The following is a 115343-nucleotide window of genomic DNA, read 5'->3' on the forward strand; positions in this document are numbered from 1 at the left end:
CCGCACGGCGGCGGGGCGGGACGGATCGCGCAGGGCGTCCGCCGCCGCGAGCACCGCCTCCCGGCCGCCGCCCTTCTTCGGGACGCCCTTCGCGGCCCGCTCGTACAGCTCGGCCCCCTCGGCGAGGACCAGTTCGGAGTCGATCCCGGCCGGGATCTTGATCTTCGCCGCGTGCCGCCAGGTGGCGACCGGGTCGCTCCAGGCCTCCACGGCGTACGTCCAGGAGCCCTCGGCGTCCGGGGTGACCTCGGCCCCCCACCGGTCGGTGCCCGGGGCCAGTTCGCGCATCGGGATCCAGGGGCCGGGGCGGCCCGAGGGGCCGCGCAGCACGACATTGGCGGCGACCGCGTCGTGCCCCTCGCGGAAGACGGTCGCCGTCACCTCGAAGGTCTCTCCGGCCACCGCCTTCGCGGGGCGCCGGCCGCAGTCGACCAGTGGGCGGACGTCCAGTACGGGAATGCGTCCCATGAGCGGATTCACAGCATCACCTGACGGGGGTACGGGGGTGCGGGTGGTGGTGCGCTCTTTCTAGCTCCGCCGACGGCCGGCGGGTCGGGGGCGTGCCCTCTCCCGTCCGCGTTCACCCGGACGGTCGATCCGAGGGGGTGAAAGGGGGTCAGGAAGGGGCGCGTGCCGGGCGTTACCGGAGGAGCCTTCCCATGGTGCACCCTCGGGCAATCCGGCGCTTTGTTAACTACCGGGTCGTAGCAAAACGGGCAAGGGCGGAAGTCGGACACGAAGCCGTCACCGTCCCGGTGGCATCGGGACGTTGCTCCCGCACGGCCCGTCACAGGGGTGTCCGTACCCGTCGTTTCCCGTTGCTCCGATCCGGTCGGGGCTACCATCGGAGCGGCACGCCGGACACACAGCGTGGTGCGTCCGCTCCGGTCCGTACTCGCCTGCGAAGGTGGAACACGTGAAGGCAATCCGTCGATTCACCGTGCGTCCCGTCCTCCCCGACACCCTTCGACCCCTCGCCGACCTGGCGCGCAACCTGCGCTGGTCCTGGCACGAGCCCACCCGGGCCCTCTTCGCGTCCCTCGCCGCCGCCGGGCCGGGCACCCCGCCCGGCACCGACCCCGTCCGGATCCTCGGCTCCCTCGAAGCCCCCCGGCTCGCCGCGCTCGCCGCCGACCAGGACTTCCTGGCCCGGCTCCGCGCCGCCGCCGAGGACCTCGACGCCTATCTGAACGCCCCCCGCTGGTACCAGGAGCGGTCCGGCGACCTGCCCGCCGCGATCGCCTACTTCTCGCCCGAGTTCGGCGTCGCCGCCGCCCTGCCCCAGTACTCCGGCGGCCTCGGGATCCTCGCCGGCGACCACCTCAAGGCCGCCAGCGACCTCGGCGTCCCCCTGATCGGCGTCGGACTCCTCTACCGGCACGGCTACTTCCGCCAGTCCCTCGGCAGGGACGGCTGGCAGCAGGAGCAGTACCCCGTCCTCGACCCCGGCGAGCTGCCCGTCACCCTGCTCCGCGAGCCCGACGGCACCCCCGCCCGCGTCACCCTCGCCCTGCCCGGCGGCCGCAGCCTGCACGCCCACCTCTGGACCGCCCAGGTCGGCCGCGTCCCGCTGCTCATGCTCGACTCCGACGTCGAGGAGAACGCCCCCGGCGAACGCGGCGTCACCGACCGCCTCTACGGCGGCGGCAGCGAGCACCGGCTCCTCCAGGAGATGCTCCTCGGCATCGGCGGCGTCCGCGCCGTCCGCGCCTACACCCGGCTCACCGGCCACCCCGTCCCCGAGGTCTTCCACACCAACGAGGGCCACGCCGGCTTCCTCGGCCTCGAACGCATCCGTGAACTCCAGGGCGAGGGCCACGACTTCGACAGCGCCCTGGAGACCGTCCGGGCCGGGACCGTCTTCACCACCCACACCCCCGTCCCGGCCGGCATCGACCGCTTCGACCGCGCCCTGGTCGCCCGCCACCTCGGCCAGGACGGCGCCCTGCCCGGCGTCGACACCGGCCGGGTCCTCGCCCTCGGCGACGAACTCCCCCTCGGCGGCGAACCCGGCGTCTTCAACATGGCCGCCATGGGCCTGCGCCTCGCCCAGCGCGCCAACGGCGTCTCCACCCTCCACGGCGCCGTCAGCCGCGCCATGTTCGCCGGACTATGGCCGGGATTCGACCCCGACGAAGTGCCGATCACCTCCATCACCAACGGCGTCCACGCCCCCACCTGGGTCGCCCCCGAGGTCGGCCCGCTCGGCCCCGACGCGAGCGACCGGGAGCTGTGGGACCTGCGCCGCACCCTGCGCGAACGGCTCGTGACCGACGTACGGGACCGGCTGCGGGCCTCCTGGCGGCAGCGCGGCGCGGCCGCCGCCGAACTCGGCTGGACCGACTCCGTCCTCGACCCCGACGTCCTCACCATCGGCTTCGCCCGCCGCGTCCCCTCGTACAAGCGGCTCACCCTGATGCTGCGCGACAAGGACCGGCTGCGGTCGCTGCTGCTCCACCCCGAGCGGCCCGTGCAGCTCGTCGTCGCCGGCAAGGCCCACCCCGCCGACGACGGCGGCAAGCGGCTCGTCCAGGAACTCGTCCGCTTCGCCGACGACCCCCGGGTCCGGCACCGGATCGTCTTCCTGCCCGACTACGGGATGGAGATGGCCCGCGGCCTCTACCCCGGCTGCGACGTCTGGCTCAACAACCCCCTCCGCCCCCTGGAGGCCTGCGGCACCAGCGGCATGAAGGCCGCCCTCAACGGCTGCCTCAACCTCTCCGTCCTCGACGGCTGGTGGGACGAGTGGTTCGAGCCCGACTTCGGCTGGGCCATCCCCACCGCCGACGGCGCGGCCGCCGCCGACGAGGAGCGCCGCGACGACCTGGAGGCCGCCGCCCTCTACGAGCTGATCGAGCGCCGGGTCGCCCCCCGCTTCTACGACCGGGGCGCCGACGGCGTCCCGTCCGGCTGGACGGCGATGGTCCGGCGCACCCTCACCGACCTCGGCCCCAAGGTCCTCGCCGACCGCATGGTCCGCGAGTACGTCGAGCGGCTCTACGCCCCCGCCGCCACCGCCCGCCGGGCGCTCACCCCGGACCGGGCCCGCGAGCTCGCCGCCTGGAAGGCCCGGGTCCGGGAGGCCTGGCCCAAGGTGACCGTCGACCACGTCGAGGTCGGCGACGGCCTCGCGGACGACGTGGCCGACGCGGAGCTGGGCGCGACCCCGGTCGTCCGGGTCCGGGTCGCCCTCGGCACCCTCGCCCCCGACGACGTCGAGGTCCAGGCCGTCACCGGCCGGGTCGACGCCGACGACACCCTCACGGCCCCCCGCACGGTCACCCTCAAGCCGGCGGGCGGCCCGGACCTGGAGGGCCGCCTTCCGTACGCGGGCACCCTGGAACTCGACCGCACCGGCTCCTTCGGCTGCACCGTCCGCGTCCTCCCCACCCACCCCCTCCTCGCCCACCCCTCCGAACTGGGCCTCGCGACCCTGCCGGAGGAGACGACGGGGGCGGGGGCGGGGGTGTTGTTGCGGTAGCGGTCCGTCGGATTCCCGAACCGTGGTGCCTCACTCCCGAGGCGCCACGGTTTTCAGGACCCGCCTCCGGACGGCTCCGTCACGGTGAGTCTGTCGGGGCCCCGGTCTCCGAGAAGGCGCCCCCGCCCGCTACGGGACGCGGGATGTGGACCGAGCCCCTCAGGACCGGGGCGTTTCCTCAGTCGTGCGAGGAGGCGCCATGCCTGCGACGGCAGGGTCGATGACGCGCTGGGGGCAAGAGCGAAGAAGTCTGCCCAGCAGGGTACTGACCCGCCCCCCGGTTTTTCGTACAACCATGCGACCCGCTCACGGGTCTGAGTCGGACACGACGATGTCGTGTCCGACTCAGACCCGTGGGGGCTTCACCTTGCAACTCCGTACCACCCGCAGCCGTCTCGCCACCGCTGTCACGGCCGTCCTCGCGGTCATCGCCCTCGGCGCCGGCACGCCGGCAACCGCCCCGGCCGCGTTCGCGACGACATCGGCCCCGTCCGAGCAGGCCGACGCCGCTCTGCCCGTCTACCCCGAGGGCTTCTATCTGGCGGGCGCGGGCACCAGCGGGTTCTTCACGTATGACTACGACAAAGTCAACCGCATCACGGACCTGGTCTGGACGCCGTACGACGGAGGAGCCTCCAAGCGGCTCCGGCATCCCAAGAAGGGCGGTTACGCCCTGGCGGGCAATGACGTGGCCGTCGTCGGCGATGACAGCTGGTCCGTGTCCATGCAGTCGATCACCTTGTGGAACATGGCCGACCCGGCGGCCCCGGGCGTGCACATCGACCTCGACGCACTGGACGGCGGCTACTTGGCCACACTGAGCCCTACGAGCGTGCTCGCGCAGATCTGGAAGGCGGACGACACGGCGGAGCTGGTCGTCGTGACCAAGAGCGGCGCCACGACGACCACCCGCAAGATGACGGGCCTGCCGACGGACGCCACCGACTTCAGCGCCTCGACGGTCCTCGGCGGCTCCGTTCTCGTCAGGTACGCGGCGGGGCCGCCGGAAGCGCGCACCGGCCACCGGGCCCTGATCGACGTGGCGGCCGGGACGGCGACCGAGACCTACTCCTCGGCCAAGTCCGGGTACAACGAAGACTCCGGCCACCTGACGTTCTCCGCCGCGCACGTGGCCTGGCTCGACCAGACGGACAGCAACTCGATCTATGTCACGTCCGTCGACCGAAAGACGGGCGAGGAGAAGAAGACCTTCCTGGGGCACGAGACCAACGAGTGGTACTACGAGCTGGTCGGCGACTGGCTGGTGTACGGCGCCTACTGGGCACCTGCCAAGGCCCTCTCCCTGACCAGCGGCGAGACCCGTGACCTCGGCGTAATGGCGTCGGAGTCGGCGCCCTCGGCCGACGGCAGCGCGGTGCTGAGGGGCAGCCGGGACGCCGACGGCGACGGGCTGTTCCGCGTCGCGGCCGGTCCGGACGGCATCCCGGCAGTCACCAAGGTCGCCGAGACGGGCCGGGTGATGCCCCCGCTGGAGATCCGGCAGGTGCACGCCTCCGGCACGGCGGACCTCGACAAGACCGCCGGCAAGGTGGCCCTGGGCTGGACGCTGTCGCGGGCCGACGCCTACCTGGACGTCACGCTCACGCACACCGCCACCGGCAAGGAGTTCACGAAGCGCTTGACCGCGCCGGCGTCCGGCACCCGGTTCTCCTTCACCTGGGACGGTGTCATCGGCGGCGTGGACGCCCCGAACGGCACGTACGCGGTGGAGGCCGAGGCGACGCTGCTCGACGGCGTCGGCGAGCCCGCCCGCCAGGGTTGGTCGATGGACGTCGTCCGCACGGCCGACCCGCACGACTACACCAACAACGGCTCCACCGACATCCTCGCCCGGGACGCCTCCGGCGTCCTGTGGCGCGACGACTTGCGGGACCGTCCGGTCAACGGCCAGGTCACGTCCGCCCAGCGCGCCAAGATCGGCGGGGGCTGGGGGATCTACAAGCAGATCGAGGCCGTCGGCAACGTCGGAGGTGCCGCCCCCGGCGATGTGATCGCGGTCGACGGCTCCGGCGTGCAGTGGCTCTACCTGGCCAAGGGCGACGGCACGTTCGCGCCGCGCGTGCAGGTCGGTACCGGCTGGCAGGTCTACAACAAGCTCACCGGCGGCTCCGACCTCGACGGCGACGGCCGTGCCGACCTGGTGGCCACGGACGGCGCCGGTGTCCTGTGGTTCTACAAGGGCACCGGCAACTACGCGAAGCCGTACGCGCCCCGGGTAAAGGTCGGCGGCGGCTGGCAGACCTACAACCACATCACCGCCGTCGGCAACATCGCCGGCACGGCCGCCGGAGACATGGTCGCCCGCGACACCTACGGCGTCCTCTGGCTCTACCAGGGCAACGGCCGCGGCGGCTTCTCCACCCGTGTGAAGGTCGGCGGCGGTTGGGGTGTCTTCTCCCAGTTCGTCGGCGCCGGTGACCTTGACAACGACGGGCGTCCGGACCTGATCGCGTACGGGGCGGGCGGCACGTACGTCTACCGGTCGACGGGCTCTTCCACCGCCCCCTTCAGCCGTCGGACGACATCGCTGTACACGGGCGAGGGCGCCAAGTTCAACAACGTGATCTGAGGCCCGCCGCCCGAATGCACAACAGGCCCTCGCCGGATCGACTCCGGCGGGGGCCTTCGCCGGCCCGTGCAGTCGCTTTTGAGCCGCGGAGATCGTCGCCCGGCGGGTGGCGGGACGCGGGTCAGTGTGTCCGGATCGGGATCCTGACGAAGGCGTTCACCGCTGAGCCGGTCGACGCGGCGATAGCCAAGCGCGAACGAGTCGAGCAGCGCCGTCGCCTGCTGTCGGCGCGGCTGGTCGTGTACTTCGCCCCGGTCCTTCGTCTCTTCGCCCGGGAGCCGTACGAGGAGGTACTGCGAGTGCCGACCAGCGGCGCACCCGGCGGCGGGCCCGGGCCCGCTCCCGCGCCGAGGTGGGCGCCCCGTGCGCCGTTCCGCGGTGACGTGGGATTCCGCTGTTTCGCTGGATTCGTACAACCATCCGCACGCTCAGGAGTCCTCTAGGGCGAATGCGCCGCAGGCGCGCTCGTTCCGTTTTCAGGGGGACTCTCATGACTCGCCGCATATCCCTGCGTGCCCGCGTGCTTCCGGCCGTGGTCGCCGCCGGGATTCTCGTGCCCGCCGTCGCGGGTGCCGCGCCCGCCTCCGCCGCCACGGCGCCGCAGGTCAGCTGTACGTCGGGCAAGGCCGGGCTCGCCGCCAAGCTGCAGAAGGACATCACCGCGGCCCTCGCCACGCGCACCGGCACCGTCGCCATCGGCCTGCGCGACCGCACCACGAACACCACCTGCACCCTGCGGGCCACGACCTCGTACGACTCGGCCAGCGTCGTGAAGGTGACCGTCCTCGCCGCGCTCCTCTGGGACGCCAAGAAGACCAACCGGTACCTGACCTCCCGCGAGTCCACCCTCGCCACCGCCATGATCACCAAGTCCGACAACGCGGCCACCACCTCGCTGTGGAACCAGCTCGGCGTCGCCAAGGTGAAGGGCTTCCTGACCGCCGCCGGAATGACGCGGACGGTGCCGGGATCCGGCGGCTACTGGGGACTCACCCAGATCAACGTCACCGACGAGCAGCGGCTGCTCTCGCTGATCGGCGCCAAGAACTCCGTCCTCAGCGACAACGCCCGCGCCTACATCCTCAGGCTCATGAAGAACGTCGTCAGCTCGCAGAAGTGGGGCACCCCGGCCGGCGCGCCCTCCACCGTCTCCGCGCACGTCAAGAACGGCTGGCTCCAGCGCGCCACGCGCGGCTGGCGCGTGCACAGCATCGGCACGTTCCAGGGCGGCGGCCACGACTACACCGTCACCGTGCTCACCGACGGCAACAGCACGATGAACTACGGCGTGACCACGATCCAGGCCGTGGCCAAGGCGATCCACCGGGACCTGACCCCGACCGCGCCCGCCGCGTCCCGCTACACGCCGACCGCCACGCCCCAGGAGGCGTACGTCGCGGTGCCCCGGGGCTGACCCTTCCGGCCGTGGCAAACGCGCGGACGCCCCGGGGGTTTCCCCCCGGGGCGTCCATTGCTTCGTTTACTTCGTTCCGGCCTTCCCCGTGACGGTTACGGGAAGGTCAGCTTGAAGGCGTTGATGTAGCCGACATCGGCCGCAGCCTTGTCCTGGACGCGGAGCTTCCAGGCACCGTTGGCGACCTCCGAGGAGGCGTTGACGGTGTAGGTCTGGACGATGTTGTCGGCGCTGCCGCCGCTGCGGTTGTGCAGGTTGTAGACCGAGCCGTCCGGAGCGACGAGGTCGACGATCAGGTCGCCCTTGTAGGTGTGGACGATGTCCACGCCGACGGCCAGGTTGCTGGGGGCGTTGCCGGTGACGCCGGTGACGTTGACCGTCGAGGTGACCGCGGCGCCGTTGTCCGGGATGGACACGTCGGCGGTGTTCTCGAAGACCTTGCCACCGGGGTTGCCGCCGCCGGGACGGGCGCCGACGTTGATGGCGGCCCAGGCGTTCTCGACGGCCGTCACCTCGGGGCTGGTGGCCCCGTAGAGCGCCTTCGCCACGTCGACCGTGCCCGTGCGGGCCGCGGCGTAGTTGGTGTTCGAGCCGAACTTGGTGGTGAGCGCCTTGAACCAGATCAGCGCGGCCTTGTCCCGGCCGATGCCCGTGACGGGCAGGCCGTCCGAGGTCGGCGAGTCGTAGCTCACGCCGTTGATCGTCTTGGCGCCGCTGCCCTCGGAGAGCAGGTAGAACCAGTGGTTCGCCGGGCCCGAGGAGTAGTGGACGTCGATCGAGCCGATGCCCGAGTACCAGGCGTCCTTGGACGAGCCGTCCTTGCTCGGCTTGTCCATGTAGCGCAGCGGGGTGCCGTTGCCGCGGATGTCGATCTTCTCGCCGACCAGGTAGTCGCCCTGGTCCTGGGCGTTGTTGGCGTAGAACTCGACCGCCGCCGCGAAGATGTCCGAGGTGGCCTCGTTGAGGCCGCCGGACTCACCGCTGTAGACGAGCTTGGCCGTGACCGAGGTCAGACCGTGCGTCATCTCGTGCGCGGCCACGTCGATCGAGGTCAGCGGCTTGGCGTTGCCCGCGCCGTCGCCGTACGTCATGCAGAAGCAGGAGTCCTGCCAGAAGGCGTTGACGTACGCGTTGCCGTAGTGGACCCGGGAGTACGCGCCGACGCCGTCACCGCGGATGCCGGTGCGGCCGTGCACGTTCTTGTAGTAGTCCCAGGTGAGCGCGGCGCCGTAGTGCGCGTCGGCGCCCGCGGTCTCCTTGTTGGACGGGTTGCCGTTGCCCCACACGTCGGTGGAGTTGGTGAACAGCGTTCCCGTGCCGGAGCTGCCGCCGTTGAGGTTGTACGTCTTGTGGTTGCCGCGGCCCGTGTCCGTCAGCGTGTACGAGGGCGCGGTGCCGAGCGTCACCTGGCCGCTGTACTGCGTGTTGCCGGTGCCCGTCTCGACGGCCTGCCACTCGTAGAGCTTCGCGCCCGTCTTGGCGTCCGTGACGACGTGCAGCTCGTTCGGGGTGCCGTCGTGCTGGAGGCCGCCGACCACGGTCTCGTACGCGAGGACCGGGGAGCCCTCGGCGAGCCAGACGACCTTGCGCGGGGCGCGGCTGGCGGCGGTCTTCTCGGAGCCGTCCGCCTGGGCGAGGCCGACGGCCTGCTTCTCGGCGGCCGCCGGGGCGACCTTGGCGGTCGTGTCGACGTTCTTCAGCTCCGCGCGGACCGCCTTGGTGACGCTCTGCCGGGCGCCGGCCTTCGTCTCCTCGACGATCAGGTCGCCGCCGAGGACGGGCAGCCCCGCGTAGGTCCGCTCGTAGCGGGTGTGGGTCGTGCCGTCGCGGTCCTGGACGACGTCGCGGACGACCAGCTTCTCCTCGGCGCCGAGGCCGAGGGACTTGGCCGTGGCGGCCTTGTCGGCGTCGGCCGCCTTGATGAGCGCGGTGCGCTCGGCGGGGGTGAGGTCGGCCGGGAGCTTGCCGGGGTTCGCCGAGGTGCCCTGCTGGGCCTTGGGGGCGGCGCTGAACGGGGTGTCCGCCGCGGTGGCGGCGCCCGTCTGGACGCTGACGGCGATCATGGCGGCGGCGGCTATCAGGGCGCCGGTCGCGGTGGCACGACGGCTGGGCGTGGATCTCACGCGGACTCCTTTTGCGAGGGGGGTACCGGCGGGCTTGGGTGAGTCCGTCGGGCAGAGCAAGGAGAGCGGTTGAGCACGTTCGGGTGACGCCGGGAACTTTCGTTCGGGGAGCCGGGGAGAGAGTGGCAGGGATGACGGGGACCTGTCAGGAGTGCGGCCGGAAGTTGGCCAGAAATCGTCCGCTGCTGGTACGGGCGCGTTCGTTAAGCGGACGTTTCGTGAGGTGTGGGGTGGGCGATGGGTCGTGTTCGGCTGGAGGCGCGTTTTTGCCCGTGGGGTTGGGCGGTGGGGCTTGCTCCGGTTTTTCGGGGGCGTGGGGGCCGTTCCGGGGGCCGCGTTCGGGACTGCATGATTTACGGCGCCTGCGGGTCCCGGCGGAGTGACCGGTTCTCATGCGCCACAAATCACGCTCTACGTCCCGAACACGACCCCCTCCACGGCCCCCACTCACGTATGCGGTCCTTCTCAGCCCACCAAGCTGTCCCGCCACGCCTGGTGCAGGCCCGCGTAGTGGCCGTCGCCCGTCACCAGGGTCGACGGGGGGCCGTCCTCGACGATCCGGCCCGACTCCATCACCAGGACCCGGTCCGCCACCTCGACCGTCGACAGGCGGTGGGCGATGACCACCGCCGTACGGCCCTTCAGGACCGTGTCCATGGCCTGCTGGACCGCCCTCTCGCCCGGTACGTCCAGGGAGCTCGTCGCCTCGTCCAGGATCAGGACCGCCGGGTCCGCCAGGAGCGCCCGCGCGAAGGCCACCAGTTGGCGCTGGCCCGCCGAGATCCGGCCGCCGCGCTTGCGCACGTCCGTGTCGTAGCCCTCGGGCAGGCCTTCGATGAAGTCGTGGGCGCCGATGGCCTTCGCCGCCTCCTCGATCTCCGCGCGGGTCGCGTCCGGGCGGCCGATCGCGATGTTCTCCGCCACCGTGCCCGAGAAGAGGAACGCCTCCTGGGTGACCATGACGATTCCCCGGCGGAGATCGGGAGTGGTGAGGTGGCGGAGGTCGATGCCGTCGAGGAGGACTCGGCCCTCCGTCGGGTCGTAGAAGCGGGCCAGGAGTTTGGCCAGGGTCGATTTGCCCGCGCCTGTCGCTCCCACTACGGCCACCGTTTGGCCGGCCGGGATCCTCAGGGCGAAGGTCGGGAGGACCTCGCCTCCCGTGCGGTACGCGAACCTCACGTCGTCGAAGACCACCTCCCGGCCCGGAGCGCCCTCGCGGTGGGGGAGTTCCCGGGGCGTCGTCGTCTCCGGGACGCCCGGCTCCTGGGCCAGCAGGCCCGCGATCTTGGCCAGGGACGCCGCCGCCGACTCGTACGAGTTGAGGAACATGCCCAGCCGGTCGATCGGGTCGTACAGGCGCCGCATGTAGAGGACCGCCGCCGCCAGGACGCCCAGTTCCAGGGAGCCCTCCGCCACGCGGTACGCGCCCCAGAGGCACATTCCGGCCACCGCCGTGTTCGCGACGAGGCGCGAACCGGTCACGTAGCGGGCCATTTCGAGGAGCGCGTCGCCGTTGCTCCGTTCGTGGCGGTGGTTGAGGGCCGCGAACTCCGTGTCGTTGGTCTGTTCGCGGCGGAAGGCGCGGACCGGGCGGATGCCGTTCATCGTCTCCGCGAACTTCACGATCACGCCCGCGATCGCGGTGGACCGCTCGCCGTACACCCGGCCCGCGCGGCGGCGGTAGAGCTGCACCAGGAGGTAGAGGGGGACGAACGAGGCCGTCGCCACCGCGCCGATGCCCAGGTCCAGCCAGAGGAGGACCAGGGTGATCGAGAGGAAGGAGAGGACCACGCCGATGAGTTCCTGGAGGCCCTCCGAGAGGAGTTCGCGCAGGGACTCCACGTCCGTGGTGGAGCGGGAGATCAGCCGGCCCGAGGTGTAGCGCTCGTGGAAGTCGACGCTGAGGATCTGCGCGTGGCGGAAGATCCGGCCGCGCAGGTCCAGGAGGACGTCCTGGTTGACGCGGGCCGCTCCCCGGACGAAGGCGTACTGGAGGAGGCCCGAGAGGACCGCGCAGAGGAGGTAGCCGAGGGCCACGGCGATCACCGGGCCGTGGTCGCCCGCGCGGAAGGCCGGGACGCCGCGGTCGATGGCGTACGCGACGAGCAGCGGGCCCGCCTGGACCGCGGCCTCCTTGACCAGGAGGACGAGCGCGGCGACCGCGACCCGTGCGCGGTGCGCGGACAGGAGGGAGCGGAGCAGGGCGCCCGTCGCGCCCGGGGACGCGGGCAGGTCGTCGCGGTCGAAGGGGTCCGGCTCGTCCGGCGCGGGGGCGGGCGGTTTCGTGAGCGTGGTGTCCGTCATCGCCGTTCCTCCCCGCCCGACATCAGCCAGGCGTACTCCTCGTTGCTCCGCAGCAGTTCCTGGTGGGTGCCCACGGCCGTGATCCGGCCCCCGGACAGCAGCGCGACCCGGTCGGCCAGCATCACCGTCGACGGGCGGTGCGCCACCACCAGGGCCGTCGTCTCCCGCAGCACCTCCCGCAGGGCCGCCTCCACCCGGGCCTCCGTGTGCACGTCCAGGGCGGAGAGGGGGTCGTCGAGGACGAGGAAGCGGGGGCGGCCGACCACCGCGCGGGCCAGGGCGAGCCGCTGCCGCTGGCCGCCCGACAGGCTCAGGCCCTGCTCGCCGACCCGGGTCGCGGCGGCCTCGGGCAGCCGGTCCACGAAGCCGTCCGCCTGGGCCACGGCGAGGGCGCGCCGCAGTTCCGGTTCGCCGGCCGTGCCGTCGGCTCCCATCAGGACGTTCTCGCCGACGGACGCGGAGAACAGGGTGGGCTCCTCGAAGGCCATCGACACCAGGGAGCGGAGGCGGTCGCGCTCCATCAGGGCGATGTCCTCGCCGTCGAGCAGGATCCGGCCGCCCGTCGTCTCGTGCAGGCGCGGTACGAGGGCGGTCAGGGTCGTTTTGCCGGAGCCCGTGCCGCCGACCAGGGCCAGGGTCTCGCCGGGGCGGATGTGCAGGTCGACGCCGTCCAGGACCGGCGGGGCGTCGTCGGGGGCGTCCGGGTAGCGGAAGGTGACGTTCTCGAAGCGGACCCCGTCCGGGCCGTCGGTGCGCGGGGCCCCGGGGACGGCGGTGTCCGGTTCCTCCTCGGCGTCCATCACCTCGAAGTACCGCTCCGTCGCCGTCGCCGCCTCCTGGCTCATCGCGAGCAGGAAGCCGATCGACTCCACCGGCCAGCGCAGCGCGAGCGCCGTCGACAGGAACGCGACGAGCGTGCCCGCCGACAGGTCGCCGTCCGCGACCTGCACCGTGCCGAGGACGAGCGCCGCGCCGATGGCCAGTTCCGGTACGACCGTGATGACCGCCCAGATCATGGCGAGCAGCCGGGCCTTGACGAGCTCCGTGCCCCGCAGGCGCTCGGAGAGCTCGCGGAAGGCGCGCGCCTGGCTGCGGTGCCGGCCGAAGCCCTTGACGATCCGGATGCCGAGGACGCTCTCCTCCACGACCGTCGTCAGATCGCCCACCTGGTCCTGGGCCCGGCGCGCCACCAGGCCGTAGCGGCCCTCGAAGAGCGAGCAGACGACCACCAGCGGCAGCACCGGGGTCAGCAGCACCAGGCCGAGGGACCAGTCCTGGGAGAGCAGCAGCACGTACCCGGCGAGGATCGTCACGCCGTTGACCAGCAGGAAGGTCAGCGGGAAGGCGAGGAACATCCGGACCAGCATCAGGTCCGTCGTCCCGCGCGACAGGAGCTGGCCCGACGCCCACCGGTCGTGGAAGGCGATCGGCAGCCGCTGGAGCCTGCCGTACAGGTCCGACCGCATCCGGGCCTCCACCCCGGCGAGCGGCCGCGCCACCAGCCACCGCCGGAAGCCGAAGAGCACCGCCTCCGCGATGCCGAGCAGCAGCAGGTACAGCGCCCCGAGCCACACGCCCCCGGGGTCCCGGTCCGCCACGGGCCCGTCCACCAGCCACTTCAGGACCAGGGGGATGACGAGCGACAGACAGGAGGCGACGATCGCCACGAAGGCGGCCGTGAACAGCCGCCCCCGCACGGGTCGTACGTACGGCCACAGGCGGAGCAGTACGCGCACCGCCGACCGGTCGGCGGTCTCCGCCGGGTTCGCTGGGGGCAAGGGGTTCTCGGGCATCAGGTCCGACCTTACGGTTCGCCACTGACACGGCTCATCCGGTTTTCCGGCGGGGCCTTCGGGGGCGGAGCCGCACGCCCCCGCCGGGTACGGGCGGGGCCCCCGGGCGCCCGGCGGCCCGGACCGGGTCCCGCGCCCGGGGCCCGCCGGTTCCGGAATGCCCTTGACCGGACGAAGCCGCAGGCCGGAGACTTGCGCGGCCCCGCACCGGGGTGCACACGGAGGGGACCGCATGACCACGCTCGACACCTATGAGACCCGCTGCGAGCAGCTCTTCCTCGCGGGCGGCAACGCGGCCGTGCGCCGGGCCGCGCAGGAGGGCCTCGACGCGCTCGGCCCGCAGCCCGACCTCTACTGCTGGCTCGCCCTGGGCCACGCCGCCGAGGACGAGGACGACCACGACGACCTGGCCGAGGAGGCCTTCCGGGCCGGGCTCGCCCTCGACCCCGACCACCTCGGGCTCCTCGCCGGCTACGCCGAGCTGTGCCTGCGCGCCGACGGGTTCGACCACCCGGGCCGGGCCGGCCGCGCCGGCGCCCTCTCCCGGCGCCTGAACGAACTGGCCCCCGAATCCGCCGAGGCCGACCGGCTCGCCGCCGCCGAGCGCTGGGCCCGCCGGGGCTACTGGGAGGACCTGCGAACGGCCGCCGTCCAGGGCGTGATCGCCTCCGGACACACGCAGGAGCAGGCCCGGGCCCTCGACGCCGACCTCGCCGCCGGGGCAGACGCCGTCCGCGCCGCCGACCCCACCGACCGCGAGGCGGCCGTCCGGGCCGCGACCGTCGAGGCGCTCGCGGGCCCCCGGAACGCGCCGGTGCGCTTCCTCGGACGCCACCGCACGGTGGTCTGGGCGCTCTCCTGCTGCCTCGCCCTGGTCACCAACCAGCTGCTCCGGCAGACGGGGGCCGTCGACAGCTTCAGCCTGTGGGGCTACCTCTGGCTGCTGCCGGTCCTCGTCGTCGACCGCCGCTTCGCCGCCGTGCGCAAGGAGGCCGAGGCCCGGTACGTGACCCGACTCGAAGCGGAACTCGCCACCGGCCACGACCGGGAGACCCCGGTCCGCCCCTGAGCGGCCGGGGCCGGCGGAACCCGGCGTCCTGCCCGCGTCCGAGCGGTGCGGGAGGGCCTACCGGACGGCGCCCGCCGCCCGGACCTCCCGCGCCCGCCGCCCGGACCTCCCGCCCCCGGCCTCATCTCGACACCCGCAGCAGCACCACCGACCGGGCCCCCACCGGGAGGACCTCGCCGCCCCGGTGGACCGTGCCCGGCGGTCCGGACTGGTCGTCGCGGGCGGTGTCCACGACCAGCTCGTAGGTCTCCGCCCACGGCGGGCCCGGCAGCCGGAAGTCCAGGGGGCGGTGGCCGGAGTGCAGGACGGCGAGGAAGCTGTCGTCGGTGATCCGCTCGCCCCGCGCGTCCCGGCCCGGGATGTCCCGGCCCGACAGGTACAGGCCGAGCGTCCCCGTCCGCGCGTACCAGTCGCCCTCCGTCATCTCGGCCCCCTCGGCCGTGAACCAGGCCAGGTCCCGCAGCCCGTCCGCGCGCTGCGGACGGCCGGAGAAGAAGGCCCGGCGGCGCAGCACCGGATGCCGGTGCCGCAGGGCGAGCAGCCGCCGGGACAGGGCGAGGAGCTGGGCCCGGCCCGGGTCCTCCGGCAGCGACCAGTCGAGCCAGCCGATCTCGTTGTCCTGGCAGTACGCGTTGTTGTTGCCGCCCTGGGTGCGGCCCATCTCGTCGCCGGAGACCAGCATCGGCACCCCGGTCGACAGGAGCAGGGTGGTGAGCAGGTTGCGCTGCTGGCGCAGCCGCAGCGCCCCGATCTCCGGGTCGTCGGTCTCGCCCTCCGCGCCGCAGTTCCAGGACCGGTTGTCGTGGGTGCCGTCCCGGTTCCCCTCGCCGTTGGCCTCGTTGTGCTTCCGCTCGTACGTGACGAGGTCCCGCAGGGTGAAGCCGTCGTGGGCGGTGACGAAGTTGACGGAGGCGTACGGCCGGCGCCCGCCCCAGGCGTACAGGTCGCTGGAGCCGGAGAGCCGGTAGCCGAGGTCCCGCACGTCGGGCAGCGCCCCCCGCCAGAAGTCCCGTACGGCGTCCCGGTAGCGGTCGTTCCACTCGGTCCACAGCGGCGGGAACGCCCCCACCTGGTAGCCGCCGTTGCCCACGTCCCACGGCTCCGCGATCAGCTTGACGCGGCGCAGGACCGGGTCCTGGGCGATGACCGCCAGGAAGGGGGAGAGCATGTCGACGTCGTGGAAGGAGCGGGCGAGGGCCGCCGCCAGGTCGAAGCGGAAGCCGTCCACCCCCATCTCGGTCACCCAGTAGCGCAGGCTGTCGGTGATGAGCCGCAGCACCTGCGGCTGCACCACGTGCAGCGTGTTGCCGCAGCCCGTGTAGTCGGCGTACCGGCGGGCGTCGGACTGGAGCCGGTAGTAGCCCCGGTTGTCGATGCCCTTCAGGGAGAGGGTCGGGCCCAGCTCGCCCGCCTCCGCCGTGTGGTTGTAGACCACGTCGAGGATGACCTCGATCCCGGCCGCGTGCAGCGCCCGCACCATCTTCTTGAACTCGCCGACCTGCTGCCCGGCCGTCCCCGAGGAGGAGTAGCCGGCGTGCGGCGCGAAGTAGCCGACGGAGTTGTACCCCCAGTAGTTGCGCAGGCCCCGCCGCAGCAGGTGGTCCTCGTGCGCGAACTGGTGCACCGGCAGCAGCTCCACCGCCGTCACCCCGAGCCGTACGAGGTGGTCGATCGCGGCCGGGTGCGCGAGGCCCGCGTACGTGCCGCGCAGGTGCTCGGGGATGCCCGGGTGCAGCTTCGTGAAGCCCTTGACGTGGACCTCGTAGATGACCGAGTCCTGCCAGGGCGTCTTGGGCCTGCGGTCGTCGGACCAGTCGTCGTCGTCGTGGACGACGACCCCCTTCGGGACGTGCGGGGCGGAGTCCCGCTCGTCGCGGACGGTGTCGGCCACGTGCTGCTGCGGCCAGTCCCGGACGTGCCCGTACACCTCGGGGGGCAGCGCGAACTCGCCGTCGACGGCCCGCGCGTACGGGTCGAGGAGCAGCTTCGCCGGGTTCCACCGGGCGCCCGTCCACGGGTCCCAGCGGCCGTGCACCCGGTAGCCGTACCGCTGCCCCGGGCCGATCCCGGGCACGAAGCCGTGCCAGATCTCGTGGGTCAGCTCGGTCAGCGCCAGCCGCGTCTCCGTCCCGTCCCCGTCGAACAGGCACAGCTCGACGGCCTCCGCCCCGCCCGCCCACAGCGCGAAGTTGGTGCCCGCGACCCCGCCGGGCCCGACCCGGCAGCGGGCGCCGAGGGGCGTCGGCGCCCCCGGCCACACGGGCGGCCCCGCCCGCTCCAGGGCACGCTGCTGTACCGCCTCCTGCTCGGCTGCGCTCGCCACCGTCCGGCCTCCCGCGGCTCCGTCGGGTCCGCGCGCGGGGAGCGGTGGCGTCCCGGCCACCGCTCCCCGCGCGAGGTTCTCCCCCTGTTCTGCCCGCACGGCCGTGCTCCCAACATGACCCGTACGCACGTTTCCCCTGGAGGGTGGCCGTCGTTGGGCCGGGCGTGAGATCTGTATGGAAGCGGGCGGGGCGCGCCCTCGCGGTGGCGGGACTGTTGGCGGGCCTCGCGGGCTGTACCGGGACGGACGGCGGCGGGGGCCTCGGCCTCTCCCTGCCGGGCAAGGGGCGGGCCCCCGGCGACGTCATCCGGGTCACCCCGGAGGACGGCAGCCGCGCGGTCCCGGCCGGGGGACCGGTCGAGGTGCGGGTGGACGCCGGACGGCTCGAACGGGTGACCGTCGCCCGGGTCGAGGACGGCCGGCGGACCGAGGTCGCCGGGGAGCTGTCCGCCGACGGGCTGCGCTGGCGGCCGCCGGCCGGCAGCCGGCTCGCGCTCGCCGCCAAGTACAGCGTGGACGCCGTCGCCCTCGACGCGCACGGGCGCCGCTCGGCCCGCCACACCACCTTCACCACCGTGGTACCCGAGTCCCGCTTCATCGGCTACTTCAAGCCGGAGAACCGCTCCACGGTCGGCACCGGCATGATCGTCTCCTTCTCCTTCAGCCGGCCCGTCGAGAACCGGGCCGCGGTCGAGCGCGCCGTCCGGATCACCTCGGACCCGCCGGTCGAGGTCGCCGGCCACTGGTTCGGCAAGGAGCGGCTCGACTTCCGCCCGGAGCGGTACTGGGCCGCCGGCACGAAGGTCACCGTCGACATCGGCCTGCGGGACGTCGAGGGGGCGCCCGGCGTGTACGGCATCCAGCGCAGGAAGGTCGGCTTCACCGTCGGCCGCTCCCAGGTCTCCGTCGTGGACGCCGCCGCGCACACCATGGAGGTCCGCAGGGACGGCGGGGTCCTGGCCACCCTGCCGATCACCGCCGGGGCGCCGAAGACCACCACGTACAACGGGAAGATGGTCGTCACCGAGCTGTACGACGTGACCCGGATGAACGGCGCCACGGTCGGCTTCGGGGGCGAGTACGACATCGAGGACGTGCCGCACGCGATGCGGCTGACCGACTCCGGGACCTTCCTGCACGGCAACTACTGGGCGCCGCCCGAGACCTTCGGCACCGCCAACGTCAGCCACGGCTGCGTCGGGCTCCGGGACGAGAAGGGCGGCAGCGAGCGCTCGCCCGCGGGCTGGTTCTTCGACCGGACCCTCGTCGGCGACGTGGTCGAGGTGGTCAACTCCCGGGACCGGAAGGTCGCTCCCGACAACGGGCTCGGCGGCTGGAACACCGACTGGAAGAGCTGGAAGGCGGGCTCCGCGCTCCGCTGACCCCCGTCGCTCCCGTCGTCCCCCGCCACCCCCGCCGCTTCCGTCGTCCTCGCACGTCAATCGGGACGGAACGGTGACATGCGCGAGGATCTTTCGTGTCCTGCGGTGTGATTATCTAGCGCCGTGTGCGCGAGTGAATGCGCACGGGGGTGGGGCCGCGGCAGCGCCGGGCCGTGCGAGGGGAGACGACCACAGTGAACGGGCAGCCGATATCGGGGGCATCGGTACGGACCACCGGGCGGGGGCGGCGACGCGGGGGCGTCCGGCTCCAGGCCCTGGCCGCGGGGGCACTGCTCCTGGTGCTCACCGCCTGCGGCGGCGGGGACGCCACCGAAGGCGCGAAGGGCCCGGAGGGCCAGGGCGCCGGCAAGCAGGAGAACGCGGCCTCCCGGGCCGTCGTGACGATCCTTCCGAAGGACGGCGCCGACTCGGTCGCCACCAGCGGCGCCCTCAAGGTGACCGCCCAGCAGGGCAAGCTCACCACGGTCACGGTCGCCGACTCCAAGGGCACCGAGGTCGAGGGCGAGATCGCGGCGGACGGCGCCAGCTGGCAGCCGACCGCCCACCTGTCCGGGGGCACCCAGTACAAGGTCCACGCCGTCGCGAAGGACGCCGAGGGCCGCGAGTCGGCGAAGGACACCACCTTCACCACCCTGGTCCCGAAGAACACCTTCATCGGCCACTACACGCCGGAGGACGGCTCGACCGTCGGCGTCGGGATGCCGGTCTCCATCAACTTCACCCGGGGCATCACCGACCCCGAGGCCGTCGAGAAGGCCATCAAGGTGACGGCCGTGCCGTCCGTCCCGATCGAGGGCCACTGGTTCGGCAACGACCGCCTGGACTTCCGCCCCGAGCAGTACTGGGCCGCCGGCACCAAGGTGACGGTCCACCTCAACCTGGACGGCGTCGAGGGCCGCCCCGGCGTCTACGGCAAGCAGAAGAAGACGGTCACCTTCACCATCGGCCGCCGCCAGGTCTCCACCGTCGACGCCAGTGCCAAGACGATGAAGGTCGAGCGCGACGGGAAGATCGTCAAGACGCTGCCGATCACCGCGGGCGCGCCGTCCACGACCACGTACAACGGTCAGATGGTCATCAGCGAGAAGTACAAGGTGACCCGGATGAACGGCGCCACGGTCGGCTTCGGCGGCGAGTACGACATCAAGGACGTGCCGCACGCGATGCGCCTGTCCCAGTCGGGCACCTTCGTGCACGGCAACTACTGGGCCCCGAAGAGCACCTTCGGCTCGCAGAACGTCAGCCACGGCTGCGTCGGCCTCTCGGACACCCGGGGCGCGGGGGACAGCTCGACCCCGGCCGCCTGGTTCTACGACAGCTCGATCATCGGTGACGTGGTCGTCGTGAAGAACTCCAAGGACAAGCAGATCAAGCCGGAGAACGGCCTCAACGGCTGGAACATGCCGTGGTCGGAGTGGACCGCCTAGGCGCTCCCGGATTTTCGGCGGGGCCCGGTGCTGTGAGCAACAGCACCGGGCCCCCTCGCGTTAACGACCTCTAACCTTCTCCCATGACTGTGAACCTCGAAGTCGCCGACGGCGTCGGAACGATCCGCCTCGACCGCCCCCCGATGAACGCCCTGGACGTCGCCACCCAGGACCGGCTGCGCGAGCTCGCCCAGGAGGCGACCGACCGCGACGACGTGCGGGCCGTGGTCCTGTACGGCGGCGAGAAGGTGTTCGCGGCCGGCGCGGACATCAAGGAGATGCAGGTCATGGACCACGTGGCCATGGTCAAGCGCTCGCGCGCCCTCCAGGACGCCTTCACCGCCGTCGCCCGCGTTCCCAAGCCGGTCGTCGCCGCGATCACCGGCTACGCGCTCGGCGGCGGCTGCGAGCTGGCGCTCTGCGCCGACTACCGGATCGCCGCCGACAACGCCAAGCTCGGCCAGCCCGAGATCCTGCTCGGCCTGATCCCGGGCGCGGGCGGCACCCAGCGCCTCTCCCGCCTCGTCGGCCCCTCCAGGGCGAAGGACCTCATCTTCACCGGCCGGATGGTGAAGGCGGACGAGGCCCTCTCGCTCGGCCTGGTCGACCGGGTCGTCCCGGCCGCCGAGGTGTACGAGCAGGCGCACGCGTGGGCCGCGAAGCTGGCGCAGGGGCCGGCCGTCGCCCTGCGGGCCGCGAAGGAGGCGATCGACCAGGGCCTGGAGACCGACATCGACACCGGTCTGGCCATCGAGCGCACCTGGTTCGCCGGTCTGTTCGCCACCGAGGACCGCGAGCGCGGGATGCGCAGCTTCGTCGAGGAGGGCCCCGGGAAGGCGAAATTCGGCTGAGCTGACCGAAAGGGAGCCGTCGGGCGTCGGCCAGGTGTCCGTAAGGCACCTCTCCGGGGGCCCGTCGGGGGTCCGTGGGGGGCCGATTCCGGTGGAACGGCCCCCGCGGGCGGTTCCGTGCGGCCATGATGGGGGGCATGGCGGGCCTGGAGGGTAGGGAACAACCACGGCAGCGCGCGAGCGCCGCCGCGGGGCGGTGGCCATTGGCCGCGGATGACGAACAGGCCGCCGAAGCAGTCGAGTTGTACGGGAATCCGGCCGAGGGCGATGTCCGGCTGCCGTCCCGGCCCGAGTCCGCGTGGGTGGCCCGCAGGCTCACGCAGCACGTCGTGATGCGCCAGTGGGCGCTGGGGCCGCAGATCGCCGAGCACGCGGTGCTCCTGGTCTCGGAGCTGGTGGGGAACGCGGTCCGGCACACCGGCGCCCGGTCCTTCGCGCTGCGGTTGCAGCGGCGCCGGGGCTCGATCCGGGTCGAGGTGCGGGACCCCTCGCGCGGGCTGCCCTGTCTGATGCCGGTGCACGAGCTGGACACGAGCGGCCGGGGGCTCTTCCTGGTCGACAAGCTGGCGGACCGCTGGGGCGTGGACCTGGCGCCGCGCGGCAAGACGACCTGGTTCGAGATGCGGGTCGCGGACCGCCCCTGAACGCACGGAAGCCCCCGTGCGCCGTGGTGGGGGCGTGCGGGGGGCTTCCGTGTGATGCGCCGTGGACGGGGGGGTGTATCCACGGCCGCTGTGTCGACCTGGCCCGGGTCAACGGAGGTCGTGTCATCGACTATGGCAGACAAGTGCGCCATCGCCAAAAGTCCCTAGTGGGGCAAAAACGGTCAAACGCTGACACTTTAACTGTGAATCGTTGGTGACATGTGGCACCTGCCTTGTAAACAGTGAATGACTATGCGGTTCGTTGTGTGTTTCCCGGGGTCGTCCGCATGATGGACACCCGGCATGTGCCGCCGAACGCCCCGAATCGGACCAATGGCCACCAACGGGAAGCACCGCCCCGTGGGCAGCCGGGCGGGCGCGGCCGCCGGAGCCGGGGCGGCTAATCTGGCCCCCGTCAGACAAGCACCATGAAGGGGCGGAAACAGTGGCGGACATCGAGTCGGCACGCACGGCATTCAACCGGTACGACGTGGACGGGGACGGCTTCATCACCGCCGCTGAGTACAAGAGCGTGATGGCGCAGCTGGGCGACTTCAACGTCACCGAGACGGTCGCCGAGGCGATCATCAAGCAGCGCGACGACAACGGCGACGGCCGGCTGTCGTGGGACGAGTTCTGGTCGCACCTCAGCAAGGCCTGACCCACCCACCCGGACGGGCCGCGCGCCCCAGCGGCCGCCACCCGTCCGGGCCGGACCCCGACCGACGCCCGGGAGGACACCGGCCGTGACCGGCGTGGAATTCCTCGCCTCTTTCCTCGCCACCGGAGAGCTGCACGGCCTCCGCGTCGGCTCGACGCTCGCCGAGGTGGACCGGGCGCTCCGCCACCCCTTCGTCGACGTCGTCGGCGAGGAGGGGGCATGGCTGCGGCGGGACTACGGGCTCGTCGAGTTCGCCTTCAACCCGAAACCAGATCCGGGGCCGGGGCCGGGGCCGGAGTGGGTCGTGGCCACCGCGACGATCCAGCTGCACCGCCTCGCGCCGGACGACGGCCCGGCCCGGTCCTGGGCCCGGAGTACCGGCGTCGGGTTTCCCCGGTACACCTCCTGGGAGGAACTGCGCGACGCGCTCTCCCGTACGCACGGCGTCCCGGAGCTGAAGGTCACCGACCAGGGCGGGTTCCTCCAGTACCGGGCCGCGTCCTCGCACGTCTCCGTCCTCGTCGTGGACGACGGGGACGAGGAGCGCGGTGACCGCGTCGGCCACGGCGACGTGTGGAGCCTCGATCTGTGGGCGCCGCTCCGGACGGGCCGGTGACGGCCCGCCGCCTCAGCACTCGATGATGTTCACCGCGAGCCCGCCCCGGGCCGTCTCCTTGTACTTGACGCTCATGTCCGCGCCCGTCTCCTTCATGGTCTTGATGACCTTGTCGAGGGAGACCAGGTGGCTGCCGTCGCCGCGCATCGACATCTTCGCGGCCGTGACGGCCTTGACCGCGGCCATGCCGTTGCGTTCGATGCAGGGGATCTGGACCAGGCCGCCGACGGGGTCGCAGGTCAGGCCCAGGTTGTGCTCCATGCCGATCTCGGCGGCGTTCTCCACCTGCTCGGGGGAGCCGCCCAGGACCTCGGCCAGGGCGCCGGCCGCCATCGAGCAGGCGGAGCCGACCTCGCCCTGGCAGCCGACCTCGGCGCCGGAGATCGAGGCGTTCTCCTTGAAGAGCATCCCGACCGCGCCGGCCGCGAGGAGGAAGCGGACCACGCCGTCCTCGTCCGCGCCGGGCACGAAGTTCATGTAGTAGTGCAGGACGGCGGGGATGATGCCGGCCGCGCCGTTCGTCGGGGCGGTGACCACCCGGCCGCCCGCCGCGTTCTCCTCGTTCACCGCCATCGCGTACAGGGTGATCCACTCCATCGAGTGGGCCGCCGGGTTCCCCTCGGAGCGCAGCTTGCGGGCCGAGTTCGCCGCGCGGCGGCGCACCTTCAGGCCGCCGGGCAGGATGCCCTCGCGGGACATGCCGCGCGAGACGCAGGACTGCATGACCCGCCAGATCTCCAGGAGGCCCGCGCGGATCTCGTCCTCGGTGCGCCAGGCCTTCTCGTTCTCCAGCATCATCGCGGAGATCGACAGACCGGTCTCCTTCGCGAGGCGGAGCAGCTCGTCGCCGGTGCGGAAGGGGTACTTCAGGACCGTGTCGTCCGGCACGATCGGGTTCTCGCCCGCGACCGCGTCCTCGTCGACGACGAAGCCGCCGCCCACCGAGTAGTACGTCTTCTCCAGGACGAGCCCGCCCTCCGCGTCGTACGCGAAGACCGTCATGCCGTTGGCGTGGTACGGGAGCGCCTTGCGCCGGTGCAGGATCAGGTCGGCGTCGAAGTCGAAGGGGATCTCGTGGGCGCCGAGCAGGTTGATCCGGCCGCTCGCCTTGATCCGCTCGAACTCCTCGTCCGCGTGCTCGACGTCGACCGTGCGCGGGGAGTTCCCCTCCAGGCCGAGCAGCACCGCCTTGGGGGTGCCGTGGCCGTGGCCGGTCGCGCCCAGCGAGCCGTACAGCTCCGCCCGCACCTTCGCCGTGTGGGCCAGCAGGCCCTCGTTCTTCAGCCGGCGGGCGAACATCCGGGCCGCGCGCATCGGGCCCACCGTGTGGGAGCTCGACGGGCCGATGCCGATCGAGAACAGGTCGAAGACCGAGATGGCCACGGGAGGACTCCTTGTGGGGGCTGGACGTCGTTGTCTGCCGGGGTGGTGCAGAGAGCGCGTGGGGCGGGGGGACATGGGTCGGGGCACCGCGCCCGTCGTTCCAGTGTGCGCGGTGCCCCGGATGTCCGTACGAACAAAAGCGTACGAAATTACTACGAGATCACTTCAGGCCGGGGTACAGCGGGTGCTTGTCCGCGAGGGCGGTCACCCGGGCCTTGAGGGCCTCGGCCTTCTCCGCGTCGAAGCCCGGCTTCAGGGTCTCGGCGATGACGTCTGCGACCTCGCGGAAGTCCTCGGCCCCGAAACCGCGGGTCGCGAGCGCCGGCGTGCCGATGCGCAGGCCCGAGGTGACCATCGGGGGACGCGGGTCGTTCGGGACCGCGTTCCGGTTGACCGTGATGCCGACCTCGTGCAGCCGGTCCTCGGCCTGCTGGCCGTCCAGCTCCGAGTCGCGCAGGTCGACCAGGAGCAGGTGCACGTCCGTGCCGCCGGACAGGACCGAGACGCCGTGGGCGGTCACGTCGTCCTGGACCAGGCGCTCGGCGATGATGCGGGCGCCGTCCAGGGTGCGCTGCTGGCGCTCCTTGAACTCCTCCGAGGCCGCGACCTTGAAGGAGACGGCCTTGGCCGCGATCACGTGCTCCAGGGGGCCGCCCTGGAAGCCCGGGAAGACGGAGGAGTTCAGCTTCTTCGCGAACTCCTTCTTCGCCAGGATGACGCCGCCGCGCGGGCCGCCGAGCGTCTTGTGCGTGGTGGAGGTCACCACGTCCGCGTACTCGACCGGGTTCGGGTGCAGACCGGCGGCGACCAGGCCCGCGAAGTGGGCCATGTCGACCCACAGGTAGGCGCCGACCTCGTCCGCGATCCGGCGGAACTCCGCGAAGTCCAGCCGGCGCGGGTACGCCGACCAGCCCGCGATGATCACCTTCGGGCGGTGCTCCTTGGCGAGGCTCTCGACCTCGGCCATGTCGACCAGACCGGCCCCGTCCACGTGGTACGCGACCACGTTGAACTGCTTGCCGGAGAAGTTCAGGCGCATCCCGTGGGTGAGGTGGCCGCCGTGCGCCAGGTCCAGGCCCAGGATCGTGTCGCCCGGCTGGGCGATCGCGAAGAGGGCGGCCTGGTTCGCGGAGGCGCCGGAGTGCGGCTGGACGTTGGCGTACTCGGCGCCGAACAGGTCCTTGATCCGGTCGATGGCGATCTGCTCGGCCACGTCGACGTGCTCGCAGCCGCCGTAGTAGCGGCGGCCCGGGTAGCCCTCGGCGTACTTGTTGGTGAGGACGGAGCCCTGCGCCTCCATGACCGCGACCGGAGCGAAGTTCTCCGAGGCGATCATCTCGAGGGTGGACTGCTGACGGCGGAGCTCGGCGTCGACGGCGGCGGCGACGTCGGGGTCCAGCTCGTGGAGGGGAGTGTTCAGAAGCGACATGAATCGATCCCTAAGGGGTCTCGGGCCCGGTCTCAGTTCCCGGCGGAGAACGCGGCGTACTCGTCGGCGGTGAGCAGGTCGTCCGGCTCACCCGCGACGCGCACCTTGAACAGCCAGCCACCCTCGAACGGAGCCGTGTTCACCAGGGACGGGTCGTCCACCACGTCCTGGTTGGCGGCGACGACCTCACCCGAGACGGGGGAGTACAGGTCGCTCACGGACTTCGTCGACTCCAGCTCGCCGCAGGTCTCGCCCGCGGTGACGGTGTCGCCGACCTCGGGGAGCTGGGCGTAGACGACGTCACCGAGCGCGTTGGCCGCGAACTCCGTGATGCCGACGGTCGCGACGCCGTCCTCGGCGTCCGACAGCCACTCGTGCTCCTTGGTGTACCGCAGCTGCTGGGGGTTGCTCATGACCTGATTCTCCTGGATCGGGGGAGTGCTGATGAACGTGGGTCTTGCGGGGTGAGACGCGGAGGAGGACGACTTCGTCACTTCTGGCGCTTGTAGAACGGCAGCGCCACGACCTCGTACGGCTCGTGGGTGCCCCGGACGTCCACACCTACACCCTGGGTGCCGGGCTCCGCGTGCGCCGCGTCCACGTACGCCATCGCGATCGGCTTTCCGAGGGTCGGGGACGGGGCCCCGGAGGTGACCTCGCCGATCACCGCGCCGTCCTTGACGACGGAGAAGCCGGCGCGCGGGACCCGGCGGCCCTCGGCGATCAGGCCGACCAGCTTGCGCGGCGGGGCGGTCTCGGCGCGCTCGGCGGCCTTCTCCAGGGCCTCGCGGCCGACGAAACGGCCCTCGTTGGTCGTCTTCTCGAACTTCACGACCCGGCCGAGACCGGCGTCGAAGGGGGTGAGGGAGGTGGTCAGCTCGTGGCCGTACAGCGGCATCCCCGCCTCCAGGCGGAGCGTGTCGCGGCAGGACAGGCCGCAGGGGATCAGGCCGACGCCCTCGCCGGCCGCGGTCAGCGCCTGCCACACGCCCTCGGCGTGCTCCGGCTTCAGGAAGAGCTCGAAGCCGTCCTCGCCGGTGTAGCCGGTGCGGGCGATCAGCGCGGGCACGCCCGCGACCGTGCCCGGCAGACCGGCGTAGTACTTCAGGCCGTCCAGGTCGGCGTCGGTGACCGACTTCAGGATGCCGGGGGACTCCGGGCCCTGGATCGCGATCAGGGCGTACGCGTCGCGGTCGTCGCGGACCTCGGCGTCGAAGCCGGCCGCGCGCTCGGTGAGGGCGTCCAGGACGGTCTGGGCGTTGGAGGCGTTGGCGACGACCATGTACTCGGTCTCGCCCAGGCGGTAGACGATCAGGTCGTCCAGGATGCCGCCGTCCTCGCGACAGATCATCGTGTACCGGGCGCGGCCGGTGCCCACCGTGGAGATGTTGCCGACCAGGGCGAAGTCGAGGAGGTCGACGGCCTGCGGGCCGGTGACGGTGATCTCGCCCATGTGGGAGAGGTCGAAGAGGCCGGCCCGGGTGCGGACGGCGTTGTGCTCGTCGCGCTCGCTGCCGTACCGCAGCGGCATGTCCCAGCCCGCGAAGTCGGTCATGGTCGCGCCCAGGGAACGATGCAGCGCGTCGAGGGCGGTCAGGCGGGGGGCAGAGGTCATGGGGTGGCTCCCGGGTCCCAAGGGCGTTCGGTGACGAAGACATGACGGGCGAGGACGTCCTCCCCATCTGTCATGGAACCTGAGAGGTTCACCGGGGGCATCTCGTCACCGAGATCCCGGCTTGCACCTTGGGTGGGGACACCACGGTGTCCCGCTTTTCAGATCTGCCTCATCCACGCGGTACGGGGCCTGAGAGATTCAAGGGAGGGTCTTGCTCCTTCGGCGCCCGGACGCACTCTGTGGACGACCCACAGTGCTCCGGAACTCTCCCGCGCGGATTCGAACGGCCGGTATGCGGTTGTACAGGCGACTGTGCGCGCCTGGCGGGCACATCATTGCACGCGGTGTCGGCGCGGCAAATCGCTTGTGCCCCATTACCGTTTCTTTACACTTCTTGGGAAGGGTCTCCTGAGGCCCGGCAGGGGGAGAAGCGATGACGTTCCAGCACACCGGCGCGTATGCGACGAGTACCGGCATACCGTCCCCACGGGCCCGCGCCCGGACCCGGGGACGGGGCCGGCTCCTGCGGGACCTGCGCGAGCGCGGGGACCGGGGCCCCCGCGCCCTCGTCTTCGCGGCCGGAGACCTCGTGGTCGTCTCCGGGCTGCCCGGCAGCGGCAAGTCCACCCTCATGCGACGGACCGCCGGGGGCCGGGGCGTCGACTCCCAGGACGCCCGGGAGCGCTGGGAGGCCCGGATGCCCGGCCTCCTGCCGTACGCGGTCTACCGCCCCCTGGTCCGGATCGCGCACTACGCCGGGCTGCGCCGCGCCCTGCGCTCCGGCGCGAGCGTGATCGTGCACGACTGCGGCACCCAGTCCTGGGTGCGCGGCTGGCTCGCCCGCGAGGCCCGCCGCCGGGGGAGCGACCTGCACCTGGTCCTCCTCGACGTCACCCCGGACACCGCCAGGGCCGGGCAGGACGCCCGGGGCCGGGGCGTCTCCGCGTACGCCTTCGCCCGCCACCGGCGCGCCGTCGGCCGGCTGCTGCGGGCCGTCGAGGCCGGCCGGCTCCCGCCCGGCTGCGCCTCGGCGACCCTGCTCGACCGGGGCGCAGCCGACGCCCTCCGGACGATCTCCTTCGGGGAGGCCGCCTGACCGACGGGCCTCCGGTACGGCCCCTCCGGGGCGCTCGTACCCTTCTCTTCTGGCCACGGCGGTGCCGGGGCGGCGTTAGGGTGCTGCCGGGCGGCCGGGTACGGCAGGCCGTGCGGAGAAGGGGAACGGGACCGTGGACGTGACGTGGCCGGGCAACGAGCTCGAAGAGGTGCTCGCCGCCTCGCTCGGCGACCCCGGGGCGGGAGCCCGCCTCCTGGAGGTGCTGGGCCGCAGCCCCGTCTGGGTCCCCCTGCCCAACGGCGGCGGCCCCGACAGCGCCGACCTGGACCTCGCCACCCTGGAGATCGACGGCGCGGCCTACGTCCCCGTCTTCAGCTCCGAGCAGCAGCTCCGCGCCTGCGCCGGCGACCACATGTCCTTCGCCGTCGCCCCCGCCCGCGACTTCGCCCGCGGCCTGCCCCCGCAGCTCGGCATCGCCGTGAACCCCGGCGGCACCGTCGGCGTCCCGCTGCCCCCGCCCGCCGTCGCCGAGCTCTGCCGGGCCGGCCGGACCCCGCTCGACGGGCCCGCGTCCGGCGGCCGCGTCCGGCTCTTCGAGCCCGACTGGCAGGACGACCCCGTCGACTTCCTCGCCGCCGCCTCCGCCGAGTTCGAGGCCACCGGCGTCGTCGCCAGCGCCCGCCGCGCCCTCGCCAGCGTCGAGGGCACCGAACCGGCCCTCTTCATCGGCGTCCAGCTCTCCCACTGGGAGGGCGCCGACCGCACCGCCCCCCTGGACGCCCTCGGCCGGGCCCTCGGCCGCGTCGAGGTCGCCTGGCCGGTCAACCTCATCCTGCTCGACATGGCGCAGGACCCGGTGGGCGACTGGATGGTGGAGCGGGTCCGCCCCTTCTACCAGCGCGCCGCCGTGTGAGCGGCACCGTGTTTAAGCTGAACTGATTCGACGGGACCGGTTCGACGGAACGGTTCGACGGCCGCACCTGACCCGGTGGCCGTACAGACGTGGTGGACGGAAGAGGGGCGGGACCCAGGGTGAGCGCGTCAGGCACCGCTGCGACCGGTCAGGTCGAGCACATGCTGCGCCAGGTGGCACCCGGACGCTACGACGCGTACGAGCGGCTGCTGCACGCCCTCGCCGACGGCGAGCTCCGGATGCTGCTCTGGCAGGGCTCGCCCGGCTCGCCCGACGCCCAGTACGGGAACATGGAGGTCGACGGCTTCGGCTACGCGCCCTGCGTCACCTCCGACCAGGAGCTCGCCGCCTCCGGCTGGAACCGCGCCCACGAGCGCGTCACCGGCCGCGAGATCGCCCGTGCCCTCTACCCCGACCGCTGGGGCGTCTGGCTGAATCCGCACGCCCCCGGCGGCGGCGTCGGCATTCCCTGGGCCGACCTGCGCCGGATCGCCACCGGCCTCGACCGGATGCCCGCCGGTCCGCTGCGCGTCACCGAGCCCGCCCTGGAGATCCCGCAGTTCTACGCCCTGATCACGCAGAACGCGCACCGCACCCCGGCCGTCCGGGCGCTGCGCCGCGGCTGGGTGCAGCCCGCGCTCGGCTCCCCGTACCTCGTCATCGGGCTCGACCTGTACGACACCTCCCCGGCGGCCGTCGACACGGTCCGGTCGATGATGCGCCAGTCCATCGGCTCCGTCCCCGACGGGCTGCCCGTCTCGACGGTCGCCCTCTCCGACGCGTACGACCCGGTGGCGCTCTGGCTGCTGGCGAACGCGCGGCCCTTCTACGACCGCGAGGCGCACGCGGGACGCGGCTCCGCCCCCGCCCCGGGGTACGGGTACCCGCCGGCGGCTCCGTCCGGATACTGAGACGGCCCCTTCTTCCCCAGGGCCCCCACCGGCCTCGCCGGAGGCCATCGTTCGCCCCAATTGAAGAGCTCAAACGCCCAGTTGGGTGACATGTCCGATTGAGGGGAAGAGGGGCCGAGATGGTCCGCTCACACCCGTGCGGCGTCCGGATAACGGAAGTCGCAGCACCGCATCACGTTTGAGCAAACATTCCCCGTCAGGGCTGGCGGGTGATCACGAGCGCATTGAAGACTCCCCGGAACACCGGGTGTTCCGCTCCTTTTCGCGCAGGTACCCGGCAGGTTGTTCCACCGAGCCGCTACCCGCGGCGGGCAAGGGCCGGCTACCGGCGGCCGAGAGGGGTCCTCACCACGATGACGGCACCACTGCACGAGACCAGTGCGGGCGCGTCGACCGCCACCGTCGACGGCGTGCCCGCCGATCCCGGCACCCCCGGCCCCTCCGACAAGGGAATCCAGGGCCGTTCGCCCTGGAAGATCGCCTGGACCCGCCTCAAGCGCGACAAGCTCGCCCTCGCCGGCGCCTGCGTCGTCGTCTTCCTCATCCTGGTCGCGGTCTTCGCGCCGCTGATCGTCGGTCTCCTCGGCCACCCGCCGGACGAGTTCCACGAGGACCAGATCGACCCGCTCTTCGGCACCCCGATCGGCTCCTGGGGTGGCATCAGCTCCGACTTCCTCCTCGGGGTCGAGCCGGTCAACGGCCGCGACGTCTTCAGCCGCATCGTCTACGGCGCCCGGATCTCCCTGCTCGTCGCCTTCCTCGCGGCGGTCTTCGCGGTCCTCCTCGGCACCGTCCTCGGCATCGTCGCGGGCTACTTCGGCGGCTGGATCGACGCGGCCCTCAGCCGGGTCATGGACGTCATGCTCGCCTTCCCGCAGCTGCTCTTCACCATCGCGCTGGTCTCGGTGCTGCCCAACGAGCTCTTCGGCATCGAGGGCTCGGGCGTGCGCATCGGCGCCCTCGTCGTGGTGATCGGCTTCTTCGGCTGGCCGTACGTCGGCCGCATCGTCCGCGGCCAGACCCTCTCGCTGCGCGAGCGCGAGTACGTGGAGGCCGCCCGCAGTCTGGGCGCCGGCCGCCTCTACATCCTCCGCAAGGAGCTGCTGCCCAACCTGGTCGCCCCGATCACGGTCTACGCGACCCTCATGATCCCGACCAACATCCTCACCGAAGCGGCACTCAGCTTCCTCGGCGCGGGCGTGAAGCCTCCCACCGCCTCCTGGGGACAGATGCTGTCCAAGGCCGTCAACACCTACGAGTCGGACCCCCTGTTCATGGTGATCCCCGGCCTCGCGATCTTCATCACCGTTCTGGCGTTCAACCTCTTCGGCGACGGCGTGCGCGACGCGCTCGACCCGAAGGGCTCCCGCTGACCGTTCGCCGACGACCCGCATGACCAGCCCCTGCCGCTGTCGACAGGAGGCACATCCCCCTCGGCGGACCGCCGTAACGGCCGCCACTATCCCGGAGGTTGCGAGACCCATGACCCTGATGAGCTCTCAGAAGCGCAGAATCGCCGCGGGCGCGCTGCTCGCAGCGGCCACGATGGTCGTCACCACCGCCTGCGGCGGCGGCAACGGCGGCAACGGCAGCGGTGACAAGGGCAAGGACGGCCTCGCCTTCAACGGCGGCGTCAACAAGGTCCTCAACGCCTCCGACAAGAAGGGCGGCGAGCTGAAGTTCATCGGCTCGCAGGAGGCCGACTCGTGGGACCCGCAGCGCGGCTACTACGGCTTCGTGTGGGACTTCGCCCGCTACTACACCCGCCAGCTGGTCACCTTCAAGGCCGAGCCCGGCGCCGCCTCCACCGAGCTGGTCTCCGACCTCGCCACCGACACCGGCAAGGTCTCGGCCGACGGCCTGACCTACACCTTCACCCTGAAGGACGGGATCACCTGGGAGGACGGCAAGCCGATCACCTCCAAGGACATCAAGTACGGCATCGAGCGCATCTGGGCGCAGGACGTCATCTCCGGCGGCCCGATCTACCTCCAGCAGGTCCTCGACCCCAAGGGCGAGTACAAGGGCCCGTACAAGGACACCACCCCGGACAAGCTCGGCCTGAAGGCCATCGAGACCCCGGACGACAAGACCATCGTCTTCAAGCTGCCGGTCGCCAACGGCGACTTCCTGCAGATGCTGGCGATGCCCGCGGCCTCCCCGGTCCGCCAGGACAAGGACACCAAGTCCAAGTACGGCCTGAAGCCCTTCTCCTCCGGTCCGTACAAGTGGGAGTCCTACACCCCCAACAAGTCGATCAAGCTCGTCCGCAACGACAAGTGGGACGCCAAGACGGACACGATCCGCAAGGCGCTGCCGGACAAGATCAGCGTCACGTTCACCACGAACGCCGACGACATGGACAACCGTCTGATCGAGGGCGAGTACGACCTCGACATCAACGCGACCGGCGTCGGCGCCGCCGCCCGCCAGAAGGTGCTCCAGCAGCACAAGGGCAACATCGACAACCCGCAGACGGGCTTCATCCGCTACGCGGTCTTCCCGCAGACGGTCATCGACAACGTCGAGTGCCGCAAGGCGATCATCTACGCGGCCGACTCCAAGTCCCTGCAGACCGCCCGCGGCGGCCCGCAGGCCGGTGGCGACATCGCCTCCAACATGCTGCCGCCGGCGATCAAGGGCGCCGACCCGAAGGCCGACCCGTACGGCAAGCTCGCGGGCAAGGCGGACGTCGCGAAGGCCAAGGAGGCCCTCGCGAAGTGCGGCAAGCCGAACGGCTTCAAGACGACCATCGCGGTCCGCAACAACAAGCCGATCGAGATCGCCACCGCCGAGTCCCTCCAGCAGTCGCTGAAGGCCGTCGGCATCGAGGCCCAGATCGACCAGTTCGACGGCGCCCAGACCTCGGGCATCATCGGTTCGCCGAAGGTGGTCAAGGAGAAGGGCTACGGCATCATCATCATGGGCTGGGGCGCCGACTTCCCGTCGGGCCAGGGCTTCCTCCAGCCGCTGGTCGACGGCCGCTTCATCCTCCAGAGCGGCAACAACAACTTCTCCGAGCTGAACGACAAGGCCGTCAACGGCCTGTTCGACCAGGCGCTGAAGGAGACCGACCCGGTCAAGGCCGGCGAGCTCTACAAGCAGATCAACACGAAGGTCTCCGAGGCGGCGGTCTACCTGCCCTTCACCCACGAGAAGAACATCATCTGGCGCAGCTCCCGGCTGACCAACGTCTACACGGCGGACGCCTACAACGGCCGCTACGACTACGCGTCGCTCGGCGTCGTCAAGTAATCCGACCCGCTCCACCGGCGCACCACCCGCCGCAAGGTCCGAAGGGCAGGTGATGGCCGAGGGCGGCGGCCGGGGGACCCGATCGGGTCCCCCGGCCGCCGACCGGCCGACCGAATGCTTGCATACATAGTCCGGCGACTCTTCGCGGTCGTCGTGATGCTGCTCGTCGTCACGCTCGTGACGCTCAGCATCTTCTTCCTCATTCCCAAGCTGACCGGCAGCGATCCTGCCGCGATGTTCGTCGGCAAGCAGGCGGACCCGGCCTCCATCGAGGGCATCCGGCAGAAGCTGGGCCTGGACGAGCCGATCCTGGTGCAGTTCTGGCACTTCGTCTCCGGCATCTTCGTCGGCCGGGACTACACGGGCGGCGGCGACAGCATCCACTGCGCGGCCCCGTGCTTCGGCTACTCCTTCAAGACCGAGCAGGACGTCTGGACCATGCTGGTCGACCGGATCCCGGTCACCCTCTCCATGGTCATCGGCGCGGCCGTGCTCTGGCTGCTCATGGGTGTCACCGCCGGCGTCGTCTCCGCGCTGAAGCGCGGCACCGCGGTCGACCGCATCGCGATGGTCACCGCGCTCGCCGGTGTCTCGCTCCCCATCTACTTCACCGCCATGCTGGCGATGTTCCTCTTCCGCACCCAGCTCGGCTGGCTGGACGCCAAATACGTCCCGATCTCCGAGTCCCCGGGCGCGTGGTTCGCGGGCCTCCTCCTGCCCTGGGTCACCCTCGCCTTCCTCTACGCGGCGATGTACGCGCGCCTCACCCGCGCCACCATGCTGGAGGTCCTGGGCGAGGACTACATCCGCACCGCCCGCGCCAAGGGCCTGCCGGAGCCGGTCGTGCTCGGCAAGCACGCGATGCGCTCCACCATGACCCCCATCCTGACCATCTTCGGCATGGACCTCGGCGCCCTCGTCGGCGGTGCGGTCCTGACCGAGACCGCGTTCAACCTGTCGGGGCTCGGAAACGCCGCCTTCAAGGCGGTCGGCGACCGCGACCTGCCGGTGATCCTCGCGGTCACCCTCATCACGGCCGCCTCCGTGGTCATCGCCAACCTCGTGGTGGACCTTCTGTACGCGGTGATCGACCCCCGAGTGAGGCTCGCATGACGGACCAGCTGTCGAAGACCGGAGCGGCGGTGGAAGAGGCCGCCGCCCCCGGCGGTTCCGCCCCCTCCGGCGCCTTCCTCGACGTACGCGACCTGAAGATCCACTTCCCGACCGACGACGGTCTGGTCAAGTCGGTCGACGGCCTCTCCTTCCAGCTGGAGAAGGGCAAGACCCTCGGCATCGTCGGCGAGTCCGGCTCCGGCAAGTCGGTGACCTCGCTCGGCATCATGGGCCTGCACACGGTCGGCCAGTACGGCCGGCAGAAGGCCCGCATCTCCGGCGAGATCTGGCTGAACGGGCGCGAGCTGCTCTCGGCCGACCCGGACGAGGTCCGCCGGATGCGCGGCCGCGAGATGGCCATGATCTTCCAGGACCCGCTGTCCGCGATGCACCCGTACTACACGGTGGGCGCCCAGATCGTGGAGGCGTACCGCGTCCACCACGACGTCGACAAGAAGACGGCGCGCAAGCGGGCGACCGAACTCCTGGACCGGGTCGGCATCCCCGAGCCCGCCAAGCGGTTCGACAACTACCCGCACGAGTTCTCCGGCGGTATGCGCCAGCGCGCGATGATCGCCATGGCGCTCGTCAACAACCCCGAGCTGCTCATCGCGGACGAGCCGACCACCGCGCTCGACGTGACCGTGCAGGCGCAGATCCTCGACCTGATGCGGGACCTCCAGAAGGAGTTCGGCTCGGCGGTCGTCATCATCACCCACGACCTCGGCGTCGTCGCGGAGCTGGCCGACGACATCCTCGTCATGTACGGCGGGCGCTGCGTCGAGCGCGGCCCGGCCGAGCAGGTCTTCTACGAGCCGCAGCACCCCTACACCTGGGGCCTGCTCGGCTCGATGCCGCGGATCGACCGGGAGCAGACCGAGCGGCTCATCCCGGTCAAGGGCAACCCGCCCAGCCTCATCAACATCCCGAGCGGCTGCGCCTTCAACCCGCGCTGCCCGTACGCGGACGTCCCCAAGGGCGGCATCACGCGCACCCAGCGGCCCGAGCTGGAGCTCGTCGGAGAGCGCCACTACTCCGCCTGCCACATGCCGCAGGAGGAGCGCACCCGCATCTGGACCGAAGAGATTGCGCCGAAGCTGTGAGCGAGACCATGGAACCCCTGCTCAAGGTCACCGGCCTGCAGAAGCACTTCCCCATCCGGAAGGGCCTGCTGCAGCGCCAGAGCGGCGCGGTCAAGGCGGTCGACGGCCTCGACTTCGAGGTCTACCCCGGTGAGACCCTCGGCATCGTCGGCGAGTCCGGCTGCGGCAAGTCCACGATGGGCCGGCTCATCACCCGCCTGCTCGAACCGACCGGCGGCACGGTCGAGTTCCAGGGCAAGGACATCTCCCACCTCGGGGTGTCCGGGATGCGGCCGTTCCGCCGGGACATCCAGATGATCTTCCAGGACCCGTACGGGTCGCTGAACCCGCGCCACACGGTCGGCACGATCGTCTCGGCGCCCTTCCGGCTCCAGGGCGTCGAGCCCGAGGGCGGCGTGAAGAAGGAGGTGCAGCGCCTCCTCGGCCTGGTGGGCCTCAACCCGGAGCACTACAACCGCTACCCGCACGAGTTCTCCGGCGGCCAGCGCCAGCGCATCGGCATCGCCCGCGCGCTCGCGCTCAAGCCGAAGCTGGTCGTGGCGGACGAGCCGGTCTCGGCCCTGGACGTCTCCATCCAGGCGCAGGTGGTCAACCTCCTGGACGACCTCCAGGACGAGCTGGGCCTCACGTACGTGTTCATCGCGCACGACCTCTCGGTCGTCCGGCACGTCTCGGACCGCATCGCCGTGATGTACCTCGGCAAGATCGTCGAGCTCGCGGACCGCAAGTCCCTGTACGAGGCCCCGATGCACCCGTACACCCGGGCCCTGATGTCGGCGGTCCCGGTCCCGGACCCGCGCCGCCGGGGCGTCAAGAGCGAGCGCATCCTGCTCAACGGGGACGTCCCCTCGCCGATCGCCCCGCCGCCGGGCTGCCGCTTCCACACGCGCTGCTGGAAGGCCACGGAGGTCTGCAGGACGCAGGAGCCCCCGCTCCTGGAGCTCCGCCCGGGCCAGCGCGTGGCCTGCCACCACCCGGAGAACGCGGAGGGCGTGACGGTGCCGGGGGCGCGGGAGTCGGTGGAGATCACCGCGCCGGAGCCCGCGGCCGGTCCTGCCGCCGGTGCCGATGCCGATGCCGAGACCGCTTCCGGGGTCGGTGCCGAGACCGGTTCCGAGGCCGGTCCCGAGGCCGGGGACGCCGCGTCGAAGGAGTGAGTCCCGGGAGGTCCCGTCGTCCTCGTGGCGGCGGGGCCTCCCGCGCGTCGTGGCCGGGCGGGGCACGGGCCCGCTAGCCGGGCCTCCGTACGGAGAACTCGTTGCCGTCGGGGTCGAGCATCAGGACGTGCCCGTCGACGCCCTCGCTCTCGCCGACGTGCCGCGCGCCGAGCGCGACCAGGCGGTCGACCTCGGCCTCCGCGTCGGCCCCGGCGGGCAGCGCCAGCTCGAAGGACAGCCGGTTCTCGCCCGTCTGCGGCGCCACCGGGGGACCGCCCCAGGTGATCTTCGTACCGCCGTCCGGCGACTGGATCGCGGTCTCCTCGTCCTGGTCCCAGACCAGCGGCCACCCCAGGGCCCCGCTCCAGAAGTAACCGACCTCCTGCGTGCCGTCGCAGGCCAGCGCCCCGATGACACCGGTGTCGGCGAGGAACGCGTTGCCCGCCTCGATGACGCAGAACTCGTTGCCGTCCGGGTCGGCGAGCACCACGTGCCCCTCCTCGGGGAGTTGCCCCACGTCGAGGTGGCTCCCGCCGAGCTCCAGCGCCCTGGCCACGGTCCGCCGCTGCTCCTCCGGGGAGGCGCTCGTCAGGTCGAAGTGCGCCCGGTTCCGCACGGTCTTCGGCTCCGCTCCCGGCAGGAAGCGGAGGCGGAACCCGGCGTCCCCGGGAGGCAGCAGCGCGACGCCGTCGCCCGGCTCCCCGGCCGGGTCCCAGCCCAGGACCCCGGACCAGAACCGCGCCAGCTCCGTCGGCCGGGTCGCGCGGAAGCGGATCGCGAACAGCTGACCGGTCATGTTCCCTGGGTCTCCTCGTCGTCGACGGCCTGTGCGGGGCGCCCCGCCCTCCGGGCGAGCGCAGCCTAGGGGCGGCCGTACGGCGCCCGCATCCGGTTTTCGCCACGGGGCCACGGGGCCGCGGGTCTGCGAGGGCGCGGGGCCGGACGGGTGCGTCCGCCGGCGAGCGGCCGGGGCGGGCGGGCACGGTCGGCGGCGAGCGGTCGGGGCCGGGAACTACCGGCACAATTGGCCGGTGCTCCACGAACTGTTCACCCCCTCCGTCCAACACGCGCTCGATCTCGTCGGCATCTTCGTGTTCGCCATCTCCGGCGCCTTGCTCGCCGTCCGCAAGAACTTCGACGTCTTCGGCATCGCCGTCCTCGCCGAGGTCACCGCCCTCGGCGGCGGCCTCTTCCGCGACCTGATCATCGGCGCCGTGCCCCCCGCCGCCTTCACCGACCTCGGCTACTTCCTCACGCCCCTGGTCGCGACGGTCCTCGTCTTCTTCCTGCACCCCCAGGTGGAGCGCACCCAGACCGCCGTCAACGTGTTCGACGCCGCCGGGCTCGGCCTCTTCTGCGTGACGGGGACGACGAAGGCGTACGACTACGGCCTCGGCCTCACCGCCTCGGCCGCCCTCGGCCTCGCCACCGCCGTCGGCGGCGGCGTCCTGCGCGACGTGCTCGCCAACGAGGTGCCCTCGCTGCTGCGCTGGGACCGGGACCTGTACGCCGTCCCGGCGATCGTGGGCGCGACGACGGTCGTGCTCTGCATCCGCTTCGACGCCCTCAACGCCTTCACCAGCGGCGCCGCCGTCCTCACCGCCTTCGTGCTCCGCCTCCTCGCGATGCGCTACCACTGGCGCGCGCCCCGGGCCTGGAACCGCCGCTCCTCCACCCGTGAGGACCCGGAGAAAGCTACCGCTCAGTAGTAACCTGCGGTACCGTCGGATCCATGAGCACGAGCACCGAGACGAACGCCGCCGCGCCGTCCACCGCGCCGTCCGTCGCGACGAACGAGTTCGACCGCGACACCGCCGTCACCCTCCGGGAGCCCGGCGTCTACGACGCCGACCTCTCCGCCGGCTGGACGATCATCCACGCCGTCAACGGCGGCTACCTCCTCGCCCTGCTCGGCCGCGCCCTCGGCCACCACCTCCCGCACCCCGACCCGTTCACGATCTCGGCGCACTACCTCACGCCGTCCGTGCCCGGCCCCGCGGTGATCCGGACCGAGACCGTCCGCACCGGCCGGACCCTCTCCACCGGCCAGGCCTCGCTCTTCCAGTACGCCGAGGACGGCACCGAGGTCGAGCGCATCCGCGTCCTCGCCTCGTACGGCGACCTCGACGCCCTCCCCGACGACGTCCGCACCAGCGCGACGCCCCCGGCGATGGCCCCGATCGAGAACTGCTTCGGCGCCTCCGACGGCCCCACCCCGCAGATCCCCGGCTCCTCCGCCATCACCGAGCGGCTCGACATCCGCCTCGACCCGGCCTGCGTCGGCTGGGCGATCGGCGCCCCCTCGGGCAAGGGCGAGATGCGCGCCTGGTTCGGCCTCGCCGACGGGCGCGCGCCCGACGCCCTCTCCCTGCTCCTCACCGTCGACGCCCTGCCGCCGACCTCCTTCGAGCTGGGCCTCAAGGGCTGGACCCCGACCGTCGAGCTCACCACCCACGTCCGCTGCCGCCCGGCCCCCGGCCCGCTGCGGGTCTCCATCACCACCCGCAACCTGGCCGGCGGCTTCCTGGAGGAGGACGCCGAGGTCTGGGACAGCGCCGACCGCCTGGTCGCCCAGTCCCGCCAGCTGGCCCGCGCCCCGCGCGGCTGAGACCACCGCCGCCCCCGCCCTTGCCGCGCAGGGGCGGGGGCGGCGGCACAAACAGGCCAGGCGCGGGGAGCACTGCGGCGGGCTCGTAGAATCGACCCACCATGGCTTACCTCGACCACGCCGCGACCACGCCCATGCTGCCCGAGGCGATCGAGGCGATGACCGCCCACCTCGCCGTCACGGGCAACGCATCCTCCCTCCACGCCGCCGGACGGCGGGCCCGGCGGACCGTCGAGGAGGGGCGCGAGACCCTCGCCGCCGCCCTCGGCGCCCGGCCGAGCGAGGTCGTCCTCACCTCCGGCGGCACCGAGGCCGACAACCTCGCCGTCAAGGGCCTCTACTGGTCACGGCGCGACGCCGACCCCCGCCGCGTCCGCGTCCTGGCCAGCCCGGTCGAGCACCACGCCGTCCTCGACGCCGTCGACTGGCTCGCCGTCCACGAGGGCGCGCGGGTCGAGTACCTGCCCGTCGACCACCACGGCCGGGTGCACCCCGAGACCCTGCGCGAGGCGATCGCCCGCGACCCCGGGACCGTCGCCCTGGCCACCGTCATGTGGGCCAACAACGAGATCGGCACCCTCATGCCGATCCGCGAACTCGCCGACGTGGCCGCCGAGTTCGGCGTCCCCCTGCACGCCGACGCCGTCCAGGCCGTGGGTCAGGTTCCGGTCGACTTCGCCGCCTCCGGACTCGCCGCCATGACCGTCTCCGGGCACAAGATCGGCGGCCCCTACGGCATCGGCGCCCTGCTCCTGGGCCGCGAGCACACCCCCGTGCCCGTCCTGCACGGCGGCGGCCAGGAGCGGCACGTCCGCTCCGGCACCCTCGACGTCCCGGCCGTCGCCGCCTTCGCCGTCGCCGCCCGGCTCGCCGCCGAGCGGCGCGAGGAGTTCGCCCGCGAGGTCGGCGCCCTGCGCGACGACCTCGTCACCGCCGTCCGTACGGCCGTCCCCGACGCGGTCCTCGGCGGCGACCCCGTCGACCGGCTCCCCGCCAACGCCCACTTCAGCTTCCCCGGCTGCGAGGGCGACTCGCTGCTCCTGCTGCTCGACGCCGCCGGCATCGCCTGCTCCACCGGCTCCGCCTGCACCGCCGGCATCGCCCAGCCCAGCCACGTGCTGCTCGCCACCGGCACCGACCCCGACCTGGCCCGGGGCACCCTGCGCTTCTCCCTCGGCCACACCTCCACCAAGGAGGACGTGACGGCGGTGGCCGGGGCGATCGGCCCGGCCGTCGAGAGGGCCCGCACGGCCGGCCTCACCTGAGCCCCCGGGCCTTCCCCCGGGACCGGGCCCCTTCGAGCGGGGCCCGGGCCGCGCGGCCCCTCACGCGGGCTTCTTCGACGCCTCCCGCACGAGCCGCATGTACCGGTCCCAGTCCCAGTGCGGACCGGGATCGGTGTGGTCGGTGCCCTCGACCTCGACGTGCCCGATGATGTGCTCCCGGTCCACGGGTATCCCGTGCCGGGCGCAGATGTCCGCCGTGAGCCGCGCCGACCCCGCGTACATCGCCGCCGTGAAGTCCTGCGGCCGGTCCACGAAGCCCTCGTGCTCGATGCCGACGCTCCGCTCGTTCATGTCCCGGTTCCCGGCGTGGAAGGCCACGTCGAGCTCCCGGATCATCTGCGCCACGTGCCCGTCCTTGCGGACCACGTAGTGCGTGGCGGCCCCGTGCCCCGGGTTCTTGAAGACCCTCAGGGCGGTCGCGTAGCTGCCCTGCACGACGTGGATCACGACCCGGTCGATCCGGTAGTCGTCCGGCCGGTCCGCCCGCCGCCAGTTCGCCCGCGCCGCCGACGTCCACTCGGCGCGCGCGTGGTCCAGCTCCCCCTCGACCCGCTTCTTCTCCATCCCCGGCAGCCGCCACCAGGCGCGCGCCAGCTCTTCCCGGGCGAGCACGGCCGTGCCCACCACGGCGGCCCCGCCGCCGAGCAGGACGGCACGCCGCCCCACCGCCCTGTTCCCCTTGCTCCCCATGTCATCGAGAACGCTCACCACCGCGACCGTGGTTCCCGGCGCCCCGTACCCTGGTAGGGCTATGACTCAGACCCCGCCCCCGCGCCCCCTTCGCGTCCTTGCCGCCATGTCGGGCGGAGTGGACTCCGCCGTCGCCGCCGCCCGCGCCGCCGAGGCGGGCCACGACGTCACCGGCGTCCACCTCGCCCTCTCCGCGAACCCGCAGTCGTTCCGCACCGGAGCGCGCGGCTGTTGCACGATCGAGGACTCCCGCGACGCGCGCCGGGCCGCCGACGTCATCGGCATCCCCTTCTACGTGTGGGACCTGGCCGAGCGGTTCCGCGAGGACGTCGTGGACGACTTCGTCGCGGAGTACGAGGCCGGCCGCACCCCCAATCCCTGCCTGCGCTGCAACGAGAAGATCAAGTTCGCGGCGCTCCTCGACAAGGCGCTCGCCCTCGGCTTCGACGCGGTCTGCACCGGCCACTACGCCACCGTCGTCCTGGGCGAGGACGGCACCCGCGAGCTGCACCGCGCCTCCGACATGGCCAAGGACCAGTCGTACGTCCTCGGCGTGCTCGACGAGAAGCAGCTCGCGCACGCGATGTTCCCGCTGGGCGACACCCTCACCACCAAGGACGAGATCCGGGCGGAGGCCGAGCGGCGCGGGCTCGCGGTCGCGAAGAAGCCCGACAGCCACGACATCTGCTTCATCGCCGACGGCGACACCCAGGGCTTCCTCGCCTCCCGGCTCGGCAGGGCGGAGGGCGACATCGTCGACGAGGCGGGCACGAAGGTCGGCACCCACGAGGGCGCGTACGGCTTCACCATCGGCCAGCGCAAGGGCCTGCGGATCGGCCACCCGGCGGCGGACGGCAAGCCCCGCTACGTCCTCGACATCTCGCCCGTGAACAACACGGTCACCGTCGGCCCCGTCGAGGCCCTCGACGTCACCGCCCTCACCGCGATCAAGCCCCGCTGGTGCGGCACCGCCCCCGAGGGCCCCGGCCGCTACACCGCCCAGCTGCGCGCCCACGGCGGCGAGACACCGGTGACCGCGTCCCTGGAGGACGGCGAGCTGCGCGTCTCCTTCGACGAGCCCGTCCGGGGCGTCGCCCCCGGCCAGGCGATCGTGCTGTACGACGACACGCGCGTGGTGGGCTCGGCGACGATCGCGACGACGGTACGACGGACGACGGAGCCGGCCGGCGCCTGAGCCCGCCCGGGGGACCGGGACCGGGGTCGGGCAGCCGGGCAGGACGCGGCGGGCGCCGGAGCCGTACAGGACCGCGGCGAGGCGCCGTGGCGGGCGTCGCGGACCCGGCCGCGACCCCGCCGGGCGCGCCTCAGACCGTCCCGGCGGCACCCCGGCCCTCCCGGGAGAACCCCTCCGGGAGGAACCCCTCCAGGCGGAGCTCCTCCGTGAGGAAGTCCGCCAGGACCGGTGCCAGGACGTGCGGGGCGACCTCGTGGGTCTGGCCCGTCAGGGTGCGGTGGCGGGCCCGGGGGAGGGCCGCCGCCAGGGCGCGGGCCGCGCGCCGGGTCTCCGCCGGGCTGGAGCCCCCGTCGACCACGAGCACGCGCGCGGAGACCCGGCCGAGGGGCACGTCCGCGTGCGGCGGCTCGTACACCGAGATCGGGCCCACCGGCAGCCCGGCCGCCGCGACGGCGAGGGCGAGCGTGCCGCCCGTGCCCGTGCCGTGCACGGCCGCCCCCGGGCCCGCCGCCGCCAGGACCGCCGCCAGGTCCTCGACCTCCCGCCCGGGGTCCCCGTGCCCCCGGCGGCCGTACGCCACGACCGGGAGGTGCCGGGCGAGCAGCCCGGCGAGCGCCCGCCCGTCCGCCGCCCCCGGGGCCCCGCCCACCAGGACGAGCGGCGGCCCGTCCCCGTCCCCGTACCGCTCGTACGCCACCGTCGTCCCGTCCCGTGACGTGACGCGTCCCCCGAACCCGCTCACCTCGTCCATGGCAGGGCAGACCGGGGCCGCCGCCGGAACTCATCGCCCCGGCCCGGACTTTTCCGGGAGCCGTACGGTGGGGTCCATGAACATCTGCGTCTTCCTCTCCGCCGCCCACCTCGACGAGCGGTACACGGGTCCGGCCCGCGAGTTCGCCACCCTGCTCGGGAAGGCCGGTCACACCCTCGTCTGGGGCGGCTCCGACACCGGTCTGATGAAGGTCGTCGCGGACGGCGTCCAGGAGGCGGGCGGGCGGCTCGTCGGCGTCTCCGTCGACTTCCTCGCCCACAAGGCCCGCCCGGACGCCGACGAGATGGTCGTCACCGAGGACCTCGCGCGGCGCAAGGCGCTCCTCCTCGCCAAGTCCGACGCGATCGTCGTCATGGTCGGCGGCACCGGCACCCTGGACGAGGCCACCGAGATCCTGGAGCTGAAGAAGCACGGCAAGCACCGCAAGCCGGTCGTCCTGCTCAACACGGCGGGCTTCTACGACGGCCTGAAGGAGCAGTTCCGGCGCATGGAGGAGGAAGGTTTCCTCCCGATCCCCCTCGCCGACCTCGTCTTCTTCGCGGACGACGGCGCGGCCGCCCTCGCGCACCTGGAGGCGGAGATCGCCGCCTCCTCCGTCCCCCGCTGATGCGAGCATGGGGGCCATGGCTACTCATGTGATCACCGGAGCCGGCTCCGGCATCGGCGCGGCCGTCGCGCGCCGCCTCCACGCGCGCGGGGACGACCTCGTGCTCCACGCGCGCGACGCGGGCCGGGCCAAGGAGCTCGCCGCCGAGTTCCCCGGCGCCCGCACCCTCGTCGGGGACCTCGCCGACCCGGACCGGCTGTCCTGGGCGTTCTCGCACCAGAACCTCCCCGAGCGGGTCGACGGCCTGCTGCACGTCGCGGGCGTGGTCGACCTCGGGCCGGTCGGCGAGCTCACCCCCAAGACCTGGCACCACCAGCTGAACGTGAACCTGGTCGCCCCGGCCGAACTCACCCGCCACTTCCTGCCCCAACTGCGCGTCTCCCAGGGCCACGTCGTCTTCGTGAACTCGGGCGCCGGACTCAACGCCCACGCCGAGTGGAGCGCGTACGCCGCCTCCAAGCACGGTCTGAAGGCCCTCGCGGACTCCCTGCGCCACGAGGAGCACGCGCACGGCGTCCGGGTCACCTCGGTCTACCCGGGCCGCACCGCCAGCCCCATGCAGGTCAAGGTGCACCAGCAGGAGGGCAAGGAGTACGACCCGGCGCGGTGGATCGACCCCGAGTCGGTCGCGACGGCGATCCTCACCGCGCTCGACCTGCCGCGCGACGCCGAGATCAACGACCTCACCGTCCGCCCGGGACGCTGACGGAGAGGGCCGGGCCCCCGGGACGTACGCTTCCCCGGTGAGCGACACGACCGAGAAGCACGACTTCCCCTGGGGCCCCGCCACCGGCGTCGGGTCCCTGCCCGGCGGCGACGCCCGCGAGGCCGCCAAGACCGTCACCGGCTCCTTCGAGGACTTCCCGTTCCTCGCGGAGCTGCCCGCGCGCGGGCCCGGCGCCGACATGATCGGCCGGACGATCGGGATGCTCGTCGACCTGTACGCGCACGTGGAGCCGAGCGGCTGGCGGATCAGCGACCGGCCCGGCCGCGACACCCGGCGGGCCCGCTCCTGGCTCGGCGAGGACCTCGACGCCCTGGAGGAGTTCACCCAGGGGTACGAGGGCGCGCTCAAGGTGCAGGCGGTGGGCCCCTGGACGCTCGCCGCGGCCCTGGAGCTGCGCGGCGGCGAGGCCGCCCTCGGCGACGCGGGCGCCTGCCGGGACCTGGTGGGCTCGCTCGCCGAAGGACTCCACCAGCACCTGGCGGAGGTGCGCAAGCGCGTGCCCGGGGCCCGGGTGGTCCTCCAGCTCGACGAGCCCTCGCTCACCGCCGTGCTGCGCGGACAGGTCCGCACCGCCAGCGGCTACCGCACGTACCGGGCCGTGGACCGGCAGGTCGTGGAGGGCGCCCTGCGGGACGTGGCCGCGGTCCACGACGGTCCGCTGGTCGTCCACTCCTGCGCCCCCGGCGTCCCCTTCGCGCTGCTGCGGCGGGCCGGCGCGGCCGGGATCTCGTTCGACTTCGGGCTGCTCACCGAGCGTGAGGAGGAGGCGATCGGGGAGGCCGTGGAGGGCGGTACGAAGCTCTTCGCCGGTGTGGTGCCGTCCACCGACGGCCCGTTGTCGGACCCGGGCGGTAGCGTCATGGGTGTCAGGACGCTGTGGCGCAGGCTGGGGCTGAATCCGGGGACCCTCGCGGAGTCCGTGGTGATCACCCCCACGTGCGGGCTCGCGGGCGCGTCGCCCGCCCACGCCCGCGCGGCCCTCGCCCACTGCGTCCGGGCTGCGAAGTCGCTCGCGGACAACCCGGAGTGACCGGGGACCGAGGTACGGGAGGACGGACGAAGGTGGCAGTCGACGAGGGGGCCCCGCCGGCCGAGGCGCGGGAGAAGCACGCGGACCTGGCCGAGCGGATCGAGGAGCACCGCTTCCGGTACTACGTGAAGGACCAGCCGGTCATCAGCGACGGCGAGTTCGACAGGCTGCTCCGCTCCCTGGAGGCGCTGGAGGAGGAGTACCCGGAGCTGCGGACCCCCGACTCGCCGACCCAGAAGGTCGCGGGCCAGTACGAGACCGAGTTCACCGCGGTCGAGCACCGGGAGCGGATGCTCTCCCTGGACAACGCCTTCGACGACGAGGAACTGGCCGCCTGGGCCGAGCGGGTCGCCCGGGACGTCGGCACGCCCGACCACCACTTCCTGTGCGAGCTGAAGGTCGACGGCCTGGCCGTGAACCTGACGTACGAGCACGGACGCCTCACCCGGGCCGCGACCCGGGGCGACGGGCGCACCGGCGAGGACATCACGCCCAACGTGCGCACGATCGCGGACGTCCCCGAGCGGCTGAGCGGCGACCGGATCCCGGACTTCGTGGAGATCCGCGGCGAGGTCTACTTCCCGATGGAGGCCTTCCTCGGGCTCAACGCCCGCCTGGTCGAGGCCGGCGAGAAGCCCTTCGCCAACCCGCGCAACGCGGCCGCCGGTTCGCTCCGCCAGAAGGACCCGAAGGTCACCGCCTCCCGCCCGCTCCACATGGTGGTGCACGGCATCGGCGCCCGCGAGGGCTTCGCCATCGCCCGGCTCTCGGAGGCGTACGGACTGCTCCACGAGTGGGGCCTGCCCACCGCCCGGCACAACGAGGTGGTGAAGACCCTCGACCAGGTGCGGGAGTTCATCGCGCGCTTCGGGGAGAACCGGCACTCCGTCGAGCACGAGATCGACGGTGTCGTCGTCAAGCTGGACGAGATCCCGCTCCAGGGCCGGCTGGGCTCCACGGCCCGCGCGCCCCGCTGGGCCATCGCCTGGAAGTACGCGCCGGAGGAGGTCAACACCAAGCTGGTCGACATCAAGGTCGGCGTCGGCCGCACCGGGCGCGTCACCCCGTACGCGCAGGTGGAGCCGGTGACCGTGGCCGGTTCCGAGGTGGAGTTCGCCACCCTCCACAACCAGGAGGTGGTCAAGGCCAAGGGCGTCCTGATCGGCGACACGGTCGTGCTGCGCAAGGCCGGCGACGTCATCCCGGAGATCCTCGGGCCGGTCGCGGACCTGCGGGACGGCAGCGAGCGGGAGTTCGTGATGCCGTCCGAGTGCCCCGAGTGCGGGACGCCGCTGAAGCCGATGAAGGAGGGCGACATCGACCTCCGCTGTCCGAACGCCCGGACCTGCCCGGCCCAGCTGCGCGAGCGCGTCGAGTTCCTCGCCGGCCGCGAGTGCCTGGACATCGAGAAGTTCGGCGCCGTGGCCGCCGCCGCCCTGACCCAGCCCCTGGAGCCGGCCGAGCCGCCGCTCCGGGACGAGGGCGACCTCTTCGACCTCACCATCGAGCAGCTCCTGCCGATCAGGGCGTACGTCCTCGACCCGGACAGCGGACTGCCCAAGCGGGACCCGAAGACCGGCGAGGAGAAGATCGCGACCGTCTTCGCCAACCAGAAGGGCGAGCCGAAGAAGAACGCGCTCGCCATGCTGGAGAACATCGCGGCGGCGAAGGCCCGGCCGCTGGCCCGCTTCATCAACGGGCTCTCGATCCGGCACGTCGGTCCGGTCGCGGCCGCGGCCCTGGCCCGCGAGTTCCGCTCCCTGGAGCGGATCGAGCAGGCGAGCGAGGAGGAGCTGGCGGCCGTCGACGGGGTCGGCGGGATCATCGCGGCGGCGGTGAAGCAGTGGTTCGCCGAGGAGTGGCACCGCGAGATCGTGCGCAAGTGGCGGGCCGCCGGAGTCGCCCTGGAGGACGAGGGCGCCGGCGAGGACGAGGGGCCGCGCCCGCTGGAGGGCCTCACGGTCGTGGTGACCGGCACCCTGGAGGAGTTCACCAGGGATGGCGCAAAAGAGTCGCTCCAGCGGCTCGGAGCGAAGGTGACCGGTTCCGTTTCGAAGAAGACCTCCTTTGTCGTCGTGGGTGAAAACCCTGGTTCGAAGTACGACAAGGCGATGCAGCTGAAAGTTCCGGTTCTGGACGAGGGGGGCTTCTCGATCCTGCTCGAACAGGGCCCCGACGCCGCCCGGGAGGCCGCGGTCCCCATCCCCGAAGACCCCCAGTAGCCCCTTTCCGCCCCGGAAGACATCACCCGTTCGGCGCATACCAGACGGTGAGGGGTGACCAGGCCTCATTCGGGCAAGACAGGGAGAGCGCTGCCCCTCGGAGCCCTCGGCGGCCTAGTGTGGTGACCGTGCGTCCCGTCCTGCACGACCGCGCGAGGGCTCTGCCGGTCGTGGCGTCAGGACAACGGCCCCGTGGCCCGAGGAACGGCCGCCCGCCGGCGGCCCCGCACCGGGCGACGGCGGCCGGACGACGGACGGCCGCCTGCCCGCGGCCCATCGCACACCGACGGCACCGCCGCCTGTGAGAGGGACGGAAATGGAACCGACCGAGAGCGCCGCCCCGGTCCCCCGGCCGCACGGCCGCGCGGCCCCCGGGGGCTCCACCTCCCGGCTGCCCGCAGCCGTGGTGGGCATCGCCGCCGTCGTGCTCGCCACCGGGCTCCAGCAAGCCCTGACCACCGGGCACGGACTCTTCCCCGGCGGGGTCACCGGCTGGTCCCTCGCCCTCCTCGCCGGCCTCATCGTCGGCCACCTGGTCGCCCTCGGCCGCGACCGCTGGTGGGGCGGCACCGGCTCCGGCGCCGCCCTCACCCTCGCCGTCCTCCTGCTCTACGGCTGGGTGCCCGCCGGACTCGTCTCGCTGACCGTCGTCACCCTCGTCGGCGCCGCCCGCCACCACCGCTGGCGACAGGGCCTGCTGCACGGCGCCGCCGACGTCCTCGGCGTCGGCGCCGCCGCCCTCGTCCTCGCCCTCTTCGGCGACGTGCCGACCGTCGAACAGCCCTGGCAGCCCCTCGACTGGACGATCGGGGACCTCCCGGAGATCGTGCTCGCCGCGACCACCTACCTCGTGGTCACCCGGCTCCTCCTGTGGTACACGCTCGCCCCCCAGGGCCGCGGCCTGCCCACCGCCGCCCGCACCGCCCTCCTCCGGCAGGGCCTCGTCGCCGTCGCCCTCCTCGGCATCGCCCCCCTCATCTGCGCCGTCGCCGCCAGCCGCCCCGTCCTCCTGCCGCTCTTCGCCGTCCCCCTCATCGCCCTCGACTCCACCCTCTGGATCGCCCGCGCCCGCGCCGAGGAACAGCTGCGCGACCCGCTCACCGGGCTCCCCAACCGCCAGTGGCTCCTGGAGCGGGCCTGGACCGCCCTGGAGGACGCCGAGGGCCAGGGGGCCCGCGCCGCCCTCGTCCTCATCGACCTCGACCGCTTCCGCTCGGTCAACGACACCCTCGGCCACCTCGCCGGAGACCGGCTGCTCCTCCAGATCGCCGACCGGCTCCGCCTCGCCCTGCCCCGCGGCGCCGAGGCCGCCCGGCTCGGCGGCGACGAGTTCGCCGTCCTGCTGCCCACCGCCGACTCCACCACCAGCGCCCAGCGCGTCGCCCGCCACCTCGTCGCCGAGCTGTCCTCCCCGCTCGACCTCGACGGCCTCACCCTCGTCCTGGAGGCCAGCGCCGGCGTCGCCGTCTTCCCCGACCACGCCCTCGACGCCGAGGGCCTGCTGCGCCGCGCCGACGTCGCCATGTACCAGGCCAAGCGGGACCGCACCGGCGTCGAGGTCTACGAGTCCAAGCGCGACTCCAACACCCCCGACCGGCTCGGCCTCCTCGGCGACCTGCGCCGCGCCCTCGACGCCCACGAGGTCGAACTCCACTACCAGCCCAAGGTCCGCTTCGACGGCCAGGTCGCCGGTCTGGAGGCGCTCGTCCGCTGGGTCCACCCCGAGCGCGGAAAGGTTCCCCCGGACGAGTTCATCGCCATCGCCGAGTCCTCCGGCCTGATGCCCCACCTCACCGAGTACGTCCTGGAGACCGCCCTCGCCCAGGTCGCCCGCTGGCGCGCCCAGGGCCTCGACGTCCCGGTCGCCGTCAACGTCTCGCCGCGCGACGTCCACACCCCCGGCTTCGCGGGCGCCGTCGCCGCCCGGCTCGCCCGCCACGGCGTCCCGGCCGGCTCCCTCCAGCTGGAGATAACGGAACACGTGCTCCTGGAGGACCCCCAGCGGGCCGCCGACACGCTCAACGGACTCACCGGCCACGGGGTCAAGATGTCCCTCGACGACTTCGGCACCGGCTACTCCTCCCTCGTCCACCTGCGCCGGCTGCCGGTCAGCGAACTGAAGATCGACCGCTCCTTCGTCGCCCGGCTCGCCGTCGACACCGAGGACGCCGAGATCGTCCGCTGCACCGTCGACCTCGCCCACTCCCTCGGCCTCCTCGTCGTCGCCGAGGGCGTCGAGGACGACGAGACCTGGGAGCGGCTGCGCGACCTGGGCTGCGACGCCGTCCAGGGCTGGCTGGTCGCCGCCGCCATGCCGCCCGACGAGGCGACCGCCTGGCTCCTGGCCCGCGGCGAGCACGGCTGGCGCCGCCCCGCCGACCTCGCGCCCCCGGCCGACCTGGACCACCCCTCGGGCCAGGTCGCCCCCCGGGCCTGACCCGGCCGGGGAAGCACGGTGTCCGCATGGGGGTGGTCCGGGCGAGGAACCCGATCACTTCGCCGGGCGACCGTGCTCCCCGCGCACGCGGGGGTAAATCCGGTCGCGTGAGTGATGGCGGGCCGCACACCATAGGATTGCGGCACATCACAAGACTCACCCAGAGGATCGCTGTATGCCTGGCATTACGCGCGAGGAGGTCGCTCACCTCGCCCGGCTGGCGCGTCTGGAGCTGTCCGGCGAAGAGCTCAGCCACTTCGCCGACCAGCTCGACGACGTCATCGGCGCGGTCGCCCGCGTCTCCGAGGTCGCCGACCAAGACGTACCGCCGACCTCCCACCCGCTGCCGCTGACCAACGTCATGCGCGCGGACGAGGTCCGTCCGTCGCTCACCCCCGAGCAGGCGCTCTCCGGCGCCCCGGCCCAGGAGCAGCAGCGTTTCAAGGTGCCGCAGATCCTGGGGGAGGACTAACACGCCATGACGGACAACACCATCATCAAGCTCACCGCGGCCGAGATCGCCGGAAAGATCGCCTCCGGCGAGCTGACCGCCGTCGAGGTCACCGAAGCCCACCTCGCCCGCATCGAGGCCGTCGACGAGAAGGTCCACGCCTTCCTGCACGTCGACCGCGACGGCGCCCTCGCCCAGGCCCGCGCCGTGGACGAGAAGCGCGCCCGGGGCGAGAAGCTCGGCCCGCTCGCCGGTGTGCCGCTCGCGCTCAAGGACATCTTCACCACCGTCGGCATCCCGACCACCGTGGGCTCGAAGATGCTGGAGGGCTGGATCCCGCCGTACGACGCGACCCTGGTCAAGAACCTGAAGGCCGCCGACGTCGTCATCCTCGGCAAGACCAACATGGACGAGTTCGCGATGGGCTCCTCCACCGAGAACAGCGCCTACGGCCCGACCGGCAACCCCTGGGACCTCACCCGGATCCCCGGCGGCTCCGGCGGCGGCTCGTCGGCCGCCCTCGCCGCGTACGAGGCCCCCCTCGCCATCGGCACGGACACCGGCGGCTCCATCCGCCAGCCCGCCGCCGTCACCGGCACCGTCGGCGTCAAGCCGACCTACGGCGCGGTCTCCCGCTACGGCATGGTGGCCTTCTCCTCCTCCCTCGACCAGGGCGGCCCCTGCGCCCGCACGGTCCTGGACGCGGCCCTGCTGCACGAGGCGATCGCCGGGCACGACCCGCTCGACTCCACCTCCATCGACGCCCCGGTCCCGCCGGTCGTCGAGGCCGCCCGCAGCGGCTCGGTCGCCGGGATGCGCGTCGGCGTCGTCAAGCAGTTCCGCGGCGAGGGCTACCAGGCCGGCGTCGTGCAGCGCTTCGACGAGTCCGTCGAGCTGCTGAAGTCGCTGGGCGCCGAGATCGTCGAGCTGGACTGTCCCAGCTTCGACCTGGCCCTCTCGGCGTACTACCTGATCGCGCCGTCCGAGTGCTCCTCGAACCTGGCCCGCTTCGACGCCATGCGCTACGGCCTGCGCGTCGGCGACGACGGCACCCGCTCCGCCGAGGACGTCACCGCCCTCACCCGCGAGGCCGGCTTCGGCGACGAGGTCAAGCGCCGGATCATCCTCGGCACGTACGCGCTCAGCTCCGGCTACTACGACGCGTACTACGGCTCGGCCCAGAAGGTCCGCACCCTCATCACCCGCGAGTTCGAGAAGGCCTTCGAGGAGGTGGACGTGATCGTCTCCCCGACGACCCCCACCACCGCCTTCCCGATCGGCGAGCGCGCCGACGACCCGATGGCCATGTACCTCGCGGACCTGTGCACCATCCCGACCAACCTGGCCGGCAACGCCGCCATGTCGCTGCCCTGCGGCCTCGCGCCCGAGGACGGCCTGCCGGTCGGTCTGCAGATCATCGCCCCCGCCCTGAAGGACGACCGGCTCTACAGGGTCGGAGCCGCCGTCGAGGCCGCCTTCGTGGAAAAGTGGGGACACCCGCTGCTCGAGGAGGCTCCGTCGCTGTGAGTGCCATGGCAAAGAAGGCCAAGAACTTCAAGAAGTCGAAGACCGGTCTGTACGTCTCGCTGGCCACCACCGCCTTCGGCGCGGTCAGCGTCGCCAAGCAGGCGAAGCTGGCCCGCAACGACAACGACGTCCTGCGGCTGCTCGACGCCGCGGTGTCCGCCGCCGCGATCGCGACCGGCCTGGCGATCCTCTACCGGGAGCTGAAGCGCCTGGGCGACGACGACGTCCTGCTGGGCTGAGAGGGAAAGTCTCACCGTGACTGTCACTGAACTGCTGTCGTACGAAGCGGCGCTCGCCGAGTACGACCCCGTCATGGGCCTGGAGGTCCATGTCGAGCTCGGCACCCGCACCAAGATGTTCTGCGGGTGCTCCACCGAGCTGGGCGCGGACGCCAACTCGCAGACCTGTCCGACCTGCCTCGGCCTGCCCGGCTCGCTCCCGGTCGTCAACGCGATCGGCGTCGAGTCCGCGATCAAGATCGGCCTCGCGCTGCACTGCGAGATCGCCGAGTGGTGCCGCTTCGCCCGGAAGAACTACTTCTATCCGGACATGCCGAAGAACTTCCAGACCTCCCAGTACGACGAGCCGATCGCCTTCAACGGCTACCTGGACGTCCAGCTGGAGGACGGCGAGGTCTTCCGCGTGGAGATCGAGCGCGCCCACATGGAGGAGGACACCGGCAAGTCCACCCACATCGGCGGCGCGACCGGCCGCATCCACGGCGCCTCGCACTCGCTGCTCGACTACAACCGGGCCGGCATCCCGCTCATCGAGATCGTCACCAAGCCGATCGAGGGCGCGGGCGACCGGGCCCCCGAGGTCGCCAAGGCGTACGTCGCCGAGCTGCGCGAGCTGATCCGTGCCCTGGGCGTCTCCGAGGCGCGCATGGACAAGGGCCAGATGCGCTGCGACGTGAACCTGTCGCTGCGCCCGCACGGCACCGAGAAGTTCGGCACCCGCTCGGAGACGAAGAACGTCAACTCGCTCCGTTCGGTGGAGCGCGCGGCGCGCTTCGAGATCCAGCGGCACGCGGCCGTCCTGTCCTCCGGCGGGACGATCGTGCAGGAGACCCGTCACTTCCACGAGGACGACGGCTCCACCACCTCCGGCCGCATCAAGGACAACGCCGAGGACTACCGCTACTTCCCCGAGCCGGACCTGGTGCCGGTGGCCCCCTCCCGCGAGTGGGTCGAGGAGCTGCGGAAGGGCCTGCCCGAGCTGCCGCGCGTGCGCCGCAACCGGCTGCGCGAGGAGTGGGGCGTCTCCGAGCTGGAGATGCAGTCCATCCTCAACGCGGGCGCGGTCGACCCGATCGTCGCCACGATCGAGGCGGGCGCGGACGCGGCCTCGGCCCGCAAGTGGTGGCTGGGCGAGCTCGCCCGCAACGCCAACGAGCAGGGCGTCTCCCTGGAGGAGCTGCCGATCTCCCCGGCGGACGTGGCCCGGGTCTCGGCCCTGGTCGCGGCCGGCGACCTCAACGACAAGCTGGCCCGTCAGGTCATCGAGGGCGTCCTCGCCGGCGAGGGCACCCCGGACGAGGTCGTCGAGAAGCGCGGTCTGAAGGTCGTCTCCGACGACGGCGCGCTCGGCACGGCGGTCGACGAGGCCATCGCGGGCAACGCGGCGATCGCGGACAAGATCCGCGGCGGCAAGGTCGCGGCGGTCGGCGCCCTGGTGGGCGCGGTCATGAAGGCCACGCGCGGCCAGGCGGACGCGGCGAAGGTCAAGGACCTGATCCTGGAGAAGCTGGGCGTCTCCGAGGGCTGAGTCCCGTCCCGTACGGGAAAGAGGGCGGCCCCGCACCGGAACTCCGGTGCGGGGCCGCTTCCGTGTGGTTCCGCTACCGCTTGAGGAGCGGGGCGGCGATGACCACGTACGCCTTCTGCGAGAAGGTGCAGGTGTCCTCCACGCGGATCCGCAGCCGCAGCGCGCCCTTGACGGAGAGGCTCTTCACGACGGGCTTGCCGAGCTTCACGGCCTCGGAGAAGAGGGCGGGCTGGTCGTCCACGGAGATGGTGATGCGGGCCTGCTCGGTCGGGGAGTCGTCGGCGATGCCGGCGGTGAACTCCAGGGTCTCCCACTTCCGGCTGAGGTTGAACTCCATGGACGACTCGGAGGAGCAGCCGGTCACGAAGGCCGAGCCGTAGTCCCGGGCGTTGAGCGTCGCGGACTCCACGGTGAACTCGTCGAGGCCGTCGATGGGGGAGAAGCCGGTCAGGTCGACCTCGTCGCTGCCGTCCACGGCGCCCGGGTCGCCGTTCGTCGGGCTTCCCGAGGGGTCCGGTTCGGTGGAGGCCGTGTCGGTCGGATCGGCCGACGCGGGCTCCGCGGTGGGCTCCTCGGACGTGACGTCGGGGGTGGGCTCCGTCGTCTCCGGGGCCGGGGTCGTGGCCGTGGTGGTCACCACGGCCGGACCGGCCTTGTCGCCCTCGCCGCCCCCCTTCTTGTCGCCGAGGAGCTGGATCCCGGCCACCGCGAGGACGGCCACCAGGACGACACCGGCGACGGCGCCGATCAGCGGGCCCTTGCGGCGGCGGCGCGGCGCGGGGGCGGGGGCGGTCGCGGGGGCCGCCTGGGCCGGGGGAGGCGTCGGCGGACCGAAGCCGGGGGCGCCGAAGCCGGGTCCGTTGACACCGGGTCCGTCGACTACCGGGCCGGCGACGGTGGGTGGCTCGGCGGACGGCTGGGGTACGGCGTGCTGCGGGGCGACGGCGGGCGCCGGGGCGACGACGGGCGCGGCGACCACCGGCCGGGGGGTCACGACGGGCTGCGGGGGCGCTGCGGGCGGCCGGTCCTCCGGCGCGGCCGCGGCCGTCGGCGGCGGGGTCGCGGGCTGCGGCGGCGCGGTGGGCGGGGCGACCGGGACCGGCGGCGCGGCCGGGGCCGGCGGGACCGCGTCCGCGACCGTCGCCGGGCGCGAGGTCGTCGTGGTGGACACCACCCCGTGCCGTACGTCCTTCACCCAGGACGACAGGGAGATCGGGCGCCGCGCGGGGTCGGCCGCCGCGATGTCGAGGACCCGGTCCCGCTGCTCCTCCGGCAGCCCGGCGATCTGCGGCAGCGCGCGGAACGCGCCGACCAGCTGCTCGGGCGCGGTCGGCGGGGACTGGCCGCTGAGCAGGAAGTAGGCGATGGCGCCGAAGGCGTAGCGGTCGGTGGCCGGGGTGCGCTTGCCCTCGAAGACCTCGGGGGCCGCGTAGCCGGGGGTGAACCACACCTCGGCGGTCTGGTGGTCGGCGGTCAGCTTGCTGAGGCCGAAGTCGACGAGGGTCGCCTGCCCGTACTCGTCCACCATGACGTTGCCCGGCGAGAGGTCGCCGTGGACGACCGTGCGTCCGGACGGGGTGGCCTTCCCGGAGTGCAGCCAGTCGAGGACGTCCGCGAGCTGCTCCAGGGTCCGCATCACCTCGCGCCGCTCGGCGGGGGAGGCGAGGGTGCGCTCGGCCCGCCAGTCGCGCAGGTCGAGGCCGTCGACGTGGTTCATGACGAGCACCAGGGCCCGGCCGGTGATCGTCCCGGACTCGCCGGGGCGGTGGATCGGCGGGCCCTGGAAGTGCTCCCGCACGCCGACGACGCCGGGGCGGTGCACGAAGCGCAGCAGCTCGGCCTGCTCGTTCCACTTCTGGCTGATCCGCTCGAAGATCTCGGGCGTGATCGTCGTCTTCGAGTCGAGGACCTTGACGACGACCGGCTCCGTGCCGCCGGCGAGTTCGATCTCCGCGAGATAGAGCACGGCCTCGCCGCCGCGCCCGATGGACCGGAGGAGCCGGTACCGGTCGGGAGCGGAGTCGGGACCGATGTGGTGTGCCGTCTTGCTCAAGTTTCCCCCAGGGCACAGTGATTGGCAGGCGCTCAGCTTGCCGCTCCGGCGGCCCCGTGGTCAACGCGGCTGCGTACGCCCGGAATCCCCCTGCCCGCATCCACCCCGAACGCCCCCTGCCGACCCGAAACCGGGCCCCGGAACCCGACCGGCCGACCCCGATCCCGTGCCGCTCTGCTCCGAGGCCTGCCCGCCCCGGCCCCGGACACCCCGAACCGGACCCACGGGCCCTGCCCGCGTATCGCCCGGATGCCGTCCGGATCCCGCACCCCGCCCGCCACGCACAGCGCAGCGTCATGGCCGGAAATCGATTGGATTCCCTGCGCGGCCCCTTGGACGTTCACCACCGCGCCCCCGCCGGGTCTTCTCGTCGTCATCCCGTCTCACTACCGTCCCCGACGAACCACCCAATGGCTCGAAGGAGAACCATTGGCCGTCGACTGGAGGTCGGTCTTGTCGTCCGAGATGTCCCGCAGAAGGCTCCTCGCACTGGGCGGAGGCACCCTCGGTGCCGCCGCGGCCGGATCGCTGCTGCCGCCGTCGTTGCAGGCCGCGATGGCCGCGGAGCCCCACTCCGGAGGACTTTCGGCGGTCCGGCACGTGGTGGTCCTGATGCAGGAGAACCGTTCCTTCGACCACTACTTCGGCACCCTCCGCGGCGTCCGCGGATTCGGCGACCGCAATGCCATTGAGATCCCCTCCGGGACGTCGGTCTTCGAGCAGCCCGCCGAACCCGGCCGGACCGTCCTCCCCTTCCCCATCCGCGACGCCGCCGCGACGCAGAAGAAGGACCTCCAGTACATCGGCGACCTCGACCATTCCTGGGGCGGCGGCGCCAAGGCCTGGCACGGTGGCTGGATGGACGGCTGGGTTTCGGCCAAGACCGCCGCCACCATGGCGTACTACGACCGGCGCGACATCCCCCTGCACTACGAGCTGGCCGACACCTTCACCGTCTGCGACGCCTACCACTCGTCGATCCACACCTCGACGAGCCCCAACCGCAACCACCTCTGGTCCGGCTGGACCGGCCATGAGGCCGACGGCAGCCGGGCCGTCACCAACGCCGCCTACGCCGAGGCCACCCACCCCGGCTACGGCTGGTCCACCTACGCCGAGCGCCTCGAAGCCGCCGGGCGGAGCTGGAAGACGTACACCGAGTGGGAGAACTTCACCGACAACAACATCGAGTTCTTCACCACCTTCAAGAAGATCGCCCGCAAGGCGCTCGCCCGCACCGGCGGCCACACCTTCATGGAGTCCTTCTACGCCGCCGTGCGCGGCACGAAGGACCCCGCCGAGCGGACCCGGCTCCTCGGCCTCCTGGAAGAGGGCGTCGCGGACCTCACGCGGACCGAGCGCTCCCTCTTCGAGCGCGGCCTCCGCCGCGTCGAGAGCGGCACCCTCGCCGACGCCTTCCGCGCCGACGTCGCCGCCGGGACCCTCCCCGAGGTCTCGTACCTCGTGCCCTCCGCGATCGACTCCGAGCACCCCGGCTCCTCCTCCCCGATCGCCTCCGCCACCCTCGTCTACAAGGTGCTCGACGCCCTCGGCTCCCACCCGGACGTCTGGCGCCACACCGTCGTCCTGATCAACTACGACGAGAACGACGGCTTCTTCGACCACGTCCCGCCGCCCGTCCCGCCCGCCGAGAACACGGACGAGCGCTGGCAGGGGCGGCCCACCGGCCTCGGCATCCGCGTCCCGCTGCTCGTCGTCTCCCCCTGGTCCGTCGGCGGCTACGTCTGCTCCGAGACCTTCGACCACACCTCCGTGATCCGCTTCCTGGAGAAGCTCACCGGCGTCCGCGAGCCCAACATCACCCCCTGGCGCCGGACCGTCACCGGAGACCTCACCTCCGCCTTCGACTTCCACCGGGGCCGCAGGCAGCCCGAGGTCGAGCAGCCGGGACCGGTCCCGCCGTTCACCGGCCGCTGGCGGCCCCAGCCCCCGGCCGTGCAGCGGATGCCCGTCCAGGAGCCCGGCATCCGCCGCGCCCGCCCCCTGCCGTACCAGCCGGACGCCGCCGCCACCGTCCGCGCCGGTGCCGTCACGGTCGCGCTCAGCAACAAGGGGAAGGCCAGCGCGCACTTCGCCCTCTACCCGTACGCGGGCGAGTTCGACGTCCCGCAGCACCGGGACGTCAGGGGCACGGGGGAGTGGACCGTCCCCGTCCCGGGCGACCGCTACCGCTTCACGATCACCGGCCCCAACGGCTTCCGGCGCGAGTTCGAGGGCCCCGCGACGGGCGGCGCCGAGCTGGCCACCCGGATCGACCACCACGACCGCGACCTCCACCTCACCGTGCGGAACACCGGCCGCGCCCCCGTCTCCTTCACCGTCCGGCCGCTGGGGTACGGGGACGAGGACGACCTCGCGGACTGGACCCGCACCGTCACCGTGAAGCCCGGGAAGACCCGTACCGTCGTCCACTCGGCCGCCGACGCGCACGGCTGGTACGACGTCGAGGTGACCGCCCCCGGGGGCTTCCGCCGCCGGCTCATGGGCCACATCGAGAACGGCCGCGCCAGCGTCTCCGGCTGAGCGCGCGACGAGCCGGGGCGCGGGGGCCGGCCCTCCCGCGCCCCGGTGAACGACACCGCTGTGACCATCGACACGAAAGGGGCAAACGATCACGTTTGGCTGCGAGAGTGGGCGCACGTAGGTCATGCGTTCTTTATCGGGCCGTTCCCCGGGAAAGATCCACGAACCACCCAGGGAGCACGTCCTTTGGCAGCCATCGCCCGGTGGTGCATCCGGCACCGCCTCGTCGCCGTCCTCCTCTGGCTCCTCGCCCTCGGCGGGGCCGGCGCCGGGGCGATCCTCGCGGGGAACGCGTACTCCAACGACTACGAGGTCCCCGGCACCGAGTCCGGCCGCGCCACCGCCCTCCTCGACCGGGGCTTCCACGGCCTCGGCGGCGACGCCGACACCATCGTCTGGCACACCGAACGCGGCAGCGTCCGCGCCGACGCCGTCCAGGAGCGGATGACCGGCGTGCTCCGCGAGGTCGCCGAGCTGCCCGGCGTCGCCGCCGTGACCTCCCCGTACGGGGACGCGGCGGGACGGATCAGCGAGGACGGCCGCACCGCCTACGCCACCGTCACCTTCGCCGAGCAGGCCGACGACGTCCCCGAGAGCCAGGCGAAGGCCCTCGTCGACACCGCCGAGGCCGCCGAGACCGACGGGCTCCAGGTGGAGCTCGGCGGCACCGTCGTCGCCCTCACCGAGGCCCCCGGCGGACACGTCGCGGAGGTCGTCGGCGTCGCCGTCGCGGCCGTCGTCCTCTTCCTCGCCTTCGGCTCGCTCGCCGCCTCCGCGCTCCCCATCGCCACCGCGCTCGTCAGCGTCGGCATCGCGTACTCCGGGATCGTGCTGCTCGGCCATCTGATGACCGTCGCCGACTTCGCCCCCATGCTCGGGATGCTCGTCGGCCTCGGCGTCGGCATCGACTACGCGCTCTTCATCGTGACCCGGCACCGCAAGGGCCTCAAACGCGGCCTGTCCGTCGCCGAGGCCGCCGAGACCGCCGTCGCCACCACCGGCCGCGCCGTCGTCTTCGCCGGGGCCACCGTCTGCATCGCCCTGCTCGGCATGTTGATCCTGCGGCTGAGCTTCCTCAACGGCGTCGCCATCGCCGCCTCCCTCACCGTCGTCCTCACGGTCGCCGCCTCCGTCACGCTCCTGCCCGCGCTGCTCTCCCTGATCGGAACGCGCGCCCTGTCCCGGCGCGAGCGCCGCACCCTGGCCGAGCACGGGCCGCAGCCGGAGCTGCCCACCGGCTTCGCCGCCCGCTGGTCGGCCTTCGTCGAGCGCCACCCCAAGCTCCTCGGGGCCGTCGCCGCCGTCGTCATGGCGGTCCTGGCGCTGCCCACCCTCTCGCTCCACCTCGGCACCTCCGACCAGGGCAACGGCCCGGCCACCGCGACCACCCGGAAGGCCTACGACCTGCTTGCCGAGGGCTTCGGGCCCGGCGTCAACGGCCCCCTCACCCTCGTCGCCGGACTCGACGGCGCCGACGACCGGGTCGCCCTCGACCAGCTGCCGGCCGCGCTCTCCGCGACCAAGGGCGTCGCGGCCGTCTCCCCGGTCACGTACAACAGCTCCGGCGACACCGCCGTCCTCACCGTCGTGCCCGACTCCTCGCCGCAGTCGAAGGCGACCAGCGAGCTGGTCGACCGGCTGCGCCAGGACGTCCTGCCGAGGGCCGAGGCGGGCACCTCCCTGGACGTGAACGTGGGCGGGGTCACCGCCTCGTACGACGACTTCGCCGAGATCATCGTCGGCAAGCTGCCGCTCTTCGTCGGCGTCGTCATCGCCCTCGGCTGTCTGCTGCTCCTGCTCGCCTTCCGCTCGATCGGCATCCCGCTCAAGGCCGCCGCCATGAACGTCATGGCCGTCGCCGGCGCCTTCGGCGTCGTCGTGACGGTCTTCCAGTGGGGCTGGGGGAGCGAACTCCTCGGCCTCGGCAGCGCCGGACCGATCGAACCCTTCCTCCCCGTGATCATGGTCTCCGTCCTCTTCGGACTCTCCATGGACTACCAGGTCTTCCTGGTCAGCCGGATGTACGAGGAGTGGCTGGAGACCGGCGACAACCGGCGGGCGGTCCGGGTCGGCCTCGCCGAGACCAGCCGGGTGATCAACTCCGCCGCCGTCATCATGATCTCCGTCTTCCTGGCGTTCGTGCTCTCCGGCGACCGGGTGATCGCGATGTTCGGCATCGCGCTCGCGGCCGCCGTCGCCCTCGACGCCTTCGTCCTGCGCACCCTCCTGGTCCCCGCCCTCATGCACCTGCTCGGCGGCGCGAACTGGTGGCTGCCGAAGGGCCTCGACCGCCTGCTGCCCCGGATCAGCATCGAACCGCCGGAGAGCCGGGCCACCGCCGACGCGCGTGCGAAGATCCCCGCACAGCGCGTGACGGTCCCGACCACGGAGGAGAACGAGGATGTTCGCGATATCGCTGGGTGACGACGGCGCCGAGCTGCGGCCCCTGGAGCCCTGGCGGGCGGAGGAGTTCCTGGCCCACATGGACCGGGGACGGGAGTACATCGGGCGGCACATCGGCCTCCCGGACATCGTCACGGACCTGGACTCCGCCCGCTCCTTCCTCCGCTCGTACGCCGAGAAGGCCGCGAACGACGCGGGCCGGATCCTCGGCATCTGGACCGGCGGCACCCTCGTCGGCGGCGTCATGCTCCGGACCATGGACGTGACGTACGGCACCGCCGAGGCGGGCTGCTGGCTGGAGCCGTCCGCCGCCGGGAAGGGCCTGGTCACCCGGGCCTGCCGGGTGATCATCGACTGGGCGGTCGAGGAGCGCGGCATCCACCGCGTCGAGTGGTACGCCTCCACGAGGAACGAGGCGAGCGTCGCCGTCGCCCGCCGCCTCGGGATGACGAAGGAGGGCGTCCTGCGCGAGAACTACCCGCACCGGGGCACGCGCACGGACACCGAGATCTGGTCGGTCCTGGCCCCGGAGTGGCGGGCGGCGAAGAAGGAGGGGGAGGAGCGGGCTGAGGGGGAGGAGCGGGGGGAGCGGGCGGGGGCGTAGCCGATCCGCCCGGTACTTCCCAGCAGCTCCGGTACTCCTCGGCAGCCCCGGCACTCCTCAGCAGCCTTGGTACTTCTCGGCAGCCCCGGTAGTCCTCAGCAGCCCCCGGCCGCCGGGGGCCCGACAGCCCCGGACCCTGTCTCTCCGGAACCCGTCTCCCCGGGCCCCGTCCCCCCGGATCCCGCCCCCTCGGCCCCCGTCCCCTCCGACTCCGCGCGGAGGCGGGCGGCGAGGGTCCCGGAGATCTCGGTGAGCGCGTCGAGCTGCGCGGGGGTCAGCGGCCCGGTCAGCCAGCGGCGGACGTGCTCCGCGCGCCGGGGGAAGGCCCCGGTGACGGCCTCCCGGCCCCGCGGGGTGAGCGCGACGACCGCGCCCCGGGAGGAGCCGGGACATCGCTCGCGGGTGATCAGGCCGCGCCCGGCCATCCGGGTCAGCTGGTGGTGCAGCCGGCTCTTCTCGAACTGGGTCACCCCGCTCAGCTCGTAGGGCCGCAGCCGCCCCTCCGGGGCCCGGACGAGCGCGCCGAGGATGGCGAAGTCCGGTTCGGAGAGGCCGGTGTCCTGCTGGAGCCGGCGGGCCATCTGCGGCCAGAAGAGCATCTGCATCTCGAAGAACGCGTTCCAGGCCTTCTCCTCGTGCCCGTCGAGCCACTCCGAGGTACCGCTCATCTCCGCGCTCCTTGCCGTGCTGGGGGACCGACCCGTCAACCCCCCAGCACAACACCCCCCGTTCCCGCCGGTCAATCCGGCCCGGTCCGGTCGCGCGGGGTCAGCCGCGCAGCGGCGCGAGCGCGCCCGCCCAGGCCTCGACCTGGTCGAGCACCCGGGAGAGCTCCTCCGCGCGGCCCTCGCCGGGGGCGAAGGCGGGGTACGCGGGGAAGTCCAGCGCGATCGGCAGCGCCAGCTGGGCCTGGACGGTCGCGATCCGCAGCTCGGCCGCGATCTGCCGCAGGTGCTCCACCGCGCGGACGCCCCCGGTGCCGCCGAAGCTGACGAACCCGGCCGCCTTGTCGTTCCACTCGCCGTAGACGAAGTCGAGCGCGTTCTTGAGCACCGCCGGAACGCTGTGGTTGTACTCGGGGGTGACGAAGACGTACCCGTCGAACTCGGCGACCTTCTCGGCCCAGCGCCGGGTGTGGGCGTGCTCGTAGCGGCCGTACTGCGGGGGCAGGGCCTCGTCGTAGGCGGGCAGGTCGTACTCCGCGAGGTCGACCAGTTCGTAGTCGGCGGCGGTGCGGGCGGCGGCGGACTTGTGCACCCACTCGGCCACCTCTCGCGTCACGCGACCCGGTCGCACGCTTCCCACGACGACGGCGATCTTGGGCATGGCTTCCCCTCGTTCCTCATTGAGTTGACGTATCACCTCAAGGGTGCGCGCGAGTGAGGTGATACGTCAACCCGCGAGGATTGCGGGCGCGTTAAGGCCGCTCTCATACGGGACCCCTAGCGTGCGCCGCATGGACATCAAGACGACCGAGAAGACCGAGCCCGCGGAGAAGACCGACGAGGCGGTGGAGCCGGAGAACGGCACGGAGCCGCTCGTCGAGGACGTGGACGTGGACGAGGACCTGGACGGGGACCTCGACGGGGACCTCGACGGGCGGGAGGCCTCCGCCGCCACGGACTCGGGAGTCGGCGCGGGCGCCGCCGCCGTGGTCTCCGCCGCCCTCGGCGCCGTCGCGCTCACCGGCACCTGGACCGGCAAGGTGGTCTCCGAGCGCGAGACGCTCGTCGGACAGATCAAGACCTCCGGCTCCGGCACCCCCACCCAGCAGATCAGCGAGATCTACGGCGACGCCTGGCACAGCACCGCCCTGGTGAACGGCGTCTTCGCGCTGCTCGCCCTGATCGTCGCCGTCACCGTGCTGCTCCTGCCCCGGCGCCCCGCCTGGGTCCGCGCGGTCGCCGTCGCCGGCGCCGTCCTGGGCGGCCTGGGCGTGCTCCTGTCGATCGGCACCTACTTCGACCTGTTCCTGAGCCTCCCGACCGCCGGCTCCTAAGGCCTCCCCGGGGAGCGGCCTAAGGACCCCCGCGCCCCGAAGATGCGGCACTCGCCCGATGCGACCGGGCCCCCTGGGAGACGACCGTAGAGGCGTCGCGAGAAGCGACGCCCCTACCGACCCGCCCGGGAGCACCGATGTTCGAGTACGAGATCGACCGCATGAACCACGCCCAGCTCGTCCGCGAGGCCGACGCCCGCCGTCTGTCCCACGAGGCCGCCGCGTCCGCGAGCCGGAAGCCCCGCCCCGCCCGCCGGACCACGGAGGAACCGACGGACGACGACAGCGGCCCCACCCGCTTCACCCGGGCCGCGTGACCCTCCCCGTGCCGCCCGCCCCCGGCACGGCACCCGAGCCGGGCGCGGCCCCCGGCCCCCGTACGCGCGTCCCCGAGGGCGCCTGTGCGATGCTCGGCCGTGTGGAGACCAGGTCCGTCAGTCCCGTCTTCGTCGGCCGGGCCGGCGAGCTCGGCGCCCTCGCCGAGGCGCTCTCCCGCGCGACCGCGGGAGAGCCCCAGGCCCTGCTCGTCGGGGGCGAGGCGGGCGTCGGGAAGACCCGGCTCATCGAGGAGTTCACCGGCACGGCCCGCGACCGGGGCGCCGTCGTCGCCCTCGGCGGCTGCGTCGAGCTCGGCGCCGACGGACTGCCCTTCGCCCCCTTCTCCGCCGCCCTGCGGGCCCTGCGCCGCCTGCTCCCCGACGAGCTGACCGCCGCAGCCGACGGCCAGCACGGCGAACTCGCCCGGCTGCTGCCCGAACTGGGCGACCCCGGCGGCCACGACCCCGCCGACGAGGACTCCACCGCCCGCCTCTTCGAGCTGACCGTACGGCTCCTGGAACGGCTCGCCGCCGACCGCACGCTCGTCCTCGTCCTGGAGGACCTGCACTGGGCCGACACCTCCACCCGCCACCTCCTCACCTACCTGCTGCGCACCCTCCGGCGCGGCCGGATCGTGGTCGTCGCCAGCTACCGCGCCGACGACATCCACCGCCGCCACCCCCTGCGCCCCCTCCTCGCCGAACTCGACCGGCTCCGCACCATCCGCCGCATCGAGCTCCCCCGCTTCACCCGCACCGAGGTGCACCACCAGCTCACCGGCATCCTCGCCGCCGAACCCGACCCCGGCCTCCTCGAAGAGGTCTTCGAACGCTCCGACGGCAACGCCTTCTTCGTCGAGGAGCTCGTCGTCTCCCACGAGGCCGGCTGCGCCCCCGGGCGGCTCGGCGACTCCCTGCGCGACCTCCTCCTCGTCCGGGTCGAGGCCCTCCCCGAGGACGCCCAGCGGGTCGTCAGGATCGTCGCCGAGGGCGGCTCCACCGTCGAGTACGGCCTCCTCGCCGCCGTCGCCCGGCTTGCCGAGGACGACCTCATCGAGGCGCTGCGGGCCGCCGTCGGCGCCAACATCCTGCTCGCCGTCCCCGACGGCGACGGCTACCGCTTCCGGCACTCCCTCGTCCGCGAGGCCGTCAGCGACGACCTGCTGCCCGGCGAGCGCTCCCGCCTCAACCGCCGCTACGCCGAGGCCCTGGAGGCCGACCCGACGCTCGTCCGGGCCGACGAGCGCGCCACCCGGCTCGCCACGTACTGGTACCACGCCCACGACCCGGCCAAGGCGCTGCCCGCCGTCCTGCGCGCCTCCGTCGCCACCCGGAAGCGCCACGCCTACGCCGAGCAGCTCCGGCTCCTCGAACGGGCCATGGAACTCTGGGACGAGGCCCCCGCCGAGGTCCGGGCCTCGCTGCGCCCCATCGACTACGCCGAGTCCTACCCGCCCTGCGGCTGCGACCCCGACACCGCACCCCTGCGCCACCTCGACCTGCTCGCCGAGGCCGCCGTCGCCGCCCGGCTCAGCGGCGAACGCGAACGCGCCCTCAAGATCGGGAAGACGGCGCTGCGGATCCTCGGCGGCGAGGAGGAGCGCGACCCCCTGCGCGCCGCCTGGTTCTGGACCGAGAAGGCCCGCCTCCAGTCCAACCTCGGCCGGGGCGACGGACGCGAGGAGATCGCCCGCGCCCAGGAACTCGTCAAGGGCCTCCCGCCCTCCGCCGTCCACGCCGTCGTCCTCGTCGGCGCCGCCGGCTGGGGCATGTTGCGCGACCCGGGCCCCGACGCCCTCACCGCCGCCGAACGCGCCGTCGAGTACGCCCGCCTCGTCAAGGCCGAGTCGATCGAGCTCAACGCCCGCCTCACCCTCGGCACCATCATGGTCGCGGCCGGCGACGTGGAGACCGGCCTCGCCGAGATGCACGCGGTACGCGAACGGACCGGCGCCCTCGGCCAGTTCACCGAGACCGCGCGCGCCCACATCAACATCGCCTCCGCCCTGGAGTTCCTCGGCCGCTCCCCGGAGGCCGTCGAGATCGCCGAGGCCGGCATCCGCCTCGCCCGCAGGTACGGGCTCGTCGACAGCGTCGGCTGGGCCGAGGCCAACCGGGCCGAGTCCCTCTTCTCCCTGGGCCGCTGGGAGGAGGTCGAGGAGGCCGCCGAGCGGCTGCTGCGCTCCGCCACCAGCACCAAGCCCCGGGGCTCCGCCTCCCTCCGGCTCGCCCAGCTCGCCGCCGCCCGGGGCGAACCGGACGCCGCCGCCCGCCACCTCGCCGACGCGCGGGCCGTCTACGGCACCCGCGACCCGATCCCGCAGTACACCCTGCCCATGGCCCAGGTCGCGGTCGCCGTGGCCGCCGCCGAGGGCCGCGTCGCCGACGTCCGGGCCGAGCTCGCCGCCGCCGAGCGGGGCGGCTTCCCGCCCGGCACCCACCGCTACGGCTGGCCGCTCGTCCTCACCGCCGTCACCGCCGAGGCCGACAGCCGGGGCCTGCCCGCCGCCGACGAGGGCCGCGAGGGGGCGCTCGCCCTGATCCGCCGCTGCTTCCGCTCCCTGGCCGCCCCGGTCCCCGTCTGGGCCGCGCACTCCCGGCAGGCCTCCGAGGAACTGGCCCGCGCCGAGGGCCGCGAGACCGCCGCCCGCTGGGCCGAGGTCGTCGCCGCCTACGAGCCGCTGGACCGCCCCGCCCAGCTGGCCCGCGCCCGCTACCGCCTCGCCGACGCCCTGCTCGCCGAGGGCGGCCGGCGCGAGGAGGCCGCCGCCCTGCTGCGCGGGGCCCGCGCCACCGCCGACCGGCTGGACGCCCGCCCGCTCCGCGAGGACGTGGACCTCCTCGCCGCCCGCGCCCGGCTCTCCCTCGCCCCCGAGGAGCGGCCCCCGGCACCGGCGGAGCCCGCGGACGACGCCTTCGGCCTGACGCCCCGCGAGCAGGACGTGCTGCGCCTGGTCGCGGCCGGCCGCACCAACCGCCAGATCGCCGGGGAGCTGTTCATCTCACCGAAGACGGCCAGCGTCCACGTCTCCCACATCCTGGCCAAGCTCGGGGTCGCCGGCCGCGGCGAGGCCGCCGCCCTCGCCCACCGCCTGCACCTCCTCGACGTCCCCCGCTGACCCGCCGCCGGAGTCCTCCTCCGCGCGGGGGACCCGTATCGTCACCCGCCCCGACCGCAGGTCTATCGGACCCCGTCCCGGATCCGCGTCCCCCTGGTCCTCCCGGGTCAGGGCGAGGCGCTGCCGCTCGTCCTCCGCGTGCCTGCGCCCCGGTGCGAACAGCTCCGTCATCGGACCGAACACGGTCACCGCCTCCCTCACCCCACCCGGAGGCGGAGGATCCTGTCGTCGCCGGGCCCGGGCGTCCCCCGGGTGTCGGTCTCGCTGGTCACCAGCCAGAGCCGGTCGCCGCCCGTCGCGAGCACGGTCCGCAGCCGTCCGTGCCCACCCTCCAGGAACGCCTCGGGCTCCCCGGAACGTTCCGCGCCGGAGAGCGGGACCCGCCACAGCCGCTCGCCCCGGAGCCCGGCCATCCAGATCGCGCCCCGCGCGTACGCGATGCCGCTCGGGGAGGCCTCCGAGGTCCTCCACTGGGCCACCGGGTCCTCGAAGCCCCGCTTCCCGGCCTTCCCCTCGGCCTCCGGCCAGCCGTAGTTCTTCCCGGCCCCGACCAGGTTCAGCTCGTCCCAGGTGTTCTGCCCGAACTCGGCCGCCCACAGCCGCCCGTCCGCGTCCCAGGCGAGCCCCTGCACGTTCCGGTGGCCGTACGAGTACACCACCGAGCCCGGGAAGGGGTTGCCCGGCGCCGGACGGCCCTCCGGCGTCATCCGCAGGACCTTCCCGCCCAGCGACTCCCGGTCCTGCGCCAGGCCCGTCTCGCCGGTCTCGCCCGTCCCCGCGTACAGCATCCCGTCGGGGCCGAACGCGATCCGCCCGCCGTTGTGCGTGAACCCCTTGGGGATGCCGGTCAGGACCGGCTCCGGCGGGCCGAGCCGGTCGCCGGCCCCGCCCCCGTACCGCATCCGCACGATCCGGTTGTCCGAGGCCGCCGTCAGGTACGCGTACACCCGGTCGTCCCGGACCGCGAGGCCCAGCAGCCCGCCCTCGCCGCCCGGCACGACCCCCGGGACCTCGCCGAGCGGCGTCTTCGCGCCGGTCCGGCCGTCGATCCGGGTGATCGTGCGCTCGTCCCGCGAGGAGACGAGCAGGTCGCCGCCGGGCAGCTCCGCGAGCCCCCACGGCGACTTCAGGCCCTCGGTCAGCGTCCCCGCCACCGTCACCCGCCCGGCGGCCGGGGGAGCGGCGGCGGTCCCCGAGGACGAAGCCGAGGCCGAAGCCGAGGCCGATGCCGACGGGGGCGTACGCGGGCGTTCCTCCGTGCTTCCCGAGGACGCGCCCCCCGAGGAGCAGCCGGCCGCCAGGACCAGCGCGACGGCGCCCCCCAGGGCCTTCACGACGACAGGACGTTTCATGGCACGCTCCCCTTCGGAGGGTCCGGCGGGCTCGACGGGTCGAACGGCATCCCTACCCCTGAGAACACCTCCCGGCCCGGAGGGGTTCCCACCGGGCCGGGCCGGGGGCCGGGACCCCAGGGACACCCGGCCCGGGGAGGCCCGGGATTCCCGGCTCCCGGAACCCCTCCGGAACCGGCTCCCGGAACCCCTCCGGAACCGGCCCCCGGAACCCCTCCGGAAAACGGTGCCCCGCCCGCTCAGTCCCAGGACCCCCGGGGCGCCGGGAGCGACTCGATCTCCGTCAGGTCCGCCGGGGTCAGCCGCAGCGAGGCCGCCGCCGCGTTCTCCACCGCCCAGCGCTCCCGCTTCGCCCCCGGCACCGGCACCACGTGCCGTCCCCGGCCGAGCACCCACGCCAGGGCCACCTGCGCCGGGGTGACCTCCGCCCCGTGCCGCGCGGCCACCCGCCGCAGGCCCGCCACGAGCGGCTGGTTCGCCGCCATCATCTCCGCCGTGAAGCGGGGGTGCCGGGCCCGCGGGTCGTCCGGCTCGAAACCGCCGCCCGGGGTCAGCGTCCCGGTCAGGAAGCCGCTGCCCAGCGGCATCGCCGCCAGGAAGCCGACGCCCCGGGCCGCGCACCAGGGCAGCAGCCGCACCAGCGCCTCCTGCGACCACACCGACAGCTCCGCCTCCACCGCCGCCACCGGGAAGACCTGCTGGATCCGCTCCAGCTGCCGGATCGTTCCCTCGTAGCCGTCGCGGCCCGCGGCCCGCCGTCCCGACCGGGCGCCGACGGCGCAGAGCCCGAGCGCCCGCACCTTGCCCGCCGACACCAGCTCGGCCATCGCGCCCCAGGTCTCCTCGACCGGCACCTCGGGATCAGCCCGGTGCAACTGGTACAGGTCGATGACGTCGGTCTGGAGCCGCCGCAGCGAGGCGTCGCAGGCCCGACGCACGTACCCCGGGCGCCCGTTGGCGACCACGTGCTGGTCGCCGACGAGCAGCCCGCACTTCGTCGAGACGAACGCGTCGGCCCGCCGCTCCTTCAACACCCGCCCCACGAGCAGCTCGTTGGTGAACGGGCCGTACATGTCGGCGGTGTCGAGCAGGCTCACCCCGGCGTCGAGGGCCGCGTGCACGGTCCGCAGCGAGCGGTCCCCGCGCTGCTGCGAACGGCTGTACGCCCAGTTCATCGGCATACACCCCAGGCCGATCGCACCCACGTCGAGCGCCGTCGCCCCGATAGTCCTGCGCTCCACCTGCCGGTACCCCTCCCTGTGCCGCCCCCCAAAGTAACCAATGGGGCACGGGATTCTTCGCATAGCCTCCCGGACATGAGATGCGAAGACACCGCCGCCGACGTGTGGCTTCCGATTCCCGCGGACGAGATCGAGGATCTTCCCGAGCCGGGCGAGTCGGGCCTGAACTACCGCTTCTGGGACGGCGGGCCGGAGTTCCCCGCCGACCCCGCCCACTGCGCCTTCTACGTCGTCCCGTACATGAAGGGCTCGGAGATCGCCGTCCGGCCGATGGACGGCATGACCTCGGTCCGGGTCGTGCAGACCCTCTCCGCCGGCATCGACCACGTCACCCCCGGCATCGGATCGCTGCGGCCGGGCGTCGCCCTGTGCAACGCGAAGGGCGTCCACGAGGCCAGCACCGCCGAGCTCACCCTCGCCCTGATCCTGGCCTCGCTGCGCGGCATCCCCGGATTCGTGCGCGGCCAGGACGCCGAGGAGTGGCGGGCCGGCTTCTACCCGGCGCTCGCCGACAAGTCCGTCCTGATCGTCGGGTACGGCTCCATCGGCGCCGCGATCGAAGACCGGCTCGCACCCTTCGAGTGCGCGCGGGTGGCGCGCGTCGCACGCTCCGCGCGCACCACAGGGCGCGGCCCGGTCCACGCCCTGGCCGACCTGCCGGCGCTCCTCCCGGAGGCGGACGTCGTCGTCCTCTCCACCCCGCTCACGCCCGCCACCAGGCATCTCGCCGACGCCGGGTTCCTCGCCCGGATGAGGGACGGGGCGCTCCTGGTGAACGTCGCCCGGGGCCCGGTCGTCGACACGAACGCCCTGCTCAAGGAGGTCGAGAGCGGCAGGATCACGGCGGCGCTCGACGTCACGGACCCGGAACCGCTGCCGGCCGGGCACCCTTTGTGGCACGCTCCCGGTGTCCTGATCAGCCCCCACGTGGGAGGTTCCACCTCCGCCTTCATGCCGAGGGCGAAGCGGCTGATCGCGGCACAGCTGCGGCGGTTCGCGGCGGGCGAGGACCTGTCCAACGTCCTCCTCACCACCGGCTGAGCCGCGCCGTCCGACGGGGTCGCGGACCGCGTCCGGACGGCGCACGCCGGCGCACACCGGACACAACACCCCTGGTCGTCACGGAGAGTACTGCGACCCTGTCCCTGAGTGACCAACCTGGTGTATCGTCCCGGAGCGGGGGACTGCGTCGAGTACGGGCTGACGCCGGGGAGCGAAGTGACGGGACATCAGATTCCGAGGGGGGCGACGGGTGGAGCACGGCCTGAGGACCGACGGTCCGACCCGACGGCGCCGCCGTCCGCCGGCCTTCCGCGCCTCGTCGCCGGCCTCGTGTGCTCGGTGCCGGACCAGACCGCGCGGCACCGGCCCCCGGGCCCCGCGGGGCCGCCGGGCACCGGCGGGCGCCCGGTGGCCGGGGGCGTCGCGCCCCCGGGCCGCGACGCCCACGGCCCCCACGACTGCGACGGGCACGCCCCCGGGCGTGCCGACGAGCCGCCCGCCCGGCCGCACGACGCGGCCGCGTGCGGGAGCCCGGCGCCGGAGGGCCCGGTGAGCGCGCCCGGGGCCGTCCTCGCGCGCCGCCCCGTCGGCGACGGCGATCCGGGGCCCCCGGCACCCGGCCGCCCCGGCACCGGGGCGGTCCTCGCCCAGATCGCCCTGGGGCTCCTCTGCGCGGGCTACACGACCGGCGCCTCCCTCGGCTGGGGCTCCCCGGAGATGGCGCTCTTCATGGGCGACTTCGGACTGAGCGCCGCCGCCCTCACCGCCGCGGTCTCCTGCTACCTCTACGCCCGGGCCCACCGCGGCAGCGCCCGCCCCGCCTGGCTGCTCTTCGCCTTCTCCTCGTTCATGGCCGCCGCGGGGAACGCGGTGTGGGGCTGGTACGAGGTCGTCCTGCGCACCGAGGTGCCGGACTTCTCCGTCGCCAACCTCTTCTTCCTGCTCTTCGCGCCGCCCGCCATCGTCGGCCTCCTCGTCCTGGCCAAGAAACCCGCCAACCGGGCCGGCTGGGTCTGCCTGGGGCTCGACACCTGGCTCATCGGCGGCTCCCTGCTCACCCTCTCCTGGAGCCTGGCCCTCGCCCGCAACGCCCACTTCGAGGGCGAGTCCGTCGCCCGGGCCGCGCTCTCCCTCGCGTACCCCCTGCTCGACATCGTCCTCGTCAGCATGGTGCTCGTCCTGCACTTCCGGCGCTCGCAGGCCAACCGCTCCGCGACCAACACCGCGATCGCCGCCCTCGCCCTCACCGTCCTGTGCGACGCCCTCTTCACCTCGCCGCTGCTCCGCGAGAACTACGCCTCCGGCCAGCTCCTGGACGCCGGCTGGTTCGCCGGTTCCCTGCTGCTCGCCTACGCGCCCTGGGGGGTGCGCCGGCTCCCGGACGGCGCGGTCGCCGCGCGCGGCCCCGGGCTGCACAGCCGTCCGGTCGCCGGTTCGCTCGCCGCCCTCACCCCGTACCTCGCCGCCGCCGTCTGCACCCTCGGCATCCTCTACAACGTGGTGGAGGGGCGCCGGGTCGACCGCGTCGTCGTCCTCACCGGCTGCGCGGTGGTGCTCGCCCTCGTCGTGCGGCAGGGCATCATGCTCCTCGACAACATCGCCCTCACCCACGAACTGGCCCACAAGGAGAACCACTTCAGGTCGCTCGTGCAGGGCTCCAGCGACGTCATCATGATCGCCGCGCCCAACGGCAGGCTGCACTACGTCAGTCCGGCCGCCTCCGGGGTGTACGGGCGGGACGCCGACGAGCTGATCGGCACCGAACTCGCCGCCCTCATCCACCCCGAGGACCTCGGCGCCGTCGTCCACGAGGTGCGGCGCTTCCTGGCCGCCTCGCCCGCCGAGGAGCCCACCACCCGGATCGAGTGCCGCTTCCGCTCCGGGCGGGGGGACTGGCTCAACGTCGAGTCGACCGTCAACCGGCACCAGGGCGGCCTGATCTTCAACAGCCGGGACGTCACCGAACGCGTCCGCCTCCAGGCCCAGCTCCAGCACAACGCCGAGCACGACCCGCTCACCGACCTGCCCAACCGCGCCCTCTTCACCCGGCGGGTCCGGCAGGCCCTCGGCGGCCGCCGCTCCTCCGACCCCGGCACCGCCGTGCTCTTCATCGACCTCGACGGCTTCAAGGGGGTCAACGACCGGCTCGGCCACCAGGCGGGCGACGAGCTCCTCGTCCAGGCCGCCCGCCGCCTCCAGGACTCCGTACGGGCCGGGGACACGGCCGCCCGGCTCGGCGGCGACGAGTTCGCCGCCCTCATCCTCGGCGACGGCGGCCGCGACCGGACGGCCCGCCGGAACCAGGTCCAGGAGATCGCCGACCGGCTCCGGCTCACGCTCTCCCGGCCGTACCGCCTGGACGGCGGCCAGGAGGTGCGGGTCGCCGCCTCCATCGGCGTCGCCTTCGCCGAGCCCGGCGTCGACGCCGGGGACCTCCTGCGCAACGCCGACCTCGCCATGTACCGGGCCAAGGCCGCCGGCAAGGACCGCGTCGAGCTCTACGCCCCCCAGATGCAGGCCGAGGTCGTCCGGCGGACCGAGCTGGCCGCCCGGCTGCGCACCGCCCTCCACGACGGCGAGTTCGCCCTGCTCCACCAGCCGGTCGTCGACCTGGCCACCGGCCGGATCGCCGCCGTCAGCGCCCAGGCCCGCTGGCGCTCCGCCCAGGGCATCCTCTTCACCCCCGCCGAGTACCTCCGCGTCACCGACGACGGCGAGCGCACCGCCGAGCTCGGCCGCTGGCTCCTCGAAGAGGCCGTGGAGCAGGCCGCCGAACGGGCGGGAATCGGCCATCGCACCCCCGTCTCCATCCGGCTCTCCGCCCGGCGCCTCCTGGACCGCTCGCTGCCGCTCGGCTCCGTCGAGTCCCTGCTCACCCGGCACGGCCTGCCGTCCGGCTCGCTGATCGTCGAGCTCGCCGACAGCGACCCCCGGATCCCGCTCGACGAGCTGGAGCAGCGCTTGGCCGCCCTGCGCAGGCTCGGGGTGCGGATCGCGCTCGACGGCTTCGGCAGCGGACACGTGGCGGTCAACGCGCTGCGGCGGCTCCCCGTGGACATGCTGAAGCTGGACCGGGGGCTCGTCGAGGGCGTGGTCGAGTCCGCCCGGCTCCGCAAGATCACCCGGGGCGTGCTCCGCATCGCCGGGGACCTGGGCGTGCGGACCGTCGCCGACGGCGTGGACGTGCCGGAGCAGGTCGTCGCCCTGCGCGCCATGGGCTGCACCCACGCCCAGGGCATGGCCTTCTCGGGCCCGCTCGACGAGTACCGGCTGCGCAGGGCCCTGGTCCGGGACGAATACCCGCTGCCCGGAGCGGTCCCCGTACGTGTCGGAAACCGTCCCCCGATCGGCTCACATAATGAGACGCCCGTCCCACCCACTTGACAGTGAACCGGGCTGAGGGGGAGGGTCAGTGCCATGCGCACCCGAATTCTCGTACTTGGAAAGCGCGTCGGCTGAAGCGGGGTCACCACAGGCCCGCTTAGAACGCACCCGACGCGCTCCCCTCGCTTGCCTCACGGCACGAGGGGTTTTTTGTTGCACCGGCTCCCTTTGAAATCGCCGCAAACCCTCGTAGAACACCTCGCAAAAACCCTCTGCTTCGAGAAGAGATGCTGATGACCGAGCAGGCCACCGGGCACCATCCGCAGCCGCGGCCCCGTAACGGCGCGCTGCCCACCCCCGTCGAGCACGTCACGGGCGCGCAGTCCCTCATCCGCTCTCTCGAGGAAGTGGGCGCGGACACCATCTTCGGCCTGCCCGGCGGCTGCATCCTCCCGGCCTACGACCCGCTGATGGACTCGCAGCGGGTGCGCCACATCCTGGTCCGCCACGAGCAGGGCGCGGGCCACGCGGCCACCGGCTATGCCCAGGCGACCGGCAAGGTCGGCGTCTGCATGGTGACCAGCGGCCCCGGCGCGACCAACCTGGTCACCCCGATCGCCGACGCGCACATGGACTCCGTCCCGCTCGTCGCGATCACCGGCCAGGTCGCCTCCAAGGCCATCGGCACGGACGCCTTCCAGGAGGCGGACATCTGCGGCATCACGATGCCGATCACCAAGCACAACTTCCTGGTGACGAGGGCCGAGGACATTCCGCGGACGATCGCCGAGGCCTTCCACATCGCCTCCACCGGCCGCCCCGGCCCGGTCCTGGTGGACATCGCCAAGGACGCCCTCCAGGCGAAGACCACCTTCTCCTGGCCGCCGCAGACCGACCTGCCCGGCTACCGCCCGGTCACCAAGCCGCACGCCAAGCAGATCCGCGAGGCGGCCAAGCTGATCAGCGCCGCCAAGCGGCCCGTCCTGTACGTCGGCGGCGGCGTCATCAAGTCCGGCGCCACCGCCGAGCTGAAGATCCTGGCCGAGCTGACCGGCGCCCCGGTCACCACCACCCTGATGGCCCTGGGCTCCTTCCCCGACAGTCACCCGCTGCACGTCGGGATGCCGGGTATGCACGGCTCCGTCACCGCCGTCACCGCGCTCCAGAAGGCCGATCTGATCGTCGCCCTCGGTGCCCGCTTCGACGACCGGGTCACCGGCAAGCTCGACAGCTTCGCCCCGTACGCGAAGATCGTCCACGCGGACATCGACCCGGCCGAGATCGGCAAGAACCGCGCCGCCGACGTCCCGATCGTCGGTGACGCCCGCGAGGTCATCGCCGATCTGGTCCAGGCCGTCCAGGCCGAGCACAGCGAGGGCAACAAGGGCGACTACACCGCCTGGTGGAGCGACCTGAACCGCTGGCGCGAGACCTATCCGCTCGGCTACGACCTGCCGGAGGACGGCAGTCTCTCGCCGCAGCAGGTCATCCAGCGCATCGGGCAGCTCGCCCCCGAGGGCACGATCTTCACCGCGGGGGTGGGCCAGCACCAGATGTGGGCCGCCCACTTCATCGACTACGAGCAGCCCGCCACCTGGCTGAACTCCGGTGGCGCCGGGACGATGGGCTACGCGGTCCCCGCCGCGATGGGCGCCAAGGCCGGCCTGCCCGACCGTCCCGTCTGGGCGATCGACGGCGACGGCTGCTTCCAGATGACCAACCAGGAACTCACCACCTGTGCCCTGAACAACATCCCGATCAAGGTCGCCATCATCAACAACGGCGCTCTCGGGATGGTCCGCCAGTGGCAGACCCTCTTCTACAACCAGCGCTACTCCAACACCGTCCTGCACTCCGGACCGGACGAGCAGAAGGCGAACAAGGGCACCCGCGTCCCGGACTTCGTCAAGCTCTCCGAGGCCATGGGCTGTGTCGCGCTGCGCTGTGAGGACCCGGCCGACCTGGACAAGGTCATCGCCGAGGCCAACGCGATCAACGACCGTCCGGTCGTCGTCGACTTCATCGTCCACGAGGACGCGCAGGTCTGGCCGATGGTCGCCGCCGGCACCTCCAACGACGAGGTCATGGCCGCCCGGGGCGTCCGCCCCGACTTCGGCGACGGCGAAGACGACTGAGCACGCAGAGCGACAGCGAAAAGGAAGAGACCCAGACATGTCCACCAAGCACACGCTCTCCGTCCTCGTCGAGAACACGCCCGGCATCCTCGCCCGGATCGCCGCCCTCTTCTCCCGCCGCGGCTTCAACATCGACTCGCTCGCCGTCGGCGTCACCGAGCACCCCGACATCTCCCGCATCACCATCGTGGTCAACGTCGAGGGACTGCCCTTGGAGCAGGTGACCAAGCAGCTCAACAAGCTGGTCAACGTCCTGAAGATCGTCGAACTCGAGCCCAGCGCCGCGATCCAGCGCGAGCTCGTCCTGGTGAAGGTCCGCGCCGACAACGAGACCCGCTCCCAGATCGTCGAGATCGTCCAGCTCTTCCGCGCCAAGACCGTGGACGTCTCGCCCGAGGCCGTCACCATCGAGGCCACCGGTTCGAGTGACAAGCTGGACGCCATGCTCAAGATGCTGGAGCAGTTCGGCGTCAAGGAGCTCGTCCAGTCCGGCACGATCGCCATAGGGCGCGGCTCCCGGTCCATCACGGACCGGTCCCTGCGGGCCCTCGACCGTTCCGCCTGAGCCCCGACCGGTCCGTCTGACGAGACCGCACGACCTTCCTTCCCCCGCCCGCCGTACGGTGGGACGCAACACCAGCACACCAAGGAGAATCCCAGTGGCCGAGCTGTTCTACGACGCCGACGCCGACCTGTCCATCATCCAGGGCCGCAAGGTCGCGGTGATCGGTTACGGCAGCCAGGGGCACGCCCACGCGCTGTCGCTCCGCGACTCGGGCGTCGACGTCCGCGTCGGCCTGCACGAGGGCTCCAAGTCCAAGGCCAAGGCCGAGGAGCAGGGCCTGCGCGTGGTCACGCCCGCCGAGGCCGCCGCCGAGGCCGACGTCATCATGATCCTCATCCCGGACCCGATCCAGGCCCAGGTCTACGAGGAGTCGATCGCCCCGAACCTGAACGACGGCGACGCCCTGTTCTTCGCGCACGGCTTCAACGTCCGCTTCGGCTTCATCAAGCCCCCGGCCGGCGTCGACGTCGCCCTGGTCGCCCCCAAGGGCCCGGGCCACCTGGTGCGCCGCCAGTACGAGGAGGGCCGCGGCGTCCCCGCGATCGCCGCCGTCGAGCAGGACGCGACCGGCAACGCCTTCGCCCTGGCGCTCTCGTACGCCAAGGCCATCGGCGGCACCCGCGCCGGCGTCATCAAGACCACCTTCACCGAGGAGACCGAGACCGACCTCTTCGGCGAGCAGGCCGTCCTCTGCGGCGGTGCCTCGGCGCTGGTCAAGGCCGGTTTCGAGACCCTGGTCGAGGCCGGCTACCAGCCGGAGATCGCCTACTTCGAGTGCCTGCACGAGCTGAAGCTCATCGTCGACCTCATGTACGAGGGCGGCCTGGAGAAGATGCGCTGGTCCGTCTCCGAGACCGCCGAGTGGGGCGACTACGTCACCGGCCCGCGGATCATCACCGACGCCACCAAGGCCGAGATGAAGAAGGTCCTCACCGACATCCAGGACGGCACCTTCGCCAAGAACTGGATGGACGAGTACCACGGCGGTCTGAAGAAGTACAACGAGTACAAGACCCAGGACGAGCAGCACCTCCTGGAGACCACCGGCAAGGAGCTGCGCAAGCTCATGAGCTGGGTGAACGACGAGGAGGCGTAAGCCTTCCGGGGCGGGGCCGGACGCGCTGTCCGGCCCTGTTCCCCGTCGTTGGACACGCCGTCCAACACGGACGGGTGATCCTGCCGACGAGGCGCACGAGCGGCGTCCGCGCACCACTACACTTCTGAACAACATACGCGTCAGGCCCACAGCGTCGTGCGCTTTCACGCGGCAAGCCCCCTCCACCGCCTGCGGCCGTCGGGACGGCCGTCCGCACTGGATCTGTGAGGACTCACGTGAGCTCGAAACCTGTCGTACTCATCGCTGAAGAGCTGTCGCCCGCCACCGTCGACGCGCTGGGCCCGGACTTCGAGATCCGGCACTGCAACGGCGCCGACCGCGCCGAACTGATCCCCGCCATCGCGGACGTGGACGCGATCCTGGTCCGGTCCGCCACCAAGGTCGACGCCGAGGCCATCGCCGCCGCCCGGAAGCTGCGCGTGGTCGCCCGCGCCGGCGTCGGCCTGGACAACGTCGACGTCTCCGCCGCCACCAAGGCCGGCGTGATGGTCGTCAACGCCCCGACGTCCAACATCGTCACCGCCGCCGAGCTCGCGTGCGGCCTGCTCGTCGCCACCGCGCGCAACATCCCGCAGGCCAACACGGCGCTGAAGAACGGCGAGTGGAAGCGCTCCAAGTACACCGGCGTCGAGCTGAGCGAGAAGGTCCTCGGCGTCGTCGGCCTCGGCCGCATCGGCGTCCTGGTCGCCCAGCGCATGTCCGCCTTCGGCATGAAGATCGTCGCGTACGACCCCTACGTGCAGCCGGCCCGCGCCGCCCAGATGGGGGTGAAGCTGCTGACCCTGGACGAGCTCCTGGAGGTCGCGGACTTCATCACCGTCCACCTGCCGAAGACCCCGGAGACCCTCGGCCTCATCGGCGACGAGGCGCTGCACAAGGTCAAGCCCTCCGTCCGCGTCGTCAACGCCGCGCGCGGCGGGATCGTGGACGAGGAGGCGCTGTACTCGGCGCTCAAGGAGGGCCGGGTCGCCGGCGCCGGCCTCGACGTGTACGCCAAGGAGCCCTGCACGGACTCCCCGCTCTTCGAGCTCGACCAGGTCGTCTGCACCCCGCACCTCGGCGCCTCCACGGACGAGGCCCAGGAGAAGGCCGGCATCGCCGTCGCCCGCTCGGTGCGCCTGGCGCTCGCCGGCGAGCTGGTCCCGGACGCGGTCAACGTCCAGGGCGGCGTCATCGCCGAGGACGTCAAGCCCGGTCTGCCGCTCGCCGAGAAGCTCGGCCGGATCTTCACCGCCCTCGCGGGCGAGGTCGCGGCCCGGCTCGACGTCGAGGTCTACGGCGAGATCACCCAGCACGACGTCAAGGTGCTCGAACTCTCCGCGCTCAAGGGCGTGTTCGAGGACGTGGTCGACGAGACCGTGTCGTACGTCAACGCCCCGCTGTTCGCGCAGGAGCGCGGCGTCGAGGTGCGCCTGACCACGTCGAGCGAGTCGCCCGACCACCGCAACGTGGTCACCGTGCGCGGCACCCTCGGCAGCGGCGAGGAGGTCTCGGTCTCCGGCACCCTGGCCGGCCCCAAGCACCTCCAGAAGATCGTCGCCGTCGGCGAGTACGACGTGGACCTGGCGCTCGCCGACCACATGGTCGTGCTGCGCTACGAGGACCGCCCGGGTGTCGTCGGCACGGTCGGCCGGATCCTCGGCGAGGCCGGTCTGAACATCGCCGGGATGCAGGTCTCCCGCGCGGAGGAGGGCGGCGAGGCGCTCGTCGTGCTCACCGTGGACGACACCGTCCCGGCGGCGGTGCTCACGGAGATCTCGGCCGAGATCGGCGCCACCTCGGCCCGCTCGGTCAACCTGATCTGACGCGTTCCCGCATCCGCACCCGGTCACCGGCCGCTCGTTCCGTACGAGCGGCGGGCGGCCGGGTGCGGTGCTTCCGGGACCTTTCGCGCGAGGATCCCAAGGGGCCAGCGGGGGAGTGTGACTGACGATCCATCAGGTCGTTTCGGCATCCGGTCCGGGGCGTCCCATGATGCGGGCCGTCGATTGACCGTCTTGCGGCACTCCGGCTATGTTGCGCGCCATGCACCGTTCCGCGCTTCTGACGACACGAGGTCACGTGGACCTGAAGCGCGTGTGCTCCGCCGCGTGTCGGTAGGCCCGTGAGCGCACGGCGGAGACCGCGCGGATCCCGACCCGTACCCGGGGACGTCCGGGAGCGGAGGGGCCGCGCCGCGCCGGCGCTCGGGTGAGAGCCAGCGCTCCCCTCCGGGAGCTCCGAGCGTACGCCCGCCTCCGGAACCGGCCCCCACCCCCGGCCTTCCGGTGCGCCGTTCCCCCTCCGCCGCACCCGCACGGCCGGGACGGGGAGGGTGCCGCGGTACGCGTACCACCGCAACGGACCCGAAGAAGGCCCTCGTGGACAGAACGCGCATGTCCTCCTCCCGCACCGCCCCCCTGCGCCGCTCGGACATACCGTCCGCGGCCGTCCCGCCGCGGCGCACCTCCAGCACCGGCGCCGTCCTGGGGGCGATCCTCGACCACGGCCCGGTCGCCCGCAGCACGATCGCCCGGCTCACCGGCCTCTCGCCCGCCTCGGTCACCGGCCACTGCGGCGTCCTGATCGGCCGGGGACTCGTCCGGGAGGGACCGGAGACGGCCGGGCCCCGGGGGCTCGGCCGCCCCCACATCCCCGTCGAGATCGACACCGCGCGCTACCTCATCGCCGGCGCGCACGTCGCCGTCACCCACACCACGCTCGCCCTCATGGACCTGCGGGGGCACCCGGTCGCCGAGGAGCGCCTCCCGCACACCAGCACCGAACCCGCCGACGTCCTGGGCCGGGTGGCCGAGGGGCTGCGCCGGATGCTCGCCGCCCACGGCGCGGGCCGCACCGCGCTCGCCCTCGGCTTCGCCACCGGCCACTGGGTCGACCCGGCCGCCGGGGTCGTGGTCCACCACCCCCAGCTGGGCTGGCGGGACGTCCCCGTCCGGGAGGTGCTCGCCGGGGCCACCGGGCTCCCCGTCCACGTCGACAGCCACGCGCGCGCCCTCGCCCGCGCCGAGCAGCTCATCGGCGTCGCGTCGACCCGGGCCAGCGCGGTGGTGCTGTTCGTCGGCAACGTGGTGGACGCGGCCTTCGTCTCCTCGGGCTCGGTGCACCAGGGGCCGCGGTTCGGCGCGGGCAACGTCGCCCACCTCCCGGTGGGCACGGGCGACGGCGGCGCGACGTGCGTCTGCGGCGTCCCCGGCTGCCTCCAGTCCGAGGTGTCGGAGCCCGCGATGCTGCTCCGGGCCGCCCGGCAGGGCCTCCGCGTCGACACCTTCCCCGAGCTGTTGGAGCGGGCGGTGGAGGGGGAGGAGACCGCGGTCTCGGTGTTCCGCCGGCGGGCCCGGACCGTCGGCAGGGCGGCGGCCGTCCTCCTCGACATGTTCGACCCCGAGGTCCTCGTCGTCGTCGAACCGAGCTCCGGCCGCCTCGACCCCTGCCTGGCCGAGCTGCGGGCCGCCGCGGCCGAACGGTCCCTGGTCTGCGACGACCCCGAGCGGGCCGTCGTGCCCAGCAGCTTCACCGGCCACGTCCTGGCCACCGCCGGACCGGCCGTCGCCCTCGGAGCCCTGCACGACGACCCGCTCGCACCCTGGCCCGCGCTGCCCGCCGTGTCCTGAGTGTGGGCGTCCCGACGGCGAGTGTCGTGACGGCGGGTGTCGTGGCGCCGGGGGAGCCCCGGTCGTACGCCCGGCGAATACCGACTTAATTCAGAGAGTTGCATTGTTGACCGGCTCCGAGCGGGGCCGGGAAGATGGATTCATGAGCAGCCCGCAGAGGACCCGACGCCACGTGCCGCATTCGGCGCGCACCCGGCGTTCCTGTTGTCCCTGCCGAGCCTGCTGATCCGAGCGTTCTTCCCGGATCCCGCTCCCGTTCTTCCTTCGCCCTTTTCCCCGCGCGCCCTTTTCCGCGCGCGGGGCGTTCCGGCCCTTCCGGCGCCGTCGCCGTGCCCCCGCACCGCCCCGCCCGGCTCCGCCGTGCCGTCGTCCGTCCTGCCCGTCCCTCTCCGTCGCCCGGGGGAAACATGACCGTCTCCTTGTCCTCGCAACCCGCCGCCGGCCTCGAACCCGGCCTCTTCAAGCGGGCGTTCCGCGCCTACCCGGCCGGTGTCGTGGTCGTCACCGCGGACGCCGGCGCCGGACCCGTCGGCTTCACCGCCACCTCGCTCACCTCCCTCTCCCTCGAACCGCCGCTGCTCTCCTTCGGCATCGCGACCCGCTCCTCCTCCTGGCCGCACCTGCGGCGCGCCACGTCGGCGGTCGTCAACTTCCTCGGCGCCGAACAGGAGGACCTGGCCAGGCGCTTCGCCACCAGCGGCATCGACCGGTTCGCCCGCCCCACCGGCTGGCGGCGCCTCGCGCAGGGCGACCCGGTCCTCGACGGCGTCACCGGCTGGCTGCGCGTCGACATCGAGCAGCTGGTCCCCGCGGGCGACCACCGGATCGTCATCGGCCGCGTCGTGGACGCCTGGCAGGACGCGGACCGGCGCCCGCTGCTCTTCCACGACGGCGCGTACCACTCGCTCTGACCTCCCCTCCCCGCCTCCGCTCCTCCGCCTCCGCCTCCGCCCCGAGCCCCGCACACCCCGACAGGACTCCCTCATGCCCTCCTTCCCGCACCCGCCACCGTCCCCGGTCCTCGCCCGCAGGGGGTTCCTCGCCCTCGCGTCCGGCGCCGTCCTCGCCGCCGCCGGATGCGCGACTCCGACCAGCAACGCGGCCCATTCCACACCGCTGAAGGAACTGCCCACCGGGCCGCCGCCCGCCGGGACCTCGCTGACCGTCGCCGTCCGCAGTTCGCGCATTCAATTCGCCGAATCCGGCATCGGAAAGAAACTCCCCTTCACCGTCTCCGAGTGGCCCAATCTCAGCGCGGGACCCGACATCATCCAGGGATTCCGGGCGCGCTCCATCGACCTGGCGAGCAATGCCGGAATTCCGCCGATCCAGGCCGAGGCCATCGGGGTGGAGTCCCGCATCGTCGCCGTACAGGTCCGCAGACAGCCCTCGTACGTGTTCGCCACCGCGCCCGGCGCCCCGATCGGGAGCGTCGCGGACTTCCGGGGCAGGAAGATCGCCTTCTCCCAGGGCCAGGCGCAGGGCGTGGTCGTCCTGCGCGCCCTGAAGCAGGCCGGGATCGCCCACGACGACGTCGACCTCGTCGAGCTGCCGAGCACCCAGTTCCTCACCGCGCTCCAGTCCAAGCAGGTCGACGTCGCGCCCCTCGGCGAGCCGACGCTCACCAAGTACCTCTCCCAGTACGCCGAGGACGGCGCCCGCCGGGTGCCCACCGACGTCATCGACCTGCTGACCGTCCTCTGGGCCCCCGTCGAGGTGCTGAACGACCCGGCGAAGGCCGCGGCCGTCCGCAGCTTCGTCCCCCTGTGGGCGCAGGGCGTGGTGTGGGCGTGGGAGAACACCGACCGCTGGATCGACGCCTACTACGTCAAGGACCAGGGCGTGAAGGAGGCCGACGGGCGCCGCATCGTCGCCTCCCTCGCCCAACCGCGGTTCCCCGTCTCCTGGGACAAGGCCATCGCCTGGGAGCAGGAGACCGCCGACCTGCTCGCCGAGGGCGGATTCGTGCCGAAGGTGGACGCCGCCTCGCTGTTCGACCGGCGCTTCGAGGGCCTCGCGTCCGGCGCCGTGGCCGCCCAGTACCGGGAGGGATCATGACCGACGCGCTGACCGGCGTCCGTACTCCCGCGGCGACGGGAACCCTGGTCCGGCCGGAGGAGGCGGCGCCCGCCCCCCGGAAGGCGGCCGCCCCGCCCCCGGACGCCTCCGCCCCGCCCCGCTCCGGCGCCCGACGGCGGCGGCGGCTCGGCCCCGGCAGGGCCGTCCCCTTCGGCCGGCTCCTCGGCCCCGTGCTCCTCGTCGCCGTCTGGTGGGCCGCCTCCGCGGCCGGCTACCTCGACCCCCGCATCCTCTCCGGCCCCGGCGCGGTCGTCTCCACGGCCGTCGAGCTGATCTCCGACGGACGCCTCCAGGGCAACGTGCTCGTCTCGCTCCGGCGGGCCGGCTCCGGACTGCTCCTCGGGGTCGGCGCGGGCGTGCTGCTCGCCGTGACCGCCGGACTCAGCCGCACCGGCGAGTACCTGGTCGACGGGCCCCTCCAGATCAAGCGCGCCATCCCGTCCCTCGCGATGCTGCCGCTGCTCATCCTCTGGCTCGGCATCGGCGAGCAGATGAAGGTCACCGTCATCGCCCTCGGCGTCGCCGTGATCGTCTACATCAACACGTACGCCTCGCTGACCAGCATCGACAGCCGTCACGTGGAGCTCGCGGAGGTCCTGGAGCTGAGCCGCTGGACGTTCCTGCGCAAGGTCGTCCTGCCCGGCTCGCTGCCCGGCTTCTTCGTGGGGCTGCGGCTCGGCGTCACCTCGTCCTGGCTGGGCCTGATCGTCGTCGAGCAGGTCAACGCCACCAGCGGCATCGGATACATGATGTTCCAGGCCCAGCAGTACGCCCAGTCCGACGTGATCATCGTCGGCCTGGTGGCCTACGGAACCTTCGGGTTCGCCTCCGACGCCCTCGTCCGCGCCGTCGAGAGGAGGGCCCTGTCGTGGCGACGCACGCTGGCGGGCTGACGAAGGACCCGCGCCCCGCCGCCCCGGGGACGCACGACCCGCACCCCGCCGCCCCCGCCGTACGGGCCGGCCGTCTGGTCCGCCGTTTCGGCGACCGGATCGTCCTCAAGGAGATCGACCTCGCCCTGGGCGCGGGGGAGTTCACCGCCCTCCTCGGCCGCAGCGGCTCCGGCAAGTCCACCCTGCTGCGCGCCGTCGCCGGACTCGACCACGACGTCGAGGGCTCGGGGGAGCTGCTGGTCCCCGAGCGGGTCTCGCTCTCCTTCCAGGACTCCCGGCTGCTGCCCTGGCTGCGGGTCCTGGACAACGTGACCCTCGGCCTGCGCGGGCCCGGCGCCCGCGACCGGGGCCTGACCGCCCTCGCGGAGGTCGGCCTCGCCGGACGCGAGCGGTCCTGGCCGCACGAGCTGTCCGGCGGCGAGCAGCAGCGGGCCGCGCTCGCCCGCGCGCTCGTACGGGATCCCGAACTGCTCCTGGCCGACGAGCCGTTCGGCGCGCTCGACGCGCTGACCCGGATCAAGATGCACGGCCTGCTCCGCGAGCTGTACGAGCGGCACCGGCCCGCCGTCCTCCTCGTCACCCACGACGTCGACGAGGCCGTCGAGCTCGCGGACCGCGTCCTGGTCCTCGACGAGGGGGCCATCTCGGTCGACCTCGCCGTCGACCTCCCCACCCCGCGCGACCGGCGCGACCCGCGCTTCCAGGAGTACCGCGACGCCCTGCTCGCCGCGCTCGGCGTGCACTCCGCGCCCGGCGCTCCCGCCCCGCCCCAGACCGCACCCCGCCAGGAGGACCGCCCCCATGCCGCCCACGTCTGACCGCCCCGCCCGCAAGCCGCTCCACCTCAACGCCTTCCTGATGTCGGTCGGCCACCACGAGGCGGCCTGGCGCCTCCCCGAGAGCCCCGCCGACGGCGGCACCGGCATCGCGCACTACCAGAACCTCGCCCGCATCGCGGAGCGCGGCAAACTCGACTCGGTCTTCCTCGCGGACAGCCCGGTCCAGCACGGCGACCCCGGCCGCCGGCCCGTCAGCAAGCTGGAGCCGACCGTGCTCCTCACCGCCCTGGCCGCCGTCACCTCGCACATCGGGCTCATCGCCACCGCCTCCACCAGCTACAACGAGCCCTTCAACCTGGCCCGCCGCTTCAACTCCCTGGACCACGTGTCCAACGGGCGGGCCGGCTGGAACATCGTCACCACCGCCGGGGCCGACGCCGCCCGCAACTTCGGCCTGGACGACACCCCGCTGCACCGCGAGCGCTACCGGCGCGCGGCCGAGTTCGTCGACGTGGCCACCAAGCTCTGGGACAGCTGGGCCGACGACGCGGTGGTGGCCGACAAGGAGGCCGGGGTCCACGCCCGCGCCGACCGGGTCCGGCCCATCGGCCACCGGGGCGAGTTCTTCCGCGTGGACGGCCCGCTGAACGTCGAGCGCTCCCCGCAGGGCTACCCCCTGCTCGTCCAGGCCGGATCGAGCGAGGACGGCAAGGACTTCGCCGCCCGCTACGCCGAGGCCGTCTTCACCGCCCAGCAGACCCTGGAGGAGGGCACCGCCTTCTACAAGGACGTCAAGCGGCGGGCGCTCGCCTTCGGCCGGGACCCCGACGGCATCAAGATCCTCCCCGGCATCGTCCCCGTCATCGGCGACACCGAGGCGGAGGCCCGCGAGCTGGACGCCGAACTCGACCGGCTCATCGTGCCCGAGTACGCCAAGCGCCAGCTCGCCCAGCGGCTGCGGATCGCGCCCGACGACCTCGACCTGGACGCCGAGCTGCCCGAGGACATCCCCACCGAGGACGAGATCGAGGGCGCCAAGAGCCGCTACACGCTGATCGTGGAGCTGGCCCGGCGCGAGCGGCTCACCGTGCGGCAGCTCATCGGGCGCCTGGGCGGCGGCCGGGGACACCGTACGTTCGCCGGCACTCCCGAGCAGATCGCCGACACCATCGAGCACTGGTACGTCAGCGGCGCGGCCGACGGCTTCAACATCATGCCGGCCGTCCTGCCCTCGGGCCTGGAGGCCTTCGTCGACCGCGTGGTGCCGCTCCTCCAGGAGCGCGGCCTGTTCCGCACCGAGTACACCGGCACCACCCTGCGCGACCACTACGGCCTGCCCCGGCCCGCCAACCGCCTCTTCGACGCGGCGGGACACGACGCGGCGGGACACGACGCGGCCGGGCTGGTCGAGGCCCGGTGAGCGACTGTCCCACCCGCGAGGACGTCGAGGCGGCGCGGCCCGGCTGGGCCCGCCGCCTCGGCGGGTACGCGCTCCGCCGCCGCACCGACCTCCTGCTCGCCTTCGGCGCCGCCGCCGTGGCCGCCGTCGCCACCGCCTCGCTGCCCCTCCTGCTCCGGCACGTCGTGGACGGCGTCGCCGGCTCCGCGACCGCCTCCCTCACCCCCTGGATCCTGCTGCTCACCGGCATCGGCGCCGTCCGCTTCGCCGGGAGCTTCGTCCGCCGCTACTGCTCCGGACGGCTCTCCCTCGGCGTCCAGTACGACCTGCGCAACGACGCCTTCGCGGCCCTGCTGCGCCTGGACGGCGCCCAGCAGGACGACCTGCGCACCGGCCAGGTGGTGAGCCGGTCCATCTCCGACATCACCCTCATCCAGACGCTGCTGCAGTTCCTGCCCAACATGACCGGCAACGCCCTGATGTTCTGCGTCTCGCTGGTCTTCATGGCGTGGCTCTCGCCGCTGCTGACCGTCGTCGCCCTGGTCGTCGGCCCGCTCCTGTGGCTGATCGCCCTGCGCGGCCGGCGCACCCTCTTCCCCGCGAACTGGCACGCCCAGCAGGAGGCGGCCGAGGTCGCCTCCGCCGTCGAGGCCACGGTCACCGGGGTCCGGATCGTCAAGGGCTTCGGCCAGGAGGAGCGCGAACTGGCGGGCCTGGAGCGGCGCGTGCGCGGCCTGTTCTCCTCCCGGCTGCGGGTCGTCGCCTTCACCAGCCGCTACAATCCGGCCCTCCAGGCCGTCCCCGCCCTCGGCCAGGTCGCGGTCCTCGCGCTCGGCGGCTGGCTGGCGCTCGACGGCCGGGTCTCGCTCGGCACCTTCCTCGCCTTCACCGCCTACCTCGGCTCCTTCGTCACCCCGGTCCGCCAGGTGGCGACCCTGCTCACCGTCTGGCAGCAGGCCAGGGCGGGCGCGGAGCGCGTCTTCGAGGTGATCGACGAGAAGCCGGGGATCACGGACCCACCGGGGACCACGGACGCGCTGGGGGTCACGGACCGGCCGGGAGTCACCGGCCCGCCGGGAGTCACGGTCGCGCCGGAAGCCACCGACCCGTCGGGGACCACGGTCGCGCCCAGGGTCACGGACGCGCCCGGGGCCACGGACCCGCCGGACCCTCGCGAGCTGCCGGACGCCCCCGTCGAGCAGCCCACCGGCCCCGTCGAGCCGCCCACCGACCCCGCCGAACAGCCCGCCGACCCCGTCGAGCCGCCCCCCGGCCCCCCGGCCCTCGTCTGGGACGACGTGACCTTCGCCCACGGCGACGGCGCGCCCCTCCTCGACGGCTTCAGCCTGGACGTGCGTCCGGGCGAGACGCTCGCGCTCATCGGCCCGGCGGGCTGCGGCAAGTCCACCGCCGTCGCGCTCCTGCCCCGCTTCTACGACACGGCGGCGGGCGCGGTCCGGGTCGGCGGGCACGACGTCCGCGACCTCCCCCTGTCCGCCCTGCGCTCCCGCATCGGCTTCGTCTTCGAGGAGAGCCTGCTGCTCTCCGACACCGTACGGGCCAACATCGCCTACGGGCGCCCGGACGCGGGCGACGAGGAGGTGCGGGCCGCCGCCCGCCTCGCCCGCGCCGACGCGTTCGTCGACCGGCTCCCCGACGGCTACGACACGGTCGTCGGCGAGCAGGGCCTGACGCTCTCCGGCGGCCAGCGCCAGCGGATCGCGCTCGCCCGCGCCCTGCTCGCCGACCCCGAGGTCCTGGTCCTGGACGACGCCACCTCCGCGATCGACGCCCGGACCGAGGCCGAGATCCACGCCTCCCTGACCGGGTCCGGACGCCGCTCCACCACCGTCCTCGTCGCCCACCGGGAGTCCACCCTGGAGCTGGCGGACCGGATCGCGGTCATGGACGGCGGCCGGGTCGTGGACACCGGCACCCTGGACGAACTGCGCTCCCGCTCGGCCCTGTTCCGCGCGCTCCTGGCCGCCGACGAGGACACCGACGTACGGGCGGAGGCACAAGGGACCCCCGCGTCCGGCGTCACCGAGGAGCTGTGGCGCCGCCCGGCGGACTCCGGGCCCGCCCACGACGAGCACACGGCCGTACGGGCCGCCAACGCGCTCGCCGAGGCCGCCGCCACCTCGGGGCCCGGCCGCGCCGGACCCGGCGGCGGGGTCCTCGGCTCCGCCCCGCCCACCCCCGAGCTCCTCGCCGCCCTGGAACGGCTCCCGCTGCCCGCCGACGACCCGAAGGTCCCGCTCGACCAGGCCGTCTCGGCCGACCCCTCGTTCCACCTCGGCACCCTCCTGCGGCCCTTCCGGCTCCCGCTGCTCGCCGGACTGCTCCTCGTCGCCGTGGACGCCCTCGCCCAGATCGCCGTCCCCGTCCTCGTCCGCCACGGCGTGGACGGCGGCGTCGCGCACCAGGCCCGGGGCGTCCTCCTCGCCGCGTCCCTGGCCGCCGCCGCGGTCGTCGGCCTGAACTGGCTGGTCGGCGTCGCCCAGGTCCGCACCACCGGACGCACCGGCGAACGGCTCCTCTACACCCTGCGGATCAAGACCTACGCCCAGTTGCAGCGGCTCGGCCTCGACTACTACGAGGGGGAGCTCGGCGGCCGGATCATGACCCGGATGACCACCGACGTGGACGCCCTGTCGAACTTCCTCCAGACCGGTCTGATCACCGCCGTCGTCAGCCTCCTCACCGTCTTCGGCGTCCTGGCCGCCCTCCTGGTGATCGACGCCGGCCTCGCCCTGGTGCTGCTGGCCGCGCTGCCGCTGCTGATCGGCGCGACCGCCGTGTTCCGCCACTACTCGGTCCCCGCCTACCTGGAGGCCCGGGAGCGGATCAGTACGGTCAACGCCTGCCTCCAGGAGAACGTCGGGATGCTGCGCGTCACCCAGGCGTTCCGGCGCGAGCGGCACAACGCCGACCACTTCGCCGCGCTCGCCTGGTCGTTCCGCGACTCGCGGCTGCGCGCCCAGCGCTACATGGGCACCTTCTTCCCGTTCGTGGAGTTCCTCGGCACCCTGTCCACCGCCGCCGTCCTGGCCGTCGGCGTCGGGCAGGTGCGCTCCGGGGAACTCACCGCCGGGACGCTGATCGCCTTCCTGCTCTACGTCGAGCTGTTCTTCTCGCCCATCCAGCAGCTCTCCCAGGTCTTCGACGGCTACCAGCAGGCGGTCGTCGGGATGAGCAGGCTGCGGTCCCTGATGCGCACGCCCGTCGCCACGCCCCGGGCGGCGGAGCCCCGCCCGGTGACCTCGCTGCGCGGCGAGGTCGAGTTCGACGACGTGTCGTTCCACTACGCGGGCGGCCGGGAGCGGGACGTCCTCCACGGGATCCGGCTGCGCGTCGCCCCCGGCGAGACGGTCGCTCTCGTCGGCACCACCGGCGCGGGCAAGTCCACGATCGTCAAGCTCCTGGCCCGCTTCTACGACCCGGTGGCCGGGACGGTCCGGGTCGACGGGCACGACCTGCGCGACCTCGACCCGACCGGCTACCGGCGCAGGCTCGGCATCGTCCCGCAGGAGCCCCACCTGTTCGGCGCCACCGTCCGCGACGCCATCGCCTACGGGCGCCCGGACGCCACCGACGCCGAGGTGGAGGCCGCCGCCCGTGCGGTCGGCGCCCACGAGACGGTGGCCGCCCTGCCCGCCGGCTACCTGACCCCGGTGGGGGAGCGGGGGCACGGCCTGTCGGCCGGACAGCGCCAGCTCCTGGCCCTCGCCCGCGCCGAACTCATCGACCCGGACGTGCTGCTCCTGGACGAGGCGACCGCCTCGCTCGACCTGGCCACCGAGCGGCGCGTGGCCGCCGCCGTCGACGCGCTCAGCCGCCGCCGTACGACCCTCGTCGTCGCGCACCGGCTCACCACCGCCGCCCGCGCCGACCGGGTGGTCGTCCTGGAGGCGGGCACCGTCGTCGAGAGCGGCACCCACGCCCAGCTCCTCGCGGGCCGGGGGCCGTACCGCCGCCTCTGGGACGCCTACCGGCAGGGCACCACGACCACGACCCGTACCACCCCGTCCGCCCCTCCGGCGGCGGAGCACCACGACCGACTCGTTCAAGGGAGTGCGCGATGACCACCGAACACCGCCTGCTGGGCCGCACCGGCGTCCGGGTGAGCCCGCTGTGCCTGGGCACCATGATGTTCGGCGCCCGCGGCAACACCGACCACGCCGACGCCGTCCGCATCATCCACAAGGCCCTGGACTCCGGCATCAACTTCGTCGACACCGCCGACGTCTACTCGGCCGGGGAGTCGGAGACGATCGTCGGCAAGGCGCTCGCCGGGGGCCGCAGGGAGAACGTCGTCCTGGCCACCAAGTTCCACGGCGGCCTCGGCGACGACCCCAACGAGCGCGGCAACAGCCGCCGCTGGATCGTCCGCGAGGTCGAGAACAGCCTGCGCCGCCTCGGCACCGACTGGATCGACCTCTACCAGGTGCACCGGCCCGAGCCGGAGACCGACTTCGACGAGACCCTCGGCGCCCTCACCGACCTCGTGCGCCAGGGCAAGATCCGCTACATCGGCACCTCCACCTTCGAGCCCTCCGCGATCGTGGAGGGCCAGTGGACCGCCGAGCGCCGGGGCCGCGAGCGGGTCGTCGCCGAGCAGCCCCCGTACTCCCTGCTCGCCCGGGGGATCGAGCGCGAGGTGCTGCCCGTCGCCCAGCGGTACGGCCTCGGGGTCCTCACCTGGAGCCCGCTGGCCGGCGGCTGGCTCTCCGGCCGCTACCGCAAGGGCGCGGAGCAGCCGCAGTCCAGCCGGAGCGACCGCCAGGCCGTCCGCTTCGACATCGGATCGCCCGAGAACGCGGCCAAGCTCGACGCCGCCGAGGCCCTGGCCCAGCTCGCCGAGGAGGCCGGACTCACCCTCGTCCAGCTCGCCCTCGCCTTCGTCCTGGAGCACCCCGCCGTCACCTCGGCGATCATCGGGCCCCGGACCTTCGAGCAGCTGGAGGCCCAGCTCGGCGCGGACCGGATCCGGCTGAGCCGGGACGTCCTCGACCGGATCGACAAGATCGTGCCGCCGGGCACGAACCTCTCCGCCCGCGACGCCGGCTACGTGCCGCCGGCCCTCGCCGACGCGGAACTGCGCCGCCGCCCCCGCCCCTGATCCTTCCGGGGAAGGCCTAGAGCCGGGCCGACTTCAGGGACATGTGGAGCAGCAGCCGGTCCTCGCCGTCGTCCAGGTCCAGGCCGGTGAGCTGCTCCACCCGGGACAGCCGGTAGTAGAGGGTCTGCCGGTGGATGCCCAGGGCCGCCGCCGTGCGCCCCGCCTGGCCCGCGTGGTCGAGGTACGCCTCGGCCGTGCGGGCCAGCTCGGCGTGGGCGGGGGCCAGCAGCGGGGCGACGACCGGGTCGACCTCGGGGTGGTAGAGCGCCGCCAGGAGCCGGTACGGGCCGATGCCCGCCCACTCCGCGACCGGGCCCAGCTTCGGCTGCGCCGTCGCGGCGCGGGCCGCCGTGCTCGCCTCCCGCCAGGCCGCCGGAAGCTCCGCGAGGCCCCGCCGGGGGACGGCGATCCCGGCCGGGGCGTCCCCGCGCAGCCGCCCGGCGGCCGAGCGGGCGGGGGAGAGGTCCTCGGCCGTGCGCAGCCGTACGAGGAGGGCGAGGGAGGCGGCGTCCGGGAGCGCGGCGACCGCCGCCGCGCCGGGGACGGCCCGTACGGAGGGGGCGTCCCCCTGCCACGGGGTCACGCAGACGACGGCGTGCAGCCCGTCCGCGCTGGGCCCCAGGGCGGCCCGCAGCGCCGCGACGGCCATGTCGTTCTGCCAGCCGCGCCCGGCGGTCAGGGCCGCGGCGAACTCGCGCGAGAGGTCCGCGCCCGCCCGCTCCTCGTCGGCGAGGAGCCCGCCGATCCGGGCGGCCACCTCCATGGCCGCCGCCAGCCGCTCGGGCGTGGGCCCCGGCTCGGCGTCGAGCAGCCACACGTACCCGAGGACGACACCCCGATGGCGTACGGGGAGGCAGATCCGGTCCCGGAAGACGCCCGCGTCCGGCGAGGCGGGGATGCGGACCGGGCCCTCCGCCCGGGTGATGCCGAAGCCCTCGAACCAGGCGCGGACCGCCGGGGTCGACCCCCGGGTCAGGATCGACCGCGTCCGGACCGGGTCCATCGCGGTGTCGTCGTCGCTGTCGTGGGCACCGAAGGCGATCAGCCCGAAGTCGCGGTTCTCCAGCGTCGCCGGGGCCCCGAGGAGTGCGGAGATCTCGTCCACCAGGTCTTGGTAATCGCCCTTCACCGCCCCATTCTCGCACCCTCTCAGACAGATGTATGAGAGGCGGGCCACGGATGCGTGACAGCTGTAGGTGGCGGACGATCGGAGCGATTCGTAGGTTTCACAGTGGTTATCCGTGCTGTTCCGGTTCGTTCGCTTCGGCGTCTTCGTCCGGGTACGGCCCCGTTCTACCCTTGCCCTCTGGAGGTGCCCCGTGCTGGGTCCCGTGATCCTCGCCGCGTCGCGCAGCGACAAGATGCGCCGTTTCGTGTCGGCCGCGCCCGGGACCAAGCAGGTCGTGGCACGCTTCATCGCCGGCGAGACGGTGGACGACGTCGTCCCGATCGTGCGGGAGCTGAGCGAGCGCGGCCTGGAGGTCACCCTCGACGTCGTCGGTGAGGACATCACCACCGTCGAGCAGTCGCACGCCGCCCGGGACGCCTACCTGGAGCTGATCGGCCGCCTCAAGGAGCTGGGCCTCGGCGAGCGCGCCGAGATGTCCGTCAAGCTCTCCATGTTCGGCCAGTCGCTCGACGACGGCCACGAGCTGGCCCTGGCCAACGTCCGGCCGGTCGTCGAGGCCGCCGCCGAGATCGGCACCACCGTCACCCTGGACGCCGAGGACCACACCACCCTCGACTCGATGTTCGCCATCCACGAGGAGCTGCGGAAGGACTTCCCGCAGACCGGCTGCGTCATCCAGGCGTACCTCTTCCGCACCGAGGACGACGCCCGCCGCCTCGCCGCGAACGGCTCCCGCGTCCGGATCGTCAAGGGCGCCTACAAGGAGCCCGCCTCCGTCGCGATCCAGGAGAAGCCCGAGATCGACAAGGCGTACGTCCGGATCATGAAGATCCTGATGGAGGGCAAGGGCTACCCGATGATCGGGTCCCACGACCCGCGCCTGATCTCCGTCGGCCAGGAGCTGGCCCGCCGCGCCGGGCGCAAGCTGGACGAGTACGAGTTCCAGATGCTGTACGGCATCCGGGGCGAGGAGCAGAACCGCCTCGCCGCCGAGGGGCACCGTATGCGCGTGTACACCGCGTACGGCACCGACTGGTACGGCTACTTCATGCGCCGCCTGGCGGAGAAGCCGGCCAACCTCCTCTTCTTCGTCCGCTCCATCCTCACCAAGGGCTGAGCCCCACCACCCCTCCGAAGGAGTATCGAGACTCATGGACGCTGTGACCCAGGTCCCCACTCCCGTCAACGAGCCGGTGCACGGCTACGCCCCCGGCTCCCCCGAGCGCGCCCGTCTGGAGCTCAAGCTCAAGGAGCTGGCCGAGAACCCGCGCGAGCTGCCGATGACCATCGGCGGCGAGAAGCGCCTCGGCGGCGGCGAGGAGTTCAAGGTCGTCCAGCCGCACAACCACCGGGCCGTCATCGGCACCTTCCGGGGCGCCACCACGCAGGACGCCCAGGACGCGATCGACGCCGCCCTGGCCGCCGCCCCGGCCTGGCGCGCGATGTCCTTCGACGACCGCGCCGCGATCATCCTGCGCGCCGCCGAGCTGCTCGCCGGCCCGTGGCGCGAGACGCTGGCCGCGTCCACCATGCTCGGCCAGTCGAAGACCGCCCAGCAGGCCGAGATCGACACCCCGTGCGAGCTCGTCGACTTCTGGCGCTTCAACGTGGCGTACGCCCGCCAGATCCTGGCCGAGCAGCCCCCGGCCAACTCGCCGGGCGTCTGGAACCGCCTCGACCACCGCCCGCTCGAAGGCTTCGTCTACGCGATCACGCCGTTCAACTTCACGGCCATCGCGGGCAACCTGCCCACCGCCCCCGCCCTCATGGGCAACGTGGTGGTCTGGAAGCCGTCCCCGACGCAGACCCACGCCGCCGTGCTCCTCATGGAGCTCCTGGAGGAGGCCGGCCTGCCCAAGGGCGTCATCAACCTGGTGACCGGCGACGGCATCGCCGTCTCCGAGGTGGCCCTGAACCACCGCGACCTGGCCGGCATCCACTTCACCGGCTCGACCAAGACCTTCCAGCACCTGTGGAAGACGGTCGGCAACAACATCGAGAACTACCGCTCGTACCCGCGGATCGTCGGCGAGACCGGCGGCAAGGACTTCGTCGTCGCCCACCCCAGCGCCGACCGCGCCGTCCTGAAGACCGCCCTGACCCGCGGCTCCTTCGAGTACCAGGGCCAGAAGTGTTCCGCGTCCTCGCGCGCCTACGTCCCGGCCTCGATCTGGAACGACGGCTTCAAGGAGGAGTTCGCGGCCGAGGTCGACGGCATCACCATGGGTGACGTCACCGACCTGTCGAACTTCATCGGCGCCGTCATCGACGACCGCTCGTTCGCCAAGAACAAGGCGGCGATCGACCGCGCCAAGTCCGACCCGGCGTGCACCATTGTCGCGGGCGGCACCTACGACGACTCGGTGGGCTGGTTCGTCCGCCCGACCGTCATCGAGTGCACCGACCCGGAGAACGAGGTCTTCACGACCGAGTACTTCGGCCCGATCCTCGCGATCCACGTCTACGACGACGAGAAGTACGACGAGATGCTGACCCAGATGGAGTCGGTCTCGGACTACGCGCTCACCGGCTCGGTCATCGCCAACGACCGCGCCGCCGCCGCGTACACGATGGAGAAGCTCCGCTACGCCGCGGGCAACTTCTACATCAACGACAAGTCCACCGGCGCCGTCGTCGGCCAGCAGCCCTTCGGCGGCGGCCGCGCCTCCGGCACCGACGACAAGGCCGGCGCCCCCCAGAACCTGATGCGCTGGACGCTGACCCGCGCCATCAAGGAGACCCTGGTCCCGCCGACCGAGTACGGCTACCCCCACATGGGCTAACCCCCCTCCGCCGCGCGAGCGGCCCCCTGCCCCCCGCGGGCAGGCCCCTGACACCGCCCCCTTCCTCGGTCCCCCAACCGAGGTCGGGGGCGGTTCCCATTCCGGGGCGTGTTTCCCCGGTCGGCCCTGGACGGGTCAGGCCTTCACGGGTGCACCGGCACGCCCCGCCCCCACAGCTCTTCGGCGTGCTCCGCGAACCGGTCGTACATGCCACCGTCGTCATGTCGTCGCAGGTGCAGGAGCGGCGAGTCGTGGCCGACGAGCCGGGCCAGGTGAGGAGTCACGAGCGCCTGTTCGTCGAACCGGAAAACCGACAGGCTGACGTGGTTCACCGCGTCTTCGGCAGCGCTGAACCGGGCCTCGACGCCCTCGACCGGGCCGAGCTTCGCCAGTTCGTCGAGCGTGATCCGAATGCGCGTGGACACCGACAGGGGGACGTCCTCGATCGTCTCGCGCTGCCGGGTCACTTCGCCCGTGGGGTCGCCGAGCAGGAACCGCACGCGGCAGCCGGACTCCGCCTTGCGCCGGAGCAGGCCGCCGAACGCGGGGATCTGTGTCCAGAGGAAGTAGTTCGTGTACCCCGCGAACAGCAGCTCGCGCTCGGCGCCGGCCGCGAGGTCGGCCCACACCGTGGACGGGCACGCCGAACGGTAGGGGTAGGTGCGGAGGATCTCCCGGTCGCCGCCGAGCTTCACGCGGTCCTGCACGGTCTTCGGCCAGATCATGTCCTCATCCACCCCCAGTGCCCGCGCGGCATCCTCGCGATTCCGCGCGTGTGGCGTGAGCGTCTCGTCTGCAAGCCATCGTTGCACTTGCTTCGGGGATACCCCCACCCGGTACGCCAGTTGACTGATGGACACTCCGGCGATGTTCATCGCCGAACGTAATCCCGCATTCACTGTCAACCCCCTCTGCCCGGACTTCTGGACCTTATTCGACCCTAGTGGGGGACGCCTCAACCGTCCCCGGTTCGGGGGCGGATACGTCTTTCAGGGGATGCCAAGGTGAGGGGGCATCCCGGAGGAACCCGTCAGAAAGAGGCCGTCGATGTTCGCCCTGTCACCTGTACCGATGCACCCGCCCGTCCCCGAATGCGGGGACCGGGCCGACTCGCTCGCCGATGACCGCGCCACCGTCGAGACCCCGGCGGAACCGACGGTCCGGCGGCCGGCATGAGGTACCGGGAGGGCGACGTCGTCGTCGACGGGACACGGGCCCTGGTGGGGCGAGTGCGCGTGGTCGGCCGGTCTTTCCTCACCCTCACCCGCCCGGGAGGAGCCGAGTGGACCGCCACTCCGGAGAACTGCTGGACGGCGAGCCCGGAGGAGCGCGCGAGCATCACCCTTCGTGGTGCCGTGCAGGTCATCAGCACCGCATCGGAGTCCTCGGCACCCGTATCGCCGTCTTCCTGACCACGGTCGCCGTGGGCGCGTACGACGCCGCCCTGTGGCTACGCACCCCATAGTCAGCCGCCCCGCCGATGACGACCCCCGCGCTCGGCGGGGCGGCCCCCCGCAGGCCTCGGTCCGAGTCCGGGCGAGGGGGCCGGCCCCCGTTTCATGGGCGGCCGTTCCGAGCACGACCCGACAACGAAGGAGTGACATGCCGAAGCACGGTGGCGGTACGGGCAGTGGATCCGGCGGCGGCCAGCAGGACGACAGCAGCAGCGGTCGGCAGCACGGAGGCGGCGGCTCGGAGACGAGCGGCGGGAACTCCTCCGACGGTTCCGGCCCCGCGAAGAAGTAGAGGCACAGGTGAACACACGCGTGGAGGAGGCGGGCCCCCAGGGCCTCGCCTCCGCGCTCGTCGCGTCGGGCGCCCTGCGATCCGACTGGCTGACCACGTACCGCGCCGTCCCCCGGGCGATGTTCGTCCCGGACCGGATCTGGCCCGGCATCCCCGAAGGCACCCGTCAGGAAGCCCTCGTCGACCGCCGGACCGACCCGCACGCGTGGCTCGCGGCGGTCTACTCCGACCGGCCGCTCACCACGCAGTGGGACGACGGCGAGCACCGGGGCGACGACCTCGGTACGACCCCGACGAGCAGCAACAGCCTGCCCAGCATGGTGTTCGCGATGCTCGACGACCTCGACGTCGAGGCCGGACACAGGGTGCTGGAGATCGGGACGGGCACCGGGTGGAACGCGGCCCTCCTCGCCCACCGCGTGGGGGCGGCGAACGTCGTCTCGGTCGAGTACGACCCGGACGTCGCCAAGGGCGCCCGGCGGAACCTCGCCGAGTTCGGGATCAAGCCGCTCGTGCACGTCGGCGACGGCCGACAGGGATTCGCGGACCGCGCGCCGTACGACCGGATCATCGCCACCTGTTCGGTCGGCGACCTGCCCCCGGCCTGGGCCGAACAGGCCGCGCCCGGCGGGGTGATCGTCGCCCCGTGGGGACCGCTCTACGGCGGCGAGGCCATCGCGCGCCTGGTGGTCGACGAGGACGGGACGGCGCGGGGGCGCTTCACCCGCTCGTCCGCGTTCATGCGGCTCCGGCAGCAGCGCGCCACGTTCCCGGCCCATGAGCGGTACATGGGCGGGCGGGCATGGCCGGCCGACGGGGTCAGGAGCACGACGACGACCCCGCCGTCCGCCGTGGGCGGATGGATCGAGCAGTTCGCCGTCGGCCTCCAGGTGCATGACGCCTGGTGGTCGGTCGAGCGGTACGACGACGGGGCGTACACCCTGTGGACGTACGGCCTCGACGGCACCTCGTGGGCGTCGGTCGACCACGAGCCAGGTGAGACCGAGTTCGTCGTCCACCAGAGCGGGCCCCGGCGCCTGTGGGACGAGACCGAGGCCGCGTACCGCTGGTGGAGCGATCGTGGCCGACCCGGATTCGAGCGGTTCGGCCTGACGGCCGGGCCCCGCTCCACGGTGGCGTGGCTCGACGACGAGTCGTGCCCCGTGCCCGGGGCGGAGTGGCTCCGGTGACCGACCGGACGTGGAGGAGGAACGCCCCGCGGTCCGTCCCGGTGGCGGCTAGGGTTCCTTTCCGTCGGCTTTCCTGGGGAGAGGGGCGAGGGCTGTGAACGCTCGCGTACGGACTCGTGTTTCGGCGTACGCGATCGTGGTGGAGGACGAGCGGCTGCTGCTGGTGCGGCTGTCGGACGCCTCGCCGGTCTTCGCGCCGGGGCTGTGGCACATGCCGGGCGGTGGAATCGACCCGGGCGAGCAGCCCGTGGAGGCCCTGTCCCGTGAACTCCGCGAAGAGACCGGGCGTGACCTCGCCGATGCCCGACTGATCGACGCGCGGACCTACGCGGCCCGGCGGAATGGAGTGAGCTGGAGCCTCACGGCGTTGTTCTACCTCGTGGCCCTCGAGGGCGGGGCGTCGGCGGTGACCGAGGTCGACGGCTCCACCGACGCGGTGGCGTGGATCCCCCTGGCGGACCTGCGGGACGACACCGCGCTGTCACCGGCGGCGGCCGACGCGCTCCGCATCCTTGAGCAGGACGAAGGCGCCGGCCGAAGCCGTTCGGATTCGGGTTCGGCGCACCCGCCGGGTCAGGAAGTCGTCGATCAATGAGGCGATTCGCGGTGCGTGGGTCTCCAGGGCGAAGTGGCCGGTCGGCAGGAGGTGGATCTCGGCGTCCGGGAGGTCGTGGCGGAAGGCCTCGGCGCCCGCCGGGACGAAGACTTGGTCGCCCTCGCCCCAGACGGCGAGGAGGGGGACCCGGGAGGTGCGGAAGTACTCCTGGAAGGCGGGGTACAGGGCGAAGTTGGAGCCGTAGTCCGCGATGAGGTCGAGCTGGATGCCGTCCTGGCCCTCGCGGGCCATCAGGGCGGCGTCGTGGTGCCAGGCGTCGGGGCTGAGGAGGTCGCGGTACTCGGCGGGGACGCCCGTTTCGTACTGCCACCGGATGCCGGTGAGGGAGCGGATGGCGCGGACCGGCTCCTCGGTCGCGGGGGTGCGCTCCGCGATCAGGGCGAGGACCGGGGCCCAGGCCTCGGCGCCGAGGCCCTCCTCGTAGGCGTTGCCGTTCTGGGTGACGATCGCGGTGACGCGTTCGGGGTGGGCGAGGGCGAGCCGGAGGCCGATGGGGGCGCCGTAGTCCTGGACGTAGAGCGCGAACCGGTCCAGGCCGACGGCCTCGGTGAACTCGGCGGTGAGCGCGGCCAGTTCGGCGAAGGTGTAGGCGAACTCGTCGGCGGAGGGCGCGGCGCTGCGGCCGAAGCCGAGGTGGTCGGGCGCGACCAGGCGGTACCGGTCGGCGAGGAGCGGGATCAGGTCGCGGAACATGTGCGAGCTGGTGGGGAAGCCGTGCAGCAGGAGCAGGGCGGGGGCGTCGGCCGGGCCCGCCTCCCGGTAGGCGATCTCGTGGCCCCGGACGGTGACGGCGCGGTGGTGGGTCGGCAGCACGGACATCATCTAACCCCTTAGTTATCTATTGATGGTTAGGTGTCGATGTGGGGATTCCAGCACGGTGGGATTAACCTGTCAATTCATTTTTGATAGTTAGGTGAGTGTGGGAGGGTGACGCCATGACCGTGAGGACCGCGCCCACCCATGACGTCGGAGCCGCCCGGCTCCGCTCCGTACGCGAGATGCTCGACCTCGCCTTCGAGGGGAACTTCGACGACGAGGACTGGGACCACACGCTCGGCGGCCTCCACGCCTGGATCGAGGACGAGCGGGGGATCGCCGCCCACGGCGCCGTCGTCATGCGCCGCCTGCTCCACGGCGGCCGCTCGCACCGCGTCGGGTACGTGGAGGGCGTCGGCGTCCGGGCCGACCTGCGCCGCCGGGGACTCGGCGGCGAGGTCATGGCCGAGCTGGAGCGGGTGATCAACGGGGCGTACGCCTTCGGGGCGCTCGCCGCCTCCGACGCGGGCGCCGCGCTCTACCGGGGGCGCGGCTGGCGGGTCTGGGAGGGCCGCGTCGAGGCCTTCACGCCCGGCGGGATCGTCCACCTCCCCGAGGAGGAGGGCGGCGTCTTCCTGCGCCCGGCCGGCGGACGCCCCCTGCCGGACCCCGCCGCCCCGCTGGTCTTCGACTGGCGGGACGGCGACGTGACGTGACGCGGCGGGACGTGCGGTCCGGGTGGGGCGCTCAGCTCCTGCGGGCCGCCGCTGCCGCCACGCGGGCCCGGTCCGTCTCCAGCTTCGCCGTGAGCGCCCCCGCAGCCGCGCAGCCGAGGCCCATGAGGAGCGCCGAGTACCCCGGCAGGTCGAGGGCGAAGTAGGCGCCCGACACCGCCGCGGCCACCAGGACCGTCCAGGCGGCGAGCAGCGCCTTGCCCCGCCGGCTCAGGAAGAGCCACTTCCCGGGCGTCGCCGGGACGGAGGTCAGGGCCCCCGCCGGACCCGCGGTCGCCGCCTTCGGGCGCTTGAAGTAGCCGTACGCCAGCCACTCGCCGCAGAGCTCCCAGCCCTCCGGTTCCAGCTCCTCCAGGACCCGGGCGCGGCGGCGGTCCGTGATCACCTCGCGGCGGTACTCCCAGGCGAGCGCGGCCCCCGGCGTCCGGCGGCAGACGAAGCGGCCGAGCGCGTCCAGGGACTCCACCTCCCAGCCCTGGTCCCCGTGGACGGCCAGCATCCGGCGGTCGTTGAAGAGGTCCGCGGTCCACGTCCAGCGCTCCGCCGCCCCGTCCGGTTCCCCGGGAGCCGGGGCGAGCCCGCCGAGCCGGGCCGCGAACCGCGCGGCGGGCCCGAACTCCTCCTCCGGCGAGGTCCCCGTCTCCGCGAGGTGCCCGCGCAGCTCGGCGACGGTCCGGCCGGTCTGCTCCTCGGTCACGCCCGCCGCGCGCAGCGCGCCCGTCAGCTCCTCGAAGTAGGCGTCGGTGGTCATGGTGCCGTTCCCCCTGCGTGCAGTTGCGTCCGTACGGCCCGGTGGAACTCCGTCCAGGCCGCGCCCTCGGCCGCCAGGTGCGTCCGGCCCGGGTCGGTGAGCCGGTAGTAGCGGCGGCCCGGTCCGCGCTCGGCGGCGCGGAACTCGGCCTCGACCAGACCGGCCTCCTCCAGGCGGTTCAGTACGGGATAGAGCGTCCCGCCCTTGATCTCGCCCAGGCCCGCCCCGGCGAGCGCCTTCGCGATCTCGTACCCGTAGCTCTCGCCGTCGGTCAGGCAGGAGAGGACGAGCAGGTCGAGGACGCCCTTGAGCCAGCTGGATCTGCGGTCTGCGGCCATGCGCACATCACATCACTACCTAGGTAGGAAAGCAATCTAGGTGGGTGCGCCGAGTCAGACGCCGAGTCAGACCGCGACGAGCGCCTTCCCCAGGTTCTCGCCCCGCAGCATCCCCAGGAACGCGTCCACGACGTGCCCGAAGCCCTCCGTCACCGTCACGTCCAGCGGCAGCGAGCCGTCGCGCAGCCGGGGGACCGCGAGGTCGTACAGCTCCTCCAGGGCGTCCGCGTGGTTCCGCACCAGGAACCCTTCGAGCCGGATGCTCTTCCCGACCAGGTCGAAGAGGTTGCGCGGGGCCGGCGGGGGAGCCGAGAGGGAGTGGTACTGGCCCACGGCGCCCACCCAGGCGATCCGGCCGTACTCGCGCAGCGCGCCGATCGCGGCCTCCAAGTGCTCGCCGCCCACCCCGTCGAGGACCGCGTCGAGGCCGTCGGGCGCGGCCTTCGCGAGCAGCTCGGCCACCGGCCCGTCGTGGTAGTCGAAGGCCGCGTCGAAACCGACCTCCTCCGTCAGGTACGCCACCTTGCGCGCCGAACCCGCGCTGCCCACCAGGCGCCCCGCGCCGAGCAGCCGGGCGAGCCGTCCCGCCGCCGTGCCCACCCCGCCGGCCGCCGCCGAGACGAACAGGTCCTCGCCCGGCTGGAGCCGCGCGATCCGGGTCAGGCCCACGTAGGCCGACAGGCCCGTACCGCCGAGCAGGCTCAGGTGCGCGGCGAGCGGGACGCCGGGGCCGAGGTCCGGGACCCGGCGCGCCTCGTCCGGCGCGACCAGGGCGTGGGTGCGCCAGCCCTTGCGGTGCAGGACGAGGTCGCCCGGGCGCAGTGCCGGGTCGCGCGAGTCGAGCACCCGGCCCAGGGCCCGGCCCTCCATCGGCGAGCCCAGCGTCCACAGCTCGTCCGTGTCCATCGCCTCGCGGTGGTACGGGTCGACCGACAGCTGGAGGTTCTCGATGAGCGCGGTGCCCGGCCCGGGCGCCGGCAGCGGTTCCTCCGTGAAGGAGAACAGGTCGGGGGTGGGGAAACCGGCGGGCCGGGCGGTCTGCCGGACGGTGATCAGGGAGTCGTTCGTCATGCCGCCGACCGTAGGAGGCGGCCGGCGGCCCGGGCAGGGGGTAGCGTCGATGGCTCCGGGGGCATCCATGAAAGTTGCTCATGGGGAGGGTGGCGGGGCTGGTGGGAGCGGATGTGCCGCCCGGCGGCTCCGGCCCGCCGCCCCGGAAGTCCCGGAAGTCCCGGGCGTCCGGGGAGTCCGGGGAGTCCCGGGCGTCCGGGGAGTCCCGTGAGTCCGGGGCGTCCGGTGGTTCCGCGCGAGCGAGGGGTGGGTGGTCCGCGTGACCGGGTACGCATACGGGAACGGTGGTGGCCGCGACGCGACCGGCCCGGGGCCCGAGGTCCGCGATCTCGCCCCGCGCGAGCTCCGCGTCCTCGTCGCCGTCGGGCGCGAGCGCGGCTTCTCGGCCGCCGCCGTCGCCCTCGGCATGACCCAGTCCGCCGTCTCGCACTCGGTGCGCGGCAGCGAACGCAAGCTGGGCGCCGTCCTCTTCGAGCGCGGCCGGACCGGCGCCACCCCGACCCCCGCCGGGGAGCGGGCCCTCGGGTACGCCCGGCGGGTGCTGCGGCTCCTGGAGGTGATGGCCGCCGAGGTCCGCGCCACGAACGCCGACGCGCCCGCCGGACCGCTGCGGATCGCCGCCTTCCGCAGCGCCGCCCTGCACCTGCTGCCCCGCGCCCTGGGACGGCTCGCGGAGCGGCACCCCGGCATCGTGCCCGAGGTGCGGATCGTGCGGGAGGTGGGGCGCGGCACGGCCGGCGAGGTCCTCGACGGGCGGGCCGACCTCGGCATCGCCACGCTCGGCACCACCTCGCCGGTCCCGCCGGAGCTGGTCGGCGGCGTCCTCCTGGAGGAGGGGTACGCCCTGGTGCACCCGGCCGGGCACCCGGCGCCGCGCACGCTCCCGCTGATCGACTGGACGGAGAACTGCACCTCGTACACCCGGGAGTGGTGGGCCGGGCAGGAGTGGCTGCCGCCCGCGACCGTGGAGGCCGAGGACGACGGAGCGGTGCTCTCGATGGTGAGCACCGGTTTCGGGATGGCCGTGATGCCGGAGCTCTCCCTCGTCGGAGCACCGCCCTCGGTGCGGATCACCGATCTCGGACCGGAGCGCCCGACGCGTTCGGTGGGCTACGTCACCACCCCCGAGCTGGCCTCTTCCCCCGCCGTACGGGCCCTGATCCGCGAGCTGCGGGCCGTCGCGGGGTGACCCTCGGTGCCCCGCCGTCTCAGATAGTAGGAAGTCCGAGTAATTGTGGAGACAGACGCGGTGTCCTGCCCTAGCTTTGTAGGAGCCGAACGTCTCGCTTCATCAGCGAATGGCGGCCGAGAGCGCGACGCCCCGTGCAGGCAACCCCTGCGGCGGCGCTCCCCGCCCCTTCCGGCGCCTTCGATCACCACTGGTCCCCGCACGTCGCCGACCGTTCCCGGTCCCCGCGCGTCGCTCCCCTCCGCACGCCGGATCACCACTGATCTCAAGGAGTCGATCCCCATGGCCGCTCAGACCGCCCGCCGCGTCCGCCACTCCGCCGCCCGTCCCGCCGACGAGGCCCGCCAGAACGCCGCCGCCGCCCTCCAGCGCGCCCTCGACCGCCGTGACAACGGCGGCTCCACCGGCCACTGATCCGCCCCGTCCCGAAGGCCGCGCCCCCCAGGACGCCCCTCGGACGTTCGTCCACATGATGGACGTCGCGTGTCAGACGATGGGACGACCAGTAGGGTGCCGACATGTCTCACAGCATCGATCTCGCAGTCATCCCCGGCGACGGCATCGGCCAGGAGGTCGTGGCCCAGGGCCTCAAGGTCCTCTCGGCCGTCCTTCCCCAGGACGTGAAGCTGGAGACCGAGGAGTACGACTTCGGCGCCCAGCGCTACCACGCCACCGGTGAGACTCTCACCGACGCCGACCTGGACTCCCTCAAGAAGCACGACGCCATCCTGCTGGGCGCCATCGGCGACCCGTCGGTGCCCTCCGGCGTCCTGGAGCGCGGCTTCCTCCTGAAGCTCCGCTTCGCCTTCGACCACCACGTCAACCTGCGTCCCTCGAAGCTGCTCCCCGGCGTGGCGACCCCGCTCGCCGGCCAGCCCGAGATCGACTTCGTCGTGGTCCGCGAGGGCACCGAGGGCCCGTACACCGGCAACGGCGGCACCATCCGCAAGGGCACCCCGCACGAGGTCGCCACCGAGGTGTCGGTCAACACCGCCTTCGGCGTCGAGCGCGTGGTCCGGGACGCCTTCGCCCGCGCCCAGGCCCGCCCGCGCAAGAAGCTCACGCTGGTCCACAAGAACAACGTGCTGACCTTCGCCGGCCACCTCTGGACGGACACCTTCCACAAGGTCGCCGCCGAGTTCCCCGAGGTCACCACCGACTACCTGCACGTCGACGCCGCGACGATCTTCCTCGTCACCGACCCGGCCCGCTTCGACGTGATCGTCACCGACAACCTCTTCGGCGACATCATCACCGACCTCGCCGCGGCCGTCTCCGGCGGCATCGGCGTCGCCGCCTCGGGCAACATCAACCCCAGCGGCGACTTCCCGTCGATGTTCGAGCCGGTCCACGGCTCCGCGCCCGACATCGCGGGCCAGGGCAAGGCCGACCCCACGGCCACCGTCCTCTCCGTCGCCCTCCTCCTGCGCCACCTCGGGTACGAGGCCGAGGCCGTCCGCGTCGAGGAGGCCGTCGCCGCCGACCTCACCGAGCGCGGCGACCGCGTCCGCACCACGGACGAGATCGGCGACGCGCTCGCCGCGCGAGTAGCGAGCTGACCCGCGCCGACTGACACACGACATCAGCCGCCGGGTCGCACCGCGCCCGGCGGCTGTCCTCTGCGCGGCCGCGGGGTGCGTACCCCGAAAGAACCCCGGACCGCGCCCGCCTGTTTCACGCACCGGCCCCCGCGCGCGATAATCGAACGCGGGACCGCCGTATGCGGGCATCGTCGGACGTCCACTCCGTCAGGGACGAGCCGTCTCCGACAGTGGCGTACGCGCGCGGTCCTCTCCCCACGACCGGTGAAGGACACGCACTCATGACGACGCCCACGATCGAGCTCAAGCCCTCCTCCAGCCCGCTGTCCGACGCGGAGCGCGAGGCGATCCTGGCCAACCCCGGATTCGGCCGCCACTTCACCGACCACATGGTCACCATCCGGTGGACCGACGGCCGCGGCTGGCACGACGCCCAGCTCGTCCCGTACGGCCCGCTCGCGCTCGACCCGGCCACCAACGTCCTGCACTACGCGCAGGAGATCTTCGAGGGCCTGAAGGCCTACCGCCGTCCCGACGGCTCGGTCGCCAGCTTCCGTCCCGACGCCAACGCCCGCCGCTTCCAGGCCTCCGCCCGCCGCCTGGCCATGCCCGAGCTGCCCGTCGAGACCTTCGTCGAGGCCTGTGACGTCCTCGTCCGCCACGACAAGGCGTGGGTCCCGGAGCACGGCGGCGAGGCCTCGCTCTACCTGCGCCCGTTCATGATCGCGACCGAGGTCGGCCTGGGCGTCCGCCCCGCCAACGAGTACCTCTTCGTCGTCATCGCCTCCCCGGCCGGCCCGTACTTCCCCGGCGGCGTGAAGCCCGTCTCCATCTGGCTCTCCGAGGACCGCGTCCGCGCCGTCCCCGGCGGCGTCGGCGACGCCAAGACCGGCGGCAACTACGCGGCCTCCCTGCTCGCGCAGGCCGAGGCGGCCGCCAAGGGCTGCGACCAGGTCGCCTACCTCGACGCCGTCGAGCACAAGTGGGTCGAGGAGCTCGGCGGCATGAACCTGTACTTCGTGTACGGAAACAAGCTGATCACCCCCACCCTCACCGGCTCGCTCCTCGCCGGCATCACCCGCGACTCGCTGCTCAAGCTGGCCGCCGACCTGGGCCTGGAGGCCGAGGAGGGCCGCGTCTCCATCGACCAGTGGCAGGCCGACAGCGAGAACGGCACCCTGACTGAGGTCTTCGCCTGCGGCACCGCCGCCGTCATCACCCCGGTCGGCAGGGTCAAGTCCGCGCGGGGCGAGTGGACCCAGTCGGGCGGCGAGCCCGGCGCGGTCACGATGAAGCTCCGCGAGGCGCTCCTCGCCGTCCAGACCGGCAAGTCCGAGGACACCCACGGCTGGATGCACGCACTGGGCCAGTGACCCCGTACGGCCCGGGGCCGGCGCCGCTCCACGAGCGGGCGCCGGCCCCGGTCCGTTCCCCGCCCCTCAGAGCTGGTTGATCGGGCGCATCGCGAGCCCCTCGGTGCCGGCCCAGCCGTTCACCCGCGCCGCGTCGTCGACGGAGACCGTGCCGAGGCCGTCGGGCAGGTCGAAGACGAGCGTGCCGCTCAGCTCGGTGCCCTCACCGGCGACCAGGGTCGCGGTGAAGCGGTCGGACTGGTCGTACTCCGCCTCGCCCCCCTCGTCGTTCCCGAAGACGTACAGGCCGGCGTAGGCCTTCCCGCCGCCCTCGACGACGACGGGCTCGGTGTCCGGCTCCCCGAGCGGCTCGACGATCGGGGCGGTGTTGCCCGCCTTCAGCCGCACCTGCGGCGCGTCGTTGAGGACGCACGGCGTCTTCGCCCTGTTGGTGACGGTCAGCAGGAAGTGGCGGGGGGTCTCCCCGGCCGCGTCCTGAAGCTCGACCGCGGTGCCGAGCCCGTCCGCCTCGCAGTCCGGGTACTCCGTCCCGTTGCCGCCGCCGGTCTCGCCGCTGTCCCCGGTCCCGGTGGCCGTCGGCCCGCTGCTGCCCGTCCCCGAGTCGCCCGTGGGCGTGGTGGTCTCCGGCGCGCCCCCGCCCGACGACGCGGAGCCCGAGGGCGCGGCGGAGGTCGGCGACGCGGCGGCCGGATCGTCGCCCTGGCAGGCGGTGGTCGTCAGCAGGGCCGCGACCACGGCCATGCCCAGGACGGCGCCGCGCAGGCTCCGACGCGGTGAACCGCCCCTGGTCTTCTTCGAGTTCATGCCGTTCCCTCTTCCCCCGTGACCGGCCCGGAGCCGGTCCACCGCACATGCGACACCGTCATTGTTGCCGCGCGGCGGGGCCCGCTCACCCGCGTCCCGGGTCTGTTACAGCCTTCGTACGAACCGGCGCCCATGCCGTGATGAGGTGCGGCCCGAGTCCGGCCGGGACACCTTTTAGAGCAGCACTCAATGTGACCTGTGTCCGTATCGCACTCCAATCCTTGGAAGCGTCCTCATCAGCATTTAGAGTGGCGCTCAAAAAGGAGGTGTCCGGGATGTGCGACCGCCCCCTCGCGGCACGCGACCGGCCCCGCTCGACGGCTCCCGATCCGCTCCGAGGCGGTCGGGTCCGCCTCCCCCCAACCGCCTCTACTTCCGCTAGGACCCGCTGATCATGACGTACCGGATGCCCGCCGAGTGGACGCCGCACGAGCGCACCTGGATGGCCTGGCCCAGCCCCAACCCCACCTTCACCGACGACGAGGAGCTGGCCGCCGCCCGTACCGCCTGGGCCTCGGTGGCCCGTGCCGTCCGCCGCTTCGAGCCGGTCACGATGGTCGTCGCCCCCGGCGACGCGGAGGGCGCCCGCGCGCTCCTCGGCGACGGCGTCGAGCTGGTCGAGCGCGACCTGGACGACGCCTGGATGCGGGACATCGGCCCGACCTTCGTCACGGACGGCACCGGCCTCGCCGCCGTGGACTGGGTGTTCAACGGCTGGGGCGCCCAGGACTGGGCCCGCTGGGAGCACGACTCCACGATCGCCCGCCACGTCGCGGACACCGCCGGCGTCCCCGTCGTGAGCAGCCCCCTGGTCAACGAGGGCGGCGCGATCCACGTCGACGGCGAGGGCACGGTCCTCCTCACGGACACCGTCCAGCTCGGCTCCGGCCGCAACCCCGGCTGGACCCGCGAGCAGGTCGAGGCCGAGATCCACGCCAGGCTCGGCACCACCAAGGCCATCTGGCTCCCGCACGGCCTCACCGCCGACTACGGCATGTACGGCACCCAGGGCCACGTCGACATCGTCGCCGCCTTCGCCCGCCCCGGCACCGTCCTCGTCCACAGCCAGCAGGACCCGGCCCACCCCGACTACGAGCGCTCCCGCACGCACGCGGGCGTCCTGCGCGCCGCCACCGACGCCCGGGGCCGCCCCCTGGAGGTCATCGAGGTCCCGGCCCCCACCGTCCTCAAGGACGAGGAGGGCGACTGGGTCGACTACTCGTACATCAACCACTACCTCTGCAACGGCGCCGTGATCCTCTGCGCCTTCGACGACCCCCACGACGAACTCGCCGCCGAGATCTTCCGCCGCCTCTTCCCCGACCGCGAGGTCGTCCTGGTCGACGCCCGCACGATCTTCGCGGCCGGCGGCGGCATCCACTGCATCACCCAGCAGCAGCCGGCAACCTGAGGGAAGCGGATCCGTTCGGCCGTGCCGTCCCCGTCGCACGCGAGGCAAGGGGCGCTGTGGACGACAGCCCTGCCCGTTCCCGCGAAGACGACTCGGCGGGCTCCCTTGCGGCTTCGGCGGCGATCCGGGCCGCGCCGTGTCCCGAGGTACCGGCGGGCGCGGCGCAGTTGGCGTCCCCGCAGCTGGTGTGTTCGCGCCCTGCCGTGACCGGGGCCCTGCCGTTCGAGGGGCCGAGCCACAGGGGGCGGTCGACGGTGCAGTCGACTTCCTCGATGTGGGTCCGGGGCCTTTCCAGGGCGGTGGAATCGTGGCGGGTGGGGTCGGGCCGCTCGGGCACGTGGTGCACGAACCGGCCGAGGCGCCGGCAGAGCCGGGCGTAGACGACGGTGTGGAGGATCAAGGCGTGCCGGCCCTCGTCGGCCGGCCGATGCACGGGGTCCGGGCCGGGACCCCGTCGCGGTGGGCGTCGAGCGCCTGGAGCATGTTGCGGGCGACGAGCGCGAGCTGCCGGGCGTGCGACCAGTTGCCGAGGGGGCCGTCGGCGGGGCCGTCCGCCTGGAGCTGGGCCCAGTCCCTGAGGGCGCCCGCGCCGCGTGCCGGGCGCGCCTTCGCGGGGATGGCCTCCAGGTCGGAGGCGAGGCTCGCGCAGTGGGTCAGGAGCTCGTCGGTGAGGGCCGCGAGTTCCTGGGCGTCCGGGGCGTGCCGTATGGCGAGGGCCTGGCGGATGAGGGTGTAGGCCGCCGGCACGGTGCCCTCTTTAAGAGCCGTGGCGGCCTGGCGGAGGAGGACTGCGCCGAGGGCCGCCTCGGCGGCCGTGCTTGGGGTGGTGCCTGGCTGGCCCGTGTGCTCGGGCATCGGTTGCTCCTGCCGTCCGTCGTACTTGTCGGTGGCGATGACGGTAGGGAGCGGCTGTGCGCACGCACCAGCAATGTGCACGAGTGTGCATAGATTCATTCGAGCTGCTGATCTGGCCTGTTTACACCCTTGATCGAGCCGCTCGACGGCGGCACTTTGGTGCACAACAGTGCACACCTTGCGAGGGAGGACGGCCATGTCCCTACAGTTCATCGGCGTGGACCCCGAGTCCGGGCAGACCGGCAGCCCGACGGCCTGGGTCGACGAGGAGGCCGGCGACGTCGTGCTCCAGAGCTACATCGCCGACGAGGCGACCCGTGCCGAGTGCGTGGAGAAGAACGCGCCCGGCCACGACAAGACGATCCCGGCCGGGGAGACGGTCATCCGGATCCCCGCCCACATGGTCCCGATCCTGAGGGAGGCCTGCGATGCCGCAGAACGAGCCGCGGTTCGATGAACTGCTCGCCGGCGCGCGGCGGTCGGCCGTCCACCTGGAGCTCCGGGACGTCTACGCGGTGCCGGACGAGGCCGACGACTACCGGCGCTGGCGCGAGACCGGCGAGCGCGACGTGGATCCGGCCTCCGCGTACTGGGCGCCCTGGGTCGAGACGGTGGGGGCCGCCACCGCTCGCGGGGTGGCCGTGCGGCGGGTCCGGATCGTGTCGGAGCCGGTGAGCGACTACATCCGGTACGAGCACGCCGGCACGGCGGTGAACGTGGCCGCGGGCGAGGAGGTGCGCTGGCTTCCCCGGGACCAGGCCGTCGGTCTCCTCCTGCCGGTCGAGGACGGCTGGCTCTTCGACGAGGAGCGGCTGCTCCTCAACCACTTCACCGGGAACGGCGAGTGGGCCGCCGTGCCGATGGAACTGCGTACGGAGCCCGACCTCGTGAGGTCGTACGCGGACGCCGTCGCCGCAGTGTGGGAGCGTGCTGTTCCGCACGCCGAGTACAAGATCCGATAGCTGGAGCTCATCATGTCCGTCTCCCCGTTGTCCTCGGCACAGGCCGCCCGCGAGGGCGTCGCACGCCGACTGCGCGAGCTGCGCCAGGACGCGGGGCTGACGATCAGCGAACTCGCCACCCGTTGCGGATGGAGCCACTCGAAGGTCTCCCGGATCCAGAACGCCAAGACGCCGCCGAGCGCCCCCGACATCGTCGCCTGGTGCCGGGCCTGCGCCGCCGACGGCCAGGCCGCCGATCTCGTCGCGCTCTCCCGCGACGCCGAGACCACGTACCAGGAGTGGCGCACGCGGGCCCGCACCGGACTCCGCCGGCTCCAGACCAGCTACACGAGCCTCTACCAGGCCACCAGGCTCTTCCGGATCTACTCGCCCACCCTCGTCCCCGGGATCCTCCAGACCGAGGGTTACATCCGTGCCCTGCTCTCCAGCAACGCGCGGCTGCTCGGCATCCCGGACGACTCCGCCGAGGCCGCTGCCGCCCGGGTCGAGCGGTCCCGGATCATCCACCAGGCCGGACGCCGCTTCGTCGTCGTCATCGAGGAGAGCGCCCTGCGGTACCGGCTCGGCAGCGGCGACGACATGGCCGCCCAGCTCGGCCACCTCCTCACCGCCGGCGCCCTTCCGGCCGTCTCCCTCGGCATCATCCCCATGAACACCCCCGGCCGGACGCTGTGGCCGCAGGAGGTGTTCCACTTGTACGACGACACCCTGGCCTCCGTCGAGCTGCTCTCCGCCGAGGTGAACATCACCCAGCCGTCGGAAGTCGCCTTGTACGAGACCGCGTTCGAGGAGCTGCGCGGCATGGCCGTGTACGGGGCCGCCGCCCGCGCCCTCGTCGTCGCCGCGATCGAGGCGCTGTCCGCAGCTCGGGAGCCCGACACGGACTGAGCCGCAACGGCAAGAACGCCCGGGAAGACCTGAGGCCGGTGGAATCGTTCCTGTACATCGGCGGCACGCCCCCGCATCCCCCGGCAGCAGCCGACGGTCTGAAATCCGCTGGTGGTGCCCGCGCGCCCGGTGGGAGTGTGCGGACATGCCGATACCGCACCCCGACGGCCGCTACGCCCTCACCACGATGTACTCCGTGCCCGACGACGCCTGATACCTGGAGCTGGACGAGGTGGACGGTCACCGGACGGTGGTCATGGCGGTCGTGCCCGACGAGGACCCGGCCAGGGAGCCGGTGGTCTGCTTCGATCCGAACGGTGGGCACCAGCACGTCCCGTACCCGGTCATGCGCTGGTTCATGGACCGGGTGGACGAGGAGGACCTGCCGGCCGTCTTGGAGGCCGCTTTCGGGCGGCGGCCCGACGGAACCACCATCCTGTAGAACGTACGAGTGAGTCAGAGCAGCAGCCCCCCGTCCCGCCCCCGTCGCCGCAACCAGGCCGCGCCGCCCCGCGAGGAGGTGCTCGCCGCTGCCATGGGGACCATCGCCGAGCGCGGGCTCGACGGGCTCACCATGGCCGGGCTCGGGCGGCAGGTCGGCATGAGCAGCGGGCACCTGCTGTACTACTTCCGGACCAAGGACGAGCTGCTGCTCCAGACCCTGGAGTGGAGCGAGGGGCGGCTCGGGGCCCGGCGCGGCGCCCTGCTCTCCCGGCCCGGGACCGTGCGCGAGCGGCTCGACGGATACGTGGACGTGTACGTGCCCGAGGGGCCGTGCGACCCGCACTGGACGCTCTGGCTGGAGGTCTGGAACCGCTCGCGGAACGCCGACGGCGACGCCCGCGCCCGGCAGGCCGCCATCGAGGGCGCCTGGCACCGGGACCTGGTCGCGATCCTGGCCGAAGGGGTCTCGCGCGGTGAGTTCCGGCCGGTCGACCCGGACCGGTTCGCCACCCGTATGCGCGCCCTGCTCGACGGCTTCGGCGTGCACGTCGCCGTCGGGCTCCCGGGCACGGGGAGGGAGCAAGTGCTCGACCACGTACGGGAGTTCGTCGAGCAGGAGCTGCTCGCGCGACCGTAACGCACGCAAGTACACAGGATCGTTGCCCCTCGCACCCTTGTTGGCCGGGCTGCCGCTCCGGCACGGTTCCTGCCCATGGGACGAGAGCAGTGGAAGAAGATCTGGGTCGGCTCCGCCGGCAACATGGTCGAGTGGTTCGACTGGTTCGTGTACGCGAGCTTCGCCACCTACTTCGCGGGGGCGTTCTTCCCCGAGGGCAACGACACCGCCAAACTCATGAACACCGCCGGCATCTTCGCCGTCGGCTTCTTCATGCGCCCGGTCGGCGGCTGGCTCCTCGGCCGCGTCGGCGACCGCAAGGGCCGCAAGGCGGCCCTCACCCTCACCGTCACCCTGATGTCGGCCTCCGCCGTCCTCATCGCCGTCGCCCCCACCTACGCCGTCGCCGGATACGGCGGCGCCGCCGTCCTCCTGGTCGCCCGCCTCCTCCAGGGCCTCTCCGTCGGCGGCGAGTACGCGGCCAGCGCCACCTACCTCACCGAGGCCTCCGCCCCCGAACACCGCGGCTTCGCCTCCAGCTTCCAGTACGTGTCGATGACCGCGGGCCAGGTCCTCGGCCTCGGCCTGCTCCTGGTCCTCCAGCAGACCCTCTCCGACGCGGCCCTGCACTCCTGGGGCTGGCGGATCCCCTTCGTCGTCGGCGCCCTCGGCGCGGCCGTCGTCTTCTACCTGCGCCGCACCATGCTGGAGACCGAGGTCTACGAGCGGACCGCGGGCGACGGCGTCGAGCAGGGCCGGCAGGGCACCCTCAAGGCCCTCTGGGCGCACCGCCGCGAGGCCTTCCTCGTCGTCGCGCTCACCATGGGCGGCACCGTGGCGTACTACACGTACACCACCTACCTCACCAAGTACCTGTCCAACTCCGCCGGGCTCCCCAAGCAGACCGCCACCCTGGTCTCCTTCTGCGCCCTGATCGTCTTCGCCTGCCTCCAGCCGCTCGCCGGACGGCTCTCCGACCGGATCGGACGCCGCCCCCTCCTCATCACCTTCGCCGTCGGCTCCACCCTGCTCACCGTGCCGATCATGGCGATGCTCAAGCACGCGGACTCCTTCTGGCCCGCCCTCGGCCTCTCCCTCCTCGCGCTCCTCGTCGTCACCGGCTACACCTCCATCAACGCCTGCGTGAAGGCCGAACTCTTCCCGACCGGCATCCGCGCCCTCGGCGTCGCCCTCCCGTACGCGATCGCCAACGCCCTCTTCGGCGGCACCGCCGAATACGTGGCCCTCTGGTTCAAGGACGCGGGCATCGAGTCGGGCTTCTCCTGGTACGTGGCCGGCTGCGCGGCCGTCTCCCTGGTCGTCTACCTGACGATGCGCGAGACCCGCGACATCGACCTCGGCCGGGTCGGCGCGGACCGCCCCGCCCCCGCGTCCGGACGGAAACCGGACGACGTGCCCGTATCGTGAGATCCCCGCCCCACCGCGCGGTCACCTGTGTCAGACTTCCGGCGTGCCTGCTACCACGATGATTATCGGCAGCGGCGCGCCGGTCCGCAGTGACCGCTGACGCGTGGAACGACCCCCACGCAGGCGGACACCGTGCCCCAGACCCGCGCGCAGACCTCTCGCACCCGCGAGGGGTTTTTTCGTTTTCCGGCCCCACCCACGCCGGAGACGGACGCGGCGCGAGAATGGGGGCAAGTGGAGCCAGACCTTCCGGAGCCACATCCGACAGGAGCCATGACAGTCATGACCACGGAGAACGCCGAGGCGTCACCCCTCGACGACAGTTTCCACGTCTTCGACACGACGCTGCGCGACGGGGCGCAGCGCGAGGGCATCAACCTCACCGTCGCGGACAAACTGACCATCGCCCGGCACCTCGACGAGTTCGGCGTGGGCTTCATCGAGGGCGGCTGGCCCGGCGCCAACCCCCGCGACACGGAGTTCTTCGCCCGCGCCCGCCAGGAGATCGCGTTCAAGAACGCCCAGCTCGTCGCCTTCGGCGCCACCCGCAGGGCCGGCGGCACCGCCGCCGAGGACCCGCAGGTCAAGGCGCTCCTCGACTCCGGCGCTCCGGTCGTCACCCTGGTCGCCAAGTCGCACGACCGGCACGTCGAGCTGGCCCTGCGCACCACCCTCGAAGAGAACCTGGAGATGGTCCGCGACACCGTCTCCCACCTGCGCGGGCAGGGCCGCCGCGTCTTCGTCGACTGCGAGCACTTCTTCGACGGCTACAAGGCCAATCCGGACTACGCCAAGGCCGTCGTCCGCGCCGCCCACGAGGCCGGCGCCGACGTCGTCGTCCTCTGCGACACCAACGGCGGGATGCTCCCCGCCCAGATCCAGGCCGTCGTCGCCACCGTCCTCGCGGACACCGGCGCCCGCCTCGGCATCCACGCCCAGGACGACACCGGCTGCGCCGTCGCCAACACCCTCGCCGCCGTCGACGCGGGCGCCACCCACGTCCAGTGCACCGCCAACGGCTACGGCGAGCGGGTCGGCAACGCCAACCTCTTCCCCGTCGTCGCGGCCCTGGAGCTCAAGTACGACAAGCGGGTGCTGCCCGAGGG

96 protein-coding genes and 1 riboswitch (2 of these 97 running past the window's edge) are annotated in these 115343 nt (G+C 72.9%); of the genes, 70 read left to right on the forward strand and 26 right to left on the reverse strand.

Annotation, left to right across the window (positions count from 1 at the left end; translation table 11 throughout):
- On the reverse strand, positions 1 to 468 hold the beginning of the coding sequence (locus ACIQVI_RS18200; RefSeq protein WP_351971517.1) for an alpha-1,4-glucan--maltose-1-phosphate maltosyltransferase. The gene continues 1518 nt to the left of window position 1, outside the view; only the first 468 of its 1986 coding nucleotides appear in the window; the start codon lies at positions 466 to 468; its stop codon lies beyond the left edge, outside the window.
- 448 nt (positions 469 to 916) lie between these two features.
- Here ACIQVI_RS18200 and glgP point away from each other — a divergent pair, with 448 nt between their 5' ends.
- The 4 genes from glgP to ACIQVI_RS18220 all read left to right on the forward strand — a co-directional run bounded on the left by glgP (position 917) and on the right by ACIQVI_RS18220 (position 7485).
- Positions 917 to 3481 carry an alpha-glucan family phosphorylase gene (gene glgP / locus ACIQVI_RS18205; protein WP_403596612.1) on the forward strand — a complete coding sequence of 855 codons (2565 nt, stop codon included), beginning with the start codon at positions 917 to 919 and terminating at the stop codon, positions 3479 to 3481.
- 367 nt (positions 3482 to 3848) lie between these two features.
- Positions 3849 to 6071 (forward strand): FG-GAP repeat domain-containing protein, encoded by a 2223-nt coding sequence (locus tag ACIQVI_RS18210; protein ID WP_403596615.1) that lies wholly within the window; start codon positions 3849 to 3851, stop codon positions 6069 to 6071.
- Positions 6072 to 6085: 14 nt separating this feature from the next.
- Positions 6086 to 6514: a transposase domain-containing protein gene (locus tag ACIQVI_RS18215; protein WP_403596618.1), complete on the forward strand. Its 429-nt coding sequence runs from the start codon at positions 6086 to 6088 to the stop codon at positions 6512 to 6514.
- Between the two features lie 47 nt (positions 6515 to 6561).
- Entirely contained in the window at positions 6562 to 7485 is a 924-nt protein-coding gene (locus ACIQVI_RS18220; protein ID WP_403596621.1) for a serine hydrolase, read from the forward strand.
- Between the two features lie 95 nt (positions 7486 to 7580).
- Here the strand turns inward: ACIQVI_RS18220 and ACIQVI_RS18225 are convergent, their stop codons facing one another.
- From ACIQVI_RS18225 to ACIQVI_RS18235, 3 genes are all read right to left on the reverse strand, one after another.
- On the reverse strand, positions 7581 to 9608 hold the full coding sequence (locus tag ACIQVI_RS18225) for a M4 family metallopeptidase (RefSeq protein WP_403596624.1): 2028 nt from the start codon (positions 9606 to 9608) through the stop codon (positions 7581 to 7583).
- 465 nt (positions 9609 to 10073) lie between these two features.
- The gene (locus ACIQVI_RS18230) at positions 10074 to 11912 is read right to left on the reverse strand and encodes an ABC transporter ATP-binding protein (RefSeq protein ID WP_403596627.1); all 1839 of its coding nucleotides are present in this window, start codon (positions 11910 to 11912) and stop codon (positions 10074 to 10076) included.
- On the reverse strand, positions 11909 to 13705 hold the full coding sequence (locus tag ACIQVI_RS18235; RefSeq protein ID WP_403596630.1) for an ABC transporter ATP-binding protein: 1797 nt from the start codon (positions 13703 to 13705) through the stop codon (positions 11909 to 11911). The genes ACIQVI_RS18230 and ACIQVI_RS18235 overlap by 4 nt, the downstream gene beginning before the upstream one ends.
- A 232-nt stretch (positions 13706 to 13937) precedes the next feature.
- Between ACIQVI_RS18235 and ACIQVI_RS18240 the strand changes: the two genes are divergently transcribed.
- Entirely contained in the window at positions 13938 to 14774 is an 837-nt protein-coding gene (locus ACIQVI_RS18240; RefSeq protein WP_403596633.1) for a hypothetical protein, read from the forward strand.
- A 121-nt stretch (positions 14775 to 14895) separates the two neighbouring features.
- Here the strand turns inward: ACIQVI_RS18240 and glgX are convergent, their stop codons facing one another.
- The gene (glgX, locus tag ACIQVI_RS18245; RefSeq protein WP_351971526.1) at positions 14896 to 17097 is read right to left on the reverse strand and encodes a glycogen debranching protein GlgX; all 2202 of its coding nucleotides are present in this window, start codon (positions 17095 to 17097) and stop codon (positions 14896 to 14898) included.
- 164 nt (positions 17098 to 17261) lie between these two features.
- On the opposite strand from glgX, the gene ACIQVI_RS18250 reads away from it, so the two are divergent.
- From ACIQVI_RS18250 to ACIQVI_RS18275, 6 genes are all read left to right on the forward strand, one after another.
- Complete coding sequence (locus tag ACIQVI_RS18250; RefSeq protein WP_351973243.1) at positions 17262 to 18479, forward strand: Ig-like domain-containing protein; 1218 nt, start codon at positions 17262 to 17264, stop codon at positions 18477 to 18479.
- 194 nt (positions 18480 to 18673) lie between these two features.
- Positions 18674 to 19927: an Ig-like domain-containing protein gene (locus tag ACIQVI_RS18255; RefSeq protein WP_403596637.1), complete on the forward strand. Its 1254-nt coding sequence runs from the start codon at positions 18674 to 18676 to the stop codon at positions 19925 to 19927.
- 83 nt (positions 19928 to 20010) lie between these two features.
- Entirely contained in the window at positions 20011 to 20778 is a 768-nt protein-coding gene (locus ACIQVI_RS18260; RefSeq protein ID WP_351973245.1) for an enoyl-CoA hydratase-related protein, read from the forward strand.
- A gap of 125 nt (positions 20779 to 20903) precedes the next feature.
- On the forward strand, positions 20904 to 21422 hold the full coding sequence (locus tag ACIQVI_RS18265) for an ATP-binding protein (protein ID WP_351973246.1): 519 nt from the start codon (positions 20904 to 20906) through the stop codon (positions 21420 to 21422).
- 445 nt (positions 21423 to 21867) lie between these two features.
- Positions 21868 to 22083 carry an EF-hand domain-containing protein gene (locus ACIQVI_RS18270; protein WP_121828714.1) on the forward strand — a complete coding sequence of 72 codons (216 nt, stop codon included), beginning with the start codon at positions 21868 to 21870 and terminating at the stop codon, positions 22081 to 22083.
- A gap of 85 nt (positions 22084 to 22168) precedes the next feature.
- Positions 22169 to 22699 carry a hypothetical protein gene (locus ACIQVI_RS18275; RefSeq protein ID WP_403596643.1) on the forward strand — a complete coding sequence of 177 codons (531 nt, stop codon included), beginning with the start codon at positions 22169 to 22171 and terminating at the stop codon, positions 22697 to 22699.
- Positions 22700 to 22711: 12 nt separating this feature from the next.
- On the opposite strand, the gene ACIQVI_RS18280 is transcribed toward ACIQVI_RS18275, so the two are convergent.
- The 4 genes from ACIQVI_RS18280 to gcvT all read right to left on the reverse strand — a co-directional run bounded on the left by ACIQVI_RS18280 (position 22712) and on the right by gcvT (position 27126).
- A complete protein-coding gene (locus tag ACIQVI_RS18280; RefSeq protein WP_351973247.1) occupies positions 22712 to 24082 on the reverse strand; it encodes an L-serine ammonia-lyase in 1371 nt (456 codons plus the stop codon).
- 160 nt (positions 24083 to 24242) lie between these two features.
- Entirely contained in the window at positions 24243 to 25511 is a 1269-nt protein-coding gene (glyA, locus tag ACIQVI_RS18285) for a serine hydroxymethyltransferase (protein WP_403596648.1), read from the reverse strand.
- A 32-nt stretch (positions 25512 to 25543) separates the two neighbouring features.
- On the reverse strand, positions 25544 to 25924 hold the full coding sequence (gcvH, locus tag ACIQVI_RS18290) for a glycine cleavage system protein GcvH (RefSeq protein ID WP_030218599.1): 381 nt from the start codon (positions 25922 to 25924) through the stop codon (positions 25544 to 25546).
- Between the two features lie 77 nt (positions 25925 to 26001).
- Positions 26002 to 27126 carry a glycine cleavage system aminomethyltransferase GcvT gene (gcvT, locus tag ACIQVI_RS18295; RefSeq protein WP_351973249.1) on the reverse strand — a complete coding sequence of 375 codons (1125 nt, stop codon included), beginning with the start codon at positions 27124 to 27126 and terminating at the stop codon, positions 26002 to 26004.
- 168 nt (positions 27127 to 27294) lie between these two features.
- Positions 27295 to 27408, reverse strand: a riboswitch (glycine riboswitch).
- 151 nt (positions 27409 to 27559) lie between these two features.
- Here gcvT and ACIQVI_RS18300 point away from each other — a divergent pair.
- The 8 genes from ACIQVI_RS18300 to ACIQVI_RS18335 all read left to right on the forward strand — a co-directional run bounded on the left by ACIQVI_RS18300 (position 27560) and on the right by ACIQVI_RS18335 (position 36635).
- A complete protein-coding gene (locus tag ACIQVI_RS18300; protein ID WP_403596653.1) occupies positions 27560 to 28222 on the forward strand; it encodes an AAA family ATPase in 663 nt (220 codons plus the stop codon).
- A gap of 133 nt (positions 28223 to 28355) precedes the next feature.
- Positions 28356 to 29096: an enhanced serine sensitivity protein SseB gene (locus ACIQVI_RS18305; protein ID WP_351971591.1), complete on the forward strand. Its 741-nt coding sequence runs from the start codon at positions 28356 to 28358 to the stop codon at positions 29094 to 29096.
- 119 nt (positions 29097 to 29215) lie between these two features.
- Positions 29216 to 30007 carry an enhanced serine sensitivity protein SseB C-terminal domain-containing protein gene (locus ACIQVI_RS18310; RefSeq protein ID WP_351971592.1) on the forward strand — a complete coding sequence of 264 codons (792 nt, stop codon included), beginning with the start codon at positions 29216 to 29218 and terminating at the stop codon, positions 30005 to 30007.
- Between the two features lie 353 nt (positions 30008 to 30360).
- Complete coding sequence (locus ACIQVI_RS18315) at positions 30361 to 31380, forward strand: ABC transporter permease (RefSeq protein ID WP_403596657.1); 1020 nt, start codon at positions 30361 to 30363, stop codon at positions 31378 to 31380.
- 109 nt (positions 31381 to 31489) lie between these two features.
- Positions 31490 to 33262 (forward strand): ABC transporter substrate-binding protein, encoded by a 1773-nt coding sequence (locus tag ACIQVI_RS18320; RefSeq protein WP_351971594.1) that lies wholly within the window; start codon positions 31490 to 31492, stop codon positions 33260 to 33262.
- A gap of 114 nt (positions 33263 to 33376) precedes the next feature.
- A complete protein-coding gene (locus tag ACIQVI_RS18325; RefSeq protein ID WP_121828754.1) occupies positions 33377 to 34375 on the forward strand; it encodes an ABC transporter permease in 999 nt (332 codons plus the stop codon).
- Entirely contained in the window at positions 34372 to 35478 is a 1107-nt protein-coding gene (locus ACIQVI_RS18330) for an ABC transporter ATP-binding protein (protein WP_121828706.1), read from the forward strand. Before ACIQVI_RS18325 ends, ACIQVI_RS18330 begins: the two co-directional genes overlap by 4 nt.
- Before the next feature lie 8 nt (positions 35479 to 35486).
- Positions 35487 to 36635, forward strand: a complete 1149-nt coding sequence (locus ACIQVI_RS18335; protein WP_403596916.1) for an ABC transporter ATP-binding protein — start codon at positions 35487 to 35489, stop codon at positions 36633 to 36635.
- A gap of 73 nt (positions 36636 to 36708) precedes the next feature.
- On the opposite strand, the gene ACIQVI_RS18340 is transcribed toward ACIQVI_RS18335, so the two are convergent.
- Complete coding sequence (locus ACIQVI_RS18340) at positions 36709 to 37431, reverse strand: VOC family protein (protein WP_403596662.1); 723 nt, start codon at positions 37429 to 37431, stop codon at positions 36709 to 36711.
- 235 nt (positions 37432 to 37666) lie between these two features.
- Between ACIQVI_RS18340 and ACIQVI_RS18345 the strand changes: the two genes are divergently transcribed.
- The 3 genes from ACIQVI_RS18345 to ACIQVI_RS18355 all read left to right on the forward strand — a co-directional run bounded on the left by ACIQVI_RS18345 (position 37667) and on the right by ACIQVI_RS18355 (position 40508).
- Positions 37667 to 38344 carry a trimeric intracellular cation channel family protein gene (locus tag ACIQVI_RS18345; protein WP_121828704.1) on the forward strand — a complete coding sequence of 226 codons (678 nt, stop codon included), beginning with the start codon at positions 37667 to 37669 and terminating at the stop codon, positions 38342 to 38344.
- A gap of 23 nt (positions 38345 to 38367) precedes the next feature.
- A complete protein-coding gene (locus ACIQVI_RS18350; RefSeq protein ID WP_351969295.1) occupies positions 38368 to 39243 on the forward strand; it encodes a thioesterase family protein in 876 nt (291 codons plus the stop codon).
- 101 nt (positions 39244 to 39344) lie between these two features.
- On the forward strand, positions 39345 to 40508 hold the full coding sequence (locus ACIQVI_RS18355) for a cysteine desulfurase family protein (RefSeq protein WP_351969296.1): 1164 nt from the start codon (positions 39345 to 39347) through the stop codon (positions 40506 to 40508).
- 60 nt (positions 40509 to 40568) lie between these two features.
- Here ACIQVI_RS18355 and ACIQVI_RS18360 read toward each other — a convergent pair whose 3' ends face one another.
- A complete protein-coding gene (locus ACIQVI_RS18360; RefSeq protein WP_351969324.1) occupies positions 40569 to 41219 on the reverse strand; it encodes an N-acetylmuramoyl-L-alanine amidase in 651 nt (216 codons plus the stop codon).
- A gap of 61 nt (positions 41220 to 41280) precedes the next feature.
- Between ACIQVI_RS18360 and mnmA the strand changes: the two genes are divergently transcribed.
- Positions 41281 to 42414, forward strand: coding sequence for a tRNA 2-thiouridine(34) synthase MnmA (gene mnmA, locus ACIQVI_RS18365; RefSeq protein WP_351969297.1), 1134 nt, complete (start codon positions 41281 to 41283; stop codon positions 42412 to 42414).
- 130 nt (positions 42415 to 42544) lie between these two features.
- Here mnmA and ACIQVI_RS18370 read toward each other — a convergent pair whose 3' ends face one another.
- Positions 42545 to 43165, reverse strand: a complete 621-nt coding sequence (locus ACIQVI_RS18370; RefSeq protein WP_403596668.1) for an alpha/beta hydrolase — start codon at positions 43163 to 43165, stop codon at positions 42545 to 42547.
- A 76-nt stretch (positions 43166 to 43241) separates the two neighbouring features.
- On the opposite strand from ACIQVI_RS18370, the gene ACIQVI_RS18375 reads away from it, so the two are divergent.
- The 9 genes from ACIQVI_RS18375 to gatB all read left to right on the forward strand — a co-directional run bounded on the left by ACIQVI_RS18375 (position 43242) and on the right by gatB (position 53954).
- On the forward strand, positions 43242 to 43793 hold the full coding sequence (locus ACIQVI_RS18375; RefSeq protein WP_389662733.1) for a TIGR00730 family Rossman fold protein: 552 nt from the start codon (positions 43242 to 43244) through the stop codon (positions 43791 to 43793).
- A 7-nt stretch (positions 43794 to 43800) separates the two neighbouring features.
- The gene (locus ACIQVI_RS18380) at positions 43801 to 44499 is read left to right on the forward strand and encodes an SDR family oxidoreductase (protein ID WP_351969300.1); all 699 of its coding nucleotides are present in this window, start codon (positions 43801 to 43803) and stop codon (positions 44497 to 44499) included.
- Between the two features lie 37 nt (positions 44500 to 44536).
- Positions 44537 to 45550, forward strand: a complete 1014-nt coding sequence (locus ACIQVI_RS18385; RefSeq protein ID WP_351969301.1) for a methionine synthase — start codon at positions 44537 to 44539, stop codon at positions 45548 to 45550.
- A gap of 32 nt (positions 45551 to 45582) precedes the next feature.
- A complete protein-coding gene (gene ligA, locus ACIQVI_RS18390; protein ID WP_351969302.1) occupies positions 45583 to 47772 on the forward strand; it encodes an NAD-dependent DNA ligase LigA in 2190 nt (729 codons plus the stop codon).
- Positions 47773 to 48088: 316 nt separating this feature from the next.
- Positions 48089 to 50209, forward strand: a complete 2121-nt coding sequence (locus ACIQVI_RS18395) for a bifunctional diguanylate cyclase/phosphodiesterase (protein ID WP_351969303.1) — start codon at positions 48089 to 48091, stop codon at positions 50207 to 50209.
- A gap of 175 nt (positions 50210 to 50384) precedes the next feature.
- Positions 50385 to 50681 (forward strand): Asp-tRNA(Asn)/Glu-tRNA(Gln) amidotransferase subunit GatC, encoded by a 297-nt coding sequence (gatC, locus tag ACIQVI_RS18400; protein WP_121833228.1) that lies wholly within the window; start codon positions 50385 to 50387, stop codon positions 50679 to 50681.
- A 6-nt stretch (positions 50682 to 50687) separates the two neighbouring features.
- On the forward strand, positions 50688 to 52187 hold the full coding sequence (gene gatA / locus ACIQVI_RS18405) for an Asp-tRNA(Asn)/Glu-tRNA(Gln) amidotransferase subunit GatA (RefSeq protein WP_403596674.1): 1500 nt from the start codon (positions 50688 to 50690) through the stop codon (positions 52185 to 52187).
- 5 nt (positions 52188 to 52192) lie between these two features.
- Positions 52193 to 52426, forward strand: a complete 234-nt coding sequence (locus ACIQVI_RS18410) for a hypothetical protein (protein WP_163013975.1) — start codon at positions 52193 to 52195, stop codon at positions 52424 to 52426.
- A 16-nt stretch (positions 52427 to 52442) separates the two neighbouring features.
- On the forward strand, positions 52443 to 53954 hold the full coding sequence (gene gatB / locus ACIQVI_RS18415; RefSeq protein ID WP_351969305.1) for an Asp-tRNA(Asn)/Glu-tRNA(Gln) amidotransferase subunit GatB: 1512 nt from the start codon (positions 52443 to 52445) through the stop codon (positions 53952 to 53954).
- 73 nt (positions 53955 to 54027) lie between these two features.
- On the opposite strand, the gene ACIQVI_RS18420 is transcribed toward gatB, so the two are convergent.
- The gene (locus ACIQVI_RS18420) at positions 54028 to 56007 is read right to left on the reverse strand and encodes a serine/threonine protein kinase (RefSeq protein ID WP_403596677.1); all 1980 of its coding nucleotides are present in this window, start codon (positions 56005 to 56007) and stop codon (positions 54028 to 54030) included.
- Between the two features lie 453 nt (positions 56008 to 56460).
- Between ACIQVI_RS18420 and ACIQVI_RS18425 the strand changes: the two genes are divergently transcribed.
- The 3 genes from ACIQVI_RS18425 (at position 56461) to ACIQVI_RS18435 (ending at position 61558) form a co-directional block, all read left to right on the forward strand.
- Positions 56461 to 58551, forward strand: a complete 2091-nt coding sequence (locus ACIQVI_RS18425; RefSeq protein WP_403596680.1) for a phosphocholine-specific phospholipase C — start codon at positions 56461 to 56463, stop codon at positions 58549 to 58551.
- A gap of 186 nt (positions 58552 to 58737) precedes the next feature.
- Complete coding sequence (locus ACIQVI_RS18430; RefSeq protein ID WP_351969308.1) at positions 58738 to 60975, forward strand: MMPL family transporter; 2238 nt, start codon at positions 58738 to 58740, stop codon at positions 60973 to 60975.
- Positions 60953 to 61558, forward strand: coding sequence for a GNAT family N-acetyltransferase (locus ACIQVI_RS18435; protein WP_403596684.1), 606 nt, complete (start codon positions 60953 to 60955; stop codon positions 61556 to 61558). Before ACIQVI_RS18430 ends, ACIQVI_RS18435 begins: the two co-directional genes overlap by 23 nt.
- 95 nt (positions 61559 to 61653) lie before the next feature.
- On the opposite strand, the gene ACIQVI_RS18440 is transcribed toward ACIQVI_RS18435, so the two are convergent.
- Positions 61654 to 62226, reverse strand: a complete 573-nt coding sequence (locus ACIQVI_RS18440) for a MarR family winged helix-turn-helix transcriptional regulator (RefSeq protein ID WP_403596687.1) — start codon at positions 62224 to 62226, stop codon at positions 61654 to 61656.
- A 100-nt stretch (positions 62227 to 62326) separates the two neighbouring features.
- Positions 62327 to 62884, reverse strand: a complete 558-nt coding sequence (locus tag ACIQVI_RS18445) for an NAD(P)H-dependent oxidoreductase (protein ID WP_351969311.1) — start codon at positions 62882 to 62884, stop codon at positions 62327 to 62329.
- A gap of 130 nt (positions 62885 to 63014) precedes the next feature.
- Here ACIQVI_RS18445 and ACIQVI_RS18450 point away from each other — a divergent pair, with 130 nt between their 5' ends.
- The 3 genes from ACIQVI_RS18450 to ACIQVI_RS18460 all read left to right on the forward strand — a co-directional run bounded on the left by ACIQVI_RS18450 (position 63015) and on the right by ACIQVI_RS18460 (position 66993).
- Positions 63015 to 63557: a hypothetical protein gene (locus tag ACIQVI_RS18450; protein ID WP_403596690.1), complete on the forward strand. Its 543-nt coding sequence runs from the start codon at positions 63015 to 63017 to the stop codon at positions 63555 to 63557.
- A 137-nt stretch (positions 63558 to 63694) separates the two neighbouring features.
- Complete coding sequence (locus ACIQVI_RS18455) at positions 63695 to 63874, forward strand: hypothetical protein (RefSeq protein WP_403596693.1); 180 nt, start codon at positions 63695 to 63697, stop codon at positions 63872 to 63874.
- Positions 63875 to 63963: 89 nt separating this feature from the next.
- Entirely contained in the window at positions 63964 to 66993 is a 3030-nt protein-coding gene (locus tag ACIQVI_RS18460; RefSeq protein WP_403596921.1) for an AAA family ATPase, read from the forward strand.
- Here ACIQVI_RS18460 and ACIQVI_RS18465 read toward each other — a convergent pair.
- From ACIQVI_RS18465 to ACIQVI_RS18475, 3 genes are all read right to left on the reverse strand, one after another.
- Positions 66877 to 67164: a DUF6191 domain-containing protein gene (locus ACIQVI_RS18465; protein ID WP_403596924.1), complete on the reverse strand. Its 288-nt coding sequence runs from the start codon at positions 67162 to 67164 to the stop codon at positions 66877 to 66879. The genes ACIQVI_RS18460 and ACIQVI_RS18465 overlap by 117 nt on opposite strands.
- A gap of 26 nt (positions 67165 to 67190) precedes the next feature.
- Positions 67191 to 68345, reverse strand: a complete 1155-nt coding sequence (locus tag ACIQVI_RS18470) for a PQQ-dependent sugar dehydrogenase (RefSeq protein WP_403596696.1) — start codon at positions 68343 to 68345, stop codon at positions 67191 to 67193.
- Between the two features lie 239 nt (positions 68346 to 68584).
- On the reverse strand, positions 68585 to 69586 hold the full coding sequence (locus ACIQVI_RS18475; protein ID WP_403596699.1) for an aldo/keto reductase: 1002 nt from the start codon (positions 69584 to 69586) through the stop codon (positions 68585 to 68587).
- Between the two features lie 75 nt (positions 69587 to 69661).
- On the opposite strand from ACIQVI_RS18475, the gene ACIQVI_RS18480 reads away from it, so the two are divergent.
- The 14 genes from ACIQVI_RS18480 to ACIQVI_RS18545 all read left to right on the forward strand — a co-directional run bounded on the left by ACIQVI_RS18480 (position 69662) and on the right by ACIQVI_RS18545 (position 91612).
- Positions 69662 to 70627 (forward strand): 2-hydroxyacid dehydrogenase, encoded by a 966-nt coding sequence (locus ACIQVI_RS18480; protein WP_351969316.1) that lies wholly within the window; start codon positions 69662 to 69664, stop codon positions 70625 to 70627.
- A 510-nt stretch (positions 70628 to 71137) separates the two neighbouring features.
- On the forward strand, positions 71138 to 73972 hold the full coding sequence (locus ACIQVI_RS18485; protein ID WP_403596703.1) for a putative bifunctional diguanylate cyclase/phosphodiesterase: 2835 nt from the start codon (positions 71138 to 71140) through the stop codon (positions 73970 to 73972).
- A gap of 227 nt (positions 73973 to 74199) precedes the next feature.
- Complete coding sequence (locus ACIQVI_RS18490; RefSeq protein WP_351969317.1) at positions 74200 to 76047, forward strand: acetolactate synthase large subunit; 1848 nt, start codon at positions 74200 to 74202, stop codon at positions 76045 to 76047.
- 37 nt (positions 76048 to 76084) lie between these two features.
- Complete coding sequence (ilvN, locus tag ACIQVI_RS18495; RefSeq protein WP_121833425.1) at positions 76085 to 76612, forward strand: acetolactate synthase small subunit; 528 nt, start codon at positions 76085 to 76087, stop codon at positions 76610 to 76612.
- 94 nt (positions 76613 to 76706) lie between these two features.
- Positions 76707 to 77708: a ketol-acid reductoisomerase gene (gene ilvC / locus ACIQVI_RS18500; protein ID WP_030222543.1), complete on the forward strand. Its 1002-nt coding sequence runs from the start codon at positions 76707 to 76709 to the stop codon at positions 77706 to 77708.
- A gap of 236 nt (positions 77709 to 77944) precedes the next feature.
- Positions 77945 to 79534, forward strand: a complete 1590-nt coding sequence (gene serA / locus ACIQVI_RS18505; protein ID WP_351969318.1) for a phosphoglycerate dehydrogenase — start codon at positions 77945 to 77947, stop codon at positions 79532 to 79534.
- Positions 79535 to 80089: 555 nt separating this feature from the next.
- The gene (locus ACIQVI_RS18510; protein ID WP_403596709.1) at positions 80090 to 81340 is read left to right on the forward strand and encodes an ROK family transcriptional regulator; all 1251 of its coding nucleotides are present in this window, start codon (positions 80090 to 80092) and stop codon (positions 81338 to 81340) included.
- 407 nt (positions 81341 to 81747) lie between these two features.
- Positions 81748 to 82251 carry a flavin reductase family protein gene (locus tag ACIQVI_RS18515; protein ID WP_161372388.1) on the forward strand — a complete coding sequence of 168 codons (504 nt, stop codon included), beginning with the start codon at positions 81748 to 81750 and terminating at the stop codon, positions 82249 to 82251.
- 73 nt (positions 82252 to 82324) lie between these two features.
- Positions 82325 to 83398 (forward strand): ABC transporter substrate-binding protein, encoded by a 1074-nt coding sequence (locus tag ACIQVI_RS18520; RefSeq protein ID WP_403596713.1) that lies wholly within the window; start codon positions 82325 to 82327, stop codon positions 83396 to 83398.
- On the forward strand, positions 83395 to 84312 hold the full coding sequence (locus tag ACIQVI_RS18525; RefSeq protein ID WP_351969320.1) for an ABC transporter permease: 918 nt from the start codon (positions 83395 to 83397) through the stop codon (positions 84310 to 84312). Before ACIQVI_RS18520 ends, ACIQVI_RS18525 begins: the two co-directional genes overlap by 4 nt.
- Positions 84288 to 85130 carry an ABC transporter ATP-binding protein gene (locus ACIQVI_RS18530; protein ID WP_403596716.1) on the forward strand — a complete coding sequence of 281 codons (843 nt, stop codon included), beginning with the start codon at positions 84288 to 84290 and terminating at the stop codon, positions 85128 to 85130. Before ACIQVI_RS18525 ends, ACIQVI_RS18530 begins: the two co-directional genes overlap by 25 nt.
- Positions 85114 to 86511: an LLM class flavin-dependent oxidoreductase gene (locus ACIQVI_RS18535; protein WP_403596719.1), complete on the forward strand. Its 1398-nt coding sequence runs from the start codon at positions 85114 to 85116 to the stop codon at positions 86509 to 86511. Before ACIQVI_RS18530 ends, ACIQVI_RS18535 begins: the two co-directional genes overlap by 17 nt.
- Positions 86508 to 90575: an ABC transporter transmembrane domain-containing protein gene (locus ACIQVI_RS18540; protein WP_403596723.1), complete on the forward strand. Its 4068-nt coding sequence runs from the start codon at positions 86508 to 86510 to the stop codon at positions 90573 to 90575. Before ACIQVI_RS18535 ends, ACIQVI_RS18540 begins: the two co-directional genes overlap by 4 nt.
- Positions 90572 to 91612 carry an aldo/keto reductase gene (locus tag ACIQVI_RS18545; protein ID WP_403596726.1) on the forward strand — a complete coding sequence of 347 codons (1041 nt, stop codon included), beginning with the start codon at positions 90572 to 90574 and terminating at the stop codon, positions 91610 to 91612. Before ACIQVI_RS18540 ends, ACIQVI_RS18545 begins: the two co-directional genes overlap by 4 nt.
- Positions 91613 to 91628: 16 nt before the next feature.
- On the opposite strand, the gene ACIQVI_RS18550 is transcribed toward ACIQVI_RS18545, so the two are convergent.
- The gene (locus tag ACIQVI_RS18550; RefSeq protein ID WP_403596729.1) at positions 91629 to 92741 is read right to left on the reverse strand and encodes a PucR family transcriptional regulator; all 1113 of its coding nucleotides are present in this window, start codon (positions 92739 to 92741) and stop codon (positions 91629 to 91631) included.
- A gap of 190 nt (positions 92742 to 92931) precedes the next feature.
- Between ACIQVI_RS18550 and ACIQVI_RS18555 the strand changes: the two genes are divergently transcribed.
- Together ACIQVI_RS18555 and pruA are read left to right on the forward strand one after the other, a co-directional pair.
- Positions 92932 to 93858 carry a proline dehydrogenase family protein gene (locus ACIQVI_RS18555; protein ID WP_351973131.1) on the forward strand — a complete coding sequence of 309 codons (927 nt, stop codon included), beginning with the start codon at positions 92932 to 92934 and terminating at the stop codon, positions 93856 to 93858.
- A 34-nt stretch (positions 93859 to 93892) separates the two neighbouring features.
- Positions 93893 to 95524, forward strand: a complete 1632-nt coding sequence (pruA, locus tag ACIQVI_RS18560; protein WP_403596733.1) for an L-glutamate gamma-semialdehyde dehydrogenase — start codon at positions 93893 to 93895, stop codon at positions 95522 to 95524.
- 143 nt (positions 95525 to 95667) lie between these two features.
- Here the strand turns inward: pruA and ACIQVI_RS18565 are convergent, their stop codons facing one another.
- Positions 95668 to 96399, reverse strand: coding sequence for an XRE family transcriptional regulator (locus tag ACIQVI_RS18565; protein WP_403596736.1), 732 nt, complete (start codon positions 96397 to 96399; stop codon positions 95668 to 95670).
- Positions 96400 to 97126: 727 nt separating this feature from the next.
- Between ACIQVI_RS18565 and ACIQVI_RS18570 the strand changes: the two genes are divergently transcribed.
- The 3 genes from ACIQVI_RS18570 to ACIQVI_RS18580 all read left to right on the forward strand — a co-directional run bounded on the left by ACIQVI_RS18570 (position 97127) and on the right by ACIQVI_RS18580 (position 99055).
- Positions 97127 to 97270 (forward strand): hypothetical protein, encoded by a 144-nt coding sequence (locus ACIQVI_RS18570; protein WP_403596739.1) that lies wholly within the window; start codon positions 97127 to 97129, stop codon positions 97268 to 97270.
- A gap of 8 nt (positions 97271 to 97278) precedes the next feature.
- Entirely contained in the window at positions 97279 to 98460 is a 1182-nt protein-coding gene (locus tag ACIQVI_RS18575) for a methyltransferase domain-containing protein (protein ID WP_403596742.1), read from the forward strand.
- A 94-nt stretch (positions 98461 to 98554) separates the two neighbouring features.
- On the forward strand, positions 98555 to 99055 hold the full coding sequence (locus tag ACIQVI_RS18580; RefSeq protein WP_403596745.1) for an NUDIX hydrolase: 501 nt from the start codon (positions 98555 to 98557) through the stop codon (positions 99053 to 99055).
- Here ACIQVI_RS18580 and ACIQVI_RS18585 read toward each other — a convergent pair.
- The gene (locus tag ACIQVI_RS18585) at positions 98942 to 99895 is read right to left on the reverse strand and encodes an alpha/beta fold hydrolase (RefSeq protein ID WP_403596748.1); all 954 of its coding nucleotides are present in this window, start codon (positions 99893 to 99895) and stop codon (positions 98942 to 98944) included. The two genes, ACIQVI_RS18580 and ACIQVI_RS18585, sit on opposite strands and share 114 nt — an antisense overlap.
- Before the next feature lie 116 nt (positions 99896 to 100011).
- Between ACIQVI_RS18585 and ACIQVI_RS18590 the strand changes: the two genes are divergently transcribed.
- Complete coding sequence (locus tag ACIQVI_RS18590) at positions 100012 to 100548, forward strand: GNAT family N-acetyltransferase (RefSeq protein WP_403596751.1); 537 nt, start codon at positions 100012 to 100014, stop codon at positions 100546 to 100548.
- 31 nt (positions 100549 to 100579) lie between these two features.
- On the opposite strand, the gene ACIQVI_RS18595 is transcribed toward ACIQVI_RS18590, so the two are convergent.
- The 3 genes from ACIQVI_RS18595 to ACIQVI_RS18605 form a co-directional block, all read right to left on the reverse strand.
- On the reverse strand, positions 100580 to 101317 hold the full coding sequence (locus ACIQVI_RS18595) for a hypothetical protein (protein WP_403596754.1): 738 nt from the start codon (positions 101315 to 101317) through the stop codon (positions 100580 to 100582).
- A complete protein-coding gene (locus tag ACIQVI_RS18600) occupies positions 101314 to 101655 on the reverse strand; it encodes a PadR family transcriptional regulator (RefSeq protein WP_351973126.1) in 342 nt (113 codons plus the stop codon). The genes ACIQVI_RS18595 and ACIQVI_RS18600 overlap by 4 nt, the downstream gene beginning before the upstream one ends.
- A 66-nt stretch (positions 101656 to 101721) precedes the next feature.
- Positions 101722 to 102726 (reverse strand): zinc-binding dehydrogenase, encoded by a 1005-nt coding sequence (locus tag ACIQVI_RS18605; RefSeq protein ID WP_403596759.1) that lies wholly within the window; start codon positions 102724 to 102726, stop codon positions 101722 to 101724.
- 259 nt (positions 102727 to 102985) lie between these two features.
- On the opposite strand from ACIQVI_RS18605, the gene ACIQVI_RS18610 reads away from it, so the two are divergent.
- The 4 genes from ACIQVI_RS18610 (at position 102986) to ACIQVI_RS18625 (ending at position 106829) form a co-directional block, all read left to right on the forward strand.
- Positions 102986 to 103915 carry a LysR family transcriptional regulator gene (locus ACIQVI_RS18610; protein WP_403596762.1) on the forward strand — a complete coding sequence of 310 codons (930 nt, stop codon included), beginning with the start codon at positions 102986 to 102988 and terminating at the stop codon, positions 103913 to 103915.
- Positions 103916 to 104197: 282 nt separating this feature from the next.
- Positions 104198 to 104329: a hypothetical protein gene (locus tag ACIQVI_RS18615; RefSeq protein ID WP_272922254.1), complete on the forward strand. Its 132-nt coding sequence runs from the start codon at positions 104198 to 104200 to the stop codon at positions 104327 to 104329.
- Between the two features lie 104 nt (positions 104330 to 104433).
- Positions 104434 to 105474 (forward strand): 3-isopropylmalate dehydrogenase, encoded by a 1041-nt coding sequence (locus tag ACIQVI_RS18620; RefSeq protein ID WP_351971968.1) that lies wholly within the window; start codon positions 104434 to 104436, stop codon positions 105472 to 105474.
- Positions 105475 to 105737: 263 nt separating this feature from the next.
- Entirely contained in the window at positions 105738 to 106829 is a 1092-nt protein-coding gene (locus tag ACIQVI_RS18625) for a branched-chain amino acid aminotransferase (protein ID WP_351971969.1), read from the forward strand.
- Between the two features lie 66 nt (positions 106830 to 106895).
- Here ACIQVI_RS18625 and ACIQVI_RS18630 read toward each other — a convergent pair whose 3' ends face one another.
- The gene (locus ACIQVI_RS18630; RefSeq protein ID WP_403596767.1) at positions 106896 to 107633 is read right to left on the reverse strand and encodes a DUF4232 domain-containing protein; all 738 of its coding nucleotides are present in this window, start codon (positions 107631 to 107633) and stop codon (positions 106896 to 106898) included.
- A gap of 394 nt (positions 107634 to 108027) precedes the next feature.
- Between ACIQVI_RS18630 and ACIQVI_RS18635 the strand changes: the two genes are divergently transcribed.
- On the forward strand, positions 108028 to 109044 hold the full coding sequence (locus ACIQVI_RS18635; RefSeq protein ID WP_403596770.1) for an agmatine/peptidylarginine deiminase: 1017 nt from the start codon (positions 108028 to 108030) through the stop codon (positions 109042 to 109044).
- A gap of 396 nt (positions 109045 to 109440) precedes the next feature.
- Here ACIQVI_RS18635 and ACIQVI_RS18640 read toward each other — a convergent pair whose 3' ends face one another.
- Positions 109441 to 109899, reverse strand: coding sequence for a DUF6415 family natural product biosynthesis protein (locus tag ACIQVI_RS18640; RefSeq protein WP_403596773.1), 459 nt, complete (start codon positions 109897 to 109899; stop codon positions 109441 to 109443).
- Between the two features lie 196 nt (positions 109900 to 110095).
- Between ACIQVI_RS18640 and ACIQVI_RS18645 the strand changes: the two genes are divergently transcribed.
- The 7 genes from ACIQVI_RS18645 to cimA all read left to right on the forward strand — a co-directional run.
- Positions 110096 to 110356, forward strand: coding sequence for a hypothetical protein (locus tag ACIQVI_RS18645; RefSeq protein WP_403596776.1), 261 nt, complete (start codon positions 110096 to 110098; stop codon positions 110354 to 110356).
- A complete protein-coding gene (locus tag ACIQVI_RS18650; protein ID WP_403596779.1) occupies positions 110328 to 110861 on the forward strand; it encodes a DUF6879 family protein in 534 nt (177 codons plus the stop codon). Before ACIQVI_RS18645 ends, ACIQVI_RS18650 begins: the two co-directional genes overlap by 29 nt.
- Positions 110862 to 110873: 12 nt before the next feature.
- Positions 110874 to 111749, forward strand: coding sequence for a helix-turn-helix domain-containing protein (locus ACIQVI_RS18655; RefSeq protein WP_403596782.1), 876 nt, complete (start codon positions 110874 to 110876; stop codon positions 111747 to 111749).
- A 232-nt stretch (positions 111750 to 111981) separates the two neighbouring features.
- Complete coding sequence (locus ACIQVI_RS18660; RefSeq protein ID WP_403596786.1) at positions 111982 to 112191, forward strand: hypothetical protein; 210 nt, start codon at positions 111982 to 111984, stop codon at positions 112189 to 112191.
- Positions 112192 to 112284: 93 nt separating this feature from the next.
- Complete coding sequence (locus ACIQVI_RS18665; protein ID WP_403596927.1) at positions 112285 to 112830, forward strand: TetR/AcrR family transcriptional regulator; 546 nt, start codon at positions 112285 to 112287, stop codon at positions 112828 to 112830.
- A gap of 75 nt (positions 112831 to 112905) precedes the next feature.
- Positions 112906 to 114237: an MFS transporter gene (locus tag ACIQVI_RS18670; protein ID WP_403596789.1), complete on the forward strand. Its 1332-nt coding sequence runs from the start codon at positions 112906 to 112908 to the stop codon at positions 114235 to 114237.
- 282 nt (positions 114238 to 114519) lie between these two features.
- Positions 114520 to 115343: the 5' portion of a citramalate synthase gene (gene cimA, locus ACIQVI_RS18675; RefSeq protein ID WP_403596792.1), read on the forward strand. The gene runs 793 nt beyond the window's last position; 824 of the gene's 1617 nt are visible here — the first part of the coding sequence; it begins with the start codon at positions 114520 to 114522; its stop codon lies beyond the right edge, outside the window.

Source organism: Streptomyces sp. NPDC098101, assembly GCF_044760185.1.
GTDB lineage: Bacteria > Actinomycetota > Actinomycetes > Streptomycetales > Streptomycetaceae > Streptomyces.

What these genes read in the sequence shown, in the direction of transcription:
- ACIQVI_RS18215 (WP_403596618.1), top strand. Translation starts at nt 6,086, where the DNA reads ATGCACAACAGGCCCTCGCCGGATCGACTCCGGCGGGGGCCTTCGCCG.
- ACIQVI_RS18220 (WP_403596621.1), top strand. Translation starts at nt 6,562, where the DNA reads ATGACTCGCCGCATATCCCTGCGTGCCCGCGTGCTTCCGGCCGTGGTC.
- ACIQVI_RS18230 (WP_403596627.1), bottom strand. Translation starts at nt 11,912, where the DNA reads ATGACGGACACCACGCTCACGAAACCGCCCGCCCCCGCGCCGGACGAG.
- ACIQVI_RS18235 (WP_403596630.1), bottom strand. Translation starts at nt 13,705, where the DNA reads ATGCCCGAGAACCCCTTGCCCCCAGCGAACCCGGCGGAGACCGCCGAC.
- ACIQVI_RS18240 (WP_403596633.1), top strand. Translation starts at nt 13,938, where the DNA reads ATGACCACGCTCGACACCTATGAGACCCGCTGCGAGCAGCTCTTCCTC.
- ACIQVI_RS18260 (WP_351973245.1), top strand. Translation starts at nt 20,011, where the DNA reads ATGACTGTGAACCTCGAAGTCGCCGACGGCGTCGGAACGATCCGCCTC.
- ACIQVI_RS18265 (WP_351973246.1), top strand. Translation starts at nt 20,904, where the DNA reads ATGATGGGGGGCATGGCGGGCCTGGAGGGTAGGGAACAACCACGGCAG.
- glyA (WP_403596648.1), bottom strand. Translation starts at nt 25,511, where the DNA reads ATGTCGCTTCTGAACACTCCCCTCCACGAGCTGGACCCCGACGTCGCC.
- gcvH (WP_030218599.1), bottom strand. Translation starts at nt 25,924, where the DNA reads ATGAGCAACCCCCAGCAGCTGCGGTACACCAAGGAGCACGAGTGGCTG.
- gcvT (WP_351973249.1), bottom strand. Translation starts at nt 27,126, where the DNA reads ATGACCTCTGCCCCCCGCCTGACCGCCCTCGACGCGCTGCATCGTTCC.
- ACIQVI_RS18300 (WP_403596653.1), top strand. Translation starts at nt 27,560, where the DNA reads ATGACGTTCCAGCACACCGGCGCGTATGCGACGAGTACCGGCATACCG.
- ACIQVI_RS18315 (WP_403596657.1), top strand. Translation starts at nt 30,361, where the DNA reads ATGACGGCACCACTGCACGAGACCAGTGCGGGCGCGTCGACCGCCACC.
- ACIQVI_RS18320 (WP_351971594.1), top strand. Translation starts at nt 31,490, where the DNA reads ATGACCCTGATGAGCTCTCAGAAGCGCAGAATCGCCGCGGGCGCGCTG.
- ACIQVI_RS18325 (WP_121828754.1), top strand. Translation starts at nt 33,377, where the DNA reads ATGCTTGCATACATAGTCCGGCGACTCTTCGCGGTCGTCGTGATGCTG.
- ACIQVI_RS18330 (WP_121828706.1), top strand. Translation starts at nt 34,372, where the DNA reads ATGACGGACCAGCTGTCGAAGACCGGAGCGGCGGTGGAAGAGGCCGCC.
- ACIQVI_RS18335 (WP_403596916.1), top strand. Translation starts at nt 35,487, where the DNA reads ATGGAACCCCTGCTCAAGGTCACCGGCCTGCAGAAGCACTTCCCCATC.
- ACIQVI_RS18340 (WP_403596662.1), bottom strand. Translation starts at nt 37,431, where the DNA reads ATGACCGGTCAGCTGTTCGCGATCCGCTTCCGCGCGACCCGGCCGACG.
- ACIQVI_RS18350 (WP_351969295.1), top strand. Translation starts at nt 38,368, where the DNA reads ATGAGCACGAGCACCGAGACGAACGCCGCCGCGCCGTCCACCGCGCCG.
- ACIQVI_RS18355 (WP_351969296.1), top strand. Translation starts at nt 39,345, where the DNA reads ATGGCTTACCTCGACCACGCCGCGACCACGCCCATGCTGCCCGAGGCG.
- ACIQVI_RS18360 (WP_351969324.1), bottom strand. Translation starts at nt 41,219, where the DNA reads ATGGGGAGCAAGGGGAACAGGGCGGTGGGGCGGCGTGCCGTCCTGCTC.
- mnmA (WP_351969297.1), top strand. Translation starts at nt 41,281, where the DNA reads ATGACTCAGACCCCGCCCCCGCGCCCCCTTCGCGTCCTTGCCGCCATG.
- ACIQVI_RS18370 (WP_403596668.1), bottom strand. Translation starts at nt 43,165, where the DNA reads ATGGACGAGGTGAGCGGGTTCGGGGGACGCGTCACGTCACGGGACGGG.
- ACIQVI_RS18375 (WP_389662733.1), top strand. Translation starts at nt 43,242, where the DNA reads ATGAACATCTGCGTCTTCCTCTCCGCCGCCCACCTCGACGAGCGGTAC.
- ACIQVI_RS18380 (WP_351969300.1), top strand. Translation starts at nt 43,801, where the DNA reads ATGGGGGCCATGGCTACTCATGTGATCACCGGAGCCGGCTCCGGCATC.
- ACIQVI_RS18395 (WP_351969303.1), top strand. Translation starts at nt 48,089, where the DNA reads ATGGAACCGACCGAGAGCGCCGCCCCGGTCCCCCGGCCGCACGGCCGC.
- gatC (WP_121833228.1), top strand. Translation starts at nt 50,385, where the DNA reads ATGCCTGGCATTACGCGCGAGGAGGTCGCTCACCTCGCCCGGCTGGCG.
- gatA (WP_403596674.1), top strand. Translation starts at nt 50,688, where the DNA reads ATGACGGACAACACCATCATCAAGCTCACCGCGGCCGAGATCGCCGGA.
- ACIQVI_RS18410 (WP_163013975.1), top strand. Translation starts at nt 52,193, where the DNA reads ATGGCAAAGAAGGCCAAGAACTTCAAGAAGTCGAAGACCGGTCTGTAC.
- ACIQVI_RS18435 (WP_403596684.1), top strand. Translation starts at nt 60,953, where the DNA reads ATGTTCGCGATATCGCTGGGTGACGACGGCGCCGAGCTGCGGCCCCTG.
- ACIQVI_RS18440 (WP_403596687.1), bottom strand. Translation starts at nt 62,226, where the DNA reads ATGAGCGGTACCTCGGAGTGGCTCGACGGGCACGAGGAGAAGGCCTGG.
- ACIQVI_RS18445 (WP_351969311.1), bottom strand. Translation starts at nt 62,884, where the DNA reads ATGCCCAAGATCGCCGTCGTCGTGGGAAGCGTGCGACCGGGTCGCGTG.
- ACIQVI_RS18450 (WP_403596690.1), top strand. Translation starts at nt 63,015, where the DNA reads ATGGACATCAAGACGACCGAGAAGACCGAGCCCGCGGAGAAGACCGAC.
- ACIQVI_RS18455 (WP_403596693.1), top strand. Translation starts at nt 63,695, where the DNA reads ATGTTCGAGTACGAGATCGACCGCATGAACCACGCCCAGCTCGTCCGC.
- ACIQVI_RS18460 (WP_403596921.1), top strand. Translation starts at nt 63,964, where the DNA reads ATGCTCGGCCGTGTGGAGACCAGGTCCGTCAGTCCCGTCTTCGTCGGC.
- ACIQVI_RS18465 (WP_403596924.1), bottom strand. Translation starts at nt 67,164, where the DNA reads ATGACGGAGCTGTTCGCACCGGGGCGCAGGCACGCGGAGGACGAGCGG.
- ACIQVI_RS18470 (WP_403596696.1), bottom strand. Translation starts at nt 68,345, where the DNA reads ATGAAACGTCCTGTCGTCGTGAAGGCCCTGGGGGGCGCCGTCGCGCTG.
- ACIQVI_RS18480 (WP_351969316.1), top strand. Translation starts at nt 69,662, where the DNA reads ATGAGATGCGAAGACACCGCCGCCGACGTGTGGCTTCCGATTCCCGCG.
- ACIQVI_RS18490 (WP_351969317.1), top strand. Translation starts at nt 74,200, where the DNA reads ATGCTGATGACCGAGCAGGCCACCGGGCACCATCCGCAGCCGCGGCCC.
- ilvN (WP_121833425.1), top strand. Translation starts at nt 76,085, where the DNA reads ATGTCCACCAAGCACACGCTCTCCGTCCTCGTCGAGAACACGCCCGGC.
- ACIQVI_RS18515 (WP_161372388.1), top strand. Translation starts at nt 81,748, where the DNA reads ATGACCGTCTCCTTGTCCTCGCAACCCGCCGCCGGCCTCGAACCCGGC.
- ACIQVI_RS18520 (WP_403596713.1), top strand. Translation starts at nt 82,325, where the DNA reads ATGCCCTCCTTCCCGCACCCGCCACCGTCCCCGGTCCTCGCCCGCAGG.
- ACIQVI_RS18525 (WP_351969320.1), top strand. Translation starts at nt 83,395, where the DNA reads ATGACCGACGCGCTGACCGGCGTCCGTACTCCCGCGGCGACGGGAACC.
- ACIQVI_RS18535 (WP_403596719.1), top strand. Translation starts at nt 85,114, where the DNA reads ATGCCGCCCACGTCTGACCGCCCCGCCCGCAAGCCGCTCCACCTCAAC.
- ACIQVI_RS18545 (WP_403596726.1), top strand. Translation starts at nt 90,572, where the DNA reads ATGACCACCGAACACCGCCTGCTGGGCCGCACCGGCGTCCGGGTGAGC.
- pruA (WP_403596733.1), top strand. Translation starts at nt 93,893, where the DNA reads ATGGACGCTGTGACCCAGGTCCCCACTCCCGTCAACGAGCCGGTGCAC.
- ACIQVI_RS18565 (WP_403596736.1), bottom strand. Translation starts at nt 96,399, where the DNA reads ATGAACATCGCCGGAGTGTCCATCAGTCAACTGGCGTACCGGGTGGGG.
- ACIQVI_RS18570 (WP_403596739.1), top strand. Translation starts at nt 97,127, where the DNA reads ATGCCGAAGCACGGTGGCGGTACGGGCAGTGGATCCGGCGGCGGCCAG.
- ACIQVI_RS18585 (WP_403596748.1), bottom strand. Translation starts at nt 99,895, where the DNA reads ATGTCCGTGCTGCCGACCCACCACCGCGCCGTCACCGTCCGGGGCCAC.
- ACIQVI_RS18590 (WP_403596751.1), top strand. Translation starts at nt 100,012, where the DNA reads ATGACCGTGAGGACCGCGCCCACCCATGACGTCGGAGCCGCCCGGCTC.
- ACIQVI_RS18595 (WP_403596754.1), bottom strand. Translation starts at nt 101,317, where the DNA reads ATGACCACCGACGCCTACTTCGAGGAGCTGACGGGCGCGCTGCGCGCG.
- ACIQVI_RS18600 (WP_351973126.1), bottom strand. Translation starts at nt 101,655, where the DNA reads ATGGCCGCAGACCGCAGATCCAGCTGGCTCAAGGGCGTCCTCGACCTG.
- ACIQVI_RS18605 (WP_403596759.1), bottom strand. Translation starts at nt 102,726, where the DNA reads ATGACGAACGACTCCCTGATCACCGTCCGGCAGACCGCCCGGCCCGCC.
- ACIQVI_RS18615 (WP_272922254.1), top strand. Translation starts at nt 104,198, where the DNA reads ATGGCCGCTCAGACCGCCCGCCGCGTCCGCCACTCCGCCGCCCGTCCC.
- ACIQVI_RS18620 (WP_351971968.1), top strand. Translation starts at nt 104,434, where the DNA reads ATGTCTCACAGCATCGATCTCGCAGTCATCCCCGGCGACGGCATCGGC.
- ACIQVI_RS18625 (WP_351971969.1), top strand. Translation starts at nt 105,738, where the DNA reads ATGACGACGCCCACGATCGAGCTCAAGCCCTCCTCCAGCCCGCTGTCC.
- ACIQVI_RS18630 (WP_403596767.1), bottom strand. Translation starts at nt 107,633, where the DNA reads ATGAACTCGAAGAAGACCAGGGGCGGTTCACCGCGTCGGAGCCTGCGC.
- ACIQVI_RS18635 (WP_403596770.1), top strand. Translation starts at nt 108,028, where the DNA reads ATGACGTACCGGATGCCCGCCGAGTGGACGCCGCACGAGCGCACCTGG.
- ACIQVI_RS18640 (WP_403596773.1), bottom strand. Translation starts at nt 109,899, where the DNA reads ATGCCCGAGCACACGGGCCAGCCAGGCACCACCCCAAGCACGGCCGCC.
- ACIQVI_RS18645 (WP_403596776.1), top strand. Translation starts at nt 110,096, where the DNA reads ATGTCCCTACAGTTCATCGGCGTGGACCCCGAGTCCGGGCAGACCGGC.
- ACIQVI_RS18650 (WP_403596779.1), top strand. Translation starts at nt 110,328, where the DNA reads ATGCCGCAGAACGAGCCGCGGTTCGATGAACTGCTCGCCGGCGCGCGG.
- ACIQVI_RS18655 (WP_403596782.1), top strand. Translation starts at nt 110,874, where the DNA reads ATGTCCGTCTCCCCGTTGTCCTCGGCACAGGCCGCCCGCGAGGGCGTC.
- ACIQVI_RS18665 (WP_403596927.1), top strand. Translation starts at nt 112,285, where the DNA reads ATGGGGACCATCGCCGAGCGCGGGCTCGACGGGCTCACCATGGCCGGG.
- ACIQVI_RS18670 (WP_403596789.1), top strand. Translation starts at nt 112,906, where the DNA reads ATGGGACGAGAGCAGTGGAAGAAGATCTGGGTCGGCTCCGCCGGCAAC.